Here is a 115,343-nt window from a genome sequence, read left to right as displayed (position 1 = left end):
GTCCACCAACCGGCCGCCTCAACACCCACTCCTCGATGACCATCGCCAGCGACACAGGCGGCACGCGCGTGAGGATCGCCTGCCGCGCCAGTCGGGATCGCACCCGGTGCTCGATCTCCTCGTCGTCCAGCATTGGGACACGCGCGCTGAGCACGGCCCGCGCGTACTCCTCGGTCTGCACTAGCCCCATGATCACGTGGGTGTCGTAGGACCAGAGACTGACCGCCTCCGCCTCCCGCTCCACATAGTCGTCGAACCACGACGGATACCGCCGCCGCTCCAGATGCTCCGCCGCCGCATCGATCGCAACCCGCGCGTGCAGGAACTCCCCTGCCTTCGCGATGAATTGCAGGCTCGGCATCCGCTCGCCGCGCTCGACCATCGCCACCTGCGACGCCGAGTACCCCACATGCGCCCCGAACTGCTCCCGCGTACTCCCTTGCGCTTCCCGCAGCGCACGCGACACCGCGCCGAACATCTTCATGCTCGACGACCCCTCGACACCGTCCTGCACAGCCAACCCCCTTGCCCGCACACTCCCTTGTGTGCCTCCGAAAGTCCTGTTCAGGCTAGCCACATATCACCCACCGTGAGGGCATGCACACGCAATCGCCCCCTGAAGTGGTGCTCCAACTCCTCGCGGAACCAGAGGGGTTCGCCGCCGCACGCCAAGCCGTCCGGGAGCAGCTCACCACCTGGGGGTATCCCCGAACTCGCCGACGACGCGACGCTCTGCGTCACCGAGATGCTGGCCAACGTCCACCGCCACGTGAAGTCCCCGGAGTGCGAACTCCACCTCCGCGTACTCCCGGAAGGCGGGGTTCGGGTGGCCGTCGCCGACCGTTCGCCCGAAGTCCCCGTCTGGTACACCGAACCCGACTGGGATACGGAGAGCGGACGGGGGATTTTCCTGATCGCGTCCGTGGCCGGCCAGTGGGGTGTCACGCCCAGGCAGGGCCGACGCGGCAAGCAGGTGTGGGCGGAGTTCACAGCCGTGAAGTCTTGACCCGCCCGGTGAGCCCCGGCTTACGGTGGCCGCCGCCGAACAGGAGCCCGCGCCCATGACCAGCCCGTACGTGAAGGGGATCACCCGCGAGGAACACCTCGCGCATCTCCGGCTGCACCCGGACGCGAGCCATCTCCAGATCCCCGAGTGGGCGGACGTGAAGCCCGACTGGACGGCGGAGAGCGTCGGTTGGTTCGAGGGGGAGGCGCTGGTCGCCGTAGCGCTCGTGCTGTACCGGGCGTTCCCCGGCACCGGGCGCTGTCTCGCCTACCTCCCCGACGGCCCCGCGATCGACTGGCACAGCCAGCGCCCGGAACGGTATCTGGACCCCCTGATCGCGCACCTGGAGAAGGAGGGCGCGTTCTCGGTCCGCATCGGCCCGCCGCTCGTCGTCCGGCACTGGGACGCGGCCACCGTCGCGGCGGGCGTCGCCGACCCCTCCGTACGACATCTGCGCGACCTGCCGACGGACGGCATCGACGGCTACGCACTGGACGCGGCGGAACGGCTCAGGCGCCTCGGGTGGCGCCGGTGCAAGGAGGAGGACGGCAGCGGATTCGGCCTCGGCCAGCCGCGCTACGGCTGCCAAATCCCCCTGACCGGGCGGTCGGTGAACGAGCTGCGTGCCGCCCTCTCCCCCCACTGGTTGCAGTCGCTGCAGACGGCGGAAGCCGGCGGCGTCGGAGTCTTCTGGGGCTCGGAGGACGACCTGCCCGCGTTCCACCGCCTGTACCGCGCCACGGCGGAACGCGACGGCTTCAAGCCCCGCCCCCTGGACTACTTCCGCCGCATGTGGCAGGCGCTGAACGCCGTGGAGTCCGACCGCATACGCATCTACCTCGCCGAGTACGACGACGAGGTCCTCTCCTCCGCCCTGATGATCAGCACCGGCCCCCGCGCCTGGCACTCCTACCCCGCGTCCGGCCGCCGAGGCCGCGAACTCCGCCCCAGCAGCCTCCTGTTGTGGCGCATGCTCTGCGAGGCCCTCGACTCCGGCGCGGACACGTACGACCTCCGCTCCATCACCCCGTCCTTGGTAGCCGAGGACCGCCTCGTCGGGCGTCTCCTCTTCAAGACAGGCGCGGGCGGCCGAGCAGTGGAGTACATGGGCGAATGGGAACGCCCGGTAGGAACCCAAGGCAAGGTCCTGCAACGGGCGTTGAGCGTCTATCTAGCCCGCAGGTAGAAGGGGCGGGCGCAGCCCCGCCCTTTAGGGGCGCGGGGAACTGCGCGACCAGCCCCCACGCACCCGCACCCGACATCCGACCGAGCGGGGGCCGGGGGCGCAGCCCCCGGGGATGGGACGGGTAGGGGCGGCGGGGGCGATTCAACGCCCTTGCAACCGCGCCGCCACCTCACGAACCTCCGGGAGACGTGCCAGGAGTGCAGCCCCGGGACAGCTCGTCATATAGCCGTCCTTGTGCCCCGCCAACGCAGGCAGCACCGCCGTCGTACCGCTGGCATACCGACTGAGGCTGTTACTGGACACCAGCCGCGACTTCGCACGCGGGTCCACATCCGCAAGCCCCAACTTCCACGCAGCCAACGCGGCAATCGCATCGGTCATCACCTTCGGCACCGCCATCCCCGCAGTGAACGTCCCGATCGCCGCGATCCCCGCGGTCCGGTGATTGAACCCCTGCGTGTGCGCCCCCGTGACGGCCCGGTCGACACCCCCCGCCCGCCCCTCGTAGATCGTCCCGCAGTGATCGACGAGGAAGTTGTACCCGATGTCGTCCCAGTCCCGGACCCCGGTCTGCCCGGCGTACAGGTACCGGATGATGCGGGGCGCGTCCGCGCAGTCGTACCCGTTCGGCGAGTCCGTGTGATGGACGAAGACGGCGACGACCTTGTCGTCGTAGCGCGGCGGCGGCTGCGCGTGCCGGGAGAGCGCGTCCAGCCAGGCCGAGCGCGGCACGATGTGCGGCTTGGGCGCGGTGTGCCCGACGGCGGCGGGCCGGGCCGCGACGGGTGGCCGTACGGCGGCGGTCGTGGCCCTGCGCCCGATGCCGTTCGCGCACAGGGCCAGCACCAGGACGGCGGCGAGACCGGGCAGGCAGGCCAGCAGAACGACCGCCGTGCGGGGTATTCGTACCCGCGGCCGTCGTCTTCGTGCACCCGGCGTTCTTCTCAGGACACGCATGGTCACACTCTCGGCCGGAAACACTCAGTCCGCGATGTGTGCTGTGCCACCCGGTGGAACCATCGTCCTGGTCCGGCACGTTTCTGGGGGTACACGCACGCGTGGTGGGTTGGGTTCACGGCGGCCACGCGCGCGTAACTGATCAGTGGGCCCGTTCCTCGCGTACTAAGGGTTCCGAGAGAAAGGCGGCTCCGTGGACCTGCTCGACCTGCTGTTGTTGCTGGTGATCCTCGCCTACGCGGCGTCCGGATACCGGCGCGGCCTCGTCGCCGGATGTGTGTCGCTCGCCGGGTTCGTCGGCGGTGCGGTCATCGGCGTGTGGGTGCTGCCGTGGGTGATGGACCTGGTGACTCCGGGGACGACGACGGCGACGGTGACCGCCGTGCTCACGGTGCTGACCCCGGCGGTGGTCGGGCACGAACTGGCGGGGCGGCTCGCGCTGAAGCTGCGCAAGGAGCTGGACCAGGGACCGCTGCGGGTGGCCGACGGTATCGGCGGGGCCGCGGCGAACTCGGTGGCGGTGATGATCGTCGCGTGGGTGGCCGCGAGCGTGCTGGGCGCGTCCTCGTCGGCGACGGTCACGACGGCGATCCAGGACTCGAAGCTGCTGGGCAGCGTGCAGAAGCTGATGCCGGACACGACCCCGACGTGGTTCTCGCGGGCCACCTCCGCGCTCACCGAGGCGGGCTTCCCGCAGGTCTTCAACCCGTTCGAGAACGAGTCGACGGCCGAGGTCGCCAAGCCCACCGGCGACAGCGTCACGGCCGCCGCGACGAACGCCTCCAAGCGGAGCACCGTCAAGATCGAGGGCTCCTCGGGCACCCAGGGCCGCGAGGGCAGCGGCTTCGTGTTCGCCCCGCAGCACGTGATGACCAACGCGCACGTGGTGGCCGGCATCGACGACCCGACCGTCCGCGTCGGCGGGGTCGGACGGTCGTACGAGGCACGGGTGGTCCTCTTCGACCCGCAGAAGGACGTCGCCGTGCTGTACGTGCCGGGGCTGTCCGCGCCCGTGCTGAGCTTCGACGACAGCGCGGCCCGCGGCGACTCGGCCGTCGTCGCCGGCTATCCCCAGGACGGCGACCTGAACCTCCAGGCCGCGACCGTCGCCAACCGCGTGAACGCGACCGGCCAGAACATCTACAACGACGGCACGGTCACCCGCGAGATCTACTCGATCCGCTCCACGGTCCGCCCCGGCAACTCCGGCGGCCCCCTCCTGACCACCGGCGGCAAGGTCTACGGCGTCGTCTTCGCCCGCTCCACCTCGGACAACGAGACGGGGTACGTGCTCACGGCCGACGAGGTCTCCGGGGACGCGCAACGGGCGGCGACCGCGACGGCCCAGGTGGACACGGGCGACCTGGTCACCTCGTAGGCACACAGGTCACAGCGCGCGGCCCATGAGGACGTCGTCGACGTACTCCCCGTCGAGCAGGAACTCCTCGGGCAGTACGCCCTCGACGGCGAAGCCCTCGGCCTCGTAGAGCTTCCGGGCCGGGGTGTTGTGCCCGAGCACGCGGAGGGTGATCCGCCGGGCGCCCTGCCGCCGGGCCTCGGTCATGGCGGCCCGGATCAGCGCCCGGCCGACCCCGTGTCCCCGCGCCTCCCCGGAGACGGCGAGCCCCTGGATCTGCCGGACGTGCGCGTTGCAGGCGAGCGAGGTGGCGGGAACCAGCCGGATGTAGCCGACGATCCGGCGGTCGAGTTCGGCGACCAGGTGCTCGCCGGGTGCGTGCCGCTCGTCGAAGAAGGGGCGGTACGGCGGCTGCGGCCGGGGCGTGACCGCGTGCAGGTTGGACCAGGTGGCGCGGTCCAGCGCGCCGAGTTCCTCGTCGTCGTCGGGCAGGGCTGTGCGTATGTTCGGCTCGGACATGTGGGCCAGGGTACGGCGGGCGCGGCGCGGTCCTCATGGGGGTTTTATGGATCAACGAGGCAGGATGGGCGCCATGGAACGCTCGCGAATCGCGGTGACCGGCGCCTCCGGTCTCATCGGCAGCGCACTGGTCCGGTCCCTGACCGCGGACGGGCACGAGGTGGTGCGCCTGGTGCGGCGCGGCGCCCGGGGCGCGGACGAGGTGTGCTGGGACCCCGAGGGCCAGTACGTGGACGCGGCCGGGCTCGACGGGTGCGACGCCGTGGTCAACCTCGCCGGTGCGGGGGTCGGCGACCACCGCTGGACGGACGCCTACAAGAAGCAGGTCCGCGACAGTCGCGTCCTCGGCACGGCGGCCCTCGCGGAGGCCGTGGCCGCGCTGGACCGGCCGCCGCGGGTGTGGGTGAACGGCAGCGCGATCGGCTTCTACGGAGAGACCGGCGACCGTGCCGTGGACGAATCGGCGCCTCCTGGGGACGGCTTTCTGCCCTCGCTGTGCGTGGAGTGGGAGGAGGCCACGGCACCCGTGCAGGAAGCGGGCGTACGGACCGTGTTCGCGCGGACCGGGCTGGTCGTCGCGCGTGAGGGCGGGGCGTGGGCCAAGCTGTTCCCCCTCTACAAGGCGGGACTCGGGGGACGGTTCGGGAACGGGCGGCAGTACTGGTCGTTCGTCGCGCTGCACGACGAGGTGGCGGCGATCCGGCATCTCATCGACACGGACGGCCTGTCAGGCCCCTTCAACCTCACCGCGCCCAACCCGCTGACGAACCGTGAGATCTCGGCGGCGATGGGGCGTGTGATGCGCCGCCCGTCCCTCTTCACGGTGCCTGCGCCCGCGCTGAAGCTGGTGCTCGGCGAGATGTCGGGGGATGTGCTGGGGAGTCAACGGGTGCTGCCGAAGCGGCTGTTGGAGTCGGGGTTCACGTTCGCGTTCCCGGAGATCGAGGGGGCGATCCGGGCGGCGCTGTGAGCGTCCGAGACCCCGGGGGCGCCTGGTGGTGCCCGATGATGACGCTCGGCGACCGTATGCGACCGCCGTGCGACCGTGCCCTGCGTATGCGCGACTGCCCTTGACCGATCACGGCCCTAACCTCGACCCGAACTCGGGTATCCCTGGAGGCTGTTGGGGGCATGACGACTCCACCGGCCGCTCAACGTCGAGGAGGGGCACGTGCTTGAGCCCGCGTACCAGGCGGACGTCGTCGTCGTGGGAGCCGGGGTCGCCGGACTCGCCGCGGCGCATCGGCTGATCAGCGCAGGAGTAACGACCGCAGTCCTGGAGGCCGCCCCTTACGTGGGGGGCCGTATGTCGACCGAGAAGGTCGACGGGTTCCGGCTCGACCGGATCGGGCAGTTCCTGTCCACCTCGTACCCCGAACTACGCCTGACCCCGGGCCTCGACGCCCTGGTGCTGCGCCCCTTCGCCCCGGGGGTCCTCCTCCACAGCGACGGCCGCCACCACCACGCGGGCACCCCGGCGCCCGGAGGGAGCGCGCGGGGCGCATTCCACGCGGTACGCGCCCTGGCGAGCGCCCCTCGGGTGGGGGCGGTACGGAAGGGCCCCCTGTGGGGCGGGCCGGTGACGCGGGGGCGGGCCGGCTTCTCATGGGGCGGGCCGGTGGCAAGGGGACGCGGGGGCGTCTCCTGGGCCGCGGCGGCGCCCGGGAGCGGGGTGGCGGGCGCCGCGGGGAGGGCAGACGCTTCAGGCCGCGGCGCGACACTGGCAACGCCCTCAGGGGACACGGCCATCCCCGGGGACCGCACGGGAACCGCCGAAGGTGGTCCGGTTCCCAAGGACCGGACCGCGGCCCGGGGCGGCCTGACGGGCGCGTCCTGGGGCGCGTTCAGGGATTGGACGGGCGCGTCCTGGGGCGGTCCGGCGCCAAGGAACCGCGCGGGTACCTCCCGGGGCGGCCCGCCCCCCAAAGACCGGACAGGCTCCTCCTGGGGCGGCCCCACGCTCAAAGACCGGGCCGCGGTCGCCCCGGGTTCCTCGTCCGTGCCCAGGTCCCGCTCCGGTGCACCACTTGGCAGCCCCGTCGACCAGGCCCGGCTCGGCACCGCGCTGACACGCCTCGCGGGCACGCCTGTCGAACGCCTCCTGTCCCGGCCCGAGTTGGCGGCCGGGCAGGCGCTCGCGGCACGCGGAGTACCGGCACGCACCATCGACGGGTTCCTGCGCCCCCTCCTCGCCGCGCTGCTGTGCGACCCGGAGTTGACGACCTCCAGCCGGTGCGCCGACCTCGCGCTGCGGGCCTTCGCGGGTGGGCGGCTGTGCCTGCCGGAGGGGGGCGCGGAGATGCTGCCCGAGGTGCTCGCCGCCGCGCTGCCGCCGGGCACCGTGCACACCGGCGTGCGCGTGACGGCCGTGTCGACGACGTCGGTGACCACCGCCGAGCACGGCGAGATCCGCTGCCGCGCGGTCCTCGTCGCGACGGACGCGCGCGCGGCGGCCGAACTCCTGCCCGGCCTGCGCGTGCCGGACTTCCACCCGGTGACGGTCGTCCACCACACGACCGACGACCCGCCCACGACCGGCGCCGCCCTCCTCCTGGACTCCGACCGAGGCGGCCCGGTAGCCCACACGGCGATCATCAGCGAGGTCGACCCGAGCCGAGCACCGGCCGGCCGGGCCCTCGTCTCCTCAACGGTCCTCGGCCCTCCCCCACCGGACGTCGAGACCGCCGTACGCATGCATCTGTCCCGCCTCTACGGCACCTCGACCACCCGCTGGGAGACCCTCGCCGTCCACCACACCCCCACGGCCGTCCCCGTCATGCGCCCACCACACGATCTACGGCGCCCCGTACGCCTGTTGGCCGGCCTGTACGTGTGCGGCGACCACCGGGACACGAGCACGGTGCAGGGTGCCCTGCACTCGGGCCGCAGGGCATCGTCGGCGATCCTGGCGGACCTGGGCGCGGCGACCTCGATGCACCGGGCAGACCCGATCCCGACAACACAGGCCGCCTGAGGCGCCCTGAAGGGGCGCGGGGAACTGCGCGACCAGCCACGACGGAGCCGCGCAGTCCCACTCACAGCCACCCTCACGGCGAAGGGGCTCACCCGAACGCGGCGACCTTGTCGCGATACCCCCGCACCGGCGCCGCGTCCTTGTACGGCTCAAGCCGCCGCTCGAAGTCCCGCACATACTCGACCGCCCGAACCGACCGCATCTCCACGGCCTGCCCCGCCGCCTCAGCCCCCAACGCACAAGCCTGGTCGAGCTCACCGAGCCCGAGCCGGGCGGAGGCAAGAACAACCCGGCAGAACAACCGACTTCGGGCAAACGCAGGCGCCCGCAACTGCAGCGAACGTTCCGCATGTTGGGCAGCCGCGCGGAACTGCTGCAGATCCCGATGCGCGTGCCCGAACTCGTCGGCGAGCTGCGCCTCGTCGAAGAACCGCGCCCAGTAAGGCACTTCATCCCCGACGCGCGCCGTCTCGAGCGCGCGCTCGGCCCGCACGAGCGCCGAGGTGCACGCCCGCACCTCCCCCAGCACCCCGTGCGCCCGCGCCTCCACGGAGTGCAGCAACGACTGCACGACGGGCGGCGCACTGGTCCCGACCCCCTGCTGCGCCACCCGCGCGAGCTGCACGGCCTCGCGCCCGTGCCCGAGATAGACGGCCTGCCGGCTCATGGTCATGAGCACGTACGAGCCGTAGGCCCGGTCCCCCGCCGCCTGCGAGAGCCGCAGCGCCTGCACGAAGTACCGCTGCGCGAGCCCGTGCGCGGCGATGTCGTACGAGGTCCAGCCCGCGAGCCGGGTGAGGTCGGCCGCCGCGGCGAACAGGCGTCGGCCGGTCTGCTCGCCGTAGGTGCCGCGGAGCATCGGCTCGGTCTCGTGCTCGAGGTAGCGCACGAGGGCCTGGCGGGCGTGGCCGCCGCCGTAGGCGTTGTCGAGGGTGCGGAAGAGTTCGCCGACCGAGCGGAGCGCGGAGATGTCGCCGCCGGTGACCTTCTGGCCGGGCCCGCGATCGGCGGCCTGGCCGCGCTGGCGGGGTACGGCGGGGCGGCCCTGCGGGGGCACGCGGTTGGCGGGTTCGGCGCGGCCGACCCGGTCGTCGGCGCGGCCGATCAGCCAGTCCCGGCTGGGCACCACGAGTCCGGCCGGGGTGAAGGCGATCTTGCGGAGCTCGGCGTGGCTGCCGGAGTCCTTGCGCCACAGCCCGCTGACGATGTCGACGGCCTCCTCGGGGGTCGCGGCGAACTCGAGCCCGGCGTACACCGGCGCGCAGGCGTCGAGCCCGAGGTCCTGGGCGGTGAGCCGGCGGCCGAGCCGGCGGGTGAAGACCTCGGCGATGAGGGCGGGCGTGGTGCCTCTGGGCTGCTGGCCGCGCAGCCACCGGGTGACGGATGTCTTGTCGTATCTGAGATCGAGTCCGTGCTCCAGACCGAGCTGGTCCACGCGACGGGCGAGACCTGCGTTGGAGAACCCCGCTTCTGCGATGAGCGCGGCGAGCTGACGGTTGGGAGTGCGCTGCGCGGGTCGTTCCGTCATCTGCGGTGCGGTCTCCTGCCTTTCGGGCCCCAGCAGAGGCCGATGCGGCCACTGCCTGCCCGGATTGCCTGTGAGCAGCCCTTTTGGCCTCGTGAACGGCGCGAATGTAGCGGAGCGTAAGCATCCCGTCGCACATTCCGACGTGCATTCATCCGATCGTGTGAGGATTGGTCGTAGGGCTGACGGTCCCGACCGCCCGGAGCGCTGTCAGCGGTCGGTCGTACAGTGGCGTAGGCATGTTTCGTGCCTTACGACTCATAGGTGCTGCTGAGGAGGCGCTTGCCGTGGGTGAGTTGCGGTTCGTCCGGTTGGGCTTCGGCGCGGACGCCGTCGAGTACCAGGAGGCGTGGGACGAGCAGCGCCGGGTGCACGCGGCCCGCTTCGCGGACGAGGTCCCCGACACCGTGCTGCTGCTGGAGCACCCGCCGGTCTACACGGCGGGCCGCCGCACGCAGGACAGCGAGCGCCCGCTGGACGGCACCCCGGTCATCGACGTCGACCGCGGCGGCAAGATCACCTGGCACGGCCCGGGCCAGCTCGTCGGCTACCCGATCCAGAAGCTGCCCCGCCCGGTGGACGTCGTCGCCCACGTACGACGCCTGGAGGAGGCGCTGATCCGCGTGTGCGCGGAGTTCGGCGTCGAGACCAGCCGGGTCGAGGGGCGCAGCGGGGTCTGGATCCTCGGCGACCCGGTCGACCAACGTCCCTCGATCGGCGGCCTGTCGCTCGACTTCGACCCCCGTCTGCACGACGAGGAGTTCGACCCGCGGATGAACGGCCCGGAGTACGCGCCGTCGAACGCCGGCCAGCGCCGCGAGGACCGCAAGATCGCCGCGATCGGCATCCGCGTGGCCAAGGGCGTCACGATGCACGGCTTCGCGCTGAACGTGAACCCGGACAACAGGTGGTTCGACCGCATCATCCCGTGCGGGATCCGCGACGCGGGCGTCGCCTCACTGGCCGCCGAGTTGGGCCGGGACGTGACGATCGACGAGGTGCTGCCGGTGGTGGAACGGCACCTGAAGGACGTACTGGAGCACGCGGATCCGAAGCCCCGGGAGATCGAGAAGGCGACCGCCTGACCCGGGAATGTGACTTACCGCTCTGAGGTTGGCCTCAACGCGGGGGCCGCAAATCACGGGCGTACCCTGGTGTACGCCGAAGAATCGAAGCTACAGGGAGCCGATGTGTCCGCAGTCACCCCAGACGGACGCAAGATGCTGCGCCTGGAGGTCCGGAACGCCCAGACCCCCATCGAGCGCAAGCCCGAGTGGATCAAGACCCGGGCGAAAATGGGTCCCGAGTACACGAAGATGCAGGCGCTCGTGAAGAGCGAGGGCCTGCACACGGTCTGCCAGGAAGCCGGCTGCCCCAACATCTACGAGTGCTGGGAGGACCGCGAGGCGACCTTCCTCATCGGCGGCGACCAGTGCACGCGGCGTTGCGACTTCTGCCAGATCGACACCGGCAAGCCCGAGGCCCTGGACCGCGACGAACCGCGCCGGGTCGGCGAGTCCGTCGTCACGATGGACCTGAACTACGCCACGATCACCGGCGTCGCCCGCGACGACCTGGAGGACGGCGGCGCCTGGCTGTACGCGGAGACGGTCCGCCAGATCCACGAGCAGACGTCCTCCCGCGAGGCCGGCCGCACCAAGGTCGAACTGCTCGCCCCCGACTTCAACGCGGTCCCGGAGCAGCTCGCCGAGGTCTTCTCGTCCCGCCCCGAGGTCTTCGCGCACAACGTCGAGACGGTCCCCCGCATCTTCAAGCGCATCCGCCCCGGCTTCCGCTACGACCGCTCGCTCAAGGTCATCACCGAGGCCCGCGACTACGGTCTGGTCACGAAGTCGAACCTGATCCTCGGCATGGGCGAGACCCGCGAGGAGGTCAGCGAGGCGCTGCGCCAACTGCACGAGGCGGGCTGCGAGTTGGTCACCATCACGCAGTACCTGCGGCCCTCCGTACGGCACCACCCCGTGGAGCGCTGGGTGAAGCCGCACGAGTTCGTGGAGCTGAAGGAGGAGGCCGACCAGATCGGTTTCTCCGGCGTCATGTCCGGCCCGCTGGTGCGCTCGTCGTACCGCGCCGGACGCCTCTACCAGATGGCGATCGAGAAGCGTGGCGCGTACGTGGCCTCGCAGGCGGTGTGATCCCAACTCACCCCAGCCCGCCCCGGGTTGTGTGAATTCGCGCACAAGCAGCTACTTGCCGGTAACAGTCATTGTCGACGCGGCCCTGACAGTCCTCCCAGATGAGGGCGTCCATCAGGGCCGCGTCAGCGTTTCGGCCCACCGCATCAAGGCTTCATTGGCGTTTGACCGGTCGGTCACGCCCTGGTAACACCAAACAGTGACAATGGATTTACAGCACGTAGACCCATACCCAGAGCCGTTCCGAGGGGGGACCTCCACGATGCAGGCCGCGCCCGTCCGTGCCACCGCCATCCCGTCCGTCACCGACGCGCTGCGCGCGGTGGAGTCGCTGCTGCTGAGCAGCGGCCAGCGGACCGCCCGTCGCAACGCGTGGACCTCCGTCCTGGAGGACCGCCGCCGCGCCAAGGACCGGGTCGAGGCACAGCTCGTCCTGGAGCAGTCCCTCACCGCGCACTCCTGACTCCCCACGCTCCGAATCCCCACCCTGTGGGCACCGCCGTCGTCGGCGCTCCCGCGGGCACGTAGACTTCCTGGCATGGCGAGGAAGGACACGACAGCGGAAAACGCTGCGAACCCCGGGCGACTCAAGCAGATCGCTCTGACGTACAAGATGACGCGCAAGGCCGACAAGACGATCGGTCTTGTACTCGCGGCTGTCGGAATTGCCACCTTCGGTGTCTTCCTCGCGATCGGCTTCTTGCTCGGTCACCCCATTTATCTCGGCATTCTCGGCCTCCTGCTCGCCTTCCTCGCGTCGGCGATCGTCTTCGGACGCCGGGCCGAGCGGGCGGCCTTCGGGCAGATGGAGGGCCAGCCGGGCGCGGCTGCGGCGGTACTGGACAACATCGGCCGGGGCTGGACGACGACTCCGGCGGTGGCGATGAACCGCAGCCAGGACGTGGTGCACCGCGCGGTCGGCAAGGCCGGCATCGTGCTGGTCGCCGAGGGCAACCCGAACCGGGTGAAGTCCCTCCTGGCCGCCGAGAAGAAGAAGATGAACCGCATCGTCGCGGACGTCCCGGTGCACGACGTGATGGTCGGCACGGGCGAGGGCCAGATCCCGCTGAAGAAGGTCCGCACGACGATGCTGAAGCTCCCGCGAGTCCTGACCGGCCCGCAGGTGACAGCCACGAACGACCGCCTCCGCGCGATGGGCGACCTGATGAGCAACATGCCGTTGCCCAAGGGCCCGATGCCGAAGGGCATGAAGCTCCCCAAGGGCGGCGGCAAGGCCCGCTGACACCCCCGCATTTCGACTCCTACGACGTTGGGGGCGCCCGGATCACTCCGGGCGCCCCCAACGTCGTAGGACCGCTCCTGCCCGCATACATACACAGTGGGGCCGGGTGCCCTCGGAAGGACAGGACGCCCGGCCTACTCGATGCCGCCCGCCTGCCGGCAAGCCGTGGTTCTAACCGAGCCGTCCCGCAGGCGCGGCCGCATCTCCGTGCCACTTCTTGTGCACCCACAGCCGCTCCCCGGCCAACTCGGTCTGCGCCCAGGTGCCGGACAGGGTCCCGATCGCCGTGTCCCGCGGCAGCCGTGCGATGACCTTGGTCGGCTTCACTCCGCCGAACCGGCCGTACTCCAGCACCACGACACTCCGGTCGGTCGCGAGCACCACCCGCCGCGTCGTCAACGCCGCGGCGACCACGGCCCCGATCAGTGCGCCGAGCACACCCCCGAGCGCCCCGACCCCACCCGACGCCCCCGCGGCAACGGCCACTGCCCGAACCCCGATCAGCCCCACCAGAGGAAACCCGACCTGCGCCCAGGGATTGATCCCACCCTGTGCCAGCAGAACCCGCTCGACACGTTCACCGGGCTCCAGGAGCCCTTGCGAACGCTCGACAACGCTGGTCGATATCTTCGGCGCCACGATTTTCCATCCCACCAATCAGAATAATTTCAGATCAACGCAGAGGGCCAGAGAACTACACCAAGCCCTGGAGAAACCTCTCGGCATTGTCTCGACCTGCTGCATCACGGGACCACACAGCCCACCGGGACAGGTCGTCCCGAGCAAATACCTTCGCCCAGGTCTCCCACATGTGCACTCTAAATCCATCACCGAAAAACCAGGCTTCACCACAACCATCAACCTCTTCGGCAAGATGCAATCCCAGACACCGTCGGCGCAGCTCTCCAAGAGATTCGAACCCACCCCGGCCGACGACGTCCCAGCTCATGCACTCGGCATAGAGCGCATCGGATTCAATCATCCCCTCAACGCTCCCGAAGACCTTGACGTATTCTCCGCCTTCCGCCTCGGGGAACATGAAATATACGACGCCGTCGAGACTCACCCACACACCAAACGGATGGGCGACGGTGTGCTCGATCAGGGCCAGCATGATCTCGTCGTCCTCCTCGTCGAAATCCAAGGTCGGGAAGAACCCGATCTCCTCTTCGAACGACCACGAGTCACTCCGGTAGCGAAGCCCGCCGAAGCGCTCGCAGATCCGGGACGCCCTGGACACCGCCCCTTCCACGTCCACACCGAACCAGGCGGCCGCGCGCGCGAAATCAGCCGACCCACCAAGATTCTCGCGCGACCATTGAACCCGCGTTGCACGTTCACCGAGGAATGAGATCGCACGCGAGGTCAAACCATTCGGATTCTCCAGAACATGACCCTTCTCATACCTCACTGCCTCCTCCCTCCAGCGGACGTAATGTCCAGCACATCCATCACCCTTTGACACGCAGTGCACGGCGCCATGATTGCCCCGTCCCATTGAGTACCGACTCGACTGCTCAAAATACCCATGGTCGTCATATGGGATCCCCTCACATCCATCCCCGCCTGTAGCGCACGATTGATGCACGCAATCTCACTACACCCGCCATGAGGGTGCACCACAGTATCGAGGATTGCCTTCAGGCCGGGCTCCACCGTCTCATTACCAAAACTTCCGGATGTACCTTCAAATATTGCCGAGAGGCCGGAATCCGTGGTTATTTCCAGCTCACTCACCGTTCCCGGACGCTTCCTCTTTCCAGTGGATTGCTTCAGCGCTTCACGTCTGGCGTCCAAGCGCTCCGGCGCACCTGGAGTGCACGTGTTGTGTACGAGTACCGCGGTCTTCGCTCCGGGCGCCTGCACATAGTAGGTGTGGAGATCCGCAACGGTCAGGTTGTACGTACGGACATGGTCGGTATACGCACGGTTTGTGGTGACGGTGGCCTTGTCGCCGTCGGCGGTGGCCAGGGTCATGCCCGGGGTGAGGTCGGCGGCTCCGAGCCAGGCCTTCTCCGAATCCGACCAGAAGGGGTGTTCCGCGGTGGCGGTGATCTTCTCGGTGCCGTCGGGGGTGGCGATGGTGAGCTCGTTGAGCTCCTTGTCGCCCTCGGTGGTGATGAGGGACGTGACTTCCTCGGAGGTCTTTTCGCCGGTCTCCGGGTCCGTGGAAAGGACCTTGTCGCCGAGTTCGACGTCCTCGATCGGCTTGGTGGTGCCGTCGGCGAGGAGGACCAGGGTTCCGGCGAGGAAGCAGTTCTTGTCCAGGACCTTCTTGGCCACCTCGACGGCCTTCTGGCCCAGCCCCGTCTTCGCCAGGGCCTTGACGCCCGCGCCCACGCCCGCTCCGGCTGCGCCGCCCACCGCGCCGACTGCCGCTCCGATGCCGCCCGCTGTCAGGTAGCCACCGACACTGTGGTCCGCGTTGTCGTCCATGGCGTTGCCGACCAGGCCGCCCGCGAAGCCGGCGACGGCTCCGCAGCCCGCGGCCAGGGCCAGGCCCGCTCCGCCGGTGGCGGCGCCCGCAGCACCGGCCGCGCCGTAGCAGGCGGCGCCGACGGCGACCTCGACCGTGAACGTGATGATCTCGGTCTTGTGCTTGTCCAGCCAGTTGGACGCCTTGCACCACAAGTTGCACTCGGGGGCGGGCTTGGTGACCGTGACGGTCTTCGTCACCGTGACGGTGACCGTCTGGGACCCCGAGCTGCTGCCCGTTCCCGTGCCGCCTCCGCCGCCACCGCCGGACTCGGGGCAGGCCGGGTTGGTCAGGCTGGGGCAGCCGACGTAGGTGCCGGCGCCTCCGCCACCGCCGTCCATCATCGCCTTCAGACCGGTCGGGTCCGAGTGCGAGACCGGGCTGTTGTTGCTGTACGCGTACCCGTTCATGGAGAGCGGGTCGGCGATGTCCAGGACGGGGTCCGCCGAGATGAAGCGGCCCGTCTCCGGGTCGTACTCGCGGGCTCCGAGGTGGATCAGGCCGGTGGTGTTCTCGTCGGTGCCGCCGATGTACGCGCGGTGCAGGGCCCAGGTGTTGCTGGTGGAGCGTTCGACGCCGAACGGGTCCGTCTTCGTTCGCTTGACCTCCTGGCCCGAGGCCAGGGCGATGGTGAACAGGGTGGTGCCCTGGTGGTCGGGGATGAGTGCCAGGAGTGACGTGGTGGTGGAGCCACGGCTGGAGTGACGGAGCACGGACGGCACGCCGGCCTGGGAGTACGTGCGCTGGGAGTAGGCCACGGCGCCGTTGACGTCCGTGGAGAGTTCCTGGCCGTCGAGGTAGAGGGTGTGGCTGCCGGCCGTGGTGGTGATCAGGCGGTTGCCTGCCGCGTCGTAGAGATAGGTGGTGTCGTCGCCCAGGGCCCAGGTCTGCGGGTTGGTCGCGTTGCAGGTGTAGAGCTGGAGGTCCTTGCCGGTGGTGTAGTCGGCGTTGGGTACGTCGAGGCACTTGCCGGAGGCGACGTGCTTGAGGGTGTTGGTGCCGGTCGCCGTCCACTCCTGATTGGCCGCGCCGGTGCAGTCGGCGATGACGATCGCCGTGTTGTTGGCGGTGGCGCCGCCCGAGGGCATCACACAGTGGCCGAGGACCTTGAGCGCGCCGGTCGACGGGTCGGTCTCGGAGTCGGTCGCGTCGATGCGCAGGCGCTGCGGCTTGGTGCCGTTGCAGGTGTAGAGCTGCAGGGCGGTGCCGGCGGTGGTGGAGCCGTTCGACAGGTCCAGGCACTTGCCGGACGCGTTGACCGCCTGGCCCTCGCCCTCCGCGCCGAAGCCGGTGACCGTCTCGACCCTGCCGTCCCAGGTCCAGGTCAGCGACTGGGTGTCGCCCCCGTACATCCGCGTCTTCGCGTTGCCCGAGGCGTCGTAGCCGACGGTGGCGACCGAGTCCACCGTCGAGGAGTCGGAGGTGACCGTGGTCAGGGTGTGCGGCTGGGCGGTGACGCCGGAGCCGGACGGGTCGATGCCGTACTCGTACGACGTGGTGACATTGAGGGTGGAGTCCGCGACCGTCGAGCCGTTCACCAACTCGACGGAGTGGTCGATGAGTTGGTCGCGGTTGCCGATGGCGTCGTAGTGGTATGTCTGCCAGTAGCCGTCGCCGTCCACGGTTGCCGTGACACCGTTCGGGGCACCGGTCGATGTCACCGCGCAGGTCGTCGAGTTGGATGTCCAGGCCTGGTTCAGCTGGCCGAGCACGTCGTACGTGAAGCACTGGCGGTCGGTCTTGACCGCGGTGGAGTCGTCGTCGGCCGTCTTCGGGACGGTGTCGGCGAGGATGGTGATGTTGCCGGCCGCGTCGTAGGTGTACGTGCGGTCGTTGACCCGGTGGGTGTCGGCGGTCTCCCGGTCGGTGACCGTCCTGTTGAGCCGGCCGGTGCTCTCGTCGTAGACGTTGGTCGTCCAGACCCGGTAGGGCTGTTCGCCGGTGACCGCGCGCAGCACCTCGCCGTAGGGCGAGTAGTCGACCTCGGCGGTGTACCAGTCCTCGCCCGATGTGGAGGTGGCGAGCCCGTCGCCGTCGTAACGGGTGACGACGTCTTCCTTCGCGATGCCGCCGACCGCCGGGACGGTCGTCGAGGCGAGCTTGCCGGTCGCGGTGTACGTGTAGCCGTAGGTGTAGGTGCCGGACAGGCCCTTGGTGGCGTCCGCCTCCGGGATCGTCACCGACTTGCCGGTCGGCCGGTACTCGTCGTCGTAGCCGGTGACCGAGGTCGTGTACGCCTTGTCGCCGGTGTAGCGGGTGGAGGTGGCCGGCTGGCCGAGGCCACCGGTGACCGTGTCGTAGGTGAAGGCCGTCAGGGCCTTGCCCGCGGAACTGTCCAGCCGCTGCCCTGTGCTGCGACCGAGCGCGTCGTAGCCGGTCCAGACCGTGGTGCCGTTCGCGTTCTTCGACGTCAGGAGGCGGTCCAGGTCGTCGTACGTAGTGACCGTCGTCCCGGTGTCCGGGTCGATCGCCTTGGTCTGTCGGCCGCGCGCGTCGTACTTCCACTCCCACGCGTTGCCGTCGGCATCCGTCGCGGAGATCCGGTTGCCGCGGGAGTCATAGGCGTAGTGGGTGGAGCTGAAGGCCGCCTTCAGGGCGTCCGTGTAGTGGTCGACGCGGACCGCGCGGCCGAGTTGGTCGGTGTAGGTGCGGGTCGAGGCGGCGCCGGTGGGGGCGATCACCTTGGTGTAGTCGTAGCCGTACTCGTACGTCGTCCGCTTGGCGGCCTTGGCGGTACCCGCCTCGTAGGGGGTGACGGTCAGCGGGCGGTCCATGCCGTCGTACGTCGTGACCGTCGAGGAGCGGAGGACGAAGTCGCTGACGGGCTCGAAGAGTTCACCGGTCGGCTCGCCCTCGGCGAGGTACGCGCCGTCGACCCGGCGGACCGTGCCGCTGGAGTTGTAGTGGGTGTCGGTGATCAGCCGGCCGCCGCCGGCCGCCTCGGACTGGGTCTGGCGGACCCGGCCGAGACCGTCGTAGAGGGTGACGGAGTCCTCGTACGTGCCGTTGTCGCGCAGCGTGTATCCGGTGACGGCGGTGGGCTTGCCGGCCGTGACGGCGTAGGCGTACTTCGTCGACGGTTTGTCGGTGTCCGGGTCCTGGGATGCCGTCCACATCGCGGTGGCACGGCCGAGCGCGTCATAGGCGTAGGTGGTGGTGTTGCCGTTGGCGTCGGTGGCGGTCAGGGCGGTGCCGCGGCCCGGGTCGACGGTCGTGGTGGAGGTGTGGCCGAGGGCGTTGGTCGCAGTGGTGGAGTAGACCTGGCCGGTGGTCGGTGAGTACGTCGTCTTCGCCTGGTTGTTCCCGGCGTCCGTGACCGTGGCGATGCGGCCGTAGTCGTCGTACGTCGTGGTCGAGGTACGGGTCCAGTCGTCGCCAGCGCCGTTGATCGTCCACGTCTTCGTCGTGAGGCCGTAGGTGGGGGCGGTGCCGTATTCGGCGCCGTCGTACGCGGTGCGGGTGCCGGAGACCACGTCGTCGGCGGTCGCGGTGGCGGCGGCCGAGCAGCGCCCTGCCGTGGTCTTGACCTGCTTGACCGCGCCGATGATGTGCTTCGTGGTGTTGTTCAGGTAGTCGGTGACCGTGCAGGTCTCGTCTCCGGTGACCTCTGTGTCACCCTCGGAGTCGACCTTGGTGGGCAGGCCGTAGGTGTCGTAGGTGGTGGAGACGCGGACCAGGGCGGAGGTGCGGGTGTCCTCGCCGGTGGCCGAGACCCGGTTGTAGGTGTCGGTGTGGGCGGTCTGGACCCGGTACGACATCAGGTCCGGGATGCCGTTGTCGCGGGAGCGGTTGCCCAGCTCGACCGCGGTCGGGACGGTCACCGTCCGGGTGGGCCCCATGTAGGTGTCGGCGGCCTTGTTGAAGGTGATGGTCTCGGCGACCGCGCCCTGGAAGGCGGGATGGTCGTCCGCGATCTTCGTCCCGTACGAGGCGTAGACCGAGACGTCCCGGCCCCCTTGGCTCCCCGGCAGCGGGTCGCCGTCCATACCCCGGAAGTAGCGGGTCGCGGTCTTGGACTGGACGATGCCCTCGGTCGAGTCGGTCTTGCCGTGGGTCGTGTACACCAGGCCGTACCCGTGCCACTGGTCGTACGTCCGGGTCTTCTTCTTGGAGAACTCGGTCTCGTTCAGGGCCCAGGCCCCGCCCCCGTCGTACGTGTAGCCGGTGACGACGTCCGGGACGCCGTCCACCCGGGGCTTCTCCGTGATGGAGGTGACGACGTACTTGTTGAACCAGTCGATGGTCTCCTCGGCCGGGTCCGGCGACCAGTAGACCGGGTAGCAAAGACCGGTGTTCTCCTCGGGCTCGGGGAAGCCGGAGCCGGTCGAGCAGGCTCCTGTGGGCGTCGAGTAGTCGACGTCGATCTCGCCGCCGTACTCGGTGACGACACGTCGGATGCGCAGCCGGTCGAAGGCAGGGCGGGGATCGCTCGCGCCCTCCACCACCCGATTGGGCATCGGGGCGTTGTTGTGCGAGAACTCCACCGACGCCATGGGCTCGCTGTCGCCGTCCGGGGCGTCCGCGTCCGGGCCGAAGCCGGTGCGGGTGACGGACTCCAGCCACAGCGGGGGCGAGGTGTCGGTGAGGGTCTTGGGGAAGGACTGCGCGAGCGTGTAGCTGTCGACCTTGTAGAGGGCCGTGTCACCCTTGGCCCGCTGGGTCTTGGTGGTGACGGAGTACAGGCGCAGGTTGTTGAAGAAGGTCGGCGAGCCCACGTAGCAGTTCTCGTCCGGGTCGGCGCAGTACAGGTCCGCGGGGGTGTCGTACCAGTACTGGTTGAGGCCGGGGTCGCCGGACTTGAGGTTCGTGTCGGTACAGACGGCTCCGTCGCCGGAGAAGCAGCGCTGCCGGGTGGTGAAGTCGACCTCGGCGACCGGCTCGGCGGTGTAGAGCGTGGACATGCGCTGCCCGTACTCGATGCGGTCGAGGGTGCTGCCGCGGTGGTAATAGGTGGGGTCCTTGTAGCTGCTGTTCTTCGCGTAGTAGTTGCCCTGGCGGTCCCACCACAGGGACATCACGTTGTTCTGGGGGTCGACGACGAAGTCGAGGTTCCAGCGCCAGGCCTGCTGGCAGAACGAGTCCTTGAAGGCCGCGTGGTAGCAGGGCTCGCCCGCCTGGTTGCCGGCGACCGGCACGGTGAGGACGGAGTCGGTGGTCTCCTTGCCCGAGGTCCATCCGCTGGCGGTGTTGCGGCCGAAGTAGTACTTCGTCCCGTCGCGCGCGGTGATCCGCCAGTACTCGCCCTCGTTGTCGCCGTTGTCGACATCGCTCGCGGTCAGCAGGTCGACGGCGGAGCCGTCGCCGTTGGCGGTCGTCCACACCCCGGTCTCGTCGTCCTTGACCAGTTCGGTGGTGCTCCCGCCGAGGCTCAGCACCGCGTTGTCGGAGCCCTGGCACAGGTCGCCGGTGTCGATGCCCTCGTTGTTGGCGTCACCGGCGGTGTCGTCGGAGCAGGAGCGGTAGGTGGTCTCGATGGAGCCGGGGTTGTAGTCCCAGCCGTCGCCGAGCCAGGAGGCCTGGTTGTTGGAGACGGACGTACGGCCGTCCACGACCTGCGAGTTGTACTGGAAGGCGACCGTCGGGGTCGGCCCGGCCGGGACGGTCGGCGAGGTCACCGAGTAGGTGTACGTGAAGGCGCCCGAGGAACCGCCGGCCGACCAGCTTCCGGCACTGGCGAGCGGGGTGGCGGTGAAGTCGCCCTTGGCTCCGGATCCGGAGTCGACGGCTGCGACGACCGCCGAGCCGGAGGACGAGGACGCCTCGGGGAGCAGGGTCTTCAACGCACCGCCGCCGGCCGCGTTCTCGCGGTAGACGCCGTCGGTCACCGTGCCCTCGTCGCCCGTGGCGGACGCCGTGGACGCCGTGGACGCCGTCCCGGTGGCGGACAGGCCGGTGACGTCGAGGACGGCGGTCGCCCGGCCCGTGTCGTCGTCGTTCTCGGTGGTCAGGTAGGTGGCGTCGGTGCAGCCCTCGGTGTCGGGGGTGGTGAGGAAGCAGGCCGGCAGTTGGACGAGCTGCATCCGGTCGGCCCAGTCGGCGCTGTAGAGCTGCTCGAACTCGCTGTAGTCCAGGGCGACATCGACCTCGCCCGTGGCACCCGCGGGCGGGGTGACGGTGAGCAGTACGCCCTTGACCTCGGCGGTGTCCGTCTGGGCGGCGGAGGCGAGTTCGACGCCCCAGTCACCGGCGAGCGCGGCGGCCTGCGCGGTGCTCGCGTCCTCGGGAGCACCGACCAGGACCGGCAGATCGCCGGCCTTCACAAGAGTGCCGGGGGTGGGTGAGGAGAGGCTGGCGGCAGCCGCGCCACCGGCCGGTGCCTCGGTGTTGGCAGGTTCGTACTCGACCGGCTCGACGGTTCCCTCGCCGGTCAGTTCCTCCAGGGCACCGGTCTCGGCGTCCTCGGCGGTGGACTCGGTCTGCAGGTCGATGAGGTCGACGTCGGTGCGGCCGTTTCCCGGCGGAAGGGCGAAGGCCTGGGCCGGGAGGAGCGCCACGAGCAGGGCGATCGCGACGACGTATCCGATGCGCATCCGGGTGCGGTTACGTCGACTCCAGAACTCCGGAAGTCTCCGGAAAAAGGCAGCACGACGCACGGAACAACCCCCCGATGAGACGGGCCGAGATGGAATTCGAACCCGTGGAAAAACTCGTTGTCAGTGAGCGGAACTTTGAGTCGGAGTCGACCGGATGTCAACTCAACTTCTCCACATGTGCACTTGATCACGCCCATACTCCGGGCATACCTCGATCATCTGGACATTCCATCCCACCAAAGGCTCTGAACTGCCAACTCTCGACCACGAGATGGCCACGCAAGCCCCATCACAACCCCAAGAACGAGTAGCGCACGAGCCAACGATGAGTCATGATCTGCCCTCACATCACCTTTACATCCGTCACCGGATGAAGCCGCTTCACTGGCTTTTCACAGGATTCTCATAGCGCTGCTCGGCGTGCGCTCATTTTCTGGTTTTCCCGTCCCGGGAAATCCAACGGGAGGGGAAAGCGCCCTATGGGCATTCGACAGCGGATACCACGCGGCAGAAACGCCGTCGCCCTTACCGCAGCCGCTTTGGCGGCCGCTTTGGGGCTCGCGGCCCTGCCCCTCCTCGACACCGACACCGCCGCCCCCGGCACCGCCAGGGCGGACGCCTCGAACACCGCGCCGCTCGACGAGGACACCGCCCAGGACAAGGCCCGTAGCACCGCGAAGCGCGTGGAGGTCACCGCACTGCGCACCGCCACGAGCACCACGTACGCCCTGCCCGACGGCCGGTTCGAGTACCAGGCGCACACGGCGGCGATCCGCGCGAAGGTGGACGGCGCGTGGCGGGCCATCGACACCACGCTGGCGCGGACCCGCGACGGGGACTGGAAGCCGAAGGCCACCAACAGCCCGGTGGTGTTCTCGGGCGGCAACGGCACCGGCACCCATGCCGCGCGGGACGCCCGACGGGCGCTGCTCACCACGGACACCGAGGACACCGACGCCGGCGAATCCGCCGTCACCGGCAGCGAGTTGGTGTCCTTCACCAGCGAGGGTCACACCCTGACGCTCACCTGGCCCGGCAGCGTCCCCGAGCCGGTGGTCCAGGACGACCGTGCCCTGTACCGCGAGATCCTCGACGGCGTGGACCTGCTGCTCACCGCGCGCGACACCGGCTTCTCCCACGTCCTGATCGTCAAGACCCGCGCGGCCGCGGCGAGTTCGGCCCTGAAGAAGCTGACCTACGGCCTGACCTCGCCCGACCTGACCTTCTCCGTCGACCCGACGACCGACGTGGTGACCGCCAAGGACGCCGAGGGGTCGGAGATCGCGGTCTCCCCCACGCCCTACATGTGGGACTCCGCCGGTGAGCCCGACACCACGACAGGCGACGACCCCCAGCCCTCGGCCCCCGTCGACGAAACTCCCTCCCCCTCGCACTCGGAGGAGGAGGGAGCGGAGATCGGCGAGGAGACCGACGCCCCTTCGGACAGCGACGACACCAGCGCGCCGACCGCCACAGCCTCCTCCGGAGCGGAGGACACCACGGCCACTCCGTCCTCCCCCGCCAGCGGCGAGGAGAGCGACAGCGCGACCCCGGACTCCGGGACCGGCACGGCGGACCCGGCCGCGTACGACACGGGCAACTCCCCAGCGCTCCAGGCCACTTACCGAACGTCGGCCGCGCTCACCACCGACGAGATCTTCTCCCTCGACGGCCTCGCGGGCCCCGGCATCGGCAGCACGACCGCGATCGCCGACGCGGCCCTGACCGGCGACGACGGAGACGGCCACGAGACCACCCTCACCGTCACCCCCGACGCCGACTTCCTCGCCGCCGAGGACACCGAGCTGCCCCTCTTCATCGACCCTTCCTTCGCCGGCCACAAGGAGGCCTGGACCACGGCGTACACCCGCGCCCCCTTGGCCAGTTTCTGGAACGGCACCAACTTCAACGACGGCACCAGCGAGGCCCGCGTCGGCTACGAGTCGACGACGTACGGCAAGTCGCGCTCGTTCTTCCGCCTCGACTGGAACCCGTCGCTGAAGGGGGCTCAGATCACCTCCGCCTCCATCACCGCTCTGGAGACGTACTCCTGGTCCTGCAACGGCCGCACCGTCCAGCTGTGGGAGACCGGCGCCATCTCCTCCAAGACGACCTGGAACAACCAGCCGTCCTGGAAGAACCAGATCGACTCCAAGGACCTGGCCCACGGTTACAGCAGTTCCTGCCCCGACGACTATGTGAAGTTCGACGCCAAGTCCCTTGCCCAGGACGCCGCCGACGGCGGCTGGGACAAGATCACCATCGGTCTGAAGGCGGCCACGGACGGTGAGGACGACGCGGGCGCCTGGAAGAAGTTCAAGGCCACCGGCGACCACTCCCCCTACATCAAGGCGTACTACAACCGGAAGCCGGCCACCCCGACCTCACTCACCATGACCCCGGGCCCGGACTGCGACCGCACCTCGCCCTACGCCCACGTCGGCAAGTCCGACCTGGTCTTCGCCGCCACGTCCTCCGACAAGGACGGCAACCTCGCGTACCTGGACTTCGAGTTGTGGCGCACCGGCTACGGCGACTCCAAGATCCTCGACAAGAACGTCAGCACCGACACCGCCGGCCACGCCTCCACCACCGTTGCCTCGTCCAAGTTCACGAACGGGTACACCTACTCCTGGCGGGTACGTGCCCTCGACTCCGGGGACGGGCAGGGAGGCGCGGCCGCCGCGTCCGCCTACGCCCCCACCGCCGATCCCCTGGTCTGCCGCTTCGTCTACGACAGCGACGCCCCCAACTCTCCGAAGGTCTCCTCCACCGACTTCCCCGAGGCGGACGACAGCGGCAGCGTCTGGTCGGAGGTCAAGTTCGGCACCGCGGGCTCCTTCACCCTCGCGCCCGACGCCGACACCGACGTCACGAGGTTCGAGTACTCCTTCAACTCCACGGCCTACTCCGGCAGCAGGACCGTCACCGCCGGCGCCTCCGGGACCGTCTCGCTCAAGCCCCCGGTGGCCGGGCCGAGCATCCTGTACGTGCGTGCCGTCGACTCCGCCGGCAATGTCTCGGAGGGCACCAAGTATCTCTTCTACGTCACCCCGCGGGACGTGGCCGACACCGCCGGCGACACCACCGGAGACGGCAACCCCGACCTGCTCGTGATCGACGAGTACGGCGACCTGCGCCTGTACCCGGCCAGTTCTGTCGGTGACCTGCACGTCAGCCTGGACGCCGCACACCGCGCGGGCGTCCCGCTGGTCGCCAACGACGAGAGCGGGTACTGGAAGTCGGCCACCGACGGCTCCCCCGCCCTGATCGCCCACGGCGGCGACCTGCTCCCCGGCGACGGCGCCACCGACCTGATCGCCCGCATGCCGGACGGCGACCTGTACGCCTACCGGGGCGACGGCTACGGCAGCGTGGACGTCTCGCAGCGTATGTCGGTCCGCCTGCCCTCCGGATCCCCCGACCCCGCGGGGTTCACCCAGGTGATCCTCGGTGACTACAACCTGGACGGCCGCCCCGACCTGTTCGCCACCACCAGCGGCGGCGCGCTGTGGGCCTTCAGCGGATACACGGGGGCGACGTTCTCGGCCGCCACACAGATCTCCGCCACCGCGTGGGCCGCACGCGATCTGGTGAGCATCGGCGACCACAACGCCGACGGCGAACCCGACCTGCTCTGGCGCTCGGGCTCGTCCGGGAACCTGTACGTCCGCTACGGCATCGCGGACAGCGGCGGCGGCTCCACCATCGCGTCGTTCTCGACCGCGGCGGGTTCCCTCACCGGCGTCGACACGACGTACGCCACCGGCTGGACCGAGACGGCGAAGCCGACGCTCCACTTCTACGGCACCCCCGACGTCACCGGCGACGACATCCCCGACATCTGGGCCCTCAACAGCGACGGCAGCCTCGATGTGTACGCCGGCGGCAGCGCCTCGATCGGTACCGCCACGAAGGTCATCAGCGCGAACACCACCTGGTTCGCGAAACTGGCCCTCGGCTGAGCCCCGCGCGGCCCCGTCAGGCCAAGGTCCTGAACCCCCGGTCGTAATACACCATCGGGGACCCCTCCCCCAGCCGCACTCCCGTCACCCGGCCGATCAGGACCGTATGGTCACCGGCCGGGTGACGTGCGTGGGCGGAGCAGTCCAGTTCGGACAGGGCCCGCTCGACCGTCGGCAGCCCGCCGGGGCTGGTGGACAGCCCGCCGTCGGCGAACTTGTCGGTGCCCTTGGTGGCGAAGCGCACGGCGAGCGGCCGGTGGTCCGGGGCGAGCACGCTCACGGCGAAGCGGTCGCAGTGCCCGAACGACGGTGCCGAGTCGGCGGAGTTCGCCAGGCACACCAGAACCATCGGCGGCTCCAGCGAGACCGAGCAGAAGGAGCTGGCGGTGAAGCCGCGCGGGGTTCCGTCCTCGCAGCACGTGGTGACGACCACGACACCGGAGGGGAAGCGGGCCATCGCGGCCCGGAACTCCTCAGGCGCCACGGCCGCTCGCGCCTTCTCCAGTACTTCTACTTCCTGACGCTCCGGCATGACGGTGCACCACCTGTCGGGCCTCGCGGAGGCCACCGCGGGTTCAGCAGCCTCGGGGCATCCTCGGATGCGGCTCACCGACAGTGATCGGGACCGCCACCCGGGTCCAGATCGACTATGCGGGCAGCGCGTTGGACCGGCAACCGGGGCGGGGGTGGAGGCGGGGCGGATCGGAGCCCCGCCGGGGCCGGCACCGTGGCGGGGCCAGAGCCGCCCCGACCCCCGTCAGCGCACCGCGCCCACCCCCCGTTCCTCCCCCGACAACGCCCACGCCCCGTAAGCCGCGCCCGTTGTCTCAAAGGAGAGCGCGACATGCGAGGCGGCGCAGTTCACGTCGCGCCAGAAGCGCTGGACCGGGTCCGACGAGGACTGGCCGGAGGTGCCGCTGGTGCGGAAGACGCGGTCCACCGCCGAGACCAGCAGCTCCACCGCGAGCGCGAGGTCGCGGGCGCCCCGGACCGCCGCCTCGCCCTCCGGCGGGCAGGTCTCCGTGCCGTCGGCGATCGCCGCCGTACGCAGGATGAGCAGTTCGGCGGCGTCCACCTCGGCGGCCGAGCGGGCCAGCGCGACCTGGGTCGAGGGCTTCTCGCCCACGGCCTGCCCGCGGCGGTCGACGCGTGCGCCGGTCCGGGCGATCCAGGCCCGCAGCGCGCCCCGGGCCGCGCCGATCAGCGGGGCGGCGAACGGCAGCGCGTTCACGGCGTGCATCGGGACGAGGTGGCAGCGGGCATCCGAGGCGGGGGCCCGGCCCGCGTGGACCACCGAGCGGGCCAGGGTGCGGTGTTCGGGCACGAAGACGTCGGAGAGGACCAGGGTGTCACTGCCCGTCCCGCGCATCCCCACGGTGAACCAGCTGTCCTCGATCGAGAAGTCCGCCCGTGGCACGGCGAAGAAACGCACCTCGGGGCGTACGTCGGGGTCCTCCGGCCGATCCGCCGGTACCGCCGCGCAGGCCAGTGCCCAGTCGGCGAAGTGGACCCCGCTGATGTACTTCCACTCACCGCTCAGCAGCCAGCCCCCGGCCACGGGTTCCGCCTTGCCGGACGGCATCAGCGCGCCGGCCAGCAGGGCGTCCGGGCCGTCCGCCCAGATCTCCGCCTGGCCCTCCGCGGGGAGGAACGCCGCGTACCGCCCGGCGTACGCGGCCAGCGAAGCCGCCCACGCCGCCGATGTGCAGCCCTCCCCCACCAGGCCGACGGCGGAGGTCAGCTCGGTGAAACCACCGGCCTCGCCGCCATGGGCCACCGGCACGAAGTGCCGCGCGAACCCGGCGTCCAGCACCGCCCGGACCACCTCCGGCGAGAGCCGTCGCGCGGTCTCCGCCTCGTCCGTGTGCCGGGCCGCGATCTCGGCGACCTCCGGCGCCCGGGTCACGATCGTCGACTTGTCGCCTTGCGGCATCCTGGCCACCACCTCCGTCGGGAACAGGGAGTGTCCCCGGCCGGACCCGCCCTCGACCGCACCCCGGCCCGAGACCACCCGACCGGCACGGAAAAGAGACACCCGGCACGGCAAAGGGGGCGGCCGGAGATCATCCCGGGCGCCCCCTTCGTCGTACGACTGCCGCTAGATCCGGACCTCCACCGTGCGCGCCAACCGGTCGTGCAGCCCCCGCCCGTCCCGGTCCCAGATCAGCGCCGGGATCGCGATGCACAGGAGGGCGGTGCGGAGCAGGGTGCGGAGGGGGTTGGGGCGGCCGGTGTCGAGGGCGTACACGCGGAGGCCGAAGAGGCGCTTGCCCGGGGTGAAGCCGATCGTGCCGACCGTGAGGGCGCTGAGGACGAAGAAGACGAGGAGGGCCCAGTTGCCGGTCGCGCCCGGCTTGTAGCCGTGGGTGAGCAGGCCGTATGCGATCAACAGACACAGGGCCCAGTCGACGGCGAGGGCGCCGAGCCGGCGGCCCGGGCGGGCGATCGAGCCGGGCCCGTCCTCGGGCAGACCGAGCTGCTCACCGCGGTAACCGAAGTCGACACCTGCTCGCTCCGCGGCCTCACGGGGCCCGGAGAGCCATGAGCCGATTGCATCCCTGTTGTCCACCCGTCCACGGTACTGCCCGCGTTCTGCCATGCGGACAGGAGGGGCCGGCGGGCCCAGGACCGGTTAACTTGGGCGAAACAAATGGGTCACGCTTGAGAAATCCCCCGTCCCTAAGGTCGGGTCCAGCGTGTGCCACCGCACTGGCCGCACGAACGAACTACCACCCCGGCACGGACGGTCGGGAGTAGGAGGAGCTGGATGTTCCAGAACGCCGACGAGGCCAAGAAGTTCATCGCGGACGAGGACGTCAAGTTCGTCGACGTCCGATTCTGCGATCTGCCGGGTGTGATGCAGCACTTCACGCTGCCGGCGACGGCCTTCGACCCGGACGAGGAACTCGCCTTCGACGGCTCCTCGATCCGCGGCTTCCAGGCCATCCACGAGTCCGACATGGCGCTCCGCGCCGACCTGTCGACCGCGCGTGTGGACCCCTTCCGCCGCGACAAGACGGTCAACATCAACTTCTTCATCCACGACCCGATCACGGGCGAGCAGTACTCCCGTGACCCGCGCAACGTGGCGAAGAAGGCCGAGGCGTACCTCGCCTCCACCGGTATCGCCGACACCGCGTACTTCGGTCCCGAGGCCGAGTTCTACGTCTTCGACAGCGTGCGCTTCGAGACCAAGGCGAACGAGAGCTTCTACCACATCGACTCCGAGGCCGGCGCCTGGAACACCGGTGCGGTCGAGGACAACCGCGGTTACAAGGTCCGCTACAAGGGCGGTTACTTCCCGACCCCGCCGGTCGACCACTTCGCCGACCTGCGTGCGGAGATCTCCCTGGAGCTGGCCGCGTCCGGCCTCCAGGTCGAGCGCCAGCACCACGAGGTGGGCACCGCCGGCCAGGCCGAGATCAACTACAAGTTCAACACGCTGCTCGCCGCGGCCGACGACCTCCAGCTCTTCAAGTACATCGTGAAGAACGTGGCCTGGCGCAACGGCAAGACCGCGACCTTCATGCCGAAGCCGATCTTCGGTGACAACGGCTCGGGCATGCACGTCCACTCCTCGCTGTGGGCGGGCGGCTCCCCGCTCTTCTACGACGAGGCCGGCTACGCGGGTCTGTCGGACCTCGCCCGCTACTACATCGGCGGCATCCTCAAGCACGCCCCGTCGCTGCTCGCGTTCACCAACCCGACGGTGAACTCGTACCACCGCCTGGTGCCGGGCTTCGAGGCGCCGGTCAACCTGGTGTACTCGCAGCGCAACCGCTCCGCCGCGATGCGTATCCCGATCACGGGCTCCAACCCGAAGGCCAAACGCGTCGAGTTCCGCGCGCCCGACTCCTCCGGCAACCCGTACCTCGCCTTCTCCGCCCTGCTCCTCGCGGGCCTGGACGGCATCAAGAACAAGATCGAGCCGGCCGAGCCGATCGACAAGGACCTCTACGAGCTGGCCCCCGAGGAGCACGCGGGCGTCGCCCAGGTCCCGACCTCCCTCCCGGCCGTCCTCGACCGCCTCGAGGCCGACCACGAGTTCCTCCTCGCGGGCGACGTCTTCACGTCCGACCTGATCGAGACATGGATCGACTTCAAGCGCACGAACGAGATCGCCCCGCTCCAGCTGCGTCCGCACCCGCACGAGTTCGAGCTCTACTTCGACGTGTGATCCAACCGATCGAACCGATCGTCGGGTGCCCCCGTCTCTCTTCGGAGAGGCGGGGGCACCGTCGTACGCAGACGGGTGTACGCGGACTGCTTTCCGGGAGGGGTAACGGGGATGGGACAGCAACAGGGCGACGAGGAGCGCGAGTTCGACCTCAAGTGGGCCGACGGGGCCGAGCACAAGGAGCCCTCCGCGCGGGCTCGGATGCTGGCCGCGCGGTGGAAGGAGAATCCGCCGGAGCCGATGCCGTTCCGGGGTGAGCCCGAGGGGGTGGGGCCTCGGCGGTCGTCCTGGATATCTACGGCGATTGTGCTGGGGAGTGTCGTCGCGGTCATCGTGTTGTTGGGGTACGTCGACTTCCGGGCGCCGTAATGGAGAGGGACGAGAAGATCGACGTCGGAGAGCCCCTCGCGTGGCTCCGGCTGGACGAGGCGCTGCGTCGTGAGTCGTATGCGCCCTCCGGCCTCGTCGCGTCTCGGCTCGCGATCGACCTGTGCCATCGTGACGGCAGGATCCGGGAGGCGGCGCTGGATCAGGTCGCCGGGGACCCCGGCCTGCTGCCGTTGCTCGTCGTTCGGTGCGGCGACTGGGTCGGGCAAGTGCGGGAGCGGGCGCGGGAGTTGCTGGCCGAGGCCCTCGACATGGACACCGCCGTCGCGCTCGCGCCGCTCATCCTGCTCTTCGGGCGGCGTGGCCGGGGAGCGTTCGCCATCGACCTGCTCGACGAGGTACTGCGGCGGGCGTCCCGCGAACAGCTCGCTCCGCTCCTCACCTGCGCCGACCGTGCCGTGCATCGTCATGCCCATCGGCTCGCTGTCGAGGAGGGGCTCCTCTCCCCCGCCGAACTCGCCCGCGCCGCCGCCCGGGACCCCGACACCGTCGTACAGATCCTGTGCGCGGACGCCGCGCTGGCCGCCGCAGTGAAGACGGGGGACTACGACGGTGTGCTCGCACCGTTGCTCGGGGCGCGGAATCCGCGGGCCCGGGCGACCGGGGTCACCGCGTTGCGGGCGGCGGGGCTGCCGGAGCAGGCGGAGGGGTTTCTCGCGGATCGGTCGGGTGTGGTGCGGGCCTGTGCCCGGTATGTCGTACGGCAGCACGGGGGCGATCCGTTGACGGTGTACCGGGGTTGGTGCTCGGGCGGTGATCCGGTGCCCGGGGCCGTGATCGGGCTCGCGGAGTGTGGGGAGCGAAGGGATGCCGCTCTGTTGTGGCCGCTCGTCTCGCATCCGGCCGCCGCCGTGCGGGCGCGGGCCCTGGGTGGGTTGCGGACCCTGGATGTCGTGGACGTACCGCGGATGCTGCCGTTGCTCGACGATCCGGCGCCCGGGGTCGTGCGGGAGGCGACGCTCGCGTTGTTGCCGTCGGCCGGGCTGGTGCCGGACGGGCCGCTCATGGAACGGCTCGTGGGTGAGTGGCCCAAGGCGTGGCCGCGGCATGTGCGCGTCGGCGCGTTCCGGCTGCTCGACGCGCGGGGCGGGATCGTACGGCTGCGGGCCGCCGTGACCGTGCTTGATGATCCGGATGAGCGGTTGCGGGCCTGGGGTGCGCAGGTGGTGCAGCGGTGGCATCCGGAGGCGGGGATGACGCCCGGGGATGCCGAGGTGGGTGAGCTGCTCGGGCGGGCCCGGCATCTGTTCAGTGAGTACGTGCTGACGCGGCGACTGTGGGAGGCCGGGCTCAACGGTTGACCTGCGCCCGGCCGCGCTCACTGGATTCTCGGGGACCTTTTGCTCCGCCTAGGGCCGATCGGGACCACTTCATGGGAAGGCGCGGGTGCACACTGGGCGGTGGGACGAGTGCCTGACTGCGGGGTGATGGCAGATGCAGAGCCGCTTCCGGAGCGACCGGCGGTTGACCATACGTATGGGTCTGACGCTGTTCCTGCTCGGGCTGTTGTACGTGGCGTTCGTGGCCGCGCTGATCGTGTTGCTGAAGTCCTGGGTGCTGGTCGTGGTGCTGGCGGGCGGGCTGCTCGTGGCGCAGTACTGGTTCTCCGACCGGATCGCGCTGTACGCGATGCACGGGCGGATCGTGGAGCGGGAGGAGTATCCCGAGCTGCACGGCGTGATCGACCGGCTGTGTGCCGTGGCCGACATGCCCAAGCCCGTCGTCGCCGTCTCCGACATCGACATGCCGAACGCCTTCGCCACCGGGCGGAACGCCGACCACGCCGTCATCTGCGTGACCACCGGTCTGCTACGGCGGCTGGAGCCGGCCGAGCTGGAGGGTGTGCTCGCGCACGAGTTGTCGCACGTGGCGCACAAGGACGTGGCCGTGATCACGGTGGCGTCGTTCCTCGGGGTGCTCGCCGGGCTGATGGTGCGGTTCGCGTTCTACTCGCAGATCTTCCGGGGGCGGAAGGACCAGAACACCCTCGCGGTCTTCGCGGGGATCATGGGGATCTCGGCGGCCGTGTACGCGATCAGCTTCCTGCTGATCAGGGCCCTGTCCCGGTACCGGGAGCTGGCGGCGGACCGCGCGGCGGCCCTGCTCACCGGCAAGCCCTCGGCGCTGGCGTCCGCGCTCACCAAGGTCGACGGGGACATCGCCCGCATCCCGACCAAGGACCTGCGGACCGCGCAGGCCTTCAACGCCTTCTACTTCAGCCCGGCGAACGGCGCCGAGCCCGGTATCTCGCGGTTCTTCTCGACCCACCCGAGCCTGGAGCAGCGGCTCGACCAACTGGGGCGGATCTCCGCCGAGTTGGGTGAGGCGGCGGTGCCCGGAATCGGGAAGGCGGGCTGAGGATGGGGTTGCTGGACATCCTGCTCGGCCGTACGAAACCGGTCGCTCCCGATCTCGACCAGCTGTTCGCGCTGCCCTCGGCGGCGGTGACGCTGGAGGCGGCGGCCGGGTTCCGGCCGACCGGGCGGGGTGCGGTGTGCTTCGCGACGGTGGAGGGCGGGGCGTTCGAGCAGACGCACCGGGAGGTCCAGGCCCTGCTGGACGCGGACGCCGAACGCACCGGTCCGCCGGTGGAGTTGACCCAGGATGCCTACGGCTACTCGTGGCTCGTCTCGCGCCGGACACCCGACCAGCTGTCGGCGCTGGTGAACGACCTGCACGCGGTGAACAGCGCGATGGAGGTCAACGGCTTCGGGCCCCAACTCCTGTGCTCGCTGGCCGGGTTCGAAGACGGAGGGGCCGACGGGGGCCGGCGGCTCGCACTCGTCTACCTGTACAAGCGCGGGACGTTCTTCCCCTTCGCGCCGCTGGCCGGTGACGGTCAGCGGCGCGACAGCGCGCTGGAACTCCAGGTCAAGTCGATGCTCGGCAACGACCTGCGGATCGAGCAGGACCTGAGCCGGTGGTTCCCGGTGTGGGGCGCCCCCGGGTTGTGACGGGCGCCCCGGTCTCCTACTTGCTCTTCTGACGGGCCTGCCGACGCGACTCCAGGGGGCGCTCACGCTGGTAACGGCGCTCCCACTTGGCCTGCTTGTCACGGCGGTCGCGGTACGCGCGGTAGCTCGACGGGGTGCTTCCCGAGGAGGAACCGCCGCCCGACGAGGACGACGTGGACGAGGTCGATGAGCTGGACGACGTCGAGTCCCTGCCGTACCGGACGTAGACGAAGAGCACGGCGACGGCGGCGAGCCACCAGACGTGGTTTCCGAATCCCAGGACGACCAGGACGACGGTCCCGGAAAGGATGATGGTGCCCATGACGGGCCTCCGTGGGCGTGGGTGATGTCCGAGCGGTATGGAATCTGTCCCGACAGGGCGCTGGGGTGGGCGGCCGACCGTCGGTGGGTTGGGTGCGTCAGAGACTAGCGCCGACTCCGCAGGGTGACGCCTGTCCTGCGTGAAGCAGTGGTGACCTGCTCCGCAATGCGTCTCCAGCGTAGGGAGTCGGTCACTGGGTGTGCATCTTCTTTTTCTACGGGCGCCTCTAGGGGCGTTACTACGGGCGTTTCTACGGGAGGTCAGATGCCCGGTGCCGCCGAGATCACGCCTGCGGCCACGGCCGCGCCGAGGGCGGCGTGGTCGGCGGTCGTCTGGGTGGCGTAGGTCAGGGCGAAGTCCGCCACGGCTCGTTCGAAGGTGTCGGTGCCGCCCAGGTAGGCGGCGATGGCGACGCGGTCGCCGGAGCGGGCGTGGGCGCGGGCCAGGGCGTTGCCGCAGAGGCGGGCGTACGCCGTGAGGGCCCCCGGGCCCATGCCGACGACGTCCGCGGAGCCCTTCATGTCGCGGAGCTGGCGCCAGTAGAAGGCACGGCCCTGCGGTCCGGTCATCCAGCCGAGGAAGATGTCGCTGGCCGCCTGGAGGAGGCGCTGGCCCGCCACGACCCGGTGGCCGGGGTGGACGTAGGGGCCGTTCGGCAGGTGCTCCTCCAGTACGGACTTCCGCGCCTCCTTGATCTGCAGGAACAGCGGGTCGTCCTGGTCGCGGCCGGCGAGCAGCACGATGAAGCAGCGGGTGCCGACGCTGCCGACCCCGACGACCTTGCGGGCGGCGTCGACGAAGCGGTACCGGTCGAGGAGGAGGCGGCGCTCCTCGGAGAGCGTCGAGCGGTAGTCGCTGAAGATCTTGCGCAGAGAGGACATGTCGGCGGCGCCGGCCGGTTCCAGGAGGGGCGGGTCGTGGACGATACGGCGGCGGCCGTCGACGGTCTCGGTCAGTTTGCCCACGGCGTGCAGGCTGGTGCGGCGGCGGGCCCGGGTGAGGCTGGACTCCACCCGGCGGCGGTGGCGGGCCGAACGCACCAGCGGCAGCAGGCTGTCGGCGTCGATCCGCTCGTACCAGACGGCGAGTTCGCCCTTGCGCGCCAGACCGCGGAGGGCCGTACGGTACGCGGCTGTCGCCTCCAGCGCGGCGCGGTGGGCCTTCGTGTCACTGTGGCCGTTCTCGAGGGAGGCGACGGCCACACTCGCGGCGAGGCGTTTGACGTCCCACTCGAACGGGCCCGGGAACGTCTCGTCGAAGTCGTTGAGGTCGAAGAGCAGGGCGCGTTCCGGGGAGGCGTACAGGCCGAAGTTGAGGAGGTGCGCGTCGCCGCAGAGCTGGACGGTGAGGCCGGTGTGCGGCTGGGACGCCAGGTCCGCCGCCATCACGGCGGCCGAGCCGCGCAGGAACGCGAAGGGGGAGGCGGCCATGCGGCCGTACCGGATCGGGAGGAGTTCCGGGAGTCTGTCCCTGCCCTGCCGTTCCAGTACGGCTACGGGGTCCGGGCGGTCCACGGCGGGGATCCAGCCGGCGTGGGCGGAACGGGCAACGCGTTTGCGCGCAGCGCGACCCCGCTCCGCTCGGTCGGCCGGGGTGGTCATGTGCCGTGTCTTTGCATGCCGCCGCCTTCTGGGAGGGCACCGCCTGTTGCTACGCAGTGAAACCCGGTCGGTGCGGGGGTGCATTTCGGGGACGTCGATCGGGTGAGCGTTTACTGTCGGTCGAGCAGTGGACGTCTTCGAGGCGAGGTCGAGATGAGTCGCACCCCCCGTCACATCACCACCTCCGAACGCCGTGCCCGCCTCGCCCTCCGCCACCGCCTCGCCCCCGGCACCCACGCCACCGCCCCCGAGGCCGTCGCCGACTCCCTCGTCGCCCTGCACGGCACGGACCCCGCGACGGTGTACCTGGCCGTGGGCGCCCGCCTCGCCGACCCTTCCCTCACCGTCCCGGAGACCACTCGCGCCCTGTACGAGGACCGCGCCATGCTCCGTATGCACGGCATGCGGCACACGGTGTTCGTGTTCCCCGCCGAGCTGACCGCCGTCGTCCACGCCTCGACGGGACTTGCCGTCGCCGCGCGTGAACGAGCCTCCCTGCTCAAGCACATGGCGCAGGCCGGGGCGCCGGACGCGGCCTGGCTGAAGGAGGTCGAGGACTCGCTGCTGGCCGCGCTGGCGGGCCGCGGGCAGGCGACGGCGGCCGAACTCGCCCTGGACGAACCGAGGTTGAGGGAACAGTTCGTGTACGCGGCCGGGAAGAACTACGAGGGCGTCCACACGGTCTCGACGCGGTTGCTGAGGGTGCTGGGTGTGGAGGGCAAGGTGGTACGGGGCCGGCCGCTCGGCGGCTGGACGTCGAGCCAGTTCCGCTGGGCGGTGGCACCGGAGCACCCGGAGCTGGACACCGCCGCGGCACAGGCCACGCTCCTCGGCCGCTGGCTCGCGGCATGCGGCCCCGCCACCGAGGCCGACCTGAAGTGGTGGACGGGCTGGCGGGTGACGGACGTCCGCCGGGCCCTGACGACGATCGGCGCGGAGCCGGTGTCCCTGGACGAGGGAACGGGGTACGTCGCCGCGGGCGACCTGGCCCCGCCGGCCGGTCCCGCGGAGCCGTGGGCGGCCCTGCTTCCCGGGCTCGATCCGACGGCGATGGGGTGGCAACAACGGGACTGGTACCTGGCACCGGAGCTGCGCCCCGCCCTGTTCGACGGGAGCGGCAACGTGGGGCCGACGGTGTGGTGGGACGGGCGGGTGGTGGGGGGCTGGGCGCAACGACCGGACGGGGAGATCGTGTGGCGCATCCTCGACGGGAAGGGCGTCGGCCGGGAGGGGGAAGCCGCGATCGGGGCGGCGGCGGAGCGGTTGCGGGGGTGGGTGGGAGCGACTCGGCTGACGCCGAGGTTCCGGACGCCTGTGGAGCGGGAGTTGTCGGCGTAGAGGCGGGCGCACGTCCTACCGGCGAAGGGGCGACGCGGCTGTCACATGACCGCGGGAAGGCCGCGGCCGGAGCGCCTTCCATCGGCCTGCGCCGAGCCTTTTGAGTGCCGGTCGGCGCCATCATCCAGGCCGCCTGGTTGAGTACCGGCCGGCGCCATCACCCAGCGCGCCCGGCGTTCTTGTCCTGCGCCGAGCCTTCCGAGTCCCGGCCGCCGTCATCATCCAGCCCGTCCGGCGTTTGAGGACGAGGCCCCTTCAGGGCCGAACGGGGGTCCGGGGGCGGAGCCCCTGGAGGCCGCGAGCGCCAACGCCCGGCCCTCGAAGACCCGCACGCACCAACGCCGGGCGCCCCAAAAACACAGGGCACCCGGCGCCACCCCTCAGCGCGAGTACCGCATCAGTGCCCGCACCATGTGACACGTCGTGTCGGACGGCGCGTGAACGCCGATCAGCTCGGCCGTACTGCGGATCGTCTCGTTGCGGGCCTGGTTCGGGACGTACACGCCCGAGTCGAGCAGGGCGATGGCGAGCCGCATCGCCTTGAGGCGGCGGTTGTGCGTGACGTACCAGTCCCGCGGGCGTCCGGGCGGCAGCGGGCGCTTCTCCACGGGCACGTAGGGCAGGTCGAGTTGGACGGAACGCTTCGCGGTGGACTGGGTCGGCAACGGCTTCGGCTTCAGTGCGGCAGCGGGCACGGACATCCTCCTGTCGCGGTCAGGGCACCGTCCGGACCTCCCGGCGACACCCTCGAACACTGCTCCCAGTTTACTTCCCGCCACTGACAATCGCCGAACCCCGGTGGCCCACCAAATCCCCAGGTGGGCAAGGATGTTGTCACCGTGTCACGCAAGCTCCGGGAGGTATCCGTGAGGCGGTATCTAATTCGAACAGAGCGCACCGTCAGCTATCTGCGATCCGGCCGTCAGCCCGGCAGTACGCCCGCGATCAGTCCCCGTACGTACCCCTCGATCGCGTCCCGGATCGGCCGGACGGCCTCGACGCCCTGCCCCGCGGGATCGTCGAGCCGCCAGTCGAGATAGGTCTTGCCGGGGAAGACCGGGCAGGTGTCACCGCACCCCATGGTGATCACCACGTCGGATGCCTGGACGGCCTCGACGGTGAGGATCTTCGGGGTCTCGGCCGCGATGTCGATTCCGACCTCGGCCATCGCCTCGACGACCGCGGGGTTCACCTGGTCGGCGGGGGCCGACCCGGCGGAACGGACCTCGACGCGGCTGCCCGCGAGGTGGGTGAGGAAGGCGGCGGCCATCTGGGAGCGGCCGGCGTTGTGGACGCACACGAACAGGACGGACGGGCGCGGGACGGCAGATGACACGGAGGGGGTCCTTGTCGGCGAAGGGCGGTCAGGAAGAGGCGAGTTGCGGGACCGCCACCGTGTCACCGACCGGCGCGGGACGGCCGTAGAGCATCGTCGTGACGGTCAACCCGAGGGCGGCGCCTGCCAGTTGGGCCGCTATGAACGGGAGGACGGACGTGGGGGCGATCCCGGCGAAGGTGTCGGAGAAGGCGCGGCCGACGGTCACCGCGGGGTTCGCGAACGAGGTGGAGGACGTGAACCAGTAGGCCGCGCCGATGTAGGAGGCGACGGCCGCCGGGGCGAGACGGGTGCGGCCGGTGCGTTCCAGTCCGAGGACGAGGAGGATCAGCCCGGCCGTGGCGACGACCTCGCCCAGCCACAGGTGTCCGGCGAACCGGTCGTGGGTCGAGACCCTCAGCAGCGGCTTCGCGAACATGGCGTCGGCCAGCACCGCGCCGCAGATCGCCCCGGCCGTCTGCGCGGGAACGTACGCGGCGACATCACGCAGCGACGGTCCGGTGCCGGTACGGCGGCCCGTGAGCCAGGCCGCCAGGGTGACGGCCGGGTTGAGGTGCGCGCCGGAGACCGGACCGAGCAGGGTGATCAGCACGCCCAGGCCGAGGACGGTGGCGAGGCAGTCGGCCAGCAGTCGTAGGCCGATGTCGTGGGTCAGCTCGGTGGCCTGGATGCCGGAGCCGACCACGACGGCGACCAACAGGCCGGTCCCGAGCGCCTCGGCGGCGGCGCGGCGGGCGAGGGAGACGCTCACGCGGGCGTCGCGGCGGTCCGCGGGGTGACCAGGAATGCGGCGAGGCGGTCCAGGGCGTCGGGCAGTGCCCAGTAGTACACCCACGTGCCGCGGCGCTCGCAGTCGATCAGGCCGGCCTGGCGCAGCAGTTTGAGGTGGTGGGAGATCGTCGGCTGGGACAGGTCGAAGGCGGGGGTCAGCTCGCACACGCACACCTCACCGTCCGGGCCGCGCGAGGCGATCATCGACATGAGCCGCAGACGGACCGGGTCCCCGAGGGCCTTGAACATCCTGGCCAGTTCCGTCGCGCGCTCGTCGTCCAGAGGCGCGGACGCCAGTCCGCCGCAGCAGGAACCGGCCGGGTCCCCGTCCTGACCGATCACCTCAAGCTCTTGTTTCGACATTCTTCTATGTTGACATCCTTCGATTCAAGGCGCAACGTTATATCGAAGAACATCAATACAGGAGGCAGACATGAGCGAGCACTCCACCGACCTGCGCGAAGTCGTCCGGCGCCGCTACGCCGCCGCAGCCGCACAGGTCACCGAGGGCGGTACCGGCTGTTGCGGGCAGCAGCCGGCCGAGACCGACGACGCCTTCGATGACGACACCTTCGGCTCCGCCCTCTACACCGCCGACGAACGCGGCACCCTGCCCGCCGAGGCGGTGGCCGCCTCCCTCGGTTGCGGCAACCCCACCGCCGTCGCCGAACTCCGGGAGGGCGAACGTGTCCTCGACCTCGGTTCCGGTGGCGGTATCGACGTCCTGCTCTCCGCGCGCCGCGTGGGTCCCACCGGCCGGGCCTACGGGCTCGACATGACCGACGAGATGCTCCGACTCGCCCTGGCCAACGCGGAGAAGGCGGGTGCGACCAACGTCGAGTTCCTCAAGGGCACCATCGAGGCGATCCCCCTCCCGGCCAACACCGTCGACGTCGTGATCTCCAACTGCGTGATCAACCTGTCCGTCGACAAGCCGGCCGTCTTCGCCGAGACCTTCCGTGTCCTCAGGCCCGGCGGACGTCTGGGCGTCTCGGACGTCGTCGCCGACGACAGCCTCACCGCCGGGCAGCGCGCCGAACGCGGTGACCACGCCGACTGCATCGCCGGAGCCCTGTCCTTCACGGAGTACCGGGAAGGCCTCGAAACGGCCGGGTTCACGAACGTCGGGATCACGCCCACCCACGCCGTAGCCGACGGCATGCACTCCGCCCTCGTCCGCGCCACCAAGCCGCGCACCGGGCCGGACCGGGCGCCTCTCGCCTAACGTGAACACCATGGAGATCTGGATCAACCCGGCCTGTTCCAAGTGCCGCAGTGCCGTGAGTCTGCTCGACGCCGAAGGGGCCGAGTACACCGTCCGCCGCTATCTGGAGGACGTGCCGAGCGAGGGCGAGATCAGGAACGTACTGGAGCGGCTCGGGCTCGAACCGTGGGACATCACACGGACACAGGAGGCCGTGGCCAAGGAGCTGGGGCTCAAGTCGTGGGCACGGGACGCGAGTTCACGGGAGCGGTGGGTGGCGGCACTCGCCGCACACCCGAAGCTGATCCAGCGGCCGATCATCACCGCGGACGACGGCACGGCGGTGGTCGCCCGCAGCGACGAGGCCGTACGGGACGCGCTGTCCCGGCAGTCGGGGTCGGATTCGGGGTCGGCCTCCGAGTAGGTCAAGTGGCCGGTGCCGCACGGCGGGCCGGGGCCGGGCAGGACTGCCTGGAGTCCCTGGGCGACCCGACCGTGGACCGGTCCGTCGTGTTCTACGACCAACTGGGGCGCGGGCGTTCGGGGAAGCCGGACAACCCGGCGCTCCGGGTGATCGACCGGTTCGTCGCCGAACTGGTGGCGGTCCGGCGGGCGTCGGGGCTGCGGCGGTACCACCTGTACGGGGTCCAGCGCGCCCCAACTCGTCGCCGGTACAGGGGAGTTGCGCACGCGACTGCCGACCGAAGCTGCACCGGACCAGGAAGCCCGACCTGCTGACGCGCGGGCGCTACCGAACGGGGCGAGCCCCAACCCCCTTGTGACGCACGTCACTTATGTGACTCCTGTGTCCGCTGAGTTACATCGTTCGGCCCGCCGTACATAGCGGCGTACGCTCCCCTACCCCACAGGAGACGCGCATGTCGCGCAGGAGAACTGCCAGTACGAAGAAGAAGCTGGCGCTGCTGGTCACCGCCGCGGCGGTCGCGGGCGGCGGGGCCTTCGCTCTGGCCACCACGTCGAACGCGTCGCAGTCGACCGCGCAGAACGCCAAGACGCTGTCGGCCGCGAACTCGACGGTCTGCCAGGGGCTCGCCACCGCCCTCGGCAACAACCAGAAGTTCATCGACGGTCAACGCGCCGCGCCCGACGCCCAGTCGAGCGCGCGGATCGCCAACCGCGAAGCGGTCATCGCGCAGATCAAGGTGCAGCAGAAGGCGTCGGGTTGTGCGGTTGGGGAGTCGGCTCAGGACTCCCAGCCTGCTCAGCCGGCGCAGTCGGCGCCCGCGGCTTCCACTCCGACCAAGGCGGCAACTCCCCCGGCGGGCAGCACCGGTGGCGGTGCCGCCGCCGCGGGCAGCCAGGTGTGCAACGGCTCGACCGTCACGCTCTCCGGCGAGGCCGGTGCGCCGGCCGCGTCCAGCAACCAGTTCCCGGCGGGTACGACGCTGAAGGTCACCAACCTGGACAACAACAAGTCCACGACGGTGAAGGTGACTTCGGTCTCCGGCAGCTGTGTCCTGCTGAACAACGCGGCCTTCGAACAGGTCCGTGAGCCCGGCAAGTTCCTCATCCGCCGCGCTCTGATCCAGAAGGTGGGGTGACGCTCAAGGTCCCAGAAAACCGGTGAGGTGACGGCCCAGTCGCTCCGGCGCGGCATGCGGCAGCGCATGGTGCGAGACGTCCGGGAGGATGTCCGTCTCGACGCGTGGCAGCAGACCGCCCGCCCGGGCCGCCACCAGGTGCGTGTCATAGGTCCTGCTGCTTCCGGCCAGAAGCAGCAGGACCGACGCGTTCAGCCCGCGCAGCGCCTCGGGCGCCGGGCGGGGACCGGTCACCGGTTTCGCGGACGGGAACCCCGCGCCCGCCTCCTGGAGGCGCAGCCAGTCGGGGTCCAGCGGCACTCCCCCGGTCTCCCACTCCAGGAACGCGCGGACGCGGCGCGGAGTGGGCCGCAGCAGCATCGGCAGCGCGTGCAGCAGGTACGCCGTCTCGAACCCGGCGAAGCACTGGGTCGGGTCGAGGAGGAACAGACGGCGTACGCGGGCGGGCCCGCGCAGTGCGTAGTGCAGCGCGATCCAGCCACCGTACGAATGCCCGCCGAGGTCCACGACCGACGCCCCCAGCCCGTCGAGCACCGCGTCCAGCCAGGCCGTCAGATCGGCCACCGTGCGCGGCCGCCGGCCGACCACCGGAACACTGCGGCCCGGGGCGCCGATCAGGTCGACGGCGTAGAGGCGGTGGGTGACGGCCAGTTGGGCGGCCTGGGCGTACCAGGACGCCGAGGTCGCTCCCCCGCCGCCCGGCAGCAGCACGAGCGGACGCCCGTCGGCGGGCCCGCACACATTGACGTACGTCTCCCCGAACGGCGTCGGGACGGTCACCGCCTCCCGGTCCTCGGGCCACTTCGCCATGACCTTGTCGTAGGCGGACTCGAAGCGGTCCCTGTCGTACGGGCTGCGGATTCCCATGCCGGTCACCTCTCCCTCCCTTGCATCGTCCCCGTGCCGTCGCGGTCGAACTCGGCCTGCACAGTGCCCGGTTCGCGAACCAGAACGGCATGCACCCCACGGACGTACGCGGCCTGATCGCCCTCTCGGCCGCCGCCGAGGGCTAACCCCATCGCATACGAGCCGTACGGCGACCCCCGTCTGCGACTGCGAACAGCGAGTTCACAGCGGTCTCCCGGCGTGCCGTGCGCAGCGCACGTGAATCGCGACACAGCGCCACCAGGTAACACGGGGTTCACACTTGAGCAATGATCGGGAAATCGCATGTTGACAGGCTGCCCGGCATGAATCGCGGCGTTCCAGTGCCGCTGCGCCGCAGCACCCGCGAGTGCGACGAATGACCCACCCCGAAGGATGTGGCCCGTGACCTTCAAGGCTGAGTACATCTGGATCGACGGCACCCAGCCGACGGCCAAGCTCCGTTCCAAGACGAAGATTCTGGCCGACGACGCCAAGGGTGCGGAGCTCCCGATCTGGGGCTTCGACGGGTCGTCCACGAACCAGGCCGAGGGGCACTCCTCGGACCGCGTGCTCAAGCCGGTCGCCAGCTTCCCGGACCCGATCCGCGGCGGCGACGACATCCTCGTCATGTGCGAGGTCCTCGAGATCGACATGACGCCGCACGAGTCCAACACGCGTGCCGCGCTCGCCGAGGTCTCCGAGAAGTACGCCGCGCAGGAGCCCATCTTCGGCATCGAGCAGGAGTACACCTTCTTCGACGGCGCCCGTCCGCTCGGCTTCCCCGAGGGCGGCTTCCCCGCGCCCCAGGGCGGCTACTACTGCGGTGTCGGCGCCGACGAGATCTTCGGCCGCGAGATCGTCGAGGCCCACCTGGAGAACTGCCTGAAGGCCGGTCTCGCGATCTCCGGCATCAACGCCGAGGTCATGCCCGGCCAGTGGGAGTTCCAGGTCGGCCCGGTCTCCCCGCTGGAGGTCTCCGACCACCTGTGGATCGCCCGCTGGCTGCTCTACCGCACCGCCGAGGACTTCGGCATCTCCGCGACCCTCGACCCCAAGCCGGTCAAGGGCGACTGGAACGGCGCGGGCGCGCACACCAACTTCTCCACCAAGGCGATGCGCGAGGGCTACGACGCGATCATCACCGCGTGCGAGTCCCTCGGCGAGGGCTCCAAGCCCCTCGACCACGTCAAGCACTACGGCGCCGGCATCGACGACCGCCTGACGGGCCTGCACGAGACCGCCCCGTGGAACGAGTACTCCTACGGCGTCTCCAACCGCGGTGCCTCGGTCCGTATCCCGTGGCAGGTCGAGAAGGACGGCAAGGGCTACATCGAGGACCGCCGTCCGAACGCGAACGTCGACCCGTACCTGGTGACCCGGCTGATCGTCGACACCTGCTGCGCCGCGCTGGAGAAGGCCGGACAGGTCTGATCCGCCCCCGCTCGCAAGGAGAGGCGTCCACCGTCGTGGTGGGCGCCTCTTCGCGTTGTCAGTGGCGCCTGCCATGGTGGGGGACATGGAGATCGACGGAGGTCTCGACATCAGGGTCGAGACGGAGAACAGGCAGACGCACAGGCGCATTTCGGCGCTACGACTGCGGGAGCTGGTGGCCCGGATCGGAGACGCCGGCGACCGCTTCCTGGTCGTGCAGCGGATACCGGACCTCCCGGACGTGTTCGCGCAGGTGTGGCACAAGGAGGGCGGGGACTACCGGCTCGAACACCGGCTGAGCGAGGCCGAGTTCTACGGTACGAACCTGGACGGCCCGGACCGGGTGGCGGATCTCCTGACCGCCTGGGCACGGCAGGCGGGGGCCGGCTGGGACACGGGCGTCGACTGGGAGCCGGTCGACCTGGGGCCCCGGGAGGAGGTGCCCGAACTGCCGGACGAGGTGCGGGAGAAGGTCGAGGAGCGGGTCCGGACGCGGCTGCGCTGCGGCTACGACGACCGGCGGATGCTGACCGAGATCGCCGAGGAGTGGCTGGTCACCGGTGACGAGCGGCCGGTGTCCCGTGCGCAGGCCGGGCGGCTGGTGGACCGGCTGTGGCTGGAGCGGGTCGCCGAGCAGGCCGACTGGGCCGGCGTCACCGATCCGGACCGGCTCACCCGTGCTTTCGAGGCGCTGGACGCGAGCGGCATCACCGCCCGGGAGAACTTCGCCTGCTGCCGGGGCTGCGGCCTCGCGGAGATGGGCGCGGAGCGCGGGGACGCCCGCGGGTTCGTCTTCTTCCACGACCAGGTCACCGAGCACGCCGTCGCGGGGTACGGCCTCGCTCTGCACTACGGCGCGTTCGACGGTTCGGCCGGGACCACCTCGGCCGTCGGGCACGAGATCCTGGCCGCGCTCCGTGGCGCCGGGTTGTCCGCCGACTGGGACGGCGATCCGGACAAGGCGATCGAGGTCAAACCGCTGACCTGGCACAAACGGCTGGAGGGATGAGGGGGCGGCGTCGACTTCGCGCCAAGGAAGCGTCCAAGCTGTGAGAGGAGGGTCCTGTCACGGGGCTGTGTCTGCTTCAATGGGCTCATGGCCAGCTATCAGAAGTGCAGCGCGACGGGTCGCCATGACCTCGAGCCCTTCTGGCCTTCCCGTCAGCACCATGACTTCGACCGGGTGTGTTGTCGCGCGATGAACGCGCCGGCCCTCTAAAGCCGAAACACCCTCGGCCTCCGGCCTGCGCGACTCGACGTACGTCCCCTCGACGAACCTCTCGCGCGAAAGAGCTGACCTCTCATGGCGATCATCCGTTCCCTCCCCGCTCTCCCCTCCGCCCCGCTCGACACCCCCGCCCCGAACGCCCCACGGCACCATCTGCGCGCCGTGGACCGGGACGAGGTGATCGACGTCGCCGAGTTCCTGCCGCCGGGCGCCACCTGGCTGCCCGCGCCGCCCCACACGCTTCCCACGCTGCCGGGGCAGCCGCCGATGGTCGGGTACCTCGTCCTCATCCCGGCCGACAGCCCGCACCTCACCCGGACCGACCCGGTGGTCCCGCCCCTCCCGGCCGAGGCCGAACCCCTCGTCCGCATCGACACCGTGCAGCGCACAGCGCAGTTGAACGGCGCGGAACTCGACCTGACGTACCTGGAGTTCGAGCTCCTCGCCCATTTGGTGGCGCACCCCAACCGGGTCCACACGCGCGACCAGTTGGTCACCACGGTGTGGGGCTACGGACATGTGGGCGACGGCCGTACCGTCGACGTCCACATCGCCCGGCTACGCCGCAAGCTGGGCGTCGAGCACCGCAAGGCGATCCAGACGGTGCGGCGGGTCGGGTACAAGTACACGCCGCCGACCGCCCGTTGATCTTCGGTGGTCCGGTGATCTGCTGATGGCAGATCGGCGTTCCGTTCCGTGGGCCGCGCGGGCAGAGTCGTCGGTATGAGACTTCTGGTGCTGGGTGGTACGGAGTTCGCGGGACGGGCCGTCGTGGAGGCCGCCCTCGGCCGGGGCTGGGAGGTGACCGTCCTCAACCGGGGCCGACATCAACCCCCGGCCGGGGTACGGGCGTTGCGAGGTGACCGCACCGCGCCCGGCGGGCTCGCCGCGCTGGTCTCCGGCGAGTGGGATGCCGTGATCGACACCTGGTCGGCGGCGCCGCGCGCGGTCGACGACGCGGCGCGGCTGCTGGCCGACCGGGTGGGCCGGTACGTGTACGTGTCGAGCTGTTCGGTGTACGCGTGGGCTCCGCCCTCGGGGTACGGGGAGGACGCGCCGCTCGTCGAAGGGGCCTTGGCCTCCGCCGACAAGACCGATTACACGCGGGACAAGCGGGGCGGGGAGCTTGCCGCGCTCGGGGCGTTCGGGGCGGAGCGGTCGGTTTTCGCTCGGGCCGGGCTCATTCTCGGGCCGTACGAGAACATCGGGCGGTTGCCGTGGTGGTTGGGGCGGGTCGCTCGGGGTGGGCCGGTGCTGGCGCCCGGGCCTCGGGATCTGGCGCTTCAGTATGTGGATGTGCGGGATCTCGCGGAGTGGTTGCTCGGGTCTGTGGAGCGGGAGTTGAGCGGGGCGTACAACCTGATCTCGGCGCAGGGGCACGCGACGATGGGGTCGTTCTTGGACGCGTGTGTGGGAGTTACCGGTGGGGCGGCCGAGTTGCGGTGGACCGCGCCGGAGGATGTGCTCGCGGCTGGGATCGAGCCGTGGACTCAGTTGCCGGTGTGGATTCCGGCGGGGAGCGAGGGGTACGACGCGTTGCACAGTGCGGATGTTTCCCGGGCGCTGGGTACTGGGCTGACGTGTCGGTCTGTCGAGGAGACGGTGGCTGACACGTGGGAGTGGTTGCGGAGCGTGCCGGAGTATGCAGGGCGGGTGGGGGTGGGGCTTGACCCTGCTGTGGAGGCGAAGGTGTTGGGGGTGCCGTTGGAGGGGTAGTTCGTTGGGTGCGGGTCGGTGGGGGCTGGTCGCGCAGTTCCCCGTGCCCCTAAAGACCTAAGAGCCTCGGCCGGCCGGTGTTGGTAGCTACACCCCCACCACGGTGGGCGGGCCCCGTGACCTGGCCTGGCTGTTCCGTGAGACTGAGCCCATGGACACGAAAAGCGAGAGTGGGCGGGCCCGGGGCGTTCTCATGGCAGGGATGCGTGCTCTCGCCCTCGCCCTCATCTCTCTCGGCGGTTCACTCACCCTCTTCGTCCTCACCGTCGTCTCCCTCGCGCTCATCCCGGCCGGCGTCGGGCTGATCACCACGCCCTGGGTCCTTGCCGGTGTGCGAATGCACGCGAATCTGCGGCGGCTGCTCGGTTCGCAGTGGTGCGAGGTGCGTATTCCGGTGGCGTACCGGGCCGTCCCGGCCGGTGCGCGGCCGTGGACCCGGACCTTCCGCATGCTCGGCGATCCCGCCACCTGGCGGGATCTGCGGTGGCTGCCCGTCGACATGGTCGCGGGGTTCGTCACCGCGTTGGTGCCTGCGGCGCTGGTGTTCTATCCGCTGGAGGGCTTCGCGTTGGCGTTCGGGCTGTGGCGGGTGTTCACGGACGGGACGTATGTCGGGTGGTGGTACGGGTTCGTGCCGGTGAGTGGGCAGGGCAGTGCGCTGCTCGCCGGGTTGCTGGGGGTCGGGATTCTTGTCGCCTCCTACTTCCTCACGCCCGTGCTGCTGCGGGTGCACTTTCTGCTGACCCGTGCCGTGCTCGCCCCGGGCCAGGGTCAACTCGCTGAGCGGGTAAGGGTGTTGACCGAGACGCGGCGGGACGCGGTGGACGGTTCGGCCGCTGAGCTGCGGCGGATCGAGCGGGATCTGCATGACGGGGCGCAGGCCCGGCTGGTCGCCATGGGGATGGATCTCGGCACCATCGAGGCGCTGTTGGAGAAGAACCCCGCCAAGGCCCGGGAGTTGCTCGCCCGGGCCCGGCAGTCCTCCGCCGAGGCCCTCGACGAGCTGCGCGATCTCGTTCGGGGGATTCATCCGCCGGTACTGGCGGAGCGTGGACTCGCGGATGCCGTAAGGGCGTTGGCGTTGCGGATGCCGGTGCCGACCGAGGTGTCGGCGGAGCTCGGGGGCGGTCGGGCCGACGCGCCGGTCGAGTCGGCCGCGTACTTCGCCGTCAGCGAGGTGCTCACCAATGCCGTGAAGCATTCCGGTGCCGATCGGATCTGGGTCGATATGCGGTATGCGGCAGGGGCGTTGAGGGTCTCCGTCACCGACAACGGGCGGGGTGGCGCTGTGGTCGGGGGCGGGTCGGGGCTCTCCGGGGTCGAGCGGCGGCTGGGTACATTCGACGGCGTCCTGGCCGTCAGCAGTCCCGCGGGCGGTCCCACCATGGTGACCATGGAGATTCCGTGCGTGTTGTCCTAGCCGAAGACCTGTTCCTGCTGCGGGACGGGCTGGTGCGGCTGCTGGAGGCCTACGACTTCGAGATCGTCGCGGCCGTGGAGAGCGGGCCCGAACTCACCAAGGCACTGGCCGAGTCGGCGCCCGACGTCGCCGTGGTCGACGTACGGCTGCCGCCCACGCACACCGACGAGGGGCTGCAGTGCGCGTTGCGGGCGCGACGGGAGCGGCCGGGGCTGCCGGTGCTCGTGCTGTCGCAGCACGTGGAGCAGTTGTACGCGCGGGAGCTGCTCGCCGACGGGACCGGCGGGGTCGGGTATCTGCTGAAGGACCGGGTGTTCGACGCGGAGCAGTTCGTGGATGCCGTGCGGAGGGTGGCGGGGGGTGGGACGGTGATGGATCCGCAGGTCATTCAGCAGTTGCTGGCGCGGCGGGCCGCCGACGACCGGCCGCTGGGGCGGTTGACGCCCCGGGAGGTCGAGGTGCTCGAACTGATGGCGCAGGGGCGGTCGAACGCGGCGATCGCGGGGCAACTCGTCGTCACGGAACGGGCGATCGGGAAGCACACGTCCAATATTTTCGCCAAACTGGGGCTGGAAGTCTCGGACGACGACAATCGCCGCGTGCTGGCGGTATTGGCCTATTTGGACCAGGGACGCTGAGCACTACCTGTGAGTCGATCACAACTGCCGGTGTTTAAAGGGCAGTTGGGAGGGGACTTACCCAAGAATCTCTCATCAGTTTCTGAGACGGCTGAACACTCCTGGGACCCCCTGCGTATCAAAGGGCGCCGCTTCACTCCTGTCGGGCGCCTCGCTGCCCCGCAAGGAAGTCAGAGGAGTTCCATGGGACGCAATGATCGTAAACGCCGTACGCCGCTGGCCACCAAGGCCATTGCCGCATCGGCTGCCCTAGCGCTCGGTGGGGGCGGGCTGCTCTGGGCACAGATGAACGCTTCGGCGCACGAGTCCAACTCGTCGGGGCAGAACCAGACCAAGGCCGCGGCCGCCGCGGCGCAGGTCGCCACGATCGCCTGCCCGGACGTCGGCCAGCAGCTGACGAACGTGCCGCAGAAGGCTCGTCAGGGTGTCGCCACCGAGCTGGCGAACCTCGACAAGCAGATCACCGAGGCCTACGCCCGGCTCGCGTCGACGCGTCAGGCCCAGGCGAATGACGCGAGCTTCGTGCAGAACGCGATCGTCGGCCCCCTCAAGGAGAAGCGGGCCGCGACGATCGACCGCATTCGCATCGACATCCAGCGAGTGGGCGGCACCGTCAACGCGACCGCGCTGAAGCAGCTCGCCGCCTGTACGACGCAGAACGCCACCAACACCACCACGGCGGGCGGCGGCAAGAACAACGGCGGGGGCAAGAACAACAACGGCGGCCAGAACAACGGCGGTCAGAACACCGCCGCGCCGAGCGCGAGCGCGAGTGCCTCCGCGGCGCCGCCCGCCAACAACGGCGGCCAGGCCGGCAACGGTCCGACGGCGGCAGACTTCGTGGACATCACGAAGGTGGCGAACAACGTGCTGGCGAAGCCGCAGAACAGCGGCCAGGCTTCGACCGGTTCGTTCACCACCAAGTGCGGTGTCAACGCGAACAAGAACCACAACACCGACAACGTCATCGTGGCGCCCGGCGTGACCAACGGCGCGCACCACGAGCACGACTACGTCGGCAACCAGAAGGTCAACGCGTTCTCCACGAACGACTCGCTGCTGGCCGCCCCCTCCAGCTGCCAGAACCAGAGTGACCTCTCGGCGTACTACTGGCCGGTCGTGCGTGTGCAGGACGGCTCGCAGGAGTTCGACGCCAACGCGGACGGCGGTGGCAAGGAAGGCAACGTCGGCAAGATCCTGACCCCGCAGTCGGCGCAGATCAAGTACGTCGGCTCGCCGGCCAGCAAGGTCGTCGCGATGCCGCAGTTCCTGCGCATCATCACCGGTGACGCCAAGACCCTCACCAACGGTCTGGCCAACGCCAACGCGCACTGGAGCTGCACCGGCTTCGAGGACAAGGTCCAGCTGACGGAGCAGTACCCGATCTGCCCGCAGGGCAGCAACGTGGTCCGCACCTTCGCGTTCCAGAGCTGCTGGGACGGCGTCAACATCGACAGCGCCAACCACCGTACGCACGTGGCCTTCGCGGACCCGGCGAGCGGTGTGTGCGGGAACGGCTTCAAGGCCATCCCGCAGCTGACGATGCGCCTGGTCTACAAGATCACGCCCCCCACCCTCCAGGCGGACGGCACCGTGAAGAACGCCTACGCGGTGGACGGATTCCCGGAGCAGCTGCACAAGCCGTCGACCGACCACGACGACTTCATCAGCGTCACCAAGAACAACCTGGCGGCGAAGATCGCCAACTGCGTGAACTCCGGCAAGAAGTGCCAGTGAGCGCGACTAGCAGCCGGTAGGACCCGGTAGCACGAAAGCGGGCGGTGGGTTTCTCCCACCGCCCGCTTTCGTGTGTCCGTCTTTCGTTTGTCCGTACGGGAGTTCAGCTGGTGTGCTTCGAGTGGTCGACGCCGATCTCCTCGTTGCCGCCGAGCGTGGTCTGCAGCTTCTTGACGATCGCGTCGGTGCCCACGGCGACCCACTTGCGGCCGACGAGATAGAAACCGCCGTAGTCCTTCGCGTCGTTGATCCACTCGCGCTGGCCGCGGTCGGTGGCGAAGGTCGCGAGGACGAACTTGCCGTAGCTCATCTTGCAGATGGCCTGGCGGAGTTCGTCGGCGTCGGTCTGGATGTCGGGCGTGCACTTCACCTTGGCGGCCAGGCTCTCCAGGCTGCCGGTGGCCTCCGTCGGCACGGTCGCGGCCTTGGTGTCGGCACCGCACCCCACCAGCGCCAGCGCCGCCGCGGCGCCGGCCATCGCGAGCATCGGTCGGGTCAACCTCATCTGTCGTTCCTCCGGTCGTCCGGTCAACAAAAGCATGCCGCGACGCACCCCGGCGAGGGGCCGTCTCATCCGATACGGCCCCGAAGCGCCCAGCGCTCAAATCCATGGTCATCGGCCGGCCGCGTGTGCGAGGGTGACGCCCATGGATCAAGAGGGCTGGGAAAGCCGTGTGACCGCCGCCTGGGCGGCTTTCGAGGACTATCCGGAGGAGCGCGCGGCGGAGTTCCGTGCCCTGATCGACGCGCTCGTCGCCGAACTGCCGGACGGCAGTCCGCTACGGCCGTTCGAGCAGGCCTGCGTCTGGGACTCCACCGGGCACTCCGACAAGGCCGCCCCGCTGTACCGGGAGGCGCTCGCGCGCGGGCTGAGCGAGAACAGCGGCTACAAGGGACGCCGGGCGAAGATCCAACTCTCCAGCTCCCTGCGGAACATCGGGCAGGCGGAGGAGGGCGTCAAGCTGCTCACCCCCGAACTCGACGCTCCCTCGGACGAGTTGGACGACGCGGTCCGCGCGTGCCTCGCCCTGTGTCTGTCCAGCCTGGGCCGCGACCGCGAGGGCCTGTCCCTCGTGCTGGGCGCCCTCGCGCCCCATCTGCCGCGCTACCAGCGGTCGATGGCGAACTACGCGCGGGCCCTGGTCGGGCCCGAGGCCTGAGTCGCCCGGGCGGCGGTGACCAACTCACCATTCGCTCGTTTTGCTGAACGTGCAGTCACAGGATGTCGCCAAGCGCCCCGCAGCTTCACCCACCGACCCGGTCGTCGATGTCGAACAGGCCGAGGCCGCGCTCGTCGAGCACTATCCACGGCTCGTCCGGCTCGCCTATCTGGTGCTTCCCCCGAGCCTCGGCCGCAACCGGCGCGTCCTGACGGCGCACGCCCTCGTCCAACGCGCCCTGCCCAGAGGCCGCGCGTCCGCGTCCGTGATCCCGGCCCAGTCGACCGGCCGCGACGTCGACCCCGGCTACGCCTTCGTCCGCCTCAACGTCGTCCGTACGGCACTGGAGGCGGGCCTCCCGCTGTCGTTCCGCGCCTGGCCCAAGCGTTCCCAACTCCCGCCGCTGCTCCCCCAGGTGCGGGGTCTGCGGCTCTTCCCGCGTTCGGGCGGCGCCGACGAACTCGCCCTGGACCAGCGGCTGTCGGCCCTGTCCGGCCCGGCCCGCGCGGTGTACGTGCTGCGCGGCCTGGAGAAGCTGCCCGACGGCGACGTCCGCAGAGTGCTCGCGGCAGCCGGCGTAGAAGGAGAAGAGGTCGACGAGGCGCTGCGCGAGGCGGACGAGACGCCCGCGCAGTACGAACTCCTCGACTCCCCCGAGTTCGACCCCTGTTCCCTGCACGCGCGGCCCACCGACCTGATGCGCCGCCGTCAGCACGGCAAGGCCGCGCTCGCCGCCGCGGCGGCCGTCGCGGTGTGCGGCGCGCTGCTCGCGATGCCCGGCGGCGGCTGGGGCCCGGACGGCGCCGCCGCACCCGCGTACGCGCAGAACCCGGCGTCCCAAGCCGCCCTGAACCCGGGCAAGTTGATCAGGATCGCGCCCACGGCGTGGCAGTCCTCCGCACGCGAGGACTTCTCCGTCTGGCCCGCCCGCGGCGACCTCACCGAGAACACCGACCTGCTGCGCCGCGCCCTCGCCGTCTGGGCCCGCCCCGGCGAGTCCGTCCAGGTCTCGGCCACCCCCGGCACCCCCTCCGGCGGCCCCGCCGGACCGCCCCAACTCCTCTACGCCGGCACGGTCGACAACGCGCGCGTGGTGATCCTCTACGACGGTCTGCGCATCGCCCGTTACGCCGAACCGAAGGACGGCACCAAGGGAGCGGCGCTGGACTTCGCGCGCGTCGACGGCGCGACCGGGTCCGAGGCGAACGCGGTGGTCCTGGACCGCGCCGACGGCAACGTCCGTTATCTGACGGCCCCTTGGGTGAAGAAGGCGGCCGAGCGCGACCTCCAGAAGCCGAACGCCGGCGCGCTGCCCATGACCCTCACCGACGGGATCACCTCGCCGCTGGCCAGCCCCGCGCAGGCGACCGGTGCGTGCACGTCGTGGAACGTGCTCCAGCTGACCGACGACACCGGCACCACCCGCCTGATGAGCGACCTCGGCGAACTGGTCCCGGCGCACCTCACCGCCGGACGCCCCGGCTCGGTCCACGAGGTCTCCGGCGCGGCGGCCCAGCACGCCTGGGCGCCCTTCGCCTGCTCCCTCGGCGCGATGCGCTCACTCGGCGTACGGACCGTGAACGCCTGGCAGTTCGCCCAGCAGCCGCTGCCCGACGCGAGCGGCGCGGCGGACTGGGTGTGCACGCGGGCGGAGACCTGGCAGGGCGGCGGCGAGCGGGTGCTGGCCCAGTTCCGCACACCGGGCGGGATCTACGGCGCGGTCGCCGCGAAGGCGCAGGGCGTGCCGGCGTGCGGGGCGCGTGACCCGCACGTGCTGGCCGGGGTGCTGTGGAAGTCGGCGGCGGGCCATTGGTTCCTGCTGGCCGCGGGCAGCAAGGGCACGGAGGCGGTCACGGCGACAGGCGGGGTGAACGGCTCGGCCCGGGGCGCCCTGCTCGCCGTGAAGACCAAGCAGGGCGTTCAAGCCGAGCTGAAAGGCTCCCTGGATGACGGCAGGACGATCACAGGCCTGCGCTAACGGTCCGCGGAAAGACCTGTTGAGCGCCGGGCGAGGTCTCGCGCCCCAAAGGGGCGCGGGGAACTGCGCGACCAGCCACGACGGACCCGCACCCAAAGAACCCTGCCCTAGCTGACATTCGCGTCAACAAGTCCCCGCACAAGGCTTCCCCAGAGACTTACTCGTCAGTACATTGACGCCATGCCTAACACGCCGCTCAAGGCCCGAAAGGTGTCCTTCTCCTGGGAGGGCACCCCGCTGCACTGGGTGCCCGGCGATCCGTTCACCACGCACACGATCAACGTGCTGCACCTGCTGCTGCCCGCCGGTGAGCGGTGGTTCGTGCACGTCTACAAGCAGGTGCTGCCTCTTATCCGGGACGAGCAGCTCCGCGCGGACGTGATCGGGTTCATCGGCCAGGAGGCGATGCACTCCCAGGCGCACGACGAAGTCCTCCCGCACCTCAAGGAGTTGGGGCTCGACCCCACGCCGTACACCGCGCAGGTCGACTGGTTCTTCGAGAAGCTGCTCGGCGACCGCACGCTGCCCCCGGGCAAGGCCCGGAGGTGGTGGCTGCTGGAGCGGGTCGCGATCATCGCGGCGATCGAGCACTACACCGCGTTCCTCGGCAACTGGGTGTTGAACGCCGAGGAGTTGGACCGGCGTGGCGCCGATCCGACCATGCTGGACCTGCTGCGCTGGCACGGCGCCGAGGAGGTCGAGCACCGCTCCGTCGCCTTCGACCTCTTCACGCACGTCGACGGCAGCTACCGGCGCCGCGCCCGCACCTGGGCGACCGCGTTCGCCGCCCTGATGTTCCTGTGGCAGCGCGGATCCCGCTTCTTCATGGCGAACGACCCGACCCTCGTCGACGCCCAGGTGAGCTTCAAGGACTTCTACGTCGCCGGAAAGCGCGGCACCCTGCCCGCCACCGGGGACATGCTCAGGTCCATACCCCGCTATCTGAGCCGCGCCTACCACCCCTCGCAGGAGGGCAGCACCGAGCAGGCCGTCGCCTACCTCGCGTCCTCGCCCGCCGCGGTGGCCGCCGAAAAGAGGGCGGAGTAGTGCCGAAGCCGCTCACCGTCGCCGTCCTGGCGGGCGCCGCGCTCCTGACCCGCCGCGCGCTACGGCGCCGGGTGCGGGCCTCGCCGTTGTGGCCGCTGCCCGCCCTGGACCCGCCGATCTCCGGCCGGCCGCGCTCACGGGCACTGAAGCTGACGGTCGCCGCGCGGGAGACGGTCGCCGAGGGTGTCGTACAACTGCGCCTGCAAGGAAGGGACTTGCCGCGGTGGGAGCCCGGGGCGCACATCGATCTGGTGCTGCCGTCGGGGCTGGTGCGGCAGTACTCGCTGTGCGGGAACCCGGCGGACACCTCGTCGTACACGGTCGCGACGCGGCTGGTCGAGGACGGGCGGGGCGGGTCGCGCGAGGTGCACGAACAGGTGGGCGTGGGCACGGAGTTGGAGGTGCGGGGGCCTCGCAATCGCTTCCCGCTCGTCGACGCGCCCGCGTACGTCTTCGTCGTCGGCGGGATCGGGATCACCCCGGTGCTGCCGATGCTGCGGGCCCTGCCGGAGGACGCCGACTGGCGGCTGCTGTACGTGGGCCGTACGCCGAACTCGATGCCGTTTCTTGGGGAGTTGACGGAGTTCGGTGCGGAACGGGTCACCGTGGTGAGCGGGCGGCGGCCTGAACTCGGGTCGCTGCTCGCGGAGTTGCCCGAGGGGGCCGCCGTCTACTGCTGCGGGCCCGAGGGGCTGATGGCGTCCGTGGAGGAGCGGTTCCCGGACGTGCGGCTCGAACGGTTCGCGCCCCGGGCCCCGTTGGGCGGCGACAACCGCGGCGATGCGGCCTTCGAGGTCGAACTCCGGCGCAGCGGGCGGACGTTGACCGTGCCCGCCGACTCCACGGTGCTGGCCGCCGTGCGGGCGGAGCTGCCCGACACGCTCTACTCCTGCGAACAGGGGTTCTGCGGAACCTGCCAACAGCGGGTCGTGGAAGGGGAGGTGGAGCACCGGGACGAGCTGCTGACGGACGCGGAGCGTGATGACTCGATGCTGATCTGTGTGTCCAGGGCCCGTGGTGAGCGAATCGTGTTGGACATGTGAACGACCTTGGGCGGGCCGGGCCGTTGGGGGCCGGTTCCGATCGGTAAGGTGTTCGCATGAGTACCGGGGTTCGCCGCAGGATGGGAGTCGAGGAACGACGACAGCAGTTGATCGGCGTCGCTCTCGATCTGTTCAGCCATCGCTCGCCCGACGAGGTCTCCATCGACGAGATAGCCGCGGCCGCGGGCATTTCCCGACCTCTGGTCTACCACTACTTTCCCGGCAAACTCAGCCTGTACGAGGCCGCGTTGCAGCGTGCCTCGGACGATCTGGCCGGGCGGTTCGTGGTCGCCCAGGAGGGCTCGCTGGGGGGACGGCTGCTGCGGGTGATGGGTCGGTTCTTCGACTTCGTCGACGACCACGGGCCCGGTTTCGCGGCGCTGATGCGCGGCGGTCCGGCGGTGGGCTCATCCACCACCAACGCACTCGTGGACGGGGTGCGGCAGGCCGCGTATCTCCAGATCCTGTCCCACATGAAGGTCGAACAGCCGCCCGCCCGGCTGGAGTTGATGATTCGCTCCTGGATCTCGCTGGTCGAGTCGACGGCCCTGATCTGGCTGGACGGCCGACGCATCCCGCGCGCCGATCTGGAACGCCAACTCGTACACGACTTCGGGGCGTTGGCGGCGGTGAGCGCGGCGTACGACGACGAACTGGCCGCGCTGCTGCGGGAGTCCCTCCGGAACGAGCCGGGCGACGGGCCGTTCACCGACCTCGTCGTCCGGCTGGTCGCGCTGGCGTCCTAGCGGCCGTGGAGCAGGCGCTAGGGCCTGTCCGGCGGATCCTGTCGCAGACGCGGGGCCTGGCACGCACCAGGCCCCGCTCACCGGTGCTGATCAGGTGCCGTTGCTCTCCTGCGACCTGATCCGCCGGACAGGTCCTAGCGCTCGAACTTCCGGTAGGACGCGTCCAGTTCGCGCACGTCGGCGGAGGCGTGCAGGACGGAGCCGTCCTCGTCGATGTACTCGCGGAGGAGGTCCAGGACCTTCTCCGTCAGCTTGGACTTGGTCTCCTCGCTGCGTCCGGCGAGCAGGCCGAGGGTGACGTGGACGACGGTGTGTCCCAGCTCGTCGAGGCCCTCGTACCCGAAGGCCGTGTACTCGCTCGGGCGGAACTGCGTCTTGCACGCCTCCGGCTTCGCGGCCGCGATCTCGACGACCGCCTCGTGCAGCGCACGGGCGAAACCGTCCTGGTCGAAGGAGATCGTGTGGGAGTGGTCGACGGTGATCTGCGGCATCAGGCGCTCCTGTTTCTCAGCCAACAACGGGCTCACCCTAGCTCCCCACGGGCTCACCCCAGCCGTAGCGCCAGCATCGCGATGTCGTCGTCCCGGTCGACACCGAAGCAGTCCAGCAGGGTGTCGCACAGGGCGTCCAGGCCGGGCAGCGCGCCGGAGGCGGCCGCGCGGAGGTGTTCCATCGACACGGAGATGTCCGTGCCCCGGGTCTCGATGAGGCCGTCGGTGATCATGAGGAGCCGGTCGGTGGGTTCGAGGAAGAGTTCCGTGGGCGGCGGATGGGGCAGGCCCACGCCGAGCAGCGGGCCGGCCGCCTTGGCGTAGTCCGCGCTGCCGTTGTCCCGGATGATCAGCGGCGGGATGTGGCCCGCGTTGGCGATGAGGGTGCGCCCGGTGTCCGGGTCGACGAGAGCCAGGCAGACGGTGACCGTGGTCTCCGGGTGGTAGTGCTGGAGCATCCGGTCCAGCCGCTCGGCGAGGACGCTCGGGTCGCTCTCGTCGACGCAGTAGGCGCGCAGGGCGTGCCGTATCTCCACCATGACGGTGGCCGCCTCCAGCGAGTGCCCGACCACGTCGCCGACGGCGAACAGCACTCCCCTGGCGACCTTCAGCACGGCGTAGAAGTCGCCGCCGATCTCGGTGTCCTGGGACGCGGGCACGTACCGTACGACCGTGTCGACGCCCGGGAGTTCGGGCAGCCGGTCCGGCGTGGGCAGGAAGCTGCGCTGGAGGGTGAGGGCGACATGCCGCTCGACCTGGTACATGAGGAGCGGTTCGGCGGCGAGCGCGGTGGCCTGGGCGAGTTGCGCGAGCAGCGCCCCGGCCTCGGGGCCCACCCGGCGCAGCCCGCGGGTGGGGGCGGCGAGACAGACCGGGGCCCGGCCCTCATGAGTAAGGACCAGCGCGAGGCGGGCGTCGTGCTCCACGCCGGGCCGGAAGAACCCGGTGGGCCACAGCGGCGCGGGCACCGTGGTGATCTGCACCCCGGACTGCCCCTGGGAGAGCCGCCGCAGCAGCCGGGCCACGGTCCGGTCGGCGTCCTCGCCCGGCAGCGCCACCGCGGTGCGGTCCCGGGGCAGGCCGCGGTACAGCTGGTCGTCCCGGTCGAGGACGAACACGGCGGCGGGGGTGCCGGTGAGCCGTGCGGTGCCGTCGGCGGCGACGTCGACGAGCTCCTGGAGGGAGCGCGCCGCCTGGATGGTGACGATCATCTCCGACAGCAGCGTCAGCCGCCGTACGAGCGCCTGGTCGTCGGCGCGCAGCCGGGCGGCGCGGACCGCGGACCGGACCGCCGCCTCGATCTCCTCGGGCTCCGCGGGCACCGTGAGAAAGGCCTCGTCGCCCGCGTCGAGCGCCTGGCAGCGGTCGCTCGGGGGCGCGGCGAGCGCCGAGACGTGCACGACCGGCAGGCCCGCCATGCGCGGCCGCTCCTTGAGCAGCCGGCACAGGTCGAACCCGCTCATGTCCGGCAGGTGCACGTCGATCAGGGCCACGTCGGGCAGGTTCCCCTTGCGCAGCCGCACATCGAGTTCGTCGAGCGCCTCGGCGCCGCTGCCGACCGCGAGGACCCGGTGCCCCGCGCGGCTCAGCACACTTTCGATCGCGAACCGGTTCGCGGGCTCGTCGTCCACGACCAGCACGGTCGCATGCGTCAGCTTGCCGTTGACGTCCATTTTTCTCAGACCTGGCCCTTTGACACACCGGTGGGGCAGGCCGGTGTCCACAGCCTGCCCCACTACGGTAATGCGCTTTCAGGGTGTCCGGGTGAATACCGCCACAGTGCGTCCCGGAACGACGAAGGTGCCCGAAACCTTCGTGTACGAGGCCGACTTCACGGTGGCGTCCGCGCCCGCCGCCTGCACCGGGTGCAGCCGGTAACCGGTACCGGCCAGCGCTTCCACTTTCTGCTCCCGCGCGCTCGGCGTCGCGTTGAACACGACCACCAGATCACCGAGTTCCATGGTGATCACCCCGGGCGTCTCGTCCTTCCCCGACAGCGGGAAGGACATCTCCGACTGCACCTGTCCGGCCGTGCCGAGCGAGAAGACGGACTCGGTCGTACGGATCTTCAGCAGATCCCGGTACGCGGCCGATGCCCCGTCGATCTGCCCGCAGCCGACCTTGACCGACGTCAACAGACCTTTCGCGTACGGCCACTTGGACTCGTTGTCGGCGGCCATCGGCAGGCCCCGCCCGAAACCGTTGCCGTCCGCGCAGTTCCAGTGGATCGCGTTGAACCAGTCACCGCTGTCGAACGAGTTGCGGTCCAGGGACTTGGAACGCAGCAGGTCGGTACCGGCCTGGGAGAGGGACGGCCCCTGCGACAGGGTGGCGGTGGCCATCGCGAGGACCTGCATCCGCGCCCGGTCGTCGGCACTCGTCGTGGCCGGCAGCTTGTAGGTCAGCGCGTCGAACAGCGACTCGTTGTCGTGCGCGTCGACGTAGGCAAGGGCGTCGCCGGGCGCGTCCGCGTAGCCGGCGGGAGCGCCGTTGTAGTCGATCTCGGCGCCGGTGACGGCCTTCCCGTCGGTGTCCGTGAACCGGTACTTGGCGAGGTTGCCGCTCAGGCCGACCTTGATGAGGTCCTGGTAGTGCAGGAGGCGGGCCTTCTGCTCGGCCGAAGTGCCGTTCTCCGTAGAGGAGTTGGGGTCGGTGTAGAGCCCGGAGGCGAAGCCCTGCACCCCCGGGTCCTCGTCGAAGGGGCTGCCGCCGCGTACGGCGTCACGGGCCCGGTCGGAGAAGGTCGCGATGCCGGTGCCGGCCATGTTCTTCTGCGTGGCCTGCACGAAACGGGCGTCGTCGGCGACCTCGCCGAAGTTCCACCCCTCGCCGTACATGATGATCTTCTTGCCGTCGACGCCGTCCTTCGCGAGGGTCAGCGCGTCCAACGCCTTGCGTACGGCGAGGATGTTGGCCTTCGGCTGGTGTCCCATGAGGTCGAAGCGGAAGCCGTCGACCTTGTACTCCTTGGCCCAGGTGACCACGGAGTCGACGACGAGCTTGCCCATCATGGCGTTCTCGGTCGCCGTGTTCGCACAGCAGGTGGAGTTCGCCACGCTGCCGTCGGCGAGGAGCCGCTGGTAGTAGCCGGGCACGATCTTGTCGAGCACCGAATAGTCCGCCTGCCCACTGGCCGCCGTGTGGTTGTAGACCACGTCCATGACGACCCTCAGTCCGTCCTCGTTCAGCGACTTGACCATCTTCCGGAACTCGACGGTACGACCGGTGCCGTCCGGGTCGGTCGCGTACGAACCCTCCGGAACCGTGAAGTGGTACGGGTCGTAACCCCAGTTGTAGGCGTCCTTCGCGGCGACGGCCGCCACGCACTCCTGCTGCTGCTCCGAATCGGCGGCGTAGGAGGCGAGATCGCAGTCGGTGGTCGACTGCTCGGACTTCTTCTCCGGGATGGTCGCGATGTCGAAGGCGGGCAGCAGATGCACGTACGAGGTCCCGGACTTGGCCAGTTCGCGCAGGTGCTTCGAGCCGTCGCTGTTCTTGTCCGTGAAGGCGAGATACGTGCCTCGCTCGGCGGCCGGGACGGTCTTGTCGTCAACTGAGTAGTCCCGGATGTGCAGTTCCTGGATCTCGGCGTCCTTCAGCGCCACCGCCTTCGGCTTCTTCAGGGTCGACCAGCCGTTCGGGGCAAGGGACTTGTCGGCGAGGTCGACGACGAGGCTCTGCTTCGAGTCGGTGGTGAGGGCGACCGAGTAGGGGTCGGTGACCTCGTTGGTGACGAGCTTCTGGACGGTCGGCGCCCACACCTTCACGACGTACCGGTACGGCTTGTTCTTCCAGGAGGCGGGACCGGTGACGGACCAGACGCCGGTGGTGGCGTTCCGGCTCATCTTCTTCAGTGACCCGTCGAGATCGAGGGACACGCTCTGCGCGGTCGGCGCCCAAACGGCAAGCGTGGGGCGGCCGTTGTGGAAGGTGGGGCCGAGGTCGGCCTTGGTCGCGGTGCCGTACACGTCGTCGAGCACTCCGGCGATCTGCACGCCGGTGGCGGCCAACACGGCGCCGTTCACGGCCCGTTGGGAGGCGACGAGCTGCCCGTCCAGGGCCTCCTTCACCCGCCCCCGATCACGCGGGTCGACGGTCCAGGCCGAATAGTCCTTCAGGTAGGGGAACTTGGCCTTCTGGGCGTCGGTGAGCGTGGTCTTGGACAGCCGGAGCCACCGCTCGTCGTCGCTCGTCAGCGTGCCGTCCTTCACGGCGATCGAACCGTCGTGGGAGTACAGGAGTTGAGTGGAGGCGGCCGCGTCGGAGCCGTTCCAGGCGAGCGTGTTCCGGTCGATCCAGACCGCCTTGGAGGTGGTCAGGTCGAGGGCGGCCGCGCTGCCGGCGGGCTGCGGCAGGAGGTACTTCTCCTGGCCGTTCAAGAGCCAGACCTCATTGCCGTTGGTCTTGAGATCCAGCGACTGGTCGGCGGAGAGGTCCTTCTCGTCGCCCTTGTGGATGATGTAACTGAGGCTGGTGGCACCGGAGTTGAGCGGTACCTCGAAGACAGCGCCATAGGCGTCAGTCTTCACCGGTTGGAGCGGGCTCGACCAGTCCGTCGGGCTCGCGGCACCTGTCCAGACGTGCAGCCCCCAGCCGGAGTAGTCGCCGTCCGCCCGGTGGTAGTGGATGACGGCCTTGGTGGTGTCCTGCGCCGGGTAGTCGGGCCGCTGTGTCTGTACGGCCTCCTTGCCCTGCTCGATCCACACCTCGCCGGTCTGCGTGACGTCGATCGAACGGTCCGCGGAGACGTCCTTGTTGCCGTCCTTGTCGATCACCAGGAAGCTGACGTTCGTAGCGCCGGGCTTCAACTTGACGTAGGCGAAGGCGCCGTAGGCATCGCGGCCGACGAAGGGATGGCTAGCGGGCCAGGTGGTCGCCTCGCCGTCCGCCAGGTCGCCCCAGGCGTAGAGGCCCCAGTTGTCGTAGTCGCCGTCGGTGCGCTTGTAGTGGACGATCGCGTAGTCACGTGAGGAGGCGGTGGGGACCTCTTCGGCGGGCGGGGTGCCGGTGGTGGAGACGGCTGTCGCGCTCGCCGTACGTCCGGTCGAGTCGACGACAACTGCCTTGTAGCGCAGGGCTGTTCCGGCCGGTACGTCCCTCCCGATGACCTGCGTGACCTTGTACGGGGCGTGGTCGGCGGAGCCCAGGGTCTGCCACTTGCCGTTGCCGGTCTGGGCGGCGAAGACGACCCGGTTGAGCCGGCCGCCGGTGACGTCGGCGCTCAACTCGACGGTGCCGGTGGCGCCCGTGTCCGGAGCCTTGAGGGTGATCGTGGGCTTGGTCACGGGCTTGGCGAGAGCGCCGGCCGCCTTGAGGACGATCGCGGTACCGGCCGGGACGGTGACGGTCACCTTGTTGTCGGCACCGCTCGTCGCGGTGGCCGAAGTGCCGTAGATCCCCCGGTACTTCATGTCCGGCGAACCGGTCGCGAAGGTCACCGTCTTTGCGGTGTCGGCATTGTTGAGGGCGACGACGTACTCGGCGTTCTTGGCGGTGCGCGTGAAGGCGTAGACACCGGCGCCGTCGGCCGCGTAGCGCTCGGTCTGGACGCCGTCGGTGAGGGCGGGGTTGTCCTTGCGCAGCTTCGAGAGAGCGGCAATCTCCTTGTACAGCGGGGCAGTTGAGTCGTACGCGTCGCTGGCAGCAGTCCGATCGGTGCCGATCTCGTCGTCGTCGAGATAGTCGGCGACCTTCGACGCGAACATCGTCTGGCGGGCGTCCTTGTCGCCGCCGGAGCCGGTGAAGCCCTGTTCGTCGCCGTAGTAGACGACGGGGTTGCCGCGGCTGAGGAACATCAGCTCGTTGGCGAGCCTGTCCTTGGCGAGGAGTTGGGCGTCGGTGGCCTTCGGGTTGTCCTGGTCGAGGAAGTAGCCGATGCGGCCCATGTCGTGGTTGCCGAGGAAGGTGACCTGCTCGTACGCGTTCGCCTTGTCGGTCGTGTACTTGTAGTCGTCGCCGAAGACACTCGCGAGCTTCTGCGCGCTGCCGCCCTGCGAGGCGTAGGCGCGGGCCGCGTCCTGGAAGGGGAAGTCGAGCGTGGCGTCGAGGCGGCCCTGGGTGACGTACGGCGAAGTGACCGACGTGTCGGCGGAGTAGACCTCGCCGAACATGAAGAAGTTCTTCCGGCCGTGCTGGGCCGCGTAGTTGTCGAGTGCGGTGGCCCACTGGGTCCAGAAGTCCATGTCGACGTGTTTCACGGTGTCGATGCGGAAGCCGTCGACGTCGAAGTCGCGCACCCACTTCTCGTAGATCTTCTCCATGCCGCTGACGACCTCGGGACGTTCGGTCCACAGGTCGTCGAGGCCAGAGAAGTCGCCGTAGGTGGCGTTCTCGCCGACGTAGGTCGAGTCGCCCCGATTGTGGTACATCGTCGGGTCGTTGAGCCAGGACGGGACCTTCACGTTCGCCTTGTCGGCGGGGACGGTCGGGGTCTTCGGGAAGGACGCGGTGGTGACGGCGGGGAAGGTCTTCTTGCCGTCCGCGTAGTCGGCGTCGTCGAAGGGCTGCCCGTCCTTGGTCAGGTACGGGAAGGCGCCCTTGGAGAGGTAGCCGTAGGACTTGCCCTCGTAGTCGACGACGTCGGCGGTGTGGTTGGTGATGACGTCGAAGAAGACCTTCATGCCCTTGGCGTGGGCCTTGGAGATGAGGGTCGCCAGGTCCTTGTTGGTGCCGAAGTGCGGGTCGACCTTGGTGAAGTCCGTTATCCAGTAACCGTGGTAGCCGGCGGAGGCGTCGCTCCCCGCGCCCTGCACGGGCTGGTTCTTGAAGATCGGGGCCATCCAGATCGCGGTGGTGCCGAGGCCCTTGATGTAGTCGAGCTTCTTTGCCAGGCCCTTGAGGTCGCCGCCCTGGTAGAAGCCCTTGTCGGTGGGGTCGTAACCGGTGCTGAGGCGTGAACCGGTAAGCCCGCCAAGGTCGTTGGAGGTGTCGCCGTTCGCGAACCGGTCCGGCATCACGAAGTAGAACTGCTCACGGGTGTCGTCGTGCCGGGCGGGCGTGGCGGCCAGCTTGGCGTCCGACGGGGGTGCGGGCGGGGTCGCGGCGTGGGCGGCGAGGGGTTGGACGAACGCCGCGAGGAGCGCGGCGACGATGACGCCCGTGGCCCTTCTCCGTCGCTCGGTGCGGCGCGTGCGGGGCGCCGGCCATCTCGGTATCACAGGCGTGAACTCCTTGCGATTACGGCTCAGTTCGGGTCCGACCCCGGCGAGACCGTATCGCCGACGCAAGGGTTGCAGCAAGAGTCATGAAAGGGGGAGAAAGAACTTTCAGCAGCGCTCCTGCCGGTCGGCCACGGAAAGGGCGCAGCGCTCCTGCCGGTCGGCCACGGAAAGGGCGCAGCGCTCTTGGCGGTGGCCCGCGGAAAGGGTGCGGGGCTCGTGTCGGTTTCCCACCGGAACGGTCTGGAACCGATCACTCCGGCAACCCGTCCTACAGGCCGTACCTGTTGCACATCGCGGAACACGGACCCGGGCCTCACCCCTCGGCGCGGCCGTCACCCACGACACACCTCCGGGTAGGACACGATCCGCTCCGGGCCGCCCAGTTCACCACCCTTGGTCAATAGATTTACCTAGGCAACCAAGGGCATGCGAGAGGAAAGCCTCGATGGAGCCTTTGATGGATCCCTTGATGGAGTTATCCCATCTGGTGGAGGCGCTGAGAGCGGAGGCGCTGGACGCCGCTCTGACCGACGACGGGCAGATCGTCGTCAACCTGCCCAGCAGCAGGGACCAGTTGATCCTCGGGCCGAGCCGGGGCGGGAGCGAGCCCCGGCTGTTCTGGCAGCGCCGTACGTTCCTGGGGACGCGGACGAACGAGTGCGGGTATCTGGAGTGGACTGCCGCCCCTGAGCCCGTAGTTGGGGCGATCCTCGGCTACGCACGCGCCCCCGGGCTGACCGGGCCGCAGTACGGACCGGTGCTGGACGCGCTGCGGAGCAACGGTCTCGACGCGGCGATCGTGACGACCAGCGGGGGCTGTCATCTGATCTGCGTCCATCTCGCCGACGGCACCCAACTCATCGTCGGGGCCCCCGAGTCGCTGCCTCCGCAGCTGTCGCAGGTGACCGGCTGGCTCGTCCGGCACAGGGGCCCCGGCAACAGATCCACGGTGGTCTACCACTCAACTCCGGCTCCGGTTTCGGTGTCGTCTTCGGCTTCGGCTTCGGCTTCGGCTTCGCAGGACCGCGATGCCGGGGCGCCGACCGGTGGGCCCGACATCCACCTGATGGCGAAGCACGTCGCCCGCTACGTCACGGAGGCGGGCCTGCGCCATGACGGCCACCGCCCGCTGACCACACCGGCCCCCGAGCAGGAGGTCACCGCGAGGTCGCTGGCGCTTCTTGTCGGGGAACTGGCCCAACTACCGCGCCACCAAAAGGAGTTGGACAACTCCGGCGGCGCCCTCATCACCATCACCGAGCGGGACGGCACCGACACCCGGACCACGGAGATCCCCGCCGGACTCGTGAGCCGTATGCACTCGGTCCTGTTCAGCATGCTCACCGTCATGCGGCCGTACGACGAGTAGGGGGACGCGGGCCGGCCTCAACGGGACCCGGCGCGGGTGCCGTTGAGGCGGAGCGGGACGATGAAGGGGATGACGACGACGCGAGAACAGTTCGAGCAGCGGCTCGCCGCACTGGGCGATCCCTGGCTCACCCGCAGGCAGGTGGCGGAGCTGGCCGGGGTCGCGGAGAAGACGGTCCGGAACTGGCTCGCCGAAGGCCCCCTCGATCCCGCCCGCGTCCGCACGGGCCCGCACAACGCCCAACTGATCGAGCGCGAGGCGGTGTTGACCCTGGTCCGCCGGAACCTCTTCGAGCCCAAGTCCGGCACGACTGCCCTGCGAACCGGCCCGCGGCTGGCAGCGGAACCCCGCCGCTTGAGCCATGCCCCCGGCGAGCAGTGGGGGTGGGCCGACATCGCGAGGCGACGCGGGGTGACGCCCGGCGCCGTCAGCAACTTGGCGAAGTCCTACGAGAACCACCCGGTCAGGCCGTTCCCGCGAGCCGTAGGGCACAAGCGGGACGCGGGGGCCGTAGCCGAGTGGTTCCTCTGGTACGACACCGAGCGTCCGGGTTACGCGGCACGGCGCGCGTACGGCCGTATCCCGGAAGTCGTCGCCCGGCTGGAGGCGGCGCTGGCCGCCCCGGAGGACCTGACCACGACGAGGCTCGCCTACGAGCTGGGCGTCGCCCACACCGTGGCCCGTACCTATCTCGCCGCAGCGGCAGGGCAGTTGATGCCCCGTCACGGACTCATCGCCCGCAACACCATCGCGGACCTCCTGGCACAGTCCGGCCACGACGGAACGGCCGAGCAGCGACGCGAGCGGGTGCGGACCCTGCTGAGCCGCGGGGACGCGCCGCGCAAGCACGTCACGGTGGGCGGCACGGACTACTACGAGAAGGCGGCGATCGAGCGTCTTCTGTCACCGCCGCGGGACAGCTGAAGGGCGCGCCGAGACCAGCCACAGCCTGAACGGTCGTCGATCTGTCGGAGAGGACCTCATGTCAGCCGTTGTTGTCGTCGGTGCGGGAATCGTCGGCCCCTCGGTGGCCTACCACCTGGCCCGTCGAGGCGTCCCGGTCACTCTGCTCGAACAAGGACCCGCACCGGCCACCGGGGTCACCGGGGTCACCGGGAACTCCTTCGCCTGGATCGGTGGCTCGGGCGGCCACTGGCCCGGCGGCGCACGGGATCTCCGCGAGTACGTCCTGGCGGACTACCGGCGCCTGGAGAACGAACTGCCCCAGGTCACCGTCCGAAGGACCGGCTCGCTGTCCTGGGCCGACGTGCCGGACGGGGACTCACGGCCGGGGCCGGGCCAGTTCCGCGTCGGGCGGAGCGAGATCGCGGCCCTGGAACCCAACCTCCGGCACCCGCCCGACCAGGCCGTCCACACCCCGAGCGACGCGGGCGTCGACCCAACTGCCTTGGCCCGCACACTCGTTGCGGCCGCCGGTGCCCACGGAGCGACCGTGCTCCACGACACCGTGGTCACCTCCTTGCAGGTGACCGACGGGCACGTCGAGGGAGTCCTGACATCGACCGGGCTCCACGCCGCCACCACTGTCGTCCTCACGGCCGGAACCACCGTCCCCCAACTGTGCGAGCGCCTGCCGGTCGACCTGGCCATGGCCGCCTCCCCAGCCACCCTCGCGCGGGTCGCAGCGCCCCCGGGTCTGGTCAAATCCATCGTGGCCAGCCCTGATTTCGAGGTCCGGGAGGTACGCGCCGGCCACCTCCTGCTGGTCGTACCGCAGGCTGGCGCCGCAGCGGGAAAGCCCGAGCAGGCCACTCAAGACGCATTCCGCCACCTGCGGACCGCCTTCCGAGGAAGCGACCGATGCCACCTGCTGTGCCACCGCACCACCGGACGCCCCATGCCCGCGCACGGCCCCGTCATCGGATACGCGACACACGATCGATCCCTCTACGTCGCCGTCATGCACTCCGCCGTCACCCTGGCACCCACCGTCGGACGACTCGTCGCGGACGAACTCGTGACCGGCAGACCGGCTCCCGAACTACGACGGTCTCGGCCCCGCGTGCACTGACATCACGCCCTACCGCCGTCCGCGGCCGGACCTTCTGGTACCCGCTCCGGATTCAACGTACTCAACTACGGATCATCGACATCAACGACCGGTGAGTCGCGCCGTCCGCGGCCACGACAAGTCCGCGGCCCGACGGTCCGATCGGACCGCCGTCGATTCCGGTGACCAGGCACCCGGCGGCACGGCACAGGGCGATACCGGCAGCGAAGTGCACACTCTCGAACAAGTCGACACCATCGGTGACGTACGCGGCGCGCCTGCCGGCGGCGACCCAGGCCAGGGCGAGCGTCGTGGAGACCACCCGGGGCCGGAACCGCTCCACGAACTCCGGGTGGGCCAGCAGGTCCACGGCCCGGAACTCCGGCGCGCCGGGAAACGGCGGGTCCAGGTTGACATCGACGAGTCGGGTGGCGGGCGTGGGTGTCAACTCGACGTCGGCACCGTCATTCCGCACCCAGGCGGTCACACCGTCGGTGAAGAAGACCTCGCCGCTGAACGGGTCGCCCACCGCGGCCGCACCGCCGCGCAGCGCCACATTGACGGCCACCAGCATGGTGCCGGCAGCGTAGTTCAACGTGCCGCACAGGGGATCGACCAACCACTGGCGTACGGCCTCCGCACCGCCTTGCAGCCCGCCCTCCTCGCCGAGCACGGCGTCGTCGGGCCGGGCGGCACGGATGACACCGATGATCGACTTCTCTGCCTCCACATCGGCGGCGGTCGCGAAGTCCCCGGCGCCCTTGTGGATGCGAGTGAGTCGCCGACCGTACATGGAGCGCACCACATCCGCGCCGGCACGCACCGCCGCTGTCGCGACACCAGCATCATCAAGATCCTCATACGAATCGACCATGCCGCGCAGGATAACGACACCGGGCTCATCGCCTGCTGGCCCGGACCTGGCCCCTCTGCGACCACGTGGATTCTCTTACCTTCTCCCGCGAACAAAACCGTCGTGCCGCGCATCGAACCTTGTGTACGGCACCAGAACGACGGTGCGGGCCGCAGACCACGGCCCGCGAAGCAGGAGTGGGGAACATGACCATGAACGAGCACCTGAACACCACCGACCAGACCGGCACCGCCAAGCACCGGCGCCGCGCCGACCGCAAGCTCGGGCGCACGATGATCGGCCTGGGTGCCGTCGTCGGCCTGGGTCTCGCGGCCTGGGCGGGTACCGCCAATGCCGCGACCACCACGGGTACGGCCACCGCGAAGGCGACGCCGACCTGCTCGGCCGCCGCGCTGAAGGCGACCTACGGTCAGCAGCTCGCCGGTGGCATGAACCACGAGGGTGTCGTCATCCGGCTGCGCAACCTCAGCGGCAAGACCTGCGCGCTGCGCGGCTACCCCGGCCTGGGCCTGGAGAACTCCGCCCACAAGAAGCTCACGACCCACACCACCTGGGGCAACACCTGGTACGCGCACAACCCCGGCAAGAAGACCCTCACCCTCAAGGACGGCGAGAGCGCCGAGGCCGTAGTCGCCTGGACCCACGCCAACACCGGCACGTCGGGCGCGGTGCACGCCGCCTACCTGGAGATCACCCCGCCCGCCTCCACCCAGCACAAGACCCTGGCCCTCCCCCAGTGGGTCGACCACGGCGACCTCTCGGTGACGGCCCTGGCGAAGCACATCACCATCAACTCCTGATCCCCCACGGTCCGGACGGCGGCGACGTGCCCCCTCGCGCCGCCGCCGTCCAACACCGGTATCAGCAGCTCGACTTGCCCGAGTAGATCGCCAGCGCCGTGTTCGAGCCCAGGGTCGCCGTGAACTGACCGCTGGAGTTCACGGTCACCGACGTGTTGTTCTGGACGTTGCAGTACGTGCCCGCGGCGAGGGACGTCTGGTAGGTCTGCGTCAGCGAGGACGTCTCGTGGTTGATGGCGACGTAGCCCTTGCTGCCGCGGCCGAAGGCGATCGCGTCGTTGCCGTCGTCCCACCAGTTGGTGAGGGACTGGCCGCTGGTCGCGTTGCGGAAGGCGACCATGGACTTGATCTCCGGCCAGGCGTGCTGGCACTTCCAGCCGTCCTGCCAACAGGCCGTCACCGAGCCGCCGTTGGGCGGGCCGGCGTCCGCGTCCGTCCACTCGTAGCCGGAGTTGATGTCCGGGGCGCCGTAGGGGTACGCGAGCATGAAGACGTTGGCCAGCGTGTAGTTGGCGCCGTCCTTGTAGTTGAGGGTGCTGCCGTTGCGCTCTGTGTCGTGGTTGTCTACGAAGACTGCCGCCACCGAGCTGCTCATGTAGCCCCAGCCCTCGCCGTAGTTCTTCAGGTAGGCGAGGTTCTCGTTGTTGAAGACCCGCTTGAGGTCGTAGGCGTAGCGGAACTCCTGGACGTCGCCGTTGCCGGTGTACTCGGTGGGCTGGACGGCCTCGCCGGCGCCGTAGATGACCTCCTGCTTCCAGTACGCGGAGGGGTTCGTCAGGCGGGACTTGATGTTCGCGAGGTCGGTCGCCGGGATGTGCTTGGCCGCGTCGATGCGGAAGCCGTCGGCGCCGTAGCCGAGGAGGGTGTTCATGTAGCCGGCGATGGTGGCGCGGACGTACTCCTCGCCGGTGTCCAGGTCGGCCAGGCCGACGAGTTCGCAGTTCTGGACGTTGGCGCGGTTCGTGTAGTCGCTGACCGTCGACGTGCAGTCGTCCATGTCGTACGAGGAGTACAGGCCGGGGTAGTTGTACTTCGTGTACGACGAACCACCCGTACCGGTGCCGCTGCCCGCCGACATGTGGTTGATGACCGTGTCGACGACGACCTTCACGCCCGCCGAGTGACACGTGTCGATCATGTTCTTGAAGGCCGTCGCGTCACCGAGGCGGCCCGCGATCTTGTAGCTCACGGGCTGGTACGACGTCCACCACTGCGAGCCCTGTATGTGCTCGGCGGGCGGGGAGACCTGGACGTAGCCGTAACCGGCGGGGCCGAGCGTGTTGGTGCACTCCTTGGCGACCGAGGCGAAGTTCCACTCGAAGAGGACGGCGGTGACGTCCTTGGTGCCGGGCGGGGAGGCGTGCGCGGTGCCGGGCACCAGGAGGGCCGTCGCGGCGGCGAGGGCGCAAGCTCCTGCAAGTGATCTGCTGTTGGCCATGTGGGGTTCCTTCTCCGTTGAAGGTTCTTGACAGTTCTTGCTGAAACACCGTGGAAACCTTGCAGTCGCCCAGATGTTAGAGGCCCGCCACCCAAAAGGGCAGCGGGCCGTGTGAAGTTGCTGCAAGAACTTCCCGTGTCGGAGGGGGAGTTGGGGGAGTTAGGGAGAGTTACGGCGTGGTGGTCCACCAAGCCGTCGTGTCGGCCGGCAGCTTCGCCTCGCCCGCCACCTCGGTCACCTCACCGCTCGCCAGCAGGAGACGACCGTACGCCGATGTCGTCACCGACTCCCCGCTTGTGTTCGCCACGCACACGAACTCCCCACGCCGGAAGGCGAGTACGCCCTCCGGCGCCCGCAGCCACTCCACCGAGTCTCCCGCGCCGAGGTCCGGCTGGGTACGGCGCGCGGCGAGCGCGGCCCGGTACAGCTCCAGCGTCGAACCGGCCGCCCCGGTCTGCGCCTCGATGCTCAACTCGCCCCAGCCCGCCGGCTGCGGCAGCCAACTGCCCCCGCTGCCGAAGCCGTATGACGATCCGTCACGCGTCCACGGGATCGGCACCCGGCACCCGTCACGGAAGCCGTCCTGGCCCGCGCCCCTGAAGTAGGCGGGATCCTGGCGGACTTCGTCCGGGAGATCGACGACATCGGGCAGGCCCAGCTCTTCGCCCTGGTAGATGTACGCCGATCCGGGCAGCGCAAGCATCAGCAACGTCGCGGCGCGGGCCCTGCGCAGGCCCAGCTCCCTGTCCCCCGCCAGACGGATCTGGGTGCCGAGGCCGGGCGGGTTGGCGAAGCGGGTGGCGTGCCGGGTGACGTCGTGGTTGGAGAGGACCCAGGTGGCGGGGGCGCCGACCGGGCGCATGGCCTCCAGGGTGCGGTCGATGACCGTACGCAGCTCCTCGGCGTCCCAATCCGTAGACAGATACTGGAAGTTGAAGGCCTGGTGGAGTTCGTCCGGACGGACGTAGTTCGCCGTGCGCTCGACGGTCGGGGTCCACGCCTCGGCGACGAAGATGCGCTCGCCCGCGTACTCGTCGAGGACCGTGCGCCACTGGCGGTACACGTCGTGCACGCCGTCCTGGTCGAAGAACGGCATGACATCGTTGCCCAGGAGCTTGAGCTGCTCGTGCGAGCCGAGGTCGGGCAACCCCTCCGCCTTGACGAGGCCGTGGGCCACGTCGATGCGGAAACCGTCCACGCCGATGTCCAGCCAGAAGCGGAGGACCGAGCGGAACTCGTCGCCCACCGCCGGGTGTTCCCAGTTGAAGTCCGGCTGCTCGGGCGCGAAGAGGTGCAGATACCACTCCCCCGCCGAGCCGTCAGGTTCGGTGACCCGGGTCCAGGCCGGGCCGCCGAAGATGGACTCCCAGTCGTTGGGCGGGAGTTCGCCGTTCTCGCCCTTTCCGGGGCGGAAGTGATACCGCTCCCGCAGCGGTGAGCCCGGCCCCTCCCTCAACGCCCGCTTGAACCACTCGTGTTGGTCCGAGGAGTGGTTCGGGACGAGGTCGACGATGATGCGCAGGCCGAGCCCGTGGGCGTCCCTGATCAGCGCGTCGGCGTCCAGCAGGTTGCCGAACATGGGGTCCACGGCACGGTAGTCGGCGACGTCGTAGCCGGCGTCCGCCTGCGGGGATGCGTAGAACGGGCTGAGCCAGACGGCGTCGATCCCGAGGTCACGCAGGTACGGGAGGCGGGCGCGGACGCCCTCCAGGTCGCCCATGCCGTCACCGTTGCTGTCGGCGAAACTGCGGGGGTAGACCTGGTAGATCACGGCGTCTCTCCACCAGTCGCTGCGCTTGGCTGCGGCGGGAATCGGTGCCGGGGCGGTGGCGGAGTGCTGCTGGGTCATGGCGTCCTTGGTACGTAACGGGGTTCGGATCATGGGGAGTTGATGACGAGGCGGCCGTGAGGTCAGCGGGGTCGGATGGACCTCACGGCCACCCCGGGTCTCAGGGGGGCTTGGGGGGCAACGCCCCCCAAAAAGGGGCGCGGGGAACTGCGCGACCAGCCACAACAGCCCCGCAGCCAACAACGAAACCGGGTTTTTCAGCCCTTCGTGCCACCCGCGGTGAGCCCAGTAACGAGGTTCTTCTGCACGAGATAGAAGAACGCGGCGACGGGTATCGCGATCAACACAGCCGTCGCAGCCATCAGGTTGCGTTGCGCGTCGTGCTCGCTGACGAACGTCTGCAACCCGACCGCGAACGTGTACTTCGTGTCGGACAGCATGAACGTCGAGGCGAACGCGACCTCGCCGAAAGCCGTGAGGAAGCTGTAGAACGCGGCGACCGCCAGGCCCGGCTTGGCGAGCGGCAGGATCAGTCGCAGGAACGTGCCGAAGGGGTTCAGCCCGTCGACGCGTCCGGCCTCGTCGATCTCGAACGGGATCGTGTCGAAGTAGCCCTTGAGCAGCCAGGCGCAGTAGGGCACGGCGGTCGAGCAGTAGACGAGGATGAGACCAAGGTAGCTGTCGATGAGCTGCAGGTCGGCCAGAATCTGGTACATCGGCACGATGAGTACCGCTATCGGGAACATCTGGGTGACCAGCAGCACCCACATGAACTTCCGGTAACCGGGGAAGCGCATGCGCGACACCGCGTAGCCGGTGCTCGCGGCGATGGTCACGCCGATGACCGTGGTGCCGAACGAGACGATCAGCGAGCTCTTCAACCAGTCGAAGAATCCGGTGTGTTGGAGGACGAACGAGTAGTTGTCGAACGTCATCTTCTTCCAGATGCCGCCCGGGTGGAGATAGTCGTCCGAGTCCGGGCCGAGCGAGAGGAAGACCAGCCAGGCGATCGGGAAGAGCGCGATCAGGCTCGCGATGATCAGGATGCCGTGCGAGCCGAGAGCGCCGGCGCGGCTCAACTCGCCCCGGCGACGGGTCCGTTGGGGTGGTGTCGTGGTGCTCATGGGGACTCCTGCCTCAGATCGCGAGCTGTTGGTCATTGCGGTTCAGCCAGCGGCGGTAGAAGGAGGTGAAGACGATCAGGATGGCCAGCAGCAGGATGCCGTAGGCGGCCGACTGGGCGAATTCGCGCGGCTGTTGGCCGAAGCCGAGGAAGTACGACCAGGTGACGAGGATCTGGGCGTCGGGGGCGGTGTTTCCGAACAGCAGGAAGATCACGGCGAATTGGTTGAAGGTCCAGATCACACCGAGAAGGACGACGGTGGAACTGACCGACCTCAGACCCGGGAGAGTGACGTAGCGGAAGCGCTGCCAGGGGCTCGCGCCGTCCATCTCGGCGGCCTCGTAGAGCGAGGTGTCGATGGACTGGAGGCCGCCGAGCAGCGAGACCATCATGAACGGCACACCGCACCAGGTGTTGACCATGATCGCGGCGAACCGCTGCCAGAACGTGCTCTCCAGCCAGTCGGGTTGGGGCAGATGCAGGCTGTGCAGCGCGGAGTTGATGATGCCGCCGTCGGCAAGCATGAATCGCCAGCCGAAGACCGTGACGAAGGTGGGGACGGCCCACGGCAGGATCAGGATCAGGCGGTAGAGGGTCCTGGCGCGCAGCTTCTGGTTCAGCAGCAGGGCCAGGGAGAGACCGACGGTGTAGTGCAGGGCGACGCAGAGCCCGGTCCAGACGATCGTCCAGATGAAGTGCGACCAGAAGCGGTCGTACGACGTCGGGCCGAACAGGATGTCCTTGTAGTTGTCGAGCCCGATGAACTTGTAGGTGGCGTCGATGTGGTTGACGCCGATCGTGCGCGCGGTGTTGAGGCTGTCGGCGTCGGTGAGCGTCAAGTAGAGGCCGTACACCAGGGGGTAGAGCACGAGGACGCCGAGCACGACGACCACGGGGATGATCATCGCGTACGCGTACCAGTGCTTCTGGTAGGCGTACTTGAGGCGGCTGCCGGGGCCGGGCCGGGGTGCGCGGTCACCGTGGCGCTTGCCGGTCGCGCGGTCGATGGCGACTGTCATGGTTCGTTCGACACCTTCTGGAAGTTCAAGCGGGTACGGCAAGTTCGAGGGCTACGGCGGCTCAGGCCGATGGCCGTCGGATCCGTCCCCCCAGTTCCTGATCTGGCGGATCCGACGGCCACTCGGGGCTACTTGCTGAAGTCCGGGACCAGCTTGGCGATCGCCAGCTCGGCGTTGCTCAGGCCCTTGTCGAGGGACTCCTTGCCACCGGCGACCTTGGGCAGTTCGGTGTCCAACGGGCCCCACAGGGAGCTGTATTCGGCGAGCGCCGGGCGCGGCTGGGCGGCGCCGAGGACGCCCTGGAAACCGGCGATCCCCGGGTCGGACTTCACGGCGGCGGTATAGGCGTCGTCGCGGGTCGGCAGCGTCGAGTTCTTCAGCGCGATCGTCGACTGGGAGGTCGCGGAGGTCATGAAGTTGACGAACTTCAGGGCCGCCTTCTGGTGCGCGGAGTCCGAGCCGGCGTAGACCGAGAGGTTGTGACCGCCGGTCGGGGCACCGGACTTGCCGGTGGAGCCGGCCGGGATCGTGGCGATGCCGAGGTTGGACTTGTCCTTGAAGGCCGAGCCCTTGTAGAAGTTCGTGATCTCCCACGGGCCCTGGATGATCGCGGCGACCTTGCCGTTGACGAACGCGTCCTGGATGTGGGCGTAGGCGTCCGCGGTGGTGTCGGCCTTGTGCAGGCCGGTGCCGGAGAAGAGGCTCAGCCAGGTGCCGTAGGCCTTCTTCGCGGCGGCGGAGTCCACGGTGATCTTCTTCGCGGAGGCGTCGACGGTGTCGGTGCCCTCGCCGTAGAGGAAGGTCTGCGCGTAGTAGGCCTGGGTGGAACCCCAGTAGCCGTCGACCTTGGCCTTGGCCTTGATCGTCGCCGCGTCGGTCTTCAACTCGTCCCAGGTGGTGGGCGCCTGAGTGATGCCGGCCTGCTTGAAGAGGGCCTTGTTGTAGACGAGCGCGAGGGTGTCGGTGACCAGCGGCACGCCGTACGTCTTGCCGTCGTACTGGGCCTGCGTGATCAGGTTCGACTTGAACTTGGCCTGGTCCGCGAGGGCTTCGGTGCCGTCCAGCGGCAGGAAGTAGCCCTTCTTCGCGAAGGCGGGGGTCCAACCGACCTCCGAACGCAGCACGTCCGGGGCACCCTTGGAGCCGGCTGCGGTGTCGAACTTGTTCTGCGCCTGGTCGAAGGGCACGTTGACGTACTTGACCTTGACGTTCTTGTTGGCCGCCTCGAACTTGGCGACCAGTGCCTTGTACGTGGGTGCCTCATTGGTGGCGTTCGAGGTGTCCCACCAGGTGATGGTGACCGGCCCGTCGGACTTGCCGCTGTCACTGTCACTGCCGCCGCAGGCCGTCGCCGCGAGGGCGATGGACGCCACCAGCGCGGTGGCCGCTATGCCACGCCGCATGAGTTCTCCTTGAGGGTGAAAGCCCGTGAGGTGCAGGGAGGCGGTCCCGTCCGCCGCCCTGTCGACTTGCCGACTGCGCCGTTGCGTCCGCCGGGCGTCGCCGAACGTAACAGCGATGCAAGCGCGGCGAAAGTCCTTGCTGCAAAAAACTGCAAGACGGCCCGAGAGTTACCCGTCCGTGACCTCTCCTCGACCCCCGCGAAACCCAGCACTGGTGCGGCTGAGCGGGCAAGGGGACACTTGTGCAAGACTCTGCAAGCTCTTGCCGCATGCCGTACGTCGACCAGCAGCCGACCAGAACACGAGGGATCGCGATGACGCAGCAACCCGCAGCGCGCCGACGGCCGGTACAGTCCACTCCCGTGACCACACGGCTTGCCGACATCGCCGCCCAGGCGGGGGTGAGCGAAGCGACCGTCAGCCGCGTCCTCAACGGCAAGCCTGGCGTCGCCGCCACCACCCGTCAGTCCGTCCTCGCCGCGCTCGACGTGCTCGGCTACGAACGTCCGGTACGGCTGCGGCAGCGCAGCGAGGGCCTGGTGGGCCTGATAACACCGGAGTTGGAGAACCCGATATTCCCCGCCCTGGCGCAGGTCATCGGCCAGGCGCTGACCCGGCAGGGCTACACCCCGGTGCTCGCCACCCAGACCCCGGGCGGTTCCACGGAGGACGAGCTGACCGAGATGCTCGTCGACCGCGGGGTCGCGGGCATCATCTTCGTCTCCGGACTGCACGCGGACACCTCCGCCGACATGCAGCGCTACGAGCAACTCCGGGCGCAGGGCGTGCCGTTCGTGCTCGTGGACGGCTTCTCGCCGAAGGTGCAGGCGCCGTTCATCTCCCCCGACGACCGCGCCGCGATGACCCTCGCGGTCACGCACCTCGTCTCGCTCGGCCACACCCGCATCGGACTGGCCCTCGGCCCCAAGCGGTTCGTACCCGTACAACGCAAGATCGAGGGCTTCGTCCGCACGATGCAGGACCAACTGGCCCTGACCGCCGAGGATGTGGAGACCCGGCTCGTGCAGCACTCGCTGTACACGCTGGAGGGCGGGCAGGCCGCGGCCGCCGCGCTGATCGACCGCGACTGTACGGCGGTGGTGTGCGCGAGCGACATGATGGCGCTCGGCGCGATCCGGGCGGCCCGGCAGCGGGGTCTCGACGTACCCAAGGACGTCTCGGTGGTCGGTTTCGACGACTCGCCCCTGATCGCGTTCACCGACCCGCCCCTGACGACGATCCGCAAGCCGGTCCCGGCGATGGGACAGGCGGCGGTACGGACGCTGCTGGAGGAGATCGGCGGGACGCCCGCCCCGCACAGCGAGTTCGTGTTCATGCCGGAACTGGTGGTGCGCGGGTCGACGGCTTCGGCACCCGGCGACCGGAATCGTCCCTAAGGGGGAGGAACCGAGGCCGTACCCAGTGCGCTGGTAGTAGTCCGGGGCCTCTCCTCGTCGTAGAACATGCGAGCCGGACCCGACCAAGGGATGATCGGTCGCGGAAGCCTTTTCTGGCAGACTTTGTGTCTATGGGTGAGACCACCGTGACGACATTGGAAGGCCGTGAAGAAGCCGTTCCGAGCCCCGTCGCGGACGCCGCGGGGCAGGGTTTTCTGCGCCGGTTGCGGACTCCGCGCCGGCCCCGGCTGTGGTTCGAGATCCTGCTGATCGCGGTGAGTTACTGGACGTACTCACAGATCCGCAACGCGGTCCCGGAGCAGCGGACCGAGGCGCTGCGCAACGCCGACTGGATCTGGCGTGTGGAGCACCATCTCGGCATCGCCGTCGAGCAGTCGGTCAACCACGCCGTGAATTCGGTGACTTGGCTGATCGTCGGGATGAACTACTACTACGCCACACTGCACTTCGTGGTGACGCTGGGTGTCCTGGTGTGGCTGTTCCGCAGTCATCCGGGCCGGTACGCGGCGACGCGCCTCGTCCTCTTCGCGACGACGGCCGTGGCCCTGGTCGGTTACTACTTCTTCCCGCTGGCCCCGCCCCGCCTCATGAACGGCAGCCACTTCGTCGACACGGTCATGGTCCACCAGACCTGGGGTTCGATGGCGTCGGGCGACCTGAAGCACGTGTCGAACCAGTACGCCGCGATGCCGTCCATGCACATCGGCTGGTCCCTGTGGTGCGGCCTGACGATCTTCACTCTGGCCAAACTCCCCTGGGTCCGGATCCTCGGCCTCCTCTACCCGGCCCTGACCCTGATGGTCATCGTCTCCACGGCCAACCACTTCTGGCTCGACGCGGTGGGCGGCATGCTCTGCCTGGCCTTCGGCTTCACGGTCTCCCGCCTCTGGTACGGCGCGTTCCCGTACGCCTTGCCGAGGACGGTGGCGGTACGGGGGGCGAGCGGAACGTGGCTGCCCACGAAGGCGTGAACGCTCCGCTGGGTGCGTGGGCTCCGCTGGTTGCGTGGGTTGCGTGCGTTGCGTGGGTTGCGTGGGTTGCGTGGATATGCGGCTCCGCCGTGGGGCCGCGTTGCCGTCGTTCCGGTGCCGCGCCGTCGTAGCTGGTCGCGCCCACGCGGCGGAGCCGCATATCGACACAGCCCCGCGCCCCTTCAGGGCGCTGCCGTTTCGCCGCGTCAACAGGGCCGGCTGTGGCGGTGCCGTCTCCCCGCTCCGGATCCCGTACGACCCCTACGACCACATCCGGATGGCGGCTGCCGAGCCCCGGGCAGGGACTTCACCCGACCCCGTTCAACCCTCGTTCGCCGCGTCCCGCAGCGCCCGCAGGAACGCCTGTAGGGCCGGCTGCGGTGGTGCCGTCTCCCGGACGGCCGCGTGGATGGTCCGTACGGGCTCCGGGTCCCGTACGACCCGTACGACCACGTCGGGGTGGCGGCTGCCGAGGCCCAGCCGGGGAATCAGGGTCACCCCGAGGCCCGCCGCGACGAAACCCTGAGCCGTCACGTAGTCCTCGCTCTGGACCGCGAACCGTGGTCGGAAGCCCGCGGCCCCGCACGCGTCGAGCTGGGCGTCCAGGCACGGCCCGGGCCACTCGCTGCCGACCCACGGCTCCTCGGCCAGCTCTCCCAGCTCCACGCTCCGCCGCGCGGCCAGCCGGTGCCCCTTGGGCAGGACGGCGAGATACGGATCATCGAGCAGCTTCACCAGCCGTACGCCCTCATGCCCGCCAGAAGCTCCGACCACCAGCGCGACATCCGCCCGGCCCTCCTTCACCTCGGGCAGCGGATCCTCGGGGTCGGTGAGCTTCAACTCCAGCTGGACTCCTGGGTGTTCGGCACGGAGCCGGGCCACGGCGGGGGCTACCAGGGCGGCACCGGCGGTGGCGAAATAGCGGACCGTGAGGCGTCCCGTACGTCCGGCCACCAAGTCCGCCAGGGCCGTCTCCGCCTCGGCGACCTGCCGGCCGATCGCGTCCGCGTACTCCGTGAGCAGCAGCCCGGCCGGCGTGGGCCGCACCCCGCGCCCGACCCGCTCAAGGAGCGCGGTCCCGGCCTCCTTCTCCAGCACCCCGACCTGCTGGCTGACGGCGGACGGGGTGTACCCGAGCCGGGCCGCCGCAGCGGTCACCGACCCGCACCCGACCACAGCCCGTAGTACCTGCATGCGTCGCACATCAAGCATGTAGCTCAGATTAACAGTCACTGTAGAATCATTCGCTTGTCCTGCACGGTCCAGCTGCCCGACCGTGGACCCATGCAGCCCGCCTCGACAGTCCGCATGGCCGTGCTCGCCCTCCTGTGGGGGTCGGGCTTCCTCTGGATCAAACTCGCCCTGAACCACGGCCTCTCCCCCGCCCAGATCACGATCGCCCGCTGCGCCCTGGGCACGCTCGTGCTCCTGGCCCTGGCCCGCTCGGCCGGTCAGCGCCTGCCCCGCGACCGCGCCACCTGGGGCCGCCTCGCGGTGGCCGCCCTGTTCTGCAACGCCATCCCGTTCGCGATGTTCAGTGTCGGCGAACAGACCGTCGACTCCGGCGTCGCGGGCGTCCTGAACGCCACAACTCCCTTGTGGTCCCTGCTGATCGGCATCACCCTCGGCACCGACCGCGGCCTGAGCCGAACCCGCCTGACCGGCCTCCTCCTCGGCTTCGCGGGCACGATCCTGATCTTCGCCCCCTGGCATCGCTCGGGCCTCCTCACCTGGGGCGCCCTCGCCCTCCTGGGCGCCGCCGCGAGCTACGCCGTGGCCTTCGCGTACATGGCCCGCAAACTCACCACGGGCCAGGCCCCGTTGGCCGTCTCGGCGGCCCAGCTGATCGCGGCAACGGCCTGGACCACCCTCGCCCTGCCCGCCGCCGGCCCGGTACACCCCGACCTGACGGCCCTGCTCGCGGTGACCGCTCTCGGCATCCTCGGCACCGGCGTGACCTTCTACCTCAACTACCGCCTGATAGCAGACGAGGGCGCGACAAGCGCGGCAACGGTCGGATATCTACTGCCAGTTGTATCGGTGACGCTGGGCGCGGTGCTGCTGGACGAGAGGGTGGGCCTACGCGTGATCACGGGCATGGCAGTAGTCCTGGCGGGCGTAGCCCTGACAAGACCCCGCCCAGCGAAGGCGTCTTTTAGGGGCGCGGGGCCGTGACATTTGCGGCTCCGCCGCGCGGGCGCGCCCAGCCCCCACCGACGGTCAGCCGAAAAACAACCCTCTCAGGCCCCGTAGAACAACACGTCCACCACACCACGCGCCCGCCGAGTAGTACGCCGATAGTCATCAAGCATGTCCCCCACATGCCCCGGCCCGTACCCCAAGTACCTTCCCACCGCAGCCAGTTCACGCGGATCAGAAGGAAACGTATCGCCCGCCCGCCCCCGCACCAGCATCACCGCATTACGAACCCGCGTGGCCAGCACCCAAGCCTCGTCCAGTATCGAAGCGTCCTCAACGGAAATCAGTTCAGCCGCACAAGCCGCCGCAAGCCCCGCCCGAGTACGCGTCGTACGCAACCCCGGCTCAGCCCACCCGTGCTGCAACTGCATGAGCTGCACAGTCCACTCGACGTCGGACAGCCCCCCACGCCCCAACTTGGTGTGCAGAGTCGGATCAGCCCCACGAGGCAACCGCTCAGACTCCATACGGGCCTTCAACCGTCGAATCTCCCGTACCGCGTCGTCACCCAGCCCCTCCGCCGGATACCGCAGCGGATCGATCAGCTCGATGAACCGCCGCCCCAACTCCTCGTCCCCTGCGACAGGTTCGGCCCGCAACAACGCCTGCGACTCCCAAACCAGCGACCACCGGCGGTAGTACGCCTCGTAGGAGTTCAACGACCGTACGAGCGGCCCCGACTTGCCCTCCGGCCGGAGATCCGCGTCGATCAGCAGCGGCGGGTCAGAGCTGGCGACCTGAAGCAGCCGCCGCATCTCGGAGACGACCTTGTTGGCGGCCTCGGAGGCTTCCCGCTCGGGCACGCCCTCGCGGGGTTCGTGCACGAACAGGACGTCCGCGTCGGAGCCGTAGCCCAGTTCGTGGCCGCCGAAACGGCCCATGCCGATGACGGCGAAGCGGGTGGGGAGGGTGTCGCCCCAGCCCGCGCGGACCACCGCGCGCAGGGTGCCGGCGAGGGTGGCCGCGGTGAGGTCGGAGACGGCGCCGCCGACCCGGTCGACGAGGGCGCCCTGGTCCGCCTCGACGGGCTGGGTCTCGGTGCCGTAGGAGCCGACGATGTCGAAGGCGGCCGTACGGAAGAGTTCGCGGCGGCGGACGCCCCGGGCGAAGGTGACGGCCTGGACGGCGTCGTCGGCGCGGCCGACCGCGGCCAGTATCTCCTGGTCCAGGTGGGCGCGTTCGCGGGGTTCGAGGCCGCTGCCGCCGTCGCCGTCGCCGAGGAGGGCGACCGCTTCGGGGGCGCGCATGAGGAGGTCGGGGGCGAGGCGGCCGGCCGACAGGACGCGGGCGAGGTTCTCGGCGGCGGCACCCTCGTCCCTCAACAGCCGTAGGTACCAAGGGGTTTTGCCGAGCGCGTCGGACACCTTGCGGAAGTTGAGGAGGCCCGCATCGGGGTCGGCGGAGTCCGCGAACCAGCCCAACAGGACGGGCAGCAGGGTGCGTTGGATGGCGGCCTTGCGGGTGACGCCGGAGGCGAGGGCCTCGATGTGGCGCAGGGCGGCCGCCGGGTCGATGTAGCCGAGGGCAACCAGCCGTTCGCGGGCCGCCCGGGGGCTCAACCTGGTCTCGCCGGGGGCGAGTTGGGCGACCGCGTCGAGCAGCGGGCGATAGAAGAGCTTCTCGTGGAGGCGTCGTACGACGGTGGCGTGCCGCTTCCACTCGCGGTTCAACTCGCCGACGGGGTCGGTGCGCAGGCCCATCGAGCGGCCGAGGCGGCGCCGGTCGGCCTCCTCGACGGGGACGAGGTGGGTGCGGCGCAGCCGGTAGAGCTGGATGCGGTGTTCCATCGTGCGCAGGAAGCGGTAGGCGTCATCGAGGCGGGCGGCGTCCTCTCGGCCGACGTAGCCGCCGGCGGCGAGGGCCTCCAGGGCGACGAGGGTGGTGCCGCTGCGCAGCGAGGTGTCGGCGCGGCCGTGCACCAACTGCAGGAGCTGGACGGCGAATTCGACGTCGCGGAGGCCGCCGGGGGCGAGCTTCAGTTCGCGGTCGATCTCGGCGGCGGGGATGTTCTCGACGACACGGCGGCGCATCTTCTGCACGTCGGTGACGAAGTTCTCGCGCTCGGCGGCCTTCCACACGAGGGGTTCGAGCGCGTCGACGTACTCCGCGCCGAGCGCGAGGTCGCCGGCCACCGGGCGGGCCTTGAGCAGGGCCTGGAACTCCCAGGTCTTCGCCCAGCGTTGGTAGTAGGCGAGGTGGCTGGCGAGGGTGCGGACCAGCGGGCCGTTGCGGCCCTCGGGGCGGAGGTTGGCGTCGACGGGCCAGATCGAGCCCTCGACGGTGGTCTCGGAGCAGATCCGCATCATGTGCGCGGCGAGCTTGGTGGCCGCGCGGACCGCCTTGCCCTCGTCGGCGCCCTCGACGGCCTCGCCGACGAAGATGACGTCGACGTCGGAGATGTAGTTCAGCTCGTGGCCACCGCACTTGCCCATCGCGATCACCGCGAGCCGGCACAGCGCGGCGTCGTCGGGCGCGGCGGCGCTCGCGATGGCGAGGGCGGCGCGCAGGGTGGCGGTCGCGAGGTCGGCGAGTTCGGCGGCGGTCTGGGCGAGGTCGGTGGTGCCGCACACGTCACGGGCGGCGATGGACAGCAGGCAGCGGCGGTAGGCGACGCGCAGGGCGACCGGGTCGGTGGCCTCGGCGAGACCGCGCTCGAACTCCTCCACCCCGGGGTGGAGGTCGCGCGGCTCGTACATCACGAGGGCGTGCCAGTCGCGCGGATGCCGGGCGAGATGGTCCCCCAGGGCGGCGGAGGCACCGAGGACGCCGAGCAGCCGGTCGCGCAAGGGCTTCGCCGCGATCAGGGTGTCCAGCAGCTCGCGGCGGGGGCTGTCCTCGGGCTGCGCCTCCAGGAGTCGTACGAGACCCTGAAGGGCCAGGTCGGGGTCGGCGGTGGCGCCCAGGGCCTCCAGCAGGACCGGGTCGTTCCTTATCGGCGCCAGCTCCGCGCTCTCCAGGAGCCGCTCGGCGGCCGAGGGATCGGTGAAACCGTGCCGCAGCAGTCGCGTGAAGGTGCTGCTCCTGCGCCCCGGCGCCGTCATCCTCGGCCTCCTGTCCGATCGCGTCCCGATCAGGGTTCCGATCAAGGTCGTACGACCTGTCGGATCAAGGTCGTACGAGGCCGAGCCTAACCGGAGTGCCTGCGAGAAGCGCCGGGGCGGATGAGCGGTTTCAGCGGCTCACCACCACCGTGGCCGGGCGCGACGGGTCGACCAGCGCCCGGTTGCCCGACACGCGCCCCGGGAGGGCGGCGCCGTCGAGCGGCGGCAGCTCGGCGGACGCGGTCCACCGGCCGGCAAGAGGTATCAGGACCTGTCCTACGGTGCCCGGTCGTGCGCCGCCGGGCCGGGAGGCGTACTGGAGGTCGAGGCACAGCCGCCGCAGTTTCGCCCGTGCGTCCGCGACCGGCGTGCCCGTCTCCACCTCGGGGAGGAGCACCTGCCGGTCGGTCCCGTTGTCGACGTGTGCGCACGTCCGGTCGGCGGACGGTGTTGTGGTGTGTCCGGGCCGACCCCCGTGCGGTCCGGACAGGGTGAGCCGGACGAGGTCGCCGACAGCGGTGTTCGTGGTGTCGACGCGGATCGTGTCGCGGTCGAGCCACTGCAGGTTGTGTCCGTCGAGGTCGGCGAGGACCCGGCTCGGGGTGTCCACGAGGAATCCGGTCTCGACGGCGGACTCCTCCTCGGGCACCAGCCGAGGCGTCCGTCCACGTGAGGCCCGGTCCGTGCGGGTCTGCGGCCAGTGCCTCAGCACCACCAGCAGCTGATCGGCGGGCCGGGCGAACCGGTATGCGCGGCCCTCGGTCACCGTGTGGGTGCCGGCCGCCCTGACCGTCGTACGGGAGGAGCCGGAGATCTCGATGGCGCCGCGGGAGTCGAGGGTGAAGCGCACGGAGGAGAACTCCGGGCCGTCCGCCGGGGCCTCGGCGGACGGCGACGCGTCGCAGCCGGTGGCGAGCAGGGCGGCGATCAGGGCGGCGGCGCCTCCGGTGAGGGCCGCTGGGCGGCGGTAGGGACGCGGGCGGCCGCGCGGGGCGTGGGAGCGCAGGTGGGAACGCATGGGACGGCCTCCGTCTCAGTCGTCGCGACCGGGGCGGCCGCGTATGTCGACAGTGGACGCGTCAGCGGTCGTAGCCCATTCGGCATTTGACGAATCCGAGGGTTCCCGGTGCCTGAAAGGCGTACATTCGCGGCAGGCGAGAACCGGCCCCGGGAGGCCGAGATGACACCACCCTTCACGACGGCCGAGGCCCATCTGCGGCGCATGGCGGACGTCCTGGCCGAAGCCCGGCAGGACGCGGACGGTGTGCCGCCGAAGTCCCTGCTGTTCGGGCTGCAGCGGCTCGTCCCCTGTGACTCCGCCAGCTTCTGCGAGCTGGACATCCCGACCAGACGGGCACTCAACAGCCAGGAGACGGTGGAGGAGGAGTACGACTGCCCGATGGACGGGTACTGGCGCTGGCGCCACCAGCACCTCCAGTGCGTGCAGGTCTGCAAGCCGCACAACGGTCCCGAGACGACACAGCTGACGGACTTCCTGTCGGTGCGCGAGCTGCGGAACCTGCCGATCTACACGGAATTCCTCGAGCCGTACCCCTGCATCGCGGACATCGCCCTGCCCACCGCGCCGGGCCGCACCCGTGTCTTCCAGTTCTTCCGCAAGGGTTCCAAGCCCTTCGCCGACCACGAGATGACGACGCTGACGCTACTGGCGCCGCACCTGTACGCGATCTACCGCGAGGCCGCCCGGCGGCGCCGGCCCCCGGTCCGGCTGACCCCGCGCGAGCTGGACGTCCTGCGCTGTGTGGCGCGCGGGCTCACCACCCCGCAGATCGCCGAGCAGCTGGTGGTCTCCCGCAGTACCGTCCGTAAACATCTGGAGAACAGTTTCCGCAGTCTCGGGGTCTCCAGCCGGACGGCGGCCGTCGCCCGGGTGTTCCCTGAGCCGGACTGAGTCGTGAACAAGTCGTACGTGACCGAGCGACAAAGGAGTCTACTCATGGACATGACCCTCGAAGTGATCGTCCTGCCGGTCTCGGACGTGGACCGGGCCAAGGAGTTCTACCGGGACAAGGTCGGCTTCCACGTCGATCTCGACGGTGAGGTGATGGAGGGCGTACGGATCGTGCAGCTGACGCCGCCGGGCTCGGGCTGTTCGATCGCGCTGGTCAACGGGTTGCAGATCCCCACCGGGACGCCGCAGCCGGGGACGTACCACGGCATGCAGCTGTGCGTGCAGGACGCGAAGGCGGCTTACGACGAGCTGACCGCGCGGGGTCTTGAGGTCAGTGAGCCGGTGCAGTTCGCGCCGCAGGACGGGGCGACGTTCATGTACTTCAAGGACCCGGACGGCAACGGCTGGGCGATCCAGGAGTACCGGAAGCGGGCCGCCGAGCCGCTGCACCAGGTGCTGGCCCAAGTGGCGGCGCTGCAGGAGTAGTTCACCACTTCTTCATCCGCCGGGTTGGGAGCGGTGGGACGCGGGCATCTTGGCGTGTGCATGCTCGGTTCGCACCGTCACCCCCGTCCTCCCCCCCCACCCGGAGGTAGATGTGTCCGGCAGTGAAGAAGTGTCCGGCGGTCCCGGCAGTCCCGCTGGTTCCGCCCGTTCCGTGTACCGCCGCAGCCGCGCCGCCATGGCGTCCGCGCTCGCCTTCTCGGCGGCGGCCGTCGGAGTCTGGACCGGTTTCGGCACCGTCTCGGCCGCGCACGCCGCGACCGGGGTGCCGACCCCGGACCACGTGGTCGTCGTGGTGATGGAGAACCACGCCTACAGCCAGGTCGTCGGCTCCTCCAGTGCCCCCTACATCAACTCGCTCGCGACCGGGGGCGCCGCCCTCACCCAGTCGTACGGGATCACCCACCCGAGCCAGCCGAACTACTTCGCGCTGTTCTCCGGCTCCACCCAGGGGATCACCAGCGACAGTTGCTACACGGCGGGCTTCTCCTCGGCCGCGAACCTCGCCTCCGAGGTGACCGCGGCGGGCGGCACCTGGGCCAGCTACAACGAGACGCTGCCGAGCCAGGGTTCGACGACGTGCAGCAGCGGCAACTACGCGCGTAAGCACAACCCTTGGTTCGGCTTCTCCAACGTCGCGACGTCCACGGCGAAGACGTTCACGCAGTTCCCGACGGACTACACGACCCTCCCCGACATCTCCTTCGTCACCCCCAACCTGTGCAGCGACATGCACGACTGCTCGGTGGCGACGGGTGACACCTGGATCAAGAACAACCTCGGTGCGTACGCCACTTGGGCCAAGACCCACAACAGCCTGCTCGTCGTCACCTTCGACGAGGACAACCTGCTCAGCGGCAACCGCATCCCGACGGTCTTCTACGGCCAGCCGGTGAAGGCGGGTTCGACGTCCTCGACCACGTACAACCACTACAACCTGCTGCGGACCCTGGAGGACTCCCAGGGCCTGACCACCCACGCGGGCAACGCGGCCTCGGCCGCCGACATCACCGGCATCTGGGCGTCCTGAGATGTACGTGGCGGACAGCCGCGCCAACGCCGACCCAAGTGCCGGGAGTACTACGGGTATTGCCCGTAGGACGGCGCGGGTGTCCGCCGCCGTGACGCCCACCGTCTTCGCGCTCGGCGCGGTCAGTCTGATCACCGACGTGTCGTCCGAGATGGTGACCGCGGTCCTCCCCCTGTACCTGGTGACGGGCCTCGGCCTGTCCCCGCTGGGCTTCGGTCTCCTGGACGGCATCTACAACGGCTTCTCGGCGCTCGTCCGGCTGGCCGGCGGCCACCTCGCCGACCGGGGCGGCGGCCGCCACAAGTGGATCGCGGGCATCGGCTACGGCATCTCGGCGCTCTGCAAGCCGTTGCTCCTGCTCGCCCACACCCTCACCCCCATCGGCCTGATCCTCGCCGCCGACCGTACGGGCAAGGGCCTGCGCACGGCCCCGCGTGACGCGCTGATCTCCCTCTCCTCCACCCCGGAGAACCGGGGTCGTGCCTTCGGCGTACACCGCGCGATGGACACGGCGGGCGCGCTGCTCGGCCCGCTGGTGGCGTTCCTGATCCTCCGGGCCACGGTGGACGGGTACGACGCGGTGTTCACGGTGAGCTTCTGCGTGGCGGTGGTCGGCGTCCTGGTGCTGGTGCTGTTCGTGCCGGGATCGTCGTCAACTGCCGCGCCCCGCACGGAGAACGCCGCACGGGAGAGGGCCGTAGGGGAAAAGGCCGTAGGGGAAAGGGCCGTGGACGAGAAGGCCGTACGCCCCACCCTCCGCGCCGCGTTCGCCCTGCTCGCCCGCCGCGACCTCCGCCGTATCACCGTCTGCGCGCTCCTCCTGGGCCTCGCGACGGTCAGCGACTCCTTCGTGTACCTGCTGCTGCAACGGCGACTCGGCGTCCCCGACCGCTGGTTCGCGCTGCTCCCGCTGGGCACGGCGGCGGCGTTCCTGCTGCTGGCCGTACCGCTGGGCCGGCTCGCGGACCGGGTCGGCCGCTGGCGGGTGTTCCTCGGCGGCCATGGCGCCCTCCTCACGGCGTACGCCTTGTTGCTGACGTCCTGGCACGGCACGGCCCTCCCCTACGCCGTCCTCCTCCTGCACGGCGCCTTCTACGCGGCGACCGACGGTGTGCTGATGGCGGCGGCCTCGGACAGCGTGCCGGAGGAACTGCGGTCGTCGGGGCTCGCGTTGGTGCAGACGGGCCAGGCGGCGGCACGGTTCGTGTGCTCGCTGGGCTTCGGTGCGGCGTGGACGCTGTGGGGCGACCGTACGGCGCTCACAGCGTCGGCGGTGGCGCTGGCGGTCTGCGCGGCGTTCGCGATGACACTCCGCCCGGGCCGACGAGTTCTGGAGCCTGCCCCATGACCCTGCGCAACCGCATCCTGGTCCTCCTCGCGGCCGTGGCCGCACTCGCCGTAGTCGCCACGGCGTCGGTCCTGCACGCGTCGGCCCGGGCCGAGCGGCGGAACGAGACCCAGCCCGGCGGCCCGCGCATCACCGCGGGCCGGATCACCCTGACGACCCCCGGCACCATGGTGTTCCGCAACATGGCCTGGGGCCCGCACCGGGACGAACTCACCACGGTCCCGGCGTCCGACCCCTCCGGCCCGCGCACCGCCTCCGGCCTCAAGTGCCTCCGTTTCTACGCCGCTTCGGGCACGGGGGTCTGCCTCCAGGCGGTCCACGGCACGGTCACGGACACGTACCGCGCGCTGATCCTGGACGCCCACCTCAAGGAGACGGCCCGTTACGACGTCCCCGGCATCCCCTCCCGTGCCCGGGTCTCCCCTACGGGTCGCTTCGCGGCATGGACCGCCTTTGTGGGCGGCGACTCCTACGCGGGGACGAACTTCTCGACGCGGGCGGCGATCGTGGACACCCGGACGGGGAAGCTGATCCCGTCCCTGGAGGCGTTCCGCATCCTCAAGGACGGCCACGTCTACCACGCGGCCGACGTCAACTTCTGGGGCGTGACCTTCGCGTCGGACGACCGCACGTTCTACGCGACGCTGGCGACGAAGGGCAGCACGTATCTGGTGCGGGGCGACCTGCGCACGCGGACGGTCACCACCGTGCACACGAACGTGGAGTGCCCGTCCCTCTCCCCCGACGGCACGCGCGTCGCGTACAAGAAACGCGTGAAGGGCCTCCCGAAGGACGCGCCCTGGCACCTCTACGTCCTCGACCTGCGCACGATGCGCGAAACTCCGCTGGCTGAAGCGCGCAGCGTGGACGACCAGGCGGTTTGGAGGGACGATCACACGATCGTGTATGCGCTGCCGGGAGATTTCGGGGCGGACCTATACGAAGTTCCAGCAGAGGGAAAGGGCACGTCACGGCGTATCAGCGCAGCGGCTGTGTCTCCTGCATATCTTCAGTGACCTGGGGCTATGTGTCGCTGCACAACTCGTCTCGAGACCCGCACGAGCACCCGAGCACTCCGATCCTGTGCACCGTACATGCTGCCCTGTGACCGATGACAAACTCGGGCGATGTCACGCTACGTCCCGCTACCATCACCCAACAACGCTCGGTCTGGCGCCACTTGACGTCTTCAGGGCACGCCATGCACAAGTGCGGGAGCCTCGTTTGCATACAGAAGTTCGCCTCGTCACCCCCGAGTTGGCCCAACAGTGGCTTCAAATCAATGACCACAATCGCCCATTGAGCCGACAGACGGTCACTCATCTGGCCCGAGCGATCGAACGAGGAGAGTGGAAACTGACCCATCAGGGCATCGCGTTCGACGAGAACGGTCAGCTCGTGGATGGTCAGCATCGCCTGGCAGCCATCGTCAAGGCCGGCATGGCGGTGGAGATCCTGGTCGCACACGATGTGCCGAGATCTGCGTTCACCGTGATGGACACCGGGCGCAAGCGCACGGGACGCGACGCCCTGTCTCTGGTAGGGGAGCTCAACAGCAACCACCTCGCCGCAGCTCTCCGAGGTCTCCAGCTCTATCTGTCCTCCCCTGACGCCAACTGGTCCGGTGGATCGTCTCTGACCTCCAATGACCAGTTGTTCACCATCCTTGAACAGCACCCCAACATGCGGGAGTCCATCAATCGCGGCATGGCCGTGAACAGGGCGACAAGAGTTACCGTCACAGCCGCCTCCATCGGTTGGTACGTCACCACCAAAGAACGTCCTGACGTGGATCAAACTCCTTGGTTCGACGGCCTTGTGAGCGGTGCAAGCCTCACCGAATCCGACCCCAGGCTGGTCCTGCGCAACACGATGCTCGGCATGGCGGCCGGCAAGCGTCATCGCAGGAAGGACGACTCACGGGAGCATCTTCTGTACTACCTGAAGGCCTGGAACGCCTGGGTGGAGGGTCGTTCACTGAGGCTCCTCCGCCGATCGCCGGGCGAGAAGATGCCCAGGATCACGAAGAGGCTGTTGCCCGAGCCGAGCCTGGACGACGCCGTCTCCTGAAGTGTCGCGCGTGCACGCCACCTGATGTCCGAGGACAACAGGCACACGCGCGCAGCGCAGAGAAGCCAAGCGACAGAACAAGGGGGCTGATCAGGTCATGTCTCGCGGTCATAGGGCAGAGCTATCCGACTGCGGATACAACAAGCAATGCTTCCGTTCGCCGGAGGAGACCGGTCAGTGAAAGGGTACGAGGCGGTCACACGGTCCGCGGCTGGGCGACGGTCGGACTACGCCTGCGAGAAGACGCCGTTTGAGGGTGGCCAGGCCGATGTGTTCAAGGCGGTGCACAAGCCAAGCGGGATCACCGTCGCCTTGAAGAGGTTGCGTGCGGCGCGCAACACAAGCGTCGCCCGTATGGCGAGGGAGATCGAGGTCGGCCGCTTGCTCGACGGCCACCCGCACGCCATGCCCATCCTGGACGCGGATCCTGGCAATACGTGGTTCGTCATGCCTTGGGCGGAGCAGTCCGCGGAAAACCTGAACAGTGAGTCACGGACGGATGAGGCACTGCACGTGCTCATTCGATCCCTCTGCTCGGTTCTCGCCCTTGTTCACGCGGCAGGATGGGTCCACCGGGACATCAAACCCTCGAACATCCTCCTCCTGGACGGACGTTGGGTGGTAGCCGACTGGGGCATCGCCCGTGGACCTCGCGGTCACACGCCGAACCATTGCCTCACCCGTGCCGGGGTGTCCATGGGATCGCAGGGATTCGCCGCCCCCGAGCTGTCCGACGATGCACACAGCGCGGGCCCACAAGCCGACATCTACAGCATCGGCCAACTCATCGGTTGGTGGCTCACAGGACGACAGCCGCGGGCCAACCGTGCCCACATCCCCGATTCCGGACCGTGGCGAACCGTCGTACGCGCTGCCACCCGGGAGGACCCGGGCAAGCGCCCCGCGAACGTCGGAGAACTGCTCACGCTCATCGCTCGGGACGTCGAGCTGTCGGCCAAACCTCCGATCGCTCTGGCCGCAGCGCTGCAGGGAGAACTCATCCACGGGTCGCAGACTGCTGCCGAGGCGCTCATCGCCCTCGCCGATGCACACATCGATGATGCCGGGCTCTTCTGTGACGTATTGGTGGGCGTAGACGAGGAGAAGCTTCTTCCAGCCCTTGCAGCAGATCTCGCACGAGCCACCGGAGTAGTCCAGGCCATGGCCGGTCTTCTGGGCACTACGAGAGTGCCGGAGGGAAGTGAGGTGGACGCCACTATCCTGTGGCTGTTCAACATCGCACGCCACGCGGCTCAGACCGGACAGTTCCAGTTGGTCGAGGAGTGCCTGGATGGCGTGTTCCGCCTCGATGCGAAGTGGAACCAGCCGTCCCCCCAGGAGAAGATCCGTTCCTGGCTTTCCCTCATCTCTGGCGACGCGGCGAGTTCTGCGGCAGACATGCTCCAGAATCATCCAGATTCCGCAATCCACTTCATAGGCCTCGCTACCGATGACCTTGTGGATCGCCGGATTCGCTCGACCCTAGGGAACGCCTGACTCACGCTCAAACCACTGGCCCAAACCTCGAAGTCGGACTGCGCCCGGCGGCTGGATCGCCCGCTGGCCATTTCCCCGGCTGGTCAGTGCCACACCGATCTTCCCGGCCATGACACGTTGCCTCAGAGCATCGCCGTACCGCTGATCAGCACCCTCCGTCGACAGGCGAACGTGCTTCACTGGCAACTGCTGGATGCCACTGCCCATGCCCGACAAATCAACCGATGGCCGGCGGATCCACGAAGCGTCGACGACCAGGCCGTCTGGCGCGACGACCACACGATCGTCTACGCCATGCCCGGCGACTACGGCGCCGACCTGTACAGCGTCCCGGCGGACGGCACGGGCAGGGCTCGGCGGATCAGCGGCGCGGCGGTGTCTCCGGCGTATGTGCGGTAGGCGAACCGTCACCGAGTAGGCGGGCCCAGCATCTCGTCCAGCGTCTGCGACCAGTCCTCGGCGCCCAACCCGCCCGCCATGAGCAGGTCGCGCCAGTCGATCCGCGCGAGCCGGACCGCCGACCGGAAGTGTTCGACGTCTCCGGCCGCGATCACCACGACCGCCGTCAGGAGCCGCTCCGTGCTCTGCAGTGAATCTTCCAGTTCGACCGCCAGGATCCGCAGCGCGCCGAGAACCCCGCGCCGGACATCGGCATCCGGAAAGTCGCGCCGGACCCGCCCGAGAAGCCGGTCGCTGATCAGATCCTCGTCCATGCCCCCCCCCTGGCGAGAGGCTATCGACCCCGCAGGACCCAGGGAAGTGCGACGGCCCTGTGACGGGCCGGTGAACTGTGCCCCGGGCGAAGGTCAGGCAATTGATTGGCCCCTGGGGACCGGCTGTCCGAACAACTCCCCGGCGTCGAATCTCGGTGTCAGACGCCCGGCGTACGCTGCCGGCGCACGACGCAGAGGAGACAAGGGTGACGGTCAACGCCGGCACGCGCCGTAGTGGGGATTCCGTGGTCGCGCGGAAGAAGACAAGCAAGAAGTGGATGGGGCTGGCGACGCTGGCGCTGGCACCGATGGTGCTGCTCGCGTCCCCCGGTGTCGCCTCGGCGGCGAGCCAGGAGTGCCTGCAGAACGCGGAGAACTCGTCGCACGACATGGACGGCAACTGGTCCACCGACCACCAGACGCAGTCGGTGAGCGTGCAGCAGGCCAACAACACCTGGCAGGACTGGATATGGCGGGGCCCGACGTTCCAGTGCCCGTGGAACGTCCCGAGCTGCTCCTACGCCTGGCAGCAGTCGAAGACGACGGGTTGGCAGGCGTCGGTCGGTCTCAGCATCAAGATCCCGATCCCCAAGGTCGGCTCGTTCCTCGATGAGATCACCCCCTCCTACAGCCGCAGCGGCTCCACCACCACCTCGTACACCTTCACGACCAACCTGAGCCCGGGGCAGTTCGCCCAGCCGATCCAGGTGGTGCAGCGCCGCTGGACACAGGGCGTCTACCAGGGCATCTACCACTCGACCGGCGCGAAGTGCCTGCCGAGCCCGACCAACCCGAACGGCAAGGCGTTCGAGTACACCTGGTCCCCGAACGAGCGCTGGGGCAGCTGGGCGACCAACCTCAAGGTCAGCGACTACGGGACGTACAACGTCTGGAAGTGACCCCGGTCAGCTTCCGCCGAGGCACCTGGCCGGACGGCGAGGTGCCTCGGCTGTCTCAACGTTTCTCGCTCCGCCCGACCCCTAGGACCTGATCCCCATGATGGTGCGTCGTCGTCTCTTCCGTGCTGCCGCCGGTTCGCTCACGGTGCTCGCCTGCGGTCTGCTGGCCGGGTGCGACAGCACCGCCCACTCCACGCCGTCGGCCGCGGCTACGGCTGCCAGCACCGCTCCCGACCCCACGCCCTCGATGAAGACGCTGCCCCCGTCGCAGCTGTGCACCGTGCTGACCACGGCCGTCGCCGAGCGGATCGTCCCCGACGCCCGGTTCGCGGCCCGGGTCAGCCCCAACAAGGGCGCCGCCCCGGACGTCTGCGACTACACCTCCGCCGACGGCCGCTCGACGCTGAACCTCACCCCGGCGTCCCGCACCTACGCCGCCGAACTGTCCGCCGCCCACAATCTGAGCGCGAACCCGTCCTCGGCCGGGATGCGTGACGTACAGGTCGACACGGTGAGCGGCCTGGGCCGGCGGGCGTTCCGCGAAACCGCCTACCAGACCCAGGCGAAGCAGCAGCTCACCTTCGTCGTGTGGAACGCGGGGTCCCGCAACTGGGTGATGACCTACGCGACCGCCGCGAGCACGTCGGCGGCCCCGGCCACCGTGTCGGACGACAAGGTGGTCGGGGCCGCCCGATCGATCACCGCGAAGCTGCCGACCGGCAAGTGAGCCTGCGGAAATGAACCCCCGCCTACAGCACCGGCAGGTTCTTCCGCAGCTCGAACGCCGTGACCTCGCTGCGGTACTCCTCCCACTCCGACTTCTTGTTGCGCAGGAAGAAGTCGAAGACGTGCTCGCCCAGGGTCTCGGCGACCAGGTCGCTGCGCTCCATCAGGGTGAGGGCCTCGCCCAGGTTCTGGGGCAGGGGCTCGATGCCCATCGCGCGGCGTTCGGCGTCGGAGAGGGCCCAGACGTCGTCCTCGGCGCCCGGGGGGAGTTCGTAGCCTTCCTCGATGCCCTTGAGGCCGGAGGCGAGGAGGAGGGCGTAGGCCAGGTACGGGTTCGCGCCCGAGTCCAGGGAGCGGACCTCCACGCGCGCGGAACCCGTCTTGCCGGGCTTGTACATCGGGACGCGGACCAGGGCGCTGCGGTTGTTGTGGCCCCAGCAGATGTACGAGGGGGCCTCGCCGCCGGCGCCGGCCGTGCGCTCGGAGCCGCCCCAGATGCGCTTGTAGGAGTTGACCCACTGGTTGGTGACCGCGGAGATCTCCGCGGCGTGCTTCAGCAGGCCCGCGATGAAGGAGCGGCCGACCTTGGAGAGCTGGTACTCGGAACCCGACTCGTAGAAGGCGTTGCGGTCGCCCTCGAAGAGGGAGAGGTGCGTGTGCATTCCGCTTCCCGGGTGTTCCGAGAACGGCTTCGGCATGAACGTCGCCTGCACGCCCTGCTCCAGCGCCACCTGCTTCATGACCAGGCGGAACGTCATGATGTTGTCCGCCGTGGAGAGCGCGTCGGCGTAGCGGAGGTCGATCTCCTGCTGGCCCGGGGCGCCCTCGTGGTGGGAGAACTCGACCGAGATGCCCATCGACTCCAGCATGGTGATCGCCTGGCGGCGGAAGTCCATGCCCACGTTCTGCGGGGTGTGGTCGAAGTAGCCGGAGTTGTCGGCGGGCGTCGGGCGGGAGCCGTCCAGGGGGCGGTCCTTCAGGAGGAAGAACTCGATCTCCGGGTGGGTGTAGAAGGTGAAGCCCAGGTCGGAGGTCTTGGCGAGGGCGCGCTTCAGGACGTAGCGCGGGTCCGCGAAGGACGGGGAGCCGTCCGGCATGAGGATGTCGCAGAACATGCGGGCCGTGCCGGGGGCCTCCGCGCGCCACGGCAGGACCTGGAAGGTGGAGGGATCCGGCTTGGCGATCATGTCGGACTCGTAGACCCGGGCGAAGCCCTCGATCGCGGAGCCGTCGAAGCCGATGCCCTCGTCGAAGGCCTGTTCCAGCTCGGCGGGGGCCACGGCGACGGACTTGAGGAAGCCCAGCACGTCCGTGAACCACAGCCGTACGAACCGGATGTCGCGCTCCTCCAACGTCCGGAGCACGAACTCCTGCTGCTTGTCCATCTTCCGCTTCCCCATCCTTGCTGGTCAGGCCGCCTGTCCTCGTACCGCAGGAGGCGGTCGGGCACCTGAGCATCCCACCACAACACCATTTCGTGCGCGTTGCCGACCATGATCGGCAGGCCGACCTCGGGCTGAACGGCTCGCGTACGGCAGGTGTCCTGCGCTGTTGCCCCTCTTCTGACCATCTTGCCTGCTCGGACTGACATTCGTAATGCCTGGTCCGGGGGTGACCCTGGTGTTCCCCTGACTTTGCTGTGGGTGCCCTACGAGAACGTGTTCCTCCCCACTACGATCAGCAGGGCCCGACCTTCCTGCCCCCGCCCCTGACTCTTCCCCGTCCCTTCCCCCAAAAAGGACACATACCTCATGGGTTCCGCCAAGAACACCGGTACCGCGGCGCGCAAGGCCCGCATCGAGGAGATGCGGCGCGCCGAGCAGTCCCGCGAGCGACGCACCCGGATCGTGAAGATCGCGGCGAGCACGGTGGTCGTCGCCGGTCTCGTCGTCGGCGGGGTCGCGGTCGTGCACGCGCAGTCCGGCAAGAAGGACAGTTCCGCGAGCGACTCCAAGAACTCCGCCTCGGGTCACTTCGTCGCCGGCGCGGACGGCGTGAACACGTGGAAGGGCACGCTGGGCCGCACCCACGTCACGGGCACGGTGAACTACCCGATGCACCCGCCGGTCGGCGGCAACCACAACCCGGTCTGGCTGAACTGCAACGGCGACGTCTACACGAAGGCCGTCAAGGACGAGAACGCGGTGCACGCACTGGAGCACGGCGCGGTCTGGGTGACGTACAACAAGAAGGCCCCGGCGGCCGACATCAAGGCGCTCGCGACGAAGGTGAAGTCGACCCCGTACTCGCTGATGAGTCCGTACGACAGCCAGAAGGACCCGATCATGCTGTCGGCGTGGGGGCACCAGCGGACCGTGAAGAGCGCGAGCGATCCGGCCGTGAACACGTTCTTCGAGAAGTTCGTGCAGGGCAGCCAGACGCCGGAGCCGGGCGCCGCGTGCACGGGCGGGCTGTCGCAGTGAGGTCCGCGGCTCTGATCGCCGGGGCCGCGGCGACGGCGCTCGTCGCGGCCGGCGCGATCACGTACGCGGTCGCCGAGGACAGCGGCGGGTCCAGCAACTCCCCTACGCCTACGGCCGATTCCGCCGACGCGGGCTTCGCGCGGGACATGGCGGTCCATCACCAGCAGGCCGTCGAGATGTCGTACATCGTGCGGGACCGTACGAAAGACGTGGAAGTACGGCGCCTTGCATACGACATCGCGCAGACGCAGGCCAATCAACGGGGCATGCTGCTGGGATGGTTGGACCTGTGGAACCTTCCGAAGGTGTCGGCCGACCCGCCGATGACCTGGATGGGGATGGGTGACATGGCGTCCGGCAAGGACGGCGCGCTGATGCCGGGGATGGCCACCAACACCGAGCTGAAGAAGCTGAATTCGCTCAGCGGCAAGCCCGCCGAGGTGTTCTTTCTCCAGCTCATGACGGACCACCACAAGGGCGGTATCCACATGGCCGAGGGGTGTGTGGACAAGTGCCGGGTGGGGGTGGAGAAGCGGCTGGCGCAGGGGATGGTCGACGCGCAGCAGTCGGAGATCCAGTTGATGGCCGACATGCTCAAGGAACGTGGCGCAAAAGCGCGTTCGTAAAGCATCCCCGGTCGTTCGTTACCTGCCCGTAAGGAAAAAAGCCCCCAATTCGCCCTGAGTGACGGTTCCTTGGGTTTCTCTTGACTTTTGCGTTCCCCTGGCATGAACGGTTCATCGAAAGAGTGGCCCCACGTGTGATCCATCCACGGGCCTTCCCGCCGCGGGTTCCGTAGGGATCGACGACGACCAACCACTCCATGCGTCGAACCGCATAGCAGGGGGTTTTATGAGATCCAATCGCGCCACCAAGCGCGCCGGCGTGAGCATGGCAGCGACACTGCCCATGATCGCCGGTGCACTGGCGCTCGGCATACCCGCGGCGCACGCCGCGGACAGCCCGGGCCGGGACACGCTCGCGGGCACCAAGCCCGCGTGGGCGACGGCCAAGGCGGACAAGGGAGCGACTTCGGACAGCTCCAAGGTCTCCGCCCGGGTCTACCTCGCCGGCCGGAACGCCTCCGGTCTCGCGGCGTACGCCAAGTCCGTCTCGGACCCGAGTTCGGCCCTGTACGGCAAGTACCTGAGCGCCGCTCAGGTGCAGCAGCGCTTCGGCGCCACGACGGCCCAGGTGACCGCCGTCAAGTCCTGGCTGAAGTCCGCCGGGCTCAAGGTCACCGGCACCACGCAGCACTACGTCACGGTCTCCGGTGACGTGGCCGCGGTCGAGAAGGCGTTCAGCACCTCGCTGCACAACTACTCGAAGGGCTCGAAGACCTACCGCGCCCCGTCGAAGACGGCCTCCGCGCCGGACAGCCTCAACGGTGCCGTCCTGACCGTCACCGGTCTGGACAACGCGCCGCACACGGCGAGCCACGACGATGCGCTGCCGGGTCCGACCGCGGCGTTCAAGAACGCCGGGCCGTTCTCCTCGTACTACGGCTCGAACACGGCGACCACCCTGCCGTCCGCGTACGGCAAGAAGATCCCGTACGCGGTCGAGGGCTACACCGGCAAGCAGCTGCGTGCGGCCTACGGCGCGGGCAAGTACACGGGCAAGGGCGTGCGCGTCGCCATCACCGACGCCTACGCCTCGCCGACGATCGCCTTCGACGCGGCCACCTACGCGAAGAAGCACGGCGACGCGAAGTACAGCACCAGCCAGCTCAAGCAGGTGCTCCCCTCGGACTACACGCAGACCGAGGCCTGTGACGCGTCCGGCTGGTACGGCGAGGAGACCCTCGACGTCGAGGCCGTGCACGCGGTGGCGCCGGACGCGGGCATCACGTACGTGGGTGCCGCGTCCTGCTTCGACGACGATCTGCTCGACTCGCTCAGCAAGGTCGTCGACAACCACCTGGCCGACATCGTCTCCAACTCGTGGGGCGACATCGAGGCCAACCAGACCCCGGACCTCGCGGCCGCCTACGACCAGGTGTTCCAGCTGGGCGCGGTCGAGGGCATCGGCTTCTACTTCTCCTCCGGTGACAACGGCGACGAGGTCGCCAACACCGGTACGAAGCAGGTCGACACCCCGGCCAACTCGGCGTGGGTCACGGCGGTCGGCGGTACTTCCCTCGCCGTCGGCAAGGGCGACAAGTACCTGTGGGAGACCGGCTGGGGCACCGAGAAGGCCGCGCTGTCCACGGACGGCAAGAGCTGGACCAGCTTCCCCGGCGCCTTCACCTCGGGCGCGGGCGGCGGCACCAGCAAGACGGTGGCCGAGCCCTTCTACCAGAAGGGTGTCGTCCCGAAGGCGCTCGCCACGGCCAACAGCGCCGCCGGCAACCGCGTCGTCCCGGACATCTCGGCGATCGCCGACCCGAACACCGGATTCAAGGTCGGCCAGACGCAGACCTTCCCCGACGGTTCGGAGCAGTACAGCGAGTACCGGATCGGCGGCACCTCGCTCGCCTCCCCGGTGATCGCGGCGGTCCAGGCCCTGGCCCAGGAGGCGCGCGGCGGCAAGGCGATCGGTTTCGCCAACCCGTCGATCTACTCCAAGTACGGCACGAAGGCCTACCACGACGTGACCGACAACCCGACGGGCTCCGGCCTGGCGGTGGCGCGCGTGGACTTCGCCAACAGCGTCGACGCCACCGACGGCCTGCTGACCTCGGTCCGCAGCCTCGGCAAGGACAGCTCGCTGTCCGCGGTGAAGGGCTATGACGACGTGACCGGCGTGGGCACGCCCGCAGACGGCTACGTCTCGTCGTTCAGCCGCTCGCAGGGTCACCACTGACCTCGTAGCGGCAACAAGTAGTCACCTGTAATGGGGTGGCGTGGGGTGCACCACACCTCACGCCACCCCATTGTGTCGCTCTGACGATTACGGGCGATTACAGTGGACCCCGTGCCTCCACTGAACTTCTGGTCGATCTATCAGCACGGCTTCGCCCGCGTCGCCGCCTGCACGGGCCACACCGTGATCGCGGACCCGCACGCCAACGCCGAGGCCGTCCTGCGCCACGCCCGCCGCTGCGACGAGGAGGGCGTCGCCGTCGCCGTCTTCGCGGAGATGGGCCTGTGCGGCTACTCCATCGAGGACCTGATCCTCCAGGACGTCCTCCTGGACCAGGTCGAGGAGGCGCTACGGGACGTGGTGACGGGGTCGGCGGACCTGCTGCCGGTCCTGGTCGTCGGCGCCCCGCTGCGCCACCGCAACCGGATCTACAACTGCGCGGTACTGGTGCACCGGGGCCGCGTACTCGGCGTCGTACCGAAGTCGTACCCCCCGAACTACCGGGAGTTCTACGAGCGCCGCCAGATCGCCGACGGCGCGGACGAGCGCGGCGGCTCGATCCAACTCGGCGGCGAGAGCGTGCCGTTCGGGGTGGATCTGCTGTTCGCGGCACAGGACGTACCGTCGCTGGTCCTGCACGCGGAGATCTGCGAGGACATGTGGGTGCCGGTGCCGCCGAGCGCGGAGGCGGCTCTCGCGGGCGCGACGGTCCTCGTCAACCTGTCCGGCAGCCCGATCACGGTCGGCCGCGCCGAGGACCGCAAACTCCTCTGCCGCTCGGCGTCCGCCCGCTGCCTCGCCGCGTACGTCTACGCGGCGGCCGGTCTCGGCGAGTCGACGACCGACCTGTCGTGGGACGGGCAGGCGATGATCTACGAGAACGGCGCGCTGCTGGCCGAGACGGAACGCTTCCCGCTGGGCGACGAGTACGCGGTGGCCGACGTCGACCTGGACCTGCTGCGGCAGGAGCGGCAGCGGATGGGCACGTTCGACGACAACCGCCGTACGCACAAGGCGCGGACGGCCGACTTCCGCACGGTTTCCTTCGAACTCACCCCGCCGCTCACGGACTTGGGACTCCGCCGCCGCCTGGAACGCTTCCCGTTCGTACCGGCCGACGCGGAACGCCTCGCGCAGGACTGCTACGAGGCGTACAACATCCAGGTCGAGGGCCTCCAGCAGCGCCTCGCGGCGATCGGCGGCCCGAAGGTCGTCATCGGGGTCTCCGGCGGCCTCGACTCGACGCACGCGCTGATCGTCGCCGCCCGCGCGATGGACCGCGCGGGGCGCCCGCGGAGCGACATCCTGGCGTGGACGCTGCCCGGTTTCGCGACCAGCGACCACACGAAGGACAACGCGCACGCGTTGATGCGGGCGATCGGCGTCACGGCGGCCGAGCTGGACATCACGCCGACGGCACGGCTGATGCTGAAGGAGATGGACCACCCCTTCGCCTCCGGCGAGCCGGTGTACGACGTCACCTTCGAGAACGTCCAGGCGGGCCTGCGCACGGACTACCTGTTCCGCCTCGCCAACCAGCACAACGGCATCGTGCTCGGCACCGGTGACTTGTCCGAGCTGGCGCTCGGCTGGTCCACGTACGGCGTCGGCGACCAGATGAGCCACTACAACGTCAACTCCGGCGTCCCCAAGACCCTGATCCAGCACCTCATCCGCTGGGTCGTCAGCAGCGACCAGTTCGACGAGGAGACGGGCAAGATCCTCACCGCGATCCTCGACACGGAGATCAGTCCGGAGCTGGTACCGGGCGAGGAGATGCAGTCGACCGAGTCGAAGATCGGGCCCTACGCGCTGCACGACTTCACACTGTTCCATGTGCTGCGGTACGGGTTCCGGCCGTCGAAGATCGCGTTCCTTGCGTGGCATGCGTGGCACGAGGCGGGGGCGGGGGCCTGGCCGCCGGGCTTCCCCGAGGAGAAGCGAGTGGCGTACGACCTGCCCGAGATCCGGCGCTGGCTCGAGGTGTTCTGCCGACGCTTCTTCGGGTTCGCCCAGTTCAAGCGGTCGGCCATGCCCAATGGGCCGAAGGTTTCGGCGGGGGGTTCGCTGTCGCCTCGGGGGGATTGGCGGGCGCCGTCGGATGGGTCGGCGACTGCCTGGCTGCGGGATCTGGAGCGGTTCGACTAGGGCGGTTCGGGACGGTGGGCTCAGGGGCGGTCGGCGCTGCTGGGCAGGTGCTCGAGTGCGGCGAGGAAGTCGTGGAAGGCCCGGTCGGTGCGGGTGGTGTCGCCGGTGGCGTCCAGGTCCATGAGGAGACCACGGATGACGGCGAGGGCGAGCGTCGCCAGCTCCGGCCGGCCGATGCTGCTCAGACCGTCCTCGAGCGGCTCCAGCCAGTCCGTCGTCGCGGTGCGCCGGAAGTCGGGCCACAACTGCCGCACCGCGCTCGGGTGCAGCTGACTGAACATCCGCAGGTACGGCCGCCCGTCCGAGCCGGTGATCGAGGTCCAGGCGCGATCCAGGGTGACGGTGTAGGGCTCGCCGGGCCGTACCCGCAGGAGGTCGCCGAAGGTGTCGAGCTGGCGCCGGCGCGCGCGTCCGAGGACGGCCCGCAACAGGGCGTCGCGGGTGCCGAAGTGATAGATCAGCATGCGGGCCGAGGTACCGGTGGCGGTGGCCAGCGGTTCGAGCCGGTCCGGGAGACCGTGGGCGAGGGCGTGGTCGGCGCAGGCGTCGAGGAGCCTGTCCTTGATGTCCGGCTGCGGTCGTCTGCCCATGCCGACACTTTTTCGCGTAACTGTCGCTACGTCTACCGTCGATCGAAAGGCGGTCGAGGCGGACGTGGAGGCAGCGATGAGGGTCGTGTTCGTGCACGGGGCGTGCGTGCGGGACGGGTCGTGGTGGTGGCACCGAACCGCCCAACTCCTCCAGGAACGAGGGGTGTCGAGCGTGGCCCCGGCACTGCCGAGCTGCGGGGAGACGGGCCTGCCCGTGGGCACCGGCGGTCCGGGACTGCCCGAGGACACGGCCGCGGTGCGGCAGGTGCTGCTGGACACCGACGAGCCGACCGTCGTCGTCGCCCACAGCTACGGCGGCATCGTCGTCTCGGAGGCCGCCGCGGGCGTCGGATCGGTACGCCACCTGCTGCTGGTCTCCAGCTACCTGCCCGAGGTCGGGCAGAGCCTGTCGGAGTTCGGGGACGGCGGCCCCGCCCCGTTCCTCGACGTCGACCCCGACAGCGGCACCTTCGGGGTCCGCCCCGAGCTGCTCGTGGACACGTTCCTGCAGGACTGCGACCCCGAGGACCAGGCCCGGGCGGCGGACCACCTCGCCCGGCAGAACGTGCGGGTGACCGGAGAACCGGTCAAGGCGGCCGCATGGCAGCGGATTCCCTCGACGTACCTCGTCTGCGCCCAGGACCGGGGCACCCCGCCGCGCCTCCAGCGCGAGTACGCCCGCCGGGCCGGCGGCGTGGTCGAACTCGACGCCGGCCACCATCCGTTCCTGTCGCGGGCCGCGGCGGTCCGGGATCTGGTGCTTGGCCTTTGACGGTCGGCGCGGACCGGTCGCGCCGGACCTGCGACGACACCCCCAAGGGCTCGGTGAGCAGCATGCGCCACTACGGTGGGCCGATGGCGTCGATCAAGCAGTTCCAGGTCACCTTCGACTGCGCGGAACCCGAGCGCGTCGCCCGTTTCTGGTGCGAGGTGCTGGGATACGTCGTGCCGCCTCCGCCGGAGGGGTTTGCCACGTGGGGCGATTTCGATCACTCACTGCCGTCCGAACGGCGGGGTTCGGCGTTCGCGTGCGTCGATCCCTCAGGTGTGGGCCCGCGACTGTTCTTCCAGCGTGTTCCCGAAGGCAAGGCCGTCAAGAACCGGCTTCATCTCGACGTGCGGGTCGGCACCGGGCTCGTGGGTGAAGAACGCCTCGCCGCACTGGAGGCCGAGTGCGCACGGCTGCTCGCGCTCGGCGCGGTACGCGTGCGCCTTCTGACCGCCGATGGCTACAACGAGTCGTGCCTGGTGATGCAGGACGTCGAGGGCAACGAGTTCTGTCTCGACTGAGGGGGCGCGACAGCGGTGCCCACCCCGTCGGTCAGAAGGTGAATCCTCCAACTGACCGAGGCGGGTTGGCGGGTGGGCCACGTCAGGGCTGCAGTGCCGGCGACTGTTCCGGTACGTGGGTCGCGACCACGCGCTCGCGCCCCGGTACCGCGCGGCGCCGGTCCACCGTCGCCGCCGTAGCGGCAACTCCCAGTCCCAGCACGGCCAGCACCGCGCCGGCCAGTGCGGGCGACGTAGCGCCGAAGCCCGCCGCCAGGGCGAGGCCGCCGATCCAAGCGCCGCCCGCGTTGGCCAAGTTGAAGGCTGCCTGGTTGGCGGAGGAGGCCAACGACGGGCCCGCCGACGCCTTTTCCATGACCATCAGTTGGAGCGGGGAGCCTGTCACGAACGCCGCCATGCCCAGGAGGACGACCGCCAGTGCCGCCGTCCACTCCGTCGTCATCAGGACGGGGAACAGGGCCAGGACGACGGCCAGGGACGTCAGGCCGCCGAAGAGCGTGCCGCGGAGGGAGTGGTCCGCCAGACGGCCGCCGACCAGGTTGCCTGCCGTCGCGCCTACGCCGAACAGGGCCAGGAGGAGCGTCACGCTGCCCTCCGCGAAGCCTGCCGCGTCCGTGAGCATCGGGGTGATGTAGCTGTAGGCCGAGAAGAGCGCGCCGAAGCCCGCCACCGTCGTGCCCAGCGCCAGCCAGACCGGGAGGGACTTCAACGCCGTCAGTTCGCGGCGCAGGCCCACGACCGGCGCCTGTGCTTGGTCGTGCGGGATCAGGAACGCCAGGGACGCTATCGCCGCGACGCCGATCACGCTGACGCCGAGGAACGTGGCCCGCCAGCCCAGGTGTTGGCCCATCAGCGTGGCCGCCGGTACGCCCACGATGTTGGCGACCGTGAGGCCCAGGAACATCAGGGAGACGGAGCGGGCCTTGCGTTCGGGCGCGACCATGGTCGTGGCGACCACCGCTCCCACGCCGAAGAACGCGCCGTGCGGCAGGCCGCTCAGGAAGCGGGCCGCGAGGAGGTAGTCGTAGTTCGCGGCGAAGGCGGAGAGGACGTTGCCCGCCACGAACAGCGCCATCAGGCCGATCAGGACCGTGCGGCGGGACAGGCGGGCCGTGACCGCGGCGAGCAGCGGGGCGCCGATGACGACGCCCAGCGCGTAGGCCGAGACCAGGTGGCCCGCCGTGGGGATGGAGACGTGCAGGTCGTCCGCGACCTCGGGCAGGAGGCCCATGATCACGAATTCGGTGGTGCCGATACCAAAAGCGCCGACGGCCAGAGCGAGCAGGGCCAGGGGCATGGAAGTGCCTGTGCCTTTCAAGGGAGAGCGGAGTTCCGTACTACCGAGCTTAAGTTCAGTTACGGAACAAAGACTCCCAGGCCCGCTATTCCACAGGGTTACGAGCTCGTGTCGAGGTTCACACGGGCCGCGATCGGGAGATGGTCGCTGCCGGTCTTCGGGAGGGTCCACGAGGTCACCGGTTCGACGCCCTGGACCATGATCTGGTCGATCCGCGCCATCGGGAACGAGGCCGGCCAGCTGAACCCGAAGCCGTCGCCCGCCGCGCCCTGCGTGGAGCGCATCTGGGAGGTGACGGCGTTCAGCGAGCGGTCGTTCATCGTGCCGTTGAGGTCGCCGAGGAGAATCTTCCGCTTCAGCGGCTCGGCGGCGATGGCCTCGCCGAGCGCGTCCGCGCTCGTGTCGCGCTGCCGGGCGGTGAAGCCGGCTTCGAGTTTCACCCGCACCGAGGGGAGGTGGGCGACGTAGACCGCGATCTGTCCCTCGGGGGTGGTGATGGTGGCCCGCATCGCGCGCGTCCAGCCCAGCTTTATGTCCACGGCCTTGATGCCGCTCATCGGGTACTTGCTCCACAGGCCGACCGTGCCCTCGACCGAGTGGTACTTGTACGTCGACGCGAGGGCCTTCTCGTACGTCGGGACCGCCGAGGCCGTCAGTTCCTCCAGGGCGACGATGTCCGCGCCGGACGCGGCCACGTCACGGGCCGTACCGGCCGGGTCGGGGTTCTCCGCGTTGACGTTGTGCGTGGCCACCGTCAGATCGCCGCCGGTGCCGGTCTTGTCGCTGAGCAGCAGGCCGCCGAAGAGGTTCAGCCACACGACCGTCGGGAGGACGACGGCGATGAGCGCGGTCGCCGACTTCCGGACCAGGCCGAGGACCAGGAGGACCGGGATCGCGAGCCCGAACCACGGCAGGAACGTCTCCGTGAGGCTGCCGAGGTTGCCGATCCGGTTCGGGATGCGTGAGTGCAGGAACATGACGAGGGCGAGGACGATCGCCAGCGCTGCGAGGATCAGGCCCCGGCGCCAGATCCTCGGATCGCCGCGCCAGCCGCCGATCACTCTGTTCCACAGGCGCCGAAGCCGGGATCCGCGCGGCTCGTCCCCCGAGCCGCCGTCGTCCGTCTCCGTCACATACGCCTGCTGTGCCATACCGTCGCCTCACTACCTGCCGTGCACACCATCGTCCCCGCGCCTACGACCCTAGGGGATGATCGGTTCCGATCCGCCGTCCCATGACGGCCGTACGGGCACGAGGACGAACAAGTCGGTGTCCGGAGTTCCGAACACGCGTGGCTGCAGCGCCTTCTGTGACGGAACGCGCACATTCGGACGGTTACTCAGTCGGCAGACCTGACGGGGCGTAGGGCCACCAGCACCGTGTCCACGAGGAGTTCCGACAGGCCCTCGGGGAGGTCCGCGTCGAAGCGCATGACGGTGCGCAGGAGCATCGGGCCGACCAGCATGTCGTTCATCAGCTCGGCGTCGATGTCGGTGCGGAGTTCGCCGCTCTCCTGGCCGCGGCGCAGGATGTCCACCTGCTTGCGGCGCCGGGGTTCCACGACGGTCGCGTGGTAGGCGGCCCACACCTTCGGGCTGCTCTTCATCTGTGCGAACACGTTGTGCAGGAGCGCCGAGGACCGGGTCAGCAGGCCGCGCTGGCGCAGCTGTTCCATCATGGCCACGAGGTCGTCGCGCAGCGAGATGCCGGGCAGCTCCGGGTCCTGCGGCTCGGCCTCGCGGACGACGTCGACGAACAGTTCCTCCTTGCCCGGCCAGCGGCGGTAGATGGTGGCCTTGCCGACTCCGGCGGTACGGGCGATGCGCTCGATGGAGAGTTCGGCCAGCGGCACGCCGTCCTCCAGGAGCTTCATCACGCCCTCCGTGATGGCCCGTTCGACGGCCTCGCTGCGTGGGCGTCCTCTGGTGGGCGCGCACGGCCGGGTCCCGTTGTCGGTGCCATGGTCGTTGCCGGTGGCGGTGCCGTTGTCGGCAAGGCTCACTTCACTCCGTCCCTTCCGCTGTTCCCCCCGTTCCCGTCTCAGGCGATTGTCGTCGCTATTCCCCTACGACGACCAACTCCGGCTCCTCCTTGCCCTCTTGAGGGACCGGAGGCCTGCCGGGCAGGAAGAGGAACGCCACCACGGCGCCGATGACCGCGACGCCCGTGCCGCACAGGGCGGTCACGTGCATGGCGTGCAGGAAGGCGTCGTTGGCCGGGGTGACCAGGGCCCTGCCCTGCGGGCCGAGCTTCGCGGCGACACCGAGGGTGGCCTCGATGGACTCGCCGGCGGTGTCGCGCAGGGCGGCCGGTACCGAGCCGAGCTTGCCCTCGATGCCGTTGCGGTACGCCGTGGACAGCACCGAGCCGAGGACGGCGATGCCGAGGGCGCCGCCGACCTGGCGGAAGGTGTTGCTCAGCGCGGATGCGGAACCCGCCTTCTCGCGCGGCAGGGCCTGCATGATGACGACGCTGGTCGGGGTCATGACGTGGGCCATGCCCGCGCCCATGAGGAAGAAGATGACCTCCAGGATCCAGATCGGCGTGTCCGCCTTGAGGGTCGCGAAGGCGGCGAGCATCCCGGCGAGCACCAGCAGGCCGACGCCGGTCGTGATCCTGTTGCCGAACCGGTTGACGACCAGCCGGGCCCGCGGCGCGAAGATCATCTGCGCGGCGGCCAGCGGCAGCATCAACAGGCCGGTCTGCAGCGGCGAGTAGCCGCGCACGCTCTGGGTGTAGAAGACCGAGAAGAAGGTCACGCCCATCAGCGCGAAGAAGACCAGCGCGATGGCGGCGATCGCGGCCGAGAACACCTTGTTCTTGAAGTACGTGACGTCGATCGAGGGGTGGTCGCTGCGCTTCTCGAACCAGACGAACCCGGCGAGCACGACGACACCGGCGATGATCGTCGCCAGCACCTTGGGCGCCGTGAAGTCGGCCAGCTCGCCGCCCTCGATGATGCCGTAGACCAGCAGGACGAGGCCCACGACGGACAGGACGACGCCTACCGGGTCGAGGCGCCCGGGCTTCGGGTCGCGGGAGTCGGGGACGAGCCAGATCATCAGGGCGAGCGCGATCAGCACGATCGGCACGTTGATCAGGAAGACCGAGCCCCACCAGAAGTGGTCGAGGAGCACGCCGCCGGTGATCGGGCCGATCGCGATGGCGAGGCCGACGCCGCCGGCCCAGATGCCGATGGCCTTGGGCTGCTCGTCGCGCTCGAAGACGTTCATGAGGACGGCGAGGGTGGCGGGCATCACGAAGGCGGCGCCGAGGGCCATCAGGGCGCGGTAGCCGATGAGCTGGTCCGGCGAGCCGGACTCGGCGGCGAGCGCGGAGCCGATACCGAACACGACGAGCCCGCCGAGCAGGACCTTCTTGCGGCCGATCCGGTCGCCCAGGAGGCCCGCGGTGAACAGCAGACCGGCGAAGACGAGGGTGTAGGCGTTGATCGCCCACTCCAGCTCGCTCTGTGTCGCGCCCAGGCCGGTCGGGGCCGGGGTGGAGATGGTCTTGATGGCGACATTGAGGATCGAGTTGTCGAGCACCACGATGAGCAGGCTCAGCATCAGCACGCCGAGGATGGCCCAGCGGCGGCGGTGCACCGCTTCGGGTATCCGGGTGCCAGGGACGGGTGGAGTGGTCATGCGGTCCAGACTAGGGAGCCGCGGGCCAATTCCGATACGAGACCGTGCCGTATCGTAAATATTTTACTCAGGCCTTACGCATGCCTCCTTACGCGTGCCTCCGCACGTGACGCGGGCGACTGGGGTCCCTCTGGCCCTCTGTGGCACGAGGTGCCACCATGGAGGGGATCCGGGGACGCCGTGAGGGCGCCTCGAGATGACGAAGGAGCCGTTGCAATGACGCAGCTTTCGGCTGCCCAGACTGTGCGGAACAGTTCCTCCGACGGCAGCAAGACGCTGTACGGAGGCAAGGGCACACGCCGTATCACCGTCCGGGACATCGCCCTCGCCAAGGAACGCGGCGAGAAGTGGCCCATGCTCACCGCCTACGACGCGATGACCGCGTCCGTCTTCGACGAGGCCGGGATCCCGGTCATGCTCGTCGGTGACTCGGCGGGCAACTGCCATCTCGGGTACGAGTCGACCGTGCCCGTCACGCTGGACGAGATGACCATGCTGTCCGCCGCGGTCGTACGGGGCACGAGCCGTGCCCTGATCGTCGCGGACCTGCCCTTCGGGTCCTACCAGGAGGGTCCGGTGCAGGCGCTGCGCTCGGCGACCCGGCTGGTGAAGGAGGCCGGGGTCGGCGCCGTGAAGCTGGAGGGCGGCGAGCGGTCGCACGAGCAGATCCGGCTGCTGGTCGAGTCCGGGATCCCGGTCATGGCGCATATCGGTCTGACCCCGCAGTCCGTGAACTCGATGGGGTACCGGGTGCAGGGGCGGGGCGAGGAGGCGGCCCAGCAGTTGCTGCGGGACGCGAAGTCCGTGCAGGACGCGGGGGCGTTCGCGGTCGTACTGGAGCTGGTTCCGGCGGAGTTGGCGGCCGAGGTTACTCGGGTGCTGCACATTCCCACGGTCGGGATCGGGGCCGGTGTCGAGACGGACGCGCAGGTGTTGGTGTGGACCGACATGCTGGGGCTGACCGGCGGGAAGATGCCGAAGTTCGTGAAGCAGTACGCCGATCTGCGTTCCGTCATGGGCGACGCGGCGAAGGCGTTTGCGGAGGATGTCGTGGGCGGGACGTTCCCGCTTGAGGAGCACTCGGTCCACTGACGTCCTGAACTCATAGAGCCACTGCGGCACATAGGCAGCCCGCCGATCTTCCCCCGTCGGCGGGCTGCCCCTTTGCCGCCTGCCGCACGGCAGTTGGGCCGTGCGGGGTGTTCTCGTGCGACGGCTCCCTGCCACTCGGTCGCCTGTTGGCTCGTACAACCACACGGGCGGTTCGAAGACTCACGCCTGGCTTGATCACGAGGCGTGGGAGGATCGATCATGGGAAGTGCCCCGACCCCTGAGCAACCGATGACCCGCGAGGTGCTGCTGGACGGACGGCTCCCGGCAAACCTGGCGACCGAGCGGGTCGAGGTGCGGCGCGTCCATATTCTCGCGGGGCACCCCGCGGGGCGGCATGTTCACAATGGGCCGGTGTTCGGGAGCATCGTCAAGGGCTCGGTCCTGTTCCGGGTCGAGGGCGAGGCCGAGGTGATTCTGCGTCCGGGCGATGTGTTCTTCGAGCCCGCCGGGGTTCCCGTCGCGCACTTCGACGCGTTGGACGAGAATGTGACCTTCCTTGGCTGCTTCCCGCTCACTGCCGGGCAGGAGCCCGGCTTGCTGTGAAGTCCCCGACGGCTTCGCCGAGTGGATGGCTGGGGGCCTGTGCGGCAGCCCTCGGTCAGCTGTCGGTGGCTGCTGGCGGCTGTCGGTGGGATGTAGGCGTTCTGTCGGTCGGCCCTGGCACTGTCATTCCCATGACGCGAATCGACAAGAATTCCGGCGGCACGGCCGTGTCCGTGCGGGGGCTGGTCAAGCACTACGGCGAGACCAAGGCGCTGGACGGCGTCGACCTGGACGTCCGGGAGGGCACCGTGATGGGTGTGCTCGGGCCGAACGGTGCCGGTAAGACCACCCTCGTACGGATCCTGTCCACGCTGCTCGCCCCGACCTCCGGCGAGGCCACCGTCGCCGGCTACGACGTCCTGCGCCAGCCCCGCCAGCTGCGCCGGGTGATAGGCCTCACCGGCCAGTACGCCTCCGTGGACGAGAAGCTCCCTGGCTGGGAGAACCTGTACATGATCGGGCGGCTGCTCGACCTGTCCCGCAAGGACTCCCGGGCCCGCGCCGACGAACTGCTGGAGCGGTTCTCGCTGACGGACGCGGCCAAGCGCCCGGCGAGTACGTACTCCGGCGGTATGCGGCGGCGGCTCGACCTGGCCGCCTCGATGATCGGGCATCCGCAGGTGCTGTTCCTCGACGAACCGACCACCGGTCTCGACCCGCGCACCCGCAACGAGGTGTGGACCGAGGTGAAGTCCATGGTCGGCGGCGGCGTGACCGTGCTGCTCACCACCCAGTACATGGAGGAGGCCGAGGCGCTCGCCTCCGAGCTGACCGTCGTCGACCACGGCAAGGTCGTGGCGGGCGGCGCCATCAATGAACTGAAGGCCAGGGTCGGGGGGCGGGCGCTGCGTATCCGGCCCGCCGATCCGCTGCAACTGCGGCCGCTGGCACGGGCGTTGGACGAGCTGGGCATCACCGGGCTCGCCACCGTCAGCGTGGATGTGGAGAGCGGAACCGTCCTGGTGCCGATCCTCAGCGACGAGCAACTGACCGCCGTCGTGGGCGCGGTGAGCGCCCGGGGCATCACCATCGCCTCCATCACCACCGAACTCCCCAGCCTGGACGAGGTGTTCCTGTCCCTCACCGGACACCGCGCCAGCGCCCCGCAGGACACCGTGCCCACCCACGACCGCGAGGAGGTCGCCGTATGAGCGCCATCGCCGTGAGCCCCGCCGACGTTTCGACGGCGGACCCCCGTATCCCGCTGCGCAACCATCTGCGCCACACCGGCGCGCTGATCCGCCGCAACCTGCTGTGGATCCGGCAGGACCCGGAGTCGATGTTCGACGCCATCCTGTTCCCGGTCATCTTCACGCTGCTGTTCGTGTACGTCTTCGGCGGCTCGATCGGGCAGTCGCTCGGCGGCGGGCAGCACGCGTACGTGCAGTACGTCGTGCCCGGTCTGCTCGCCATGATGGGCATGAACATGGCCCAGGGGGTGGGCACCGGCTTCAACACCGACTTCAACAGCGGGGTCATGGACCGGTTCCGGTCGCTGCCCATCGGGCGCGGTTCCGTGCTGATCGCCAAGATCGTGGTCGAGATCATGCGCATGCTGGTCGCGTGCGCCGTCCTGATGGTCGTCGGCGTCCTCGTCGGCTTCGACATCCACCGCTGGGGCGGTATGTTCGCCGCGATCGGGCTGTCCGCGGTGTTCGGCTCGGCCCTGATGTGGGTGTTCATCACCCTCGGCGTGACCATGAAGAGCGCGCAGTCCGTGCAGGCCATGGGCTTCCTGGTGCTGATGCCGCTGCAGTTCGGCTCGTCGATCTTCGCGCCGACCGGGTCGATGCCGGGCTGGCTGCAGAACTTCACCGACTACAACCCGCTGTCCTCCCTGGCGGACGCGGCCCGCGGGCTGATGGTGGGCGGCCCGGTCGCCCACGGTGTGCTTCTGACGCTGGCCTGGTCGGTGGGGCTCACCGCGGTGATGGCCCCGATCGCCATCCACAAGTTCCGCACCAAGACCTGACCGCGCCGGACCGGTACGCACCACAGTCGCGTCCCGCCGGTACGCGTCGGCGTCACACCAGGGCGGCGGCCTCCTCCACGGAGAGGCCGCCGCCTTCGGCGTACCCGGCCTCGCAGGTCTCGTAGGCCTCGTCGCCGAGCGCGGCACGCGCGCACCGCTCGGCCCGGAGGTAGACCTCGCGTTCCATCGACGTCGCGACATGCCCGGACGGCAGCAGTGTCCGGGCCGTGACGAGGCAGTGGACGGCGTCCCGGGCCCGGCCGCCGCCGTCGATCTCGGCGAGGGCGATCGCGGCCACCCCCAGGTACAGCGGGGTCATGTGCGGGGCGATGGCCTCGGACAGCGGGTCGCCCGCCCGGTGCAGCGCTCCCCGGATCTTGTCCAGGGCCTCGTCGTAGGCGCCGTCGACCGTCGCCACCCAGGCCTCCAGGCCGAGGATGTACGCGTCGAAGACGACGAAGTGGGAGATGGAGAACTGCTCGCGCAGCAGGCGCAGTTGCTCGCGCGCCTCCGCGGGCCGGCCGGTCAGGGCGAGGTAGCCCGCGAGGAACATCCGGGCGGCGGGCATCGCCTCGTTGCCACTGCCGTACGGCTGCTTCTCGACCACCTCGCGCAGGATGCGCTCGCCCCGCTCGGCCTCGCCGCCCTCGACGAGCACACTGCCGAGCCGGGCGCCGAGCACGGCCGTCTGACCGTGCGCGCCGAGCCGTTCGGCGTGTTCGATCGCGGCCTCGTAGTCGGCGGCGGCGAGCCCGAACTCGCCGATGCGTTCCCGGGCTTCGGCCCGTGCGGAGAGCGCCTCGGCGGTGCCCCAGGCGTCGCCGAGGCGGCGGAAGATCTCCAGCGACTCGTCGGCGTCGCGGACCGCGTCGCCCGCCCAGTCGCTGCGGTTGGCGAGCATGTTGGCGCGCATCTGGAGGGTGGTGGCCAGCTCCCACTCCATGCCGGGGGTGGCACGGCAGGTGCGGACGGCGGCTTCGAGGATGACCGGCAGCCGCTCCACGTTGCCGGTCATCAGCACGGCGTAGAACCAGAGCATGCCGGGGGTACGGCAGGTCTGCGGGTGGCCGGGTTCGTAGACCTCGGTGATGAGGCGGAGTTTCTCCTTCGCCGCCGGTGCCTCCCAGGCCTCCAACTCCGTGTCCATCCAGCCCAGATGGGCGAGGTGGACACCGCGCCGGGCCTCGGTGAGGAGTTCGCCGGTGAGCGGGGGCGGGACATCGGTGCAGCGCTGCCAGACGGGTTCGGCGCGCCGGACGGGGGCGGTGAAGGGGTCGGGGCCCAACGCCATCACCTCGACGCACCAGTTGCGGGCCTCGATGCGGACGTCGCGCATCTGCCAGTACCAGACCAGCGACAGCACGAGACAGATGGCCTCCTGCTCGTCGCGCTCGGCGACGGCGTGCCGCAGGGCGGTGCGGAGGTTCTCGTACTCGAGCTCCAGCCGTCCTACGGCAGCGAGTTGGCCGGGGCCGCGCAGTAACGGGTCGGTGGTGCGGGCGAGTTCGCGGTAGTACGTCAGATGGGCGCGCTCGGCGCGGGGGCGGCGGCCGGCCTCGTCGAGCCGTTCGCCCGCGTACTCGGCGACGGTCTCCAGGAGCCGGTAGCGCATCTCCCCCTCGCCCGAAGGGGCCGCCACCACAAGGGACTTGTCGACCAGGGAGCCGAGCGTCTCGAACGCGAGGGGCCCGCACACGGCCTCGGCGGCGGCGAGGTCGCAGCCGCCCGCGAAGACGGACAGGGTGGTCAGCACGTCCCGTTCGTCCGCGTCGAGGAGGTCCCAGGACCAGTCGACGACGGCCCGCAGGGTCTGCTGGCGGGGCAGCAGCGTACGGCTGCCCGACGTGAGCAGCCGGAAGCGGTCGTCGAGCCGGTCGGCGATCTGACGCGGCGTCAACATCCGTAGCCGGGCGGCCGCCAGCTCGATGGCGAGGGGCAGTCCGTCGAGTCGGCGGCAGATCTCGGCGCAGGCCTCGGGGTCGTCCTCGACACTGAAGCCCGGCCGGGCGGCGGCACCCCGGTCGGCGAGCAGCCGTAGCGCGACGGGATCGGGCAGGGGCTCCACCGGGCGCAGCAACTCGCCCGGTACACCCAGTGGTTCACGGCTGGTGGCGAGCACGGTGAGGCCGGGGCAGCGCTCCAGCAGGGTCTCCACGAGACGGGCGGCGGCGTCCACGACGTGCTCGCAGTTGTCGAGGACGATCAGCATCCGGCGGCTGCCGCAGTGTTCGGCGAGCCGGTCGACGGGGGCGTCGTGCCGCTCCCCGCCGGCGGCCCGGATCGCCTCGGCGCCGGCGCCGTACATCACGGTCTCGCGCGCGCCGACCGCCGTGAGCACGGCCGTCGGTACGGCCTCGGGGTCGTCCACGGGGGCGAGTTCGGCCAGCCACACCCCGTCCCGCGCCGCGTCCCGCACCCCTTCGGCGGCCTCCTGCGACAGCCGCGTCTTCCCGGCCCCACCGGGTCCGAGCAGCGTCACCAGCCGGGCGGACGCGAGATCCCCCCGGATGACGTCGATGTCGGCCTCCCGCCCGACGAAGGAGGTGAGACGGGCGCGGAGGTTGCCGGGAGGTGGGGTGCGGGGCCCGCCGGGGGTGCTGGTGGCGGGGGCGGGGATGTCGGTGCGGGGGCTGCGGTGATCGGCGTTGCCGGCGGGCCTGTGCTGATCGGCGGGCCCGCGGTAATCGGCGTCGCCGTAGCCCGGTCGGGCGGGGCCGTCGTAGGCGCGAGGTCCGTCGAATCCGGCACGGCCGTCCGGTCCGCCATGGGCACCCGGTCCGCCGTGGCCGTCCGGCCCGCCGGCCCCGGCATGACCACCGGACCCGGCGTAACCGCCGTCCCCCGGACTCAGCAACTCCCCGTGCAGCGCGCGCAGTTCGGGACCCGGGTCGGAGCCCAGGCGGTCGGCGAGGAGTTGGCGTACGGCCTCGTAGGCGGCCAGTGCCTCCGCTGTGCGGCCCGTTGCGCGGAGGGCTCGGAGGCGTAGGGACTGGAGGGGTTCGTCGAGGGGGTGGGTGTCGCAGAGGGCGGTCAGTTCGGGGAGGGCCGTGTCCGCGTCGCCGAGGGAGACGGCCGCGGTGAGGCGGGCGCGGCGGGCGTCGAGGTGGCGGGTCTCCCAGCGGGCAGCCTCCGCCGTGCGGTCGGGGAGGT

At 69.7% G+C, this 115,343-nt stretch carries 96 protein-coding genes and 4 pseudogenes (2 of these 100 only partly in view); 61 read left to right on the top strand and 39 right to left on the bottom strand.

Annotation, left to right across the window (positions count from 1 at the left end):
- Positions 1-484 carry the 5' portion of a helix-turn-helix transcriptional regulator gene (locus OG504_RS37735; RefSeq protein WP_405993820.1) on the bottom strand. 299 nt of this gene lie to the left of the window's left edge, so only the first 484 of its 783 coding nucleotides appear in the window; its start codon is at positions 482-484; its stop codon lies off the left edge, out of view.
- Between the two features lie 105 nt (positions 485-589).
- On the opposite strand from OG504_RS37735, the gene OG504_RS37730 reads away from it, so the two are divergent.
- Together OG504_RS37730 and OG504_RS37725 are read left to right on the top strand one after the other, a co-directional pair.
- The gene (locus OG504_RS37730; protein WP_405993819.1) at positions 590-1,006 is read left to right on the top strand and encodes an ATP-binding protein; all 417 of its coding nucleotides are present in this window, start codon (positions 590-592) and stop codon (positions 1,004-1,006) included.
- Positions 1,007-1,061: 55 nt separating this feature from the next.
- Positions 1,062-2,192, top strand: a complete 1,131-nt coding sequence (locus tag OG504_RS37725) for a lipid II:glycine glycyltransferase FemX (protein ID WP_405993818.1) — start codon at positions 1,062-1,064, stop codon at positions 2,190-2,192.
- A gap of 20 nt (positions 2,193-2,212) precedes the next feature.
- On the opposite strand, the pseudogene OG504_RS37720 reads toward OG504_RS37725, so the two are convergent.
- Positions 2,213-2,359: pseudogene (locus OG504_RS37720) on the bottom strand (cobyrinic acid a,c-diamide synthase); the annotation flags it as partial.
- Positions 2,334-3,149 carry a peptidoglycan recognition protein gene (locus OG504_RS37715; protein ID WP_405993817.1) on the bottom strand — a complete coding sequence of 272 codons (816 nt, stop codon included), beginning with the start codon at positions 3,147-3,149 and terminating at the stop codon, positions 2,334-2,336. The pseudogene OG504_RS37720 and the gene OG504_RS37715, both read right to left, overlap by 26 nt.
- Positions 3,150-3,342: 193 nt before the next feature.
- Here OG504_RS37715 and OG504_RS37710 point away from each other — a divergent pair, with 193 nt between their 5' ends.
- Positions 3,343-4,527, top strand: a complete 1,185-nt coding sequence (locus tag OG504_RS37710) for a MarP family serine protease (protein WP_405993816.1) — start codon at positions 3,343-3,345, stop codon at positions 4,525-4,527.
- 9 nt (positions 4,528-4,536) lie between these two features.
- Here OG504_RS37710 and OG504_RS37705 read toward each other — a convergent pair whose 3' ends face one another.
- Positions 4,537-5,025 (bottom strand): GNAT family N-acetyltransferase, encoded by a 489-nt coding sequence (locus OG504_RS37705; RefSeq protein WP_405993815.1) that lies wholly within the window; start codon positions 5,023-5,025, stop codon positions 4,537-4,539.
- Between the two features lie 73 nt (positions 5,026-5,098).
- On the opposite strand from OG504_RS37705, the gene OG504_RS37700 reads away from it, so the two are divergent.
- From OG504_RS37700 to OG504_RS37690, 3 genes and pseudogenes are all read left to right on the top strand, one after another.
- Positions 5,099-5,995: a TIGR01777 family oxidoreductase gene (locus tag OG504_RS37700; protein WP_405993814.1), complete on the top strand. Its 897-nt coding sequence runs from the start codon at positions 5,099-5,101 to the stop codon at positions 5,993-5,995.
- A gap of 201 nt (positions 5,996-6,196) precedes the next feature.
- Positions 6,197-6,569 (top strand): annotated as a pseudogene (locus OG504_RS37695) (FAD-dependent oxidoreductase); the annotation flags it as partial.
- A 176-nt stretch (positions 6,570-6,745) separates the two neighbouring features.
- The gene (locus OG504_RS37690) at positions 6,746-7,999 is read left to right on the top strand and encodes an FAD-dependent oxidoreductase (protein WP_405996539.1); all 1,254 of its coding nucleotides are present in this window, start codon (positions 6,746-6,748) and stop codon (positions 7,997-7,999) included.
- Between the two features lie 88 nt (positions 8,000-8,087).
- On the opposite strand, the gene OG504_RS37685 is transcribed toward OG504_RS37690, so the two are convergent.
- Positions 8,088-9,527: a regulator gene (locus tag OG504_RS37685; RefSeq protein WP_405993813.1), complete on the bottom strand. Its 1,440-nt coding sequence runs from the start codon at positions 9,525-9,527 to the stop codon at positions 8,088-8,090.
- 284 nt (positions 9,528-9,811) lie between these two features.
- On the opposite strand from OG504_RS37685, the gene lipB reads away from it, so the two are divergent.
- From lipB to OG504_RS37665, 4 genes are all read left to right on the top strand, one after another.
- On the top strand, positions 9,812-10,609 hold the full coding sequence (gene lipB, locus OG504_RS37680; protein WP_405993812.1) for a lipoyl(octanoyl) transferase LipB: 798 nt from the start codon (positions 9,812-9,814) through the stop codon (positions 10,607-10,609).
- Between the two features lie 105 nt (positions 10,610-10,714).
- Entirely contained in the window at positions 10,715-11,680 is a 966-nt protein-coding gene (gene lipA / locus OG504_RS37675; RefSeq protein ID WP_393753238.1) for a lipoyl synthase, read from the top strand.
- 262 nt (positions 11,681-11,942) lie between these two features.
- Positions 11,943-12,143: a hypothetical protein gene (locus OG504_RS37670; RefSeq protein WP_328683793.1), complete on the top strand. Its 201-nt coding sequence runs from the start codon at positions 11,943-11,945 to the stop codon at positions 12,141-12,143.
- A 75-nt stretch (positions 12,144-12,218) separates the two neighbouring features.
- A complete protein-coding gene (locus tag OG504_RS37665; RefSeq protein WP_405993811.1) occupies positions 12,219-12,923 on the top strand; it encodes a DUF4191 domain-containing protein in 705 nt (234 codons plus the stop codon).
- A 171-nt stretch (positions 12,924-13,094) separates the two neighbouring features.
- Here the strand turns inward: OG504_RS37665 and OG504_RS37660 are convergent, their stop codons facing one another.
- Genes OG504_RS37660 through OG504_RS37650 form a run of 3 tightly spaced genes read right to left on the bottom strand, consistent with a single transcriptional unit; the run spans position 13,095 to position 21,929 of the window.
- The gene (locus OG504_RS37660) at positions 13,095-13,562 is read right to left on the bottom strand and encodes a hypothetical protein (RefSeq protein ID WP_405993810.1); all 468 of its coding nucleotides are present in this window, start codon (positions 13,560-13,562) and stop codon (positions 13,095-13,097) included.
- Between the two features lie 55 nt (positions 13,563-13,617).
- Positions 13,618-14,334, bottom strand: coding sequence for a hypothetical protein (locus tag OG504_RS37655; protein WP_405993809.1), 717 nt, complete (start codon positions 14,332-14,334; stop codon positions 13,618-13,620).
- Positions 14,331-21,929 (bottom strand): ricin-type beta-trefoil lectin domain protein, encoded by a 7,599-nt coding sequence (locus OG504_RS37650; protein ID WP_405993808.1) that lies wholly within the window; start codon positions 21,927-21,929, stop codon positions 14,331-14,333. The genes OG504_RS37655 and OG504_RS37650 overlap by 4 nt, the downstream gene beginning before the upstream one ends.
- A gap of 542 nt (positions 21,930-22,471) precedes the next feature.
- Here OG504_RS37650 and OG504_RS37645 point away from each other — a divergent pair.
- Positions 22,472-25,897 carry a DNRLRE domain-containing protein gene (locus OG504_RS37645; protein WP_405993807.1) on the top strand — a complete coding sequence of 1,142 codons (3,426 nt, stop codon included), beginning with the start codon at positions 22,472-22,474 and terminating at the stop codon, positions 25,895-25,897.
- A 16-nt stretch (positions 25,898-25,913) separates the two neighbouring features.
- Here the strand turns inward: OG504_RS37645 and OG504_RS37640 are convergent, their stop codons facing one another.
- From OG504_RS37640 to OG504_RS37630, 3 genes are all read right to left on the bottom strand, one after another.
- The gene (locus OG504_RS37640) at positions 25,914-26,429 is read right to left on the bottom strand and encodes a flavin reductase family protein (protein WP_405993806.1); all 516 of its coding nucleotides are present in this window, start codon (positions 26,427-26,429) and stop codon (positions 25,914-25,916) included.
- A gap of 225 nt (positions 26,430-26,654) precedes the next feature.
- Positions 26,655-27,830 (bottom strand): acyl-CoA dehydrogenase family protein, encoded by a 1,176-nt coding sequence (locus tag OG504_RS37635; RefSeq protein WP_405993805.1) that lies wholly within the window; start codon positions 27,828-27,830, stop codon positions 26,655-26,657.
- 165 nt (positions 27,831-27,995) lie between these two features.
- Positions 27,996-28,466 (bottom strand): RDD family protein, encoded by a 471-nt coding sequence (locus tag OG504_RS37630; RefSeq protein WP_366491311.1) that lies wholly within the window; start codon positions 28,464-28,466, stop codon positions 27,996-27,998.
- A 198-nt stretch (positions 28,467-28,664) separates the two neighbouring features.
- Here OG504_RS37630 and glnA (OG504_RS37625) point away from each other — a divergent pair, with 198 nt between their 5' ends.
- From glnA (OG504_RS37625) to OG504_RS37605, 5 genes are all read left to right on the top strand, one after another.
- Positions 28,665-30,074: a type I glutamate--ammonia ligase gene (glnA, locus tag OG504_RS37625; RefSeq protein ID WP_033284193.1), complete on the top strand. Its 1,410-nt coding sequence runs from the start codon at positions 28,665-28,667 to the stop codon at positions 30,072-30,074.
- A 111-nt stretch (positions 30,075-30,185) separates the two neighbouring features.
- Entirely contained in the window at positions 30,186-30,443 is a 258-nt protein-coding gene (locus tag OG504_RS37620) for a hypothetical protein (RefSeq protein ID WP_405993804.1), read from the top strand.
- Positions 30,443-31,762, top strand: a complete 1,320-nt coding sequence (locus OG504_RS37615) for a hypothetical protein (protein ID WP_405993803.1) — start codon at positions 30,443-30,445, stop codon at positions 31,760-31,762. Before OG504_RS37620 ends, OG504_RS37615 begins: the two co-directional genes overlap by 1 nt.
- Before the next feature lie 133 nt (positions 31,763-31,895).
- Positions 31,896-32,819, top strand: a complete 924-nt coding sequence (htpX, locus tag OG504_RS37610; RefSeq protein WP_405993802.1) for a zinc metalloprotease HtpX — start codon at positions 31,896-31,898, stop codon at positions 32,817-32,819.
- 2 nt (positions 32,820-32,821) lie between these two features.
- A complete protein-coding gene (locus OG504_RS37605) occupies positions 32,822-33,415 on the top strand; it encodes a hypothetical protein (protein WP_405993801.1) in 594 nt (197 codons plus the stop codon).
- Positions 33,416-33,431: 16 nt separating this feature from the next.
- Here OG504_RS37605 and OG504_RS37600 read toward each other — a convergent pair whose 3' ends face one another.
- On the bottom strand, positions 33,432-33,737 hold the full coding sequence (locus tag OG504_RS37600; protein ID WP_405993800.1) for a hypothetical protein: 306 nt from the start codon (positions 33,735-33,737) through the stop codon (positions 33,432-33,434).
- Between the two features lie 260 nt (positions 33,738-33,997).
- Positions 33,998-35,338: a DUF2252 domain-containing protein gene (locus OG504_RS37595; RefSeq protein ID WP_405993799.1), complete on the bottom strand. Its 1,341-nt coding sequence runs from the start codon at positions 35,336-35,338 to the stop codon at positions 33,998-34,000.
- Positions 35,339-35,491: 153 nt separating this feature from the next.
- On the opposite strand from OG504_RS37595, the gene OG504_RS37590 reads away from it, so the two are divergent.
- On the top strand, positions 35,492-36,676 hold the full coding sequence (locus tag OG504_RS37590; protein ID WP_405993798.1) for a winged helix DNA-binding domain-containing protein: 1,185 nt from the start codon (positions 35,492-35,494) through the stop codon (positions 36,674-36,676).
- A 380-nt stretch (positions 36,677-37,056) separates the two neighbouring features.
- Here the strand turns inward: OG504_RS37590 and OG504_RS37585 are convergent, their stop codons facing one another.
- From OG504_RS37585 to OG504_RS37570, 4 genes are all read right to left on the bottom strand, one after another.
- Complete coding sequence (locus OG504_RS37585; RefSeq protein ID WP_033284269.1) at positions 37,057-37,371, bottom strand: hypothetical protein; 315 nt, start codon at positions 37,369-37,371, stop codon at positions 37,057-37,059.
- A 227-nt stretch (positions 37,372-37,598) separates the two neighbouring features.
- Entirely contained in the window at positions 37,599-37,946 is a 348-nt protein-coding gene (locus OG504_RS37580; RefSeq protein WP_405996538.1) for an arsenate reductase ArsC, read from the bottom strand.
- 94 nt (positions 37,947-38,040) lie between these two features.
- Positions 38,041-38,763 (bottom strand): aquaporin, encoded by a 723-nt coding sequence (locus OG504_RS37575; protein WP_405993797.1) that lies wholly within the window; start codon positions 38,761-38,763, stop codon positions 38,041-38,043.
- The gene (locus OG504_RS37570; RefSeq protein WP_405993796.1) at positions 38,760-39,146 is read right to left on the bottom strand and encodes an ArsR/SmtB family transcription factor; all 387 of its coding nucleotides are present in this window, start codon (positions 39,144-39,146) and stop codon (positions 38,760-38,762) included. The genes OG504_RS37575 and OG504_RS37570 overlap by 4 nt, the downstream gene beginning before the upstream one ends.
- A gap of 70 nt (positions 39,147-39,216) precedes the next feature.
- Between OG504_RS37570 and arsM the strand changes: the two genes are divergently transcribed.
- From arsM to OG504_RS37550, 4 genes are all read left to right on the top strand, one after another.
- Positions 39,217-40,008: an arsenite methyltransferase gene (arsM, locus tag OG504_RS37565; protein ID WP_405993795.1), complete on the top strand. Its 792-nt coding sequence runs from the start codon at positions 39,217-39,219 to the stop codon at positions 40,006-40,008.
- Positions 40,009-40,018: 10 nt separating this feature from the next.
- Entirely contained in the window at positions 40,019-40,411 is a 393-nt protein-coding gene (locus OG504_RS37560) for an arsenate reductase family protein (RefSeq protein WP_405993794.1), read from the top strand.
- Between the two features lie 5 nt (positions 40,412-40,416).
- On the top strand, positions 40,417-40,725 hold the full coding sequence (locus OG504_RS37555; protein ID WP_405993793.1) for a hypothetical protein: 309 nt from the start codon (positions 40,417-40,419) through the stop codon (positions 40,723-40,725).
- Between the two features lie 140 nt (positions 40,726-40,865).
- Positions 40,866-41,549, top strand: coding sequence for a hypothetical protein (locus OG504_RS37550; RefSeq protein ID WP_405993792.1), 684 nt, complete (start codon positions 40,866-40,868; stop codon positions 41,547-41,549).
- A gap of 3 nt (positions 41,550-41,552) precedes the next feature.
- Here OG504_RS37550 and OG504_RS37545 read toward each other — a convergent pair whose 3' ends face one another.
- A complete protein-coding gene (locus tag OG504_RS37545; RefSeq protein ID WP_405993791.1) occupies positions 41,553-42,416 on the bottom strand; it encodes an alpha/beta fold hydrolase in 864 nt (287 codons plus the stop codon).
- 20 nt (positions 42,417-42,436) lie between these two features.
- Between OG504_RS37545 and OG504_RS37540 the strand changes: the two are divergent.
- The 8 genes and pseudogenes from OG504_RS37540 to OG504_RS37505 form a co-directional block, all read left to right on the top strand.
- Positions 42,437-42,553: pseudogene (locus OG504_RS37540) on the top strand (MarR family transcriptional regulator); the annotation flags it as partial.
- A 265-nt stretch (positions 42,554-42,818) separates the two neighbouring features.
- Positions 42,819-43,847, top strand: coding sequence for a glutamine synthetase (gene glnII, locus OG504_RS37535; protein WP_405993790.1), 1,029 nt, complete (start codon positions 42,819-42,821; stop codon positions 43,845-43,847).
- A gap of 85 nt (positions 43,848-43,932) precedes the next feature.
- A complete protein-coding gene (locus OG504_RS37530) occupies positions 43,933-44,856 on the top strand; it encodes a DUF6891 domain-containing protein (protein WP_405993789.1) in 924 nt (307 codons plus the stop codon).
- Between the two features lie 294 nt (positions 44,857-45,150).
- A complete protein-coding gene (locus tag OG504_RS37525) occupies positions 45,151-45,723 on the top strand; it encodes a winged helix-turn-helix domain-containing protein (protein WP_405993788.1) in 573 nt (190 codons plus the stop codon).
- A gap of 75 nt (positions 45,724-45,798) precedes the next feature.
- Positions 45,799-46,791, top strand: coding sequence for an NAD-dependent epimerase/dehydratase family protein (locus OG504_RS37520; protein ID WP_405993787.1), 993 nt, complete (start codon positions 45,799-45,801; stop codon positions 46,789-46,791).
- 151 nt (positions 46,792-46,942) lie between these two features.
- Positions 46,943-48,211, top strand: coding sequence for a sensor histidine kinase (locus OG504_RS37515; RefSeq protein ID WP_405993786.1), 1,269 nt, complete (start codon positions 46,943-46,945; stop codon positions 48,209-48,211).
- On the top strand, positions 48,196-48,849 hold the full coding sequence (locus OG504_RS37510) for a response regulator transcription factor (RefSeq protein WP_318015915.1): 654 nt from the start codon (positions 48,196-48,198) through the stop codon (positions 48,847-48,849). The genes OG504_RS37515 and OG504_RS37510 overlap by 16 nt, the downstream gene beginning before the upstream one ends.
- 183 nt (positions 48,850-49,032) lie before the next feature.
- Entirely contained in the window at positions 49,033-50,586 is a 1,554-nt protein-coding gene (locus OG504_RS37505; protein ID WP_405993785.1) for a DUF1996 domain-containing protein, read from the top strand.
- A gap of 103 nt (positions 50,587-50,689) precedes the next feature.
- On the opposite strand, the gene OG504_RS37500 is transcribed toward OG504_RS37505, so the two are convergent.
- A complete protein-coding gene (locus OG504_RS37500) occupies positions 50,690-51,091 on the bottom strand; it encodes a hypothetical protein (protein ID WP_199811068.1) in 402 nt (133 codons plus the stop codon).
- A 142-nt stretch (positions 51,092-51,233) separates the two neighbouring features.
- Here OG504_RS37500 and OG504_RS37495 point away from each other — a divergent pair, with 142 nt between their 5' ends.
- The 5 genes from OG504_RS37495 (at position 51,234) to OG504_RS37475 (ending at position 56,560) form a co-directional block, all read left to right on the top strand.
- Complete coding sequence (locus OG504_RS37495) at positions 51,234-51,746, top strand: tetratricopeptide repeat protein (protein WP_405993784.1); 513 nt, start codon at positions 51,234-51,236, stop codon at positions 51,744-51,746.
- 49 nt (positions 51,747-51,795) lie between these two features.
- Positions 51,796-53,724, top strand: a complete 1,929-nt coding sequence (locus OG504_RS37490; RefSeq protein WP_405993783.1) for a hypothetical protein — start codon at positions 51,796-51,798, stop codon at positions 53,722-53,724.
- Positions 53,725-53,904: 180 nt separating this feature from the next.
- Positions 53,905-54,771 (top strand): metal-dependent hydrolase, encoded by an 867-nt coding sequence (locus tag OG504_RS37485; protein ID WP_405993782.1) that lies wholly within the window; start codon positions 53,905-53,907, stop codon positions 54,769-54,771.
- A complete protein-coding gene (locus OG504_RS37480) occupies positions 54,771-55,814 on the top strand; it encodes a PDR/VanB family oxidoreductase (protein ID WP_405993781.1) in 1,044 nt (347 codons plus the stop codon). Before OG504_RS37485 ends, OG504_RS37480 begins: the two co-directional genes overlap by 1 nt.
- Positions 55,815-55,870: 56 nt before the next feature.
- Positions 55,871-56,560, top strand: a complete 690-nt coding sequence (locus tag OG504_RS37475) for a TetR/AcrR family transcriptional regulator (protein ID WP_405993780.1) — start codon at positions 55,871-55,873, stop codon at positions 56,558-56,560.
- Positions 56,561-56,694: 134 nt separating this feature from the next.
- On the opposite strand, the gene OG504_RS37470 is transcribed toward OG504_RS37475, so the two are convergent.
- The 3 genes from OG504_RS37470 to pulA all read right to left on the bottom strand — a co-directional run bounded on the left by OG504_RS37470 (position 56,695) and on the right by pulA (position 64,208).
- Entirely contained in the window at positions 56,695-57,051 is a 357-nt protein-coding gene (locus tag OG504_RS37470) for a 5-carboxymethyl-2-hydroxymuconate Delta-isomerase (RefSeq protein ID WP_405993779.1), read from the bottom strand.
- Between the two features lie 53 nt (positions 57,052-57,104).
- The gene (locus OG504_RS37465; RefSeq protein ID WP_405993778.1) at positions 57,105-58,724 is read right to left on the bottom strand and encodes a SpoIIE family protein phosphatase; all 1,620 of its coding nucleotides are present in this window, start codon (positions 58,722-58,724) and stop codon (positions 57,105-57,107) included.
- Between the two features lie 78 nt (positions 58,725-58,802).
- Complete coding sequence (gene pulA / locus OG504_RS37460) at positions 58,803-64,208, bottom strand: pullulanase-type alpha-1,6-glucosidase (RefSeq protein ID WP_405993777.1); 5,406 nt, start codon at positions 64,206-64,208, stop codon at positions 58,803-58,805.
- Positions 64,209-64,680: 472 nt separating this feature from the next.
- Between pulA and OG504_RS37455 the strand changes: the two genes are divergently transcribed.
- From OG504_RS37455 to OG504_RS37445, 3 genes are all read left to right on the top strand, one after another.
- Positions 64,681-65,580, top strand: coding sequence for a hypothetical protein (locus tag OG504_RS37455; protein ID WP_405993776.1), 900 nt, complete (start codon positions 64,681-64,683; stop codon positions 65,578-65,580).
- A gap of 69 nt (positions 65,581-65,649) precedes the next feature.
- Positions 65,650-66,504 (top strand): helix-turn-helix domain-containing protein, encoded by an 855-nt coding sequence (locus tag OG504_RS37450; protein ID WP_405993775.1) that lies wholly within the window; start codon positions 65,650-65,652, stop codon positions 66,502-66,504.
- Between the two features lie 58 nt (positions 66,505-66,562).
- Positions 66,563-67,612: an NAD(P)/FAD-dependent oxidoreductase gene (locus OG504_RS37445; RefSeq protein WP_405993774.1), complete on the top strand. Its 1,050-nt coding sequence runs from the start codon at positions 66,563-66,565 to the stop codon at positions 67,610-67,612.
- 61 nt (positions 67,613-67,673) lie between these two features.
- Here OG504_RS37445 and OG504_RS37440 read toward each other — a convergent pair whose 3' ends face one another.
- Entirely contained in the window at positions 67,674-68,465 is a 792-nt protein-coding gene (locus tag OG504_RS37440; protein ID WP_405993773.1) for an inositol monophosphatase family protein, read from the bottom strand.
- Between the two features lie 185 nt (positions 68,466-68,650).
- Between OG504_RS37440 and OG504_RS37435 the strand changes: the two genes are divergently transcribed.
- Positions 68,651-69,265 carry a DUF4232 domain-containing protein gene (locus tag OG504_RS37435; protein WP_405993772.1) on the top strand — a complete coding sequence of 205 codons (615 nt, stop codon included), beginning with the start codon at positions 68,651-68,653 and terminating at the stop codon, positions 69,263-69,265.
- 61 nt (positions 69,266-69,326) lie between these two features.
- Here the strand turns inward: OG504_RS37435 and OG504_RS37430 are convergent, their stop codons facing one another.
- The 5 genes from OG504_RS37430 to OG504_RS37410 form a co-directional block, all read right to left on the bottom strand.
- Positions 69,327-70,703 (bottom strand): alpha-amylase family protein, encoded by a 1,377-nt coding sequence (locus tag OG504_RS37430; protein WP_405993771.1) that lies wholly within the window; start codon positions 70,701-70,703, stop codon positions 69,327-69,329.
- A 169-nt stretch (positions 70,704-70,872) separates the two neighbouring features.
- Positions 70,873-72,552, bottom strand: coding sequence for an alpha-amylase family glycosyl hydrolase (locus OG504_RS37425; RefSeq protein ID WP_405993770.1), 1,680 nt, complete (start codon positions 72,550-72,552; stop codon positions 70,873-70,875).
- A 197-nt stretch (positions 72,553-72,749) separates the two neighbouring features.
- Entirely contained in the window at positions 72,750-73,616 is an 867-nt protein-coding gene (locus OG504_RS37420) for a sugar ABC transporter permease (protein WP_405993769.1), read from the bottom strand.
- A 13-nt stretch (positions 73,617-73,629) separates the two neighbouring features.
- Positions 73,630-74,634 (bottom strand): carbohydrate ABC transporter permease, encoded by a 1,005-nt coding sequence (locus OG504_RS37415; protein WP_405993768.1) that lies wholly within the window; start codon positions 74,632-74,634, stop codon positions 73,630-73,632.
- A 128-nt stretch (positions 74,635-74,762) separates the two neighbouring features.
- Complete coding sequence (locus OG504_RS37410; RefSeq protein WP_405993767.1) at positions 74,763-76,037, bottom strand: extracellular solute-binding protein; 1,275 nt, start codon at positions 76,035-76,037, stop codon at positions 74,763-74,765.
- Positions 76,038-76,399: 362 nt separating this feature from the next.
- Between OG504_RS37410 and OG504_RS37405 the strand changes: the two genes are divergently transcribed.
- Both OG504_RS37405 and OG504_RS37400 read left to right on the top strand, forming a co-directional pair.
- The gene (locus OG504_RS37405; protein ID WP_318015932.1) at positions 76,400-77,434 is read left to right on the top strand and encodes a LacI family DNA-binding transcriptional regulator; all 1,035 of its coding nucleotides are present in this window, start codon (positions 76,400-76,402) and stop codon (positions 77,432-77,434) included.
- Between the two features lie 131 nt (positions 77,435-77,565).
- Entirely contained in the window at positions 77,566-78,426 is an 861-nt protein-coding gene (locus tag OG504_RS37400) for a phosphatase PAP2 family protein (protein WP_405993766.1), read from the top strand.
- A gap of 321 nt (positions 78,427-78,747) precedes the next feature.
- Here OG504_RS37400 and OG504_RS37395 read toward each other — a convergent pair whose 3' ends face one another.
- Positions 78,748-79,638: a LysR family transcriptional regulator gene (locus tag OG504_RS37395; RefSeq protein ID WP_405993765.1), complete on the bottom strand. Its 891-nt coding sequence runs from the start codon at positions 79,636-79,638 to the stop codon at positions 78,748-78,750.
- A 36-nt stretch (positions 79,639-79,674) separates the two neighbouring features.
- Between OG504_RS37395 and OG504_RS37390 the strand changes: the two genes are divergently transcribed.
- Positions 79,675-80,601 carry a DMT family transporter gene (locus OG504_RS37390; RefSeq protein WP_405993764.1) on the top strand — a complete coding sequence of 309 codons (927 nt, stop codon included), beginning with the start codon at positions 79,675-79,677 and terminating at the stop codon, positions 80,599-80,601.
- Positions 80,602-80,666: 65 nt separating this feature from the next.
- On the opposite strand, the gene OG504_RS37385 is transcribed toward OG504_RS37390, so the two are convergent.
- A complete protein-coding gene (locus OG504_RS37385) occupies positions 80,667-83,666 on the bottom strand; it encodes a bifunctional [glutamine synthetase] adenylyltransferase/[glutamine synthetase]-adenylyl-L-tyrosine phosphorylase (protein ID WP_405993763.1) in 3,000 nt (999 codons plus the stop codon).
- Between the two features lie 130 nt (positions 83,667-83,796).
- The gene (locus tag OG504_RS37380) at positions 83,797-84,684 is read right to left on the bottom strand and encodes a hypothetical protein (RefSeq protein ID WP_405993762.1); all 888 of its coding nucleotides are present in this window, start codon (positions 84,682-84,684) and stop codon (positions 83,797-83,799) included.
- Between the two features lie 162 nt (positions 84,685-84,846).
- Here OG504_RS37380 and OG504_RS37375 point away from each other — a divergent pair, with 162 nt between their 5' ends.
- From OG504_RS37375 to OG504_RS37340, 8 genes and pseudogenes are all read left to right on the top strand, one after another.
- Positions 84,847-85,578: a response regulator transcription factor gene (locus tag OG504_RS37375; protein WP_405993761.1), complete on the top strand. Its 732-nt coding sequence runs from the start codon at positions 84,847-84,849 to the stop codon at positions 85,576-85,578.
- A gap of 45 nt (positions 85,579-85,623) precedes the next feature.
- Positions 85,624-86,064 (top strand): VOC family protein, encoded by a 441-nt coding sequence (locus OG504_RS37370; RefSeq protein ID WP_405993760.1) that lies wholly within the window; start codon positions 85,624-85,626, stop codon positions 86,062-86,064.
- 172 nt (positions 86,065-86,236) lie between these two features.
- Positions 86,237-87,112: an alkaline phosphatase family protein gene (locus tag OG504_RS37365; RefSeq protein WP_405993759.1), complete on the top strand. Its 876-nt coding sequence runs from the start codon at positions 86,237-86,239 to the stop codon at positions 87,110-87,112.
- A gap of 1 nt (position 87,113) precedes the next feature.
- Complete coding sequence (locus OG504_RS37360; RefSeq protein WP_405993758.1) at positions 87,114-88,460, top strand: MFS transporter; 1,347 nt, start codon at positions 87,114-87,116, stop codon at positions 88,458-88,460.
- Complete coding sequence (locus tag OG504_RS37355; protein WP_405993757.1) at positions 88,457-89,476, top strand: TolB family protein; 1,020 nt, start codon at positions 88,457-88,459, stop codon at positions 89,474-89,476. The genes OG504_RS37360 and OG504_RS37355 overlap by 4 nt, the downstream gene beginning before the upstream one ends.
- Positions 89,477-89,759: 283 nt before the next feature.
- On the top strand, positions 89,760-90,530 hold the full coding sequence (locus OG504_RS37350) for a hypothetical protein (protein WP_405993756.1): 771 nt from the start codon (positions 89,760-89,762) through the stop codon (positions 90,528-90,530).
- Positions 90,531-90,707: 177 nt separating this feature from the next.
- Positions 90,708-92,027, top strand: a complete 1,320-nt coding sequence (locus OG504_RS37345) for a serine/threonine-protein kinase (protein WP_405993755.1) — start codon at positions 90,708-90,710, stop codon at positions 92,025-92,027.
- A 231-nt stretch (positions 92,028-92,258) separates the two neighbouring features.
- Positions 92,259-92,426 (top strand): annotated as a pseudogene (locus tag OG504_RS37340) (TolB-like translocation protein); the annotation flags it as partial.
- 8 nt (positions 92,427-92,434) lie between these two features.
- On the opposite strand, the gene OG504_RS37335 reads toward OG504_RS37340, so the two are convergent.
- On the bottom strand, positions 92,435-92,740 hold the full coding sequence (locus OG504_RS37335; RefSeq protein WP_405993754.1) for a hypothetical protein: 306 nt from the start codon (positions 92,738-92,740) through the stop codon (positions 92,435-92,437).
- Between the two features lie 206 nt (positions 92,741-92,946).
- Here OG504_RS37335 and OG504_RS37330 point away from each other — a divergent pair, with 206 nt between their 5' ends.
- Together OG504_RS37330 and OG504_RS37325 are read left to right on the top strand one after the other, a co-directional pair.
- The gene (locus tag OG504_RS37330) at positions 92,947-93,639 is read left to right on the top strand and encodes a hypothetical protein (RefSeq protein WP_405993753.1); all 693 of its coding nucleotides are present in this window, start codon (positions 92,947-92,949) and stop codon (positions 93,637-93,639) included.
- 97 nt (positions 93,640-93,736) lie between these two features.
- On the top strand, positions 93,737-94,366 hold the full coding sequence (locus tag OG504_RS37325; RefSeq protein WP_405993752.1) for a hypothetical protein: 630 nt from the start codon (positions 93,737-93,739) through the stop codon (positions 94,364-94,366).
- A gap of 22 nt (positions 94,367-94,388) precedes the next feature.
- On the opposite strand, the gene glnA (OG504_RS37320) is transcribed toward OG504_RS37325, so the two are convergent.
- Positions 94,389-95,750 carry a type I glutamate--ammonia ligase gene (gene glnA, locus OG504_RS37320; RefSeq protein ID WP_266767987.1) on the bottom strand — a complete coding sequence of 454 codons (1,362 nt, stop codon included), beginning with the start codon at positions 95,748-95,750 and terminating at the stop codon, positions 94,389-94,391.
- A gap of 366 nt (positions 95,751-96,116) precedes the next feature.
- On the opposite strand from glnA (OG504_RS37320), the gene OG504_RS37315 reads away from it, so the two are divergent.
- From OG504_RS37315 to OG504_RS37300, 4 genes are all read left to right on the top strand, one after another.
- On the top strand, positions 96,117-96,788 hold the full coding sequence (locus tag OG504_RS37315) for a DUF3105 domain-containing protein (protein ID WP_405993751.1): 672 nt from the start codon (positions 96,117-96,119) through the stop codon (positions 96,786-96,788).
- Positions 96,785-97,414 (top strand): DUF305 domain-containing protein, encoded by a 630-nt coding sequence (locus OG504_RS37310; RefSeq protein ID WP_405993750.1) that lies wholly within the window; start codon positions 96,785-96,787, stop codon positions 97,412-97,414. Before OG504_RS37315 ends, OG504_RS37310 begins: the two co-directional genes overlap by 4 nt.
- 226 nt (positions 97,415-97,640) lie before the next feature.
- The gene (locus OG504_RS37305; protein ID WP_405993749.1) at positions 97,641-99,593 is read left to right on the top strand and encodes a protease pro-enzyme activation domain-containing protein; all 1,953 of its coding nucleotides are present in this window, start codon (positions 97,641-97,643) and stop codon (positions 99,591-99,593) included.
- A 111-nt stretch (positions 99,594-99,704) separates the two neighbouring features.
- Positions 99,705-101,741, top strand: a complete 2,037-nt coding sequence (locus tag OG504_RS37300) for an NAD(+) synthase (RefSeq protein ID WP_405993748.1) — start codon at positions 99,705-99,707, stop codon at positions 101,739-101,741.
- 20 nt (positions 101,742-101,761) lie between these two features.
- Here OG504_RS37300 and OG504_RS37295 read toward each other — a convergent pair whose 3' ends face one another.
- Complete coding sequence (locus tag OG504_RS37295; RefSeq protein ID WP_405993747.1) at positions 101,762-102,331, bottom strand: TetR/AcrR family transcriptional regulator; 570 nt, start codon at positions 102,329-102,331, stop codon at positions 101,762-101,764.
- A gap of 76 nt (positions 102,332-102,407) precedes the next feature.
- Between OG504_RS37295 and OG504_RS37290 the strand changes: the two genes are divergently transcribed.
- Together OG504_RS37290 and OG504_RS37285 are read left to right on the top strand one after the other, a co-directional pair.
- Complete coding sequence (locus tag OG504_RS37290; RefSeq protein WP_405993746.1) at positions 102,408-103,103, top strand: alpha/beta hydrolase; 696 nt, start codon at positions 102,408-102,410, stop codon at positions 103,101-103,103.
- Between the two features lie 83 nt (positions 103,104-103,186).
- Positions 103,187-103,621, top strand: coding sequence for a VOC family protein (locus OG504_RS37285; RefSeq protein WP_405993745.1), 435 nt, complete (start codon positions 103,187-103,189; stop codon positions 103,619-103,621).
- Positions 103,622-103,703: 82 nt separating this feature from the next.
- On the opposite strand, the gene OG504_RS37280 is transcribed toward OG504_RS37285, so the two are convergent.
- The 4 genes from OG504_RS37280 to OG504_RS37265 all read right to left on the bottom strand — a co-directional run bounded on the left by OG504_RS37280 (position 103,704) and on the right by OG504_RS37265 (position 108,565).
- Entirely contained in the window at positions 103,704-104,918 is a 1,215-nt protein-coding gene (locus OG504_RS37280; protein WP_405993744.1) for an MFS transporter, read from the bottom strand.
- Between the two features lie 98 nt (positions 104,919-105,016).
- Positions 105,017-106,069 carry an endonuclease/exonuclease/phosphatase family protein gene (locus OG504_RS37275; RefSeq protein WP_405993743.1) on the bottom strand — a complete coding sequence of 351 codons (1,053 nt, stop codon included), beginning with the start codon at positions 106,067-106,069 and terminating at the stop codon, positions 105,017-105,019.
- 188 nt (positions 106,070-106,257) lie between these two features.
- Positions 106,258-106,920 (bottom strand): TetR/AcrR family transcriptional regulator, encoded by a 663-nt coding sequence (locus OG504_RS37270; protein WP_405993742.1) that lies wholly within the window; start codon positions 106,918-106,920, stop codon positions 106,258-106,260.
- A gap of 55 nt (positions 106,921-106,975) precedes the next feature.
- On the bottom strand, positions 106,976-108,565 hold the full coding sequence (locus OG504_RS37265) for an MFS transporter (RefSeq protein WP_405971695.1): 1,590 nt from the start codon (positions 108,563-108,565) through the stop codon (positions 106,976-106,978).
- Between the two features lie 216 nt (positions 108,566-108,781).
- On the opposite strand from OG504_RS37265, the gene panB reads away from it, so the two are divergent.
- The 4 genes from panB to OG504_RS37245 all read left to right on the top strand — a co-directional run bounded on the left by panB (position 108,782) and on the right by OG504_RS37245 (position 112,193).
- On the top strand, positions 108,782-109,657 hold the full coding sequence (panB, locus tag OG504_RS37260; RefSeq protein WP_405993741.1) for a 3-methyl-2-oxobutanoate hydroxymethyltransferase: 876 nt from the start codon (positions 108,782-108,784) through the stop codon (positions 109,655-109,657).
- A 249-nt stretch (positions 109,658-109,906) separates the two neighbouring features.
- Positions 109,907-110,221, top strand: a complete 315-nt coding sequence (locus OG504_RS37255) for a cupin domain-containing protein (RefSeq protein ID WP_405993740.1) — start codon at positions 109,907-109,909, stop codon at positions 110,219-110,221.
- Between the two features lie 131 nt (positions 110,222-110,352).
- Entirely contained in the window at positions 110,353-111,372 is a 1,020-nt protein-coding gene (locus OG504_RS37250) for an ATP-binding cassette domain-containing protein (RefSeq protein ID WP_405993739.1), read from the top strand.
- Positions 111,369-112,193, top strand: coding sequence for an ABC transporter permease (locus OG504_RS37245; RefSeq protein ID WP_405993738.1), 825 nt, complete (start codon positions 111,369-111,371; stop codon positions 112,191-112,193). The genes OG504_RS37250 and OG504_RS37245 overlap by 4 nt, the downstream gene beginning before the upstream one ends.
- Positions 112,194-112,245: 52 nt before the next feature.
- Here OG504_RS37245 and OG504_RS37240 read toward each other — a convergent pair whose 3' ends face one another.
- Positions 112,246-115,343: the 3' portion of an AfsR/SARP family transcriptional regulator gene (locus OG504_RS37240; RefSeq protein ID WP_405993737.1), read on the bottom strand. Its footprint extends 418 nt past the window's final position; 3,098 of the gene's 3,516 nt are visible here — the last part of the coding sequence; the start codon falls outside the window, past its right edge; it ends in the stop codon at positions 112,246-112,248.

Origin of the sequence: Streptomyces sp. NBC_00986 (genome assembly GCF_045162565.1) — a bacterium.
GTDB lineage: Bacteria > Actinomycetota > Actinomycetes > Streptomycetales > Streptomycetaceae > Streptomyces.
The sequence above is the reverse complement of the archived record's forward strand: the minus strand, read 5'-3'. Positions and strand labels throughout refer to the sequence as shown.

Coding starts and splice junctions, on each gene's coding strand:
- OG504_RS37725 (WP_405993818.1), top strand. CDS start 1,062: ATGACCAGCCCGTACGTGAAGGGGATCACCCGCGAGGAACACCTCGCG.
- OG504_RS37715 (WP_405993817.1), bottom strand. CDS start 3,149: ATGCGTGTCCTGAGAAGAACGCCGGGTGCACGAAGACGACGGCCGCGG.
- OG504_RS37705 (WP_405993815.1), bottom strand. CDS start 5,025: ATGTCCGAGCCGAACATACGCACAGCCCTGCCCGACGACGACGAGGAA.
- OG504_RS37700 (WP_405993814.1), top strand. CDS start 5,099: ATGGAACGCTCGCGAATCGCGGTGACCGGCGCCTCCGGTCTCATCGGC.
- OG504_RS37685 (WP_405993813.1), bottom strand. CDS start 9,527: ATGACGGAACGACCCGCGCAGCGCACTCCCAACCGTCAGCTCGCCGCG.
- OG504_RS37670 (WP_328683793.1), top strand. CDS start 11,943: ATGCAGGCCGCGCCCGTCCGTGCCACCGCCATCCCGTCCGTCACCGAC.
- OG504_RS37665 (WP_405993811.1), top strand. CDS start 12,219: ATGGCGAGGAAGGACACGACAGCGGAAAACGCTGCGAACCCCGGGCGA.
- OG504_RS37650 (WP_405993808.1), bottom strand. CDS start 21,929: ATGCGCATCGGATACGTCGTCGCGATCGCCCTGCTCGTGGCGCTCCTC.
- OG504_RS37640 (WP_405993806.1), bottom strand. CDS start 26,429: ATGCCGGAGCGTCAGGAAGTAGAAGTACTGGAGAAGGCGCGAGCGGCC.
- OG504_RS37635 (WP_405993805.1), bottom strand. CDS start 27,830: ATGCCGCAAGGCGACAAGTCGACGATCGTGACCCGGGCGCCGGAGGTC.
- glnA (WP_033284193.1), top strand. CDS start 28,665: ATGTTCCAGAACGCCGACGAGGCCAAGAAGTTCATCGCGGACGAGGAC.
- OG504_RS37620 (WP_405993804.1), top strand. CDS start 30,186: ATGGGACAGCAACAGGGCGACGAGGAGCGCGAGTTCGACCTCAAGTGG.
- OG504_RS37615 (WP_405993803.1), top strand. CDS start 30,443: ATGGAGAGGGACGAGAAGATCGACGTCGGAGAGCCCCTCGCGTGGCTC.
- htpX (WP_405993802.1), top strand. CDS start 31,896: ATGCAGAGCCGCTTCCGGAGCGACCGGCGGTTGACCATACGTATGGGT.
- OG504_RS37605 (WP_405993801.1), top strand. CDS start 32,822: ATGGGGTTGCTGGACATCCTGCTCGGCCGTACGAAACCGGTCGCTCCC.
- OG504_RS37600 (WP_405993800.1), bottom strand. CDS start 33,737: ATGGGCACCATCATCCTTTCCGGGACCGTCGTCCTGGTCGTCCTGGGA.
- OG504_RS37595 (WP_405993799.1), bottom strand. CDS start 35,338: ATGACCACCCCGGCCGACCGAGCGGAGCGGGGTCGCGCTGCGCGCAAA.
- OG504_RS37590 (WP_405993798.1), top strand. CDS start 35,492: ATGAGTCGCACCCCCCGTCACATCACCACCTCCGAACGCCGTGCCCGC.
- OG504_RS37580 (WP_405996538.1), bottom strand. CDS start 37,946: ATGGCCGCCGCCTTCCTCACCCACCTCGCGGGCAGCCGCGTCGAGGTC.
- OG504_RS37570 (WP_405993796.1), bottom strand. CDS start 39,146: ATGTCGAAACAAGAGCTTGAGGTGATCGGTCAGGACGGGGACCCGGCC.
- arsM (WP_405993795.1), top strand. CDS start 39,217: ATGAGCGAGCACTCCACCGACCTGCGCGAAGTCGTCCGGCGCCGCTAC.
- OG504_RS37560 (WP_405993794.1), top strand. CDS start 40,019: ATGGAGATCTGGATCAACCCGGCCTGTTCCAAGTGCCGCAGTGCCGTG.
- OG504_RS37550 (WP_405993792.1), top strand. CDS start 40,866: ATGTCGCGCAGGAGAACTGCCAGTACGAAGAAGAAGCTGGCGCTGCTG.
- OG504_RS37545 (WP_405993791.1), bottom strand. CDS start 42,416: ATGGGAATCCGCAGCCCGTACGACAGGGACCGCTTCGAGTCCGCCTAC.
- OG504_RS37530 (WP_405993789.1), top strand. CDS start 43,933: ATGGAGATCGACGGAGGTCTCGACATCAGGGTCGAGACGGAGAACAGG.
- OG504_RS37525 (WP_405993788.1), top strand. CDS start 45,151: ATGGCGATCATCCGTTCCCTCCCCGCTCTCCCCTCCGCCCCGCTCGAC.
- OG504_RS37520 (WP_405993787.1), top strand. CDS start 45,799: ATGAGACTTCTGGTGCTGGGTGGTACGGAGTTCGCGGGACGGGCCGTC.
- OG504_RS37515 (WP_405993786.1), top strand. CDS start 46,943: ATGGACACGAAAAGCGAGAGTGGGCGGGCCCGGGGCGTTCTCATGGCA.
- OG504_RS37505 (WP_405993785.1), top strand. CDS start 49,033: ATGGGACGCAATGATCGTAAACGCCGTACGCCGCTGGCCACCAAGGCC.
- OG504_RS37500 (WP_199811068.1), bottom strand. CDS start 51,091: ATGAGGTTGACCCGACCGATGCTCGCGATGGCCGGCGCCGCGGCGGCG.
- OG504_RS37495 (WP_405993784.1), top strand. CDS start 51,234: ATGGATCAAGAGGGCTGGGAAAGCCGTGTGACCGCCGCCTGGGCGGCT.
- OG504_RS37485 (WP_405993782.1), top strand. CDS start 53,905: ATGCCTAACACGCCGCTCAAGGCCCGAAAGGTGTCCTTCTCCTGGGAG.
- OG504_RS37475 (WP_405993780.1), top strand. CDS start 55,871: ATGAGTACCGGGGTTCGCCGCAGGATGGGAGTCGAGGAACGACGACAG.
- OG504_RS37470 (WP_405993779.1), bottom strand. CDS start 57,051: ATGCCGCAGATCACCGTCGACCACTCCCACACGATCTCCTTCGACCAG.
- OG504_RS37465 (WP_405993778.1), bottom strand. CDS start 58,724: ATGGACGTCAACGGCAAGCTGACGCATGCGACCGTGCTGGTCGTGGAC.
- OG504_RS37455 (WP_405993776.1), top strand. CDS start 64,681: ATGGAGTTATCCCATCTGGTGGAGGCGCTGAGAGCGGAGGCGCTGGAC.
- OG504_RS37450 (WP_405993775.1), top strand. CDS start 65,650: ATGACGACGACGCGAGAACAGTTCGAGCAGCGGCTCGCCGCACTGGGC.
- OG504_RS37445 (WP_405993774.1), top strand. CDS start 66,563: ATGTCAGCCGTTGTTGTCGTCGGTGCGGGAATCGTCGGCCCCTCGGTG.
- OG504_RS37440 (WP_405993773.1), bottom strand. CDS start 68,465: ATGGTCGATTCGTATGAGGATCTTGATGATGCTGGTGTCGCGACAGCG.
- OG504_RS37435 (WP_405993772.1), top strand. CDS start 68,651: ATGACCATGAACGAGCACCTGAACACCACCGACCAGACCGGCACCGCC.
- OG504_RS37430 (WP_405993771.1), bottom strand. CDS start 70,703: ATGGCCAACAGCAGATCACTTGCAGGAGCTTGCGCCCTCGCCGCCGCG.
- OG504_RS37425 (WP_405993770.1), bottom strand. CDS start 72,552: ATGACCCAGCAGCACTCCGCCACCGCCCCGGCACCGATTCCCGCCGCA.
- OG504_RS37420 (WP_405993769.1), bottom strand. CDS start 73,616: ATGAGCACCACGACACCACCCCAACGGACCCGTCGCCGGGGCGAGTTG.
- OG504_RS37415 (WP_405993768.1), bottom strand. CDS start 74,634: ATGACAGTCGCCATCGACCGCGCGACCGGCAAGCGCCACGGTGACCGC.
- OG504_RS37410 (WP_405993767.1), bottom strand. CDS start 76,037: ATGCGGCGTGGCATAGCGGCCACCGCGCTGGTGGCGTCCATCGCCCTC.
- OG504_RS37400 (WP_405993766.1), top strand. CDS start 77,566: ATGGGTGAGACCACCGTGACGACATTGGAAGGCCGTGAAGAAGCCGTT.
- OG504_RS37395 (WP_405993765.1), bottom strand. CDS start 79,638: ATGCTTGATGTGCGACGCATGCAGGTACTACGGGCTGTGGTCGGGTGC.
- OG504_RS37385 (WP_405993763.1), bottom strand. CDS start 83,666: ATGACGGCGCCGGGGCGCAGGAGCAGCACCTTCACGCGACTGCTGCGG.
- OG504_RS37380 (WP_405993762.1), bottom strand. CDS start 84,684: ATGCGTTCCCACCTGCGCTCCCACGCCCCGCGCGGCCGCCCGCGTCCC.
- OG504_RS37375 (WP_405993761.1), top strand. CDS start 84,847: ATGACACCACCCTTCACGACGGCCGAGGCCCATCTGCGGCGCATGGCG.
- OG504_RS37370 (WP_405993760.1), top strand. CDS start 85,624: ATGGACATGACCCTCGAAGTGATCGTCCTGCCGGTCTCGGACGTGGAC.
- OG504_RS37360 (WP_405993758.1), top strand. CDS start 87,114: ATGTACGTGGCGGACAGCCGCGCCAACGCCGACCCAAGTGCCGGGAGT.
- OG504_RS37355 (WP_405993757.1), top strand. CDS start 88,457: ATGACCCTGCGCAACCGCATCCTGGTCCTCCTCGCGGCCGTGGCCGCA.
- OG504_RS37335 (WP_405993754.1), bottom strand. CDS start 92,740: ATGGACGAGGATCTGATCAGCGACCGGCTTCTCGGGCGGGTCCGGCGC.
- OG504_RS37325 (WP_405993752.1), top strand. CDS start 93,737: ATGATGGTGCGTCGTCGTCTCTTCCGTGCTGCCGCCGGTTCGCTCACG.
- glnA (WP_266767987.1), bottom strand. CDS start 95,750: ATGGACAAGCAGCAGGAGTTCGTGCTCCGGACGTTGGAGGAGCGCGAC.
- OG504_RS37315 (WP_405993751.1), top strand. CDS start 96,117: ATGGGTTCCGCCAAGAACACCGGTACCGCGGCGCGCAAGGCCCGCATC.
- OG504_RS37305 (WP_405993749.1), top strand. CDS start 97,641: ATGAGATCCAATCGCGCCACCAAGCGCGCCGGCGTGAGCATGGCAGCG.
- OG504_RS37295 (WP_405993747.1), bottom strand. CDS start 102,331: ATGGGCAGACGACCGCAGCCGGACATCAAGGACAGGCTCCTCGACGCC.
- OG504_RS37290 (WP_405993746.1), top strand. CDS start 102,408: ATGAGGGTCGTGTTCGTGCACGGGGCGTGCGTGCGGGACGGGTCGTGG.
- OG504_RS37285 (WP_405993745.1), top strand. CDS start 103,187: ATGGCGTCGATCAAGCAGTTCCAGGTCACCTTCGACTGCGCGGAACCC.
- OG504_RS37280 (WP_405993744.1), bottom strand. CDS start 104,918: ATGCCCCTGGCCCTGCTCGCTCTGGCCGTCGGCGCTTTTGGTATCGGC.
- OG504_RS37275 (WP_405993743.1), bottom strand. CDS start 106,069: ATGGCACAGCAGGCGTATGTGACGGAGACGGACGACGGCGGCTCGGGG.
- OG504_RS37265 (WP_405971695.1), bottom strand. CDS start 108,565: ATGACCACTCCACCCGTCCCTGGCACCCGGATACCCGAAGCGGTGCAC.
- panB (WP_405993741.1), top strand. CDS start 108,782: ATGACGCAGCTTTCGGCTGCCCAGACTGTGCGGAACAGTTCCTCCGAC.
- OG504_RS37255 (WP_405993740.1), top strand. CDS start 109,907: ATGACCCGCGAGGTGCTGCTGGACGGACGGCTCCCGGCAAACCTGGCG.
- OG504_RS37250 (WP_405993739.1), top strand. CDS start 110,353: ATGACGCGAATCGACAAGAATTCCGGCGGCACGGCCGTGTCCGTGCGG.
- OG504_RS37245 (WP_405993738.1), top strand. CDS start 111,369: ATGAGCGCCATCGCCGTGAGCCCCGCCGACGTTTCGACGGCGGACCCC.